The following is an 82,762-nucleotide window of genomic DNA, read 5'->3' as shown; positions in this document are numbered from 1 at the left end:
AAAAGATCCCGTCCGCTCTTTTTCAGAGCATGTGCGGGATCTTTTTATTTCGCCTCAAATCTTAAACCGGTACCCCGCGCCCCAGATCGTATCGATATACTGCGGGTTGGACGGGTCCTGCTCGATTTTGTCCCGCAGCTTGTGGATGTGGACGGTGACGGTGGCGATATCGCCGACCGAATCGTAGCCCCAGATGTGCTCGAACAGTTGGTCCTTGCTGAACACGCGGTTCGGATTGGAGGCGAGAAACGTCAACAGATCGAACTCCCGGGTTGTAAACGTCACTTCCTGGTTGTTCACGAACACGCGGCGGGACGACTTGTCGATGAGGAGACCGCGGATGCGGATTTCCTCCGTCTGCGGAGCCCGGCTGCCGAGCAGCCGCTCGTAGCGCGACAAATGCGCCTTCACCCGCGCGACCAGCTCGCCCGGGCTGAACGGCTTAATGATATAATCGTCGGCTCCGAGGCCAAGGCCGCGGATTTTGTCGATCTCTTCCTTTTTCGCGGACACCATCAGAATAGGAATATCGTGCTTGTCGCGGATTTTTCGGCAAATTTCAAAGCCGTCCACCTTGGGCAGCATCAGATCGAGAATGATCAGATCGTATTTCCCCGTGAGCGCCTTCTTCAAACCTTCGTCCCCGCTGTGCTCCATATCGACCTGAAACCCGTTAATTTCGAGATAATCCCTTTCCAGCTCGGCAATGCTCGTTTCGTCTTCGATGATTAAAATGTTTTTCATCGCTCATTCCCCGCGCCCTGTAGTTTGATGGAGCGTAAAAAAGATGCTCGTGCCCTCGCCAAGCGTGCTTTTGGCCTGAATCGTGCCGCCGTGCTCCTCGATAATGTGCTTCGCAATGGCAAGGCCCAGCCCGCTGCCTCCGGTGCTGCTGTTCCGCGACGGGTCCGCCCGGTAGAACCGGTCGAAAATATGCGGCAGCGCCTCCGGCGGAATGCCTTGACCGTTGTCCCTTACCTCCACGATGACCCGGTCGCCGTCTGGGCGCATCCGCAGCACGATGAGTCCCGCTTCCTTATCCATATATTTGATGGCGTTGCCGATCAAATTGACCAGCACCCGCTTCAGCTTCTCCCGGTCGGCCGTAACCCACACCGGAGCTTGCGCCTCCGGAGCGTCGAACCGAAGCGTGACGCCTTTCTTTTCGATATCGGCGTGCAGCTGCATGTCGAGGGTGCAGTCCTGCAAAAAAGCGTTTAAGTTCACCGGTTCAAAATGAAACGGCAGCTTCTTCAAATCCAGCTTGGAGAACAAAAACAGCTCGTCGATCAGATGATCCATCTGAACGGCTTTGGCATAAATCGTTTTCAAATATTTGTCAAGCTTATCCGGCGAGTTGGATACGCCGTCCATAATGCCTTCCACGTAGCCTTTAATGGCGGTCACCGGCGTTTTCAGATCGTGCGAGATGTTGGAAATCAGCTCCTTGCGGTTCTCTTCGTACCTGAGCTGCACGTCGACGGATTGCTTCAGCCTCCGGCGCATCTGCTCGAAGGACGCCGCCAGCTCGCCGATCTCGTCCTTCGCCTGCGGTTTCACTTCAAAATCGAGATTGCCTTCGCGAATCTCGCCTGCCGCCCGCTGCAATTGACGAAGCGGACGAATCACGCTCCGCGATACCCAATACGTCAGCAAGCCGTTGGTCAGCACGAGAATAACGAGCAGCGAAATGAAAAACGCCGAGGTGTAGGTGCGGGCAAACTTGCCGATAAAATTCATGTCCGTGGCGACAAAGACGCTCCCCGGACTGCCGTCCTTGAACCGGAAATCGTACTGCCGGGACAAGAACCACGGGCCCCAGTCCTTCATCGCGTGGCCGTTGTGATCCGTATCCGCCGCCCCGTACGGAGGCAAATTGCGAAGCAGCCCCGGCTTGTTCAGTTTCTCCGAGACGTAGACGACGCTCTCCTGTTTGCGGACGATCAGCCCCATATTAATCGGCTTCAGCCGCTCTTCGAACTGCGCTGCAATCGAAGGGTTCAGCAGGGAATCCGGATTTTCCGTCGTCTTGAGCTTCAATTCGGCGCTGATGGCGGCTTCCTTCTCGATCACTTCCTTGATGGGATTGTGGCTCTCCGTATCGACGTCATACAACGTACGGACGTCGCCAAAAAAAGCGGCAACGATGATCAGAAAAGCGACCCCGGCCAGCAGGACCGGCACGATAAGCATCAAGAAATAAGAAAGCACCAACCGGACTTTGATGGACATCGCTTCGGTCTCCTAGTATTGTTTTCGCTCGAAGATGGTATAGCCCCCTGTAAAAAACAATATACAACAAGCGGCCAGAAACATAAAGACGTTCAGGATTTTGCCGGACGCTACGGAGGCCCCGAGCCACAGCATATGCCAGTCGGTGTAAGCCGCAGGGGTGTATACCGCCAGCGCGGGCACGAAGTAAGCGCCGAGCTTCGCCGAAGCGTACAGCAGAATGCAGACGGTCAGCGCGCCGCTGCCGTTTTTGAAAAATTGGGCGATAAAAGCCGCAGCCAGTCCGAGCGTGAACAGAGGCAGCAGCGACGTAACATAAGCGGCGGCCGTCCGTCCAAGCCCTTGCCCGACCGCGCCCACGCCACTCAGAAACAAAAGGCTTGCCAGCGATACAATAAGGGCAATCGCCAAATGCAGCGCCGCATACCCGAGCATGGCGGCCAGCTTGGAGGCGAACGCTTGAAATCTCGTGATCGGGCGCGTTAAGAGCAGCTTCATCGTCTTGTCGCCCGTTTCCCCGGCGAACATGTCGGACGCCGTCATGAACAACAGCAGCGGCAAGTAGACGGCCGTATAAGAGCCGAGCAGGACGACCGGGAAATCCGCAGAGGTCAGCGCCGCTACGCCGAAGCCGAATTGGAACTGCGAGGCGGCGGCTGCCGCGGCGATCGGAATCATGGCGGTCAGGACGAGAAACACAACCGTTTTGCGCCGGGCCAGCAGCTTCGCAAGTTCGTTTACCGTATTCGCGTAAAAACTAGGCATGCACTTCCGCCCTCCTTTCTTCTCGCACTTGCTCCATAAAATAATTCTCCAACGTCGTCGGGTTCGGACCGTGGACGATATCCGCTACGAAATCTTCCCGAATCAGCCTTCCGTTATACAAAATGCCGATCCGGCTGCACAACTGCTCCATCTCGGTAATCAGATGACTGGATAAGAAAAACGTAATGTGCTGCTCACGGGCCAGCCGGGCGATCAATTCGCGCATCTCTACCATGCCCTCAATATCGAGCCCGTTCGTCGGCTCATCCAGAATGAGGAGCTCCGGCTCGGACAAGATCGCCGCGGCGACGCCCAAGCGCTGCTTCATGCCCAGCGAGTATTGGCTCACTTTCTCGTGCTTAAAGGCGGCAAGCCCCACCAGCTCCAGCACCTCGTCGATCCGTTTTCGGGGCAGCCGCGGGTAAAACCGGGCGGCGAGCTCCAAATTTTTGTAGCCGCTCATGTAATCGTAAGCGTCCGCCGTTTCGATCAGCACGCCCACCTTGCTCATTGCTCTCACGAAGTCGGCGGCCGCATCGTGCCCGAACAAGCGCACCTGCCCCCGGTCCGCCCGGCACAATCCGGCAATGATTTTCATCACGGTCGTTTTGCCGGCCCCGTTCGGACCGAAAAATCCGTAAATATCTCCGCGCTGCACCTGCAGCGTAATATGTTCCACGCCGCGCCGGTTGGCGTAAATTTTGGTCAATCCGTCAAGCTCCAGGACGGCTTCCATCGGCTCATCTCCTTATTAGCGAAGCTCAAGCTAGTCGCGGACGGCGAAGGACAGCTCGGGCCGCCCTTCGTCCCGCCGCAGGTACCGCGCTTATTCCCCGTGCTTTTTCACATCGATCGTCTTCACTTGCTTACCGTTCAGATCGACGTGGTCCGGCGTCGTGCCGTTGAAGTTGGACAAGCCGAAATCGGCGGCAACCACGACTTCATGGGCAACGCCTTGTGCATCCTTGCCGCTGATCGTCAGCGTCATCTGCTGCTTCTCGATCCGATTGTCCGCGTTGACTTTGGCAGCCAGATCGAACTTGTCGATCTTTACGTCCTGCGTCAGCTTCGGCATGCTATCGTGGAGCCCTTGAAATTTATCGCCAAAAGGCCCTTGCATGTCGCCTCTGTGCTCCTCGGCGTTCGCCGCCTGTTTCACCACGAGCGACCCGATCGCATTCGCCACCGCCGGAATTTGACTTCCATTCAGCTGCATCGCGATGTTCTTCGTCCCGTCCGCTTGCGGCGACAACGTGACATAATCCTTCAGGTTGCCGACCAGCGCATCGACGACATTCTCGACCTCGGCGCTAATGCCGTCCGGAGCTTGTCCGCGGTGTTCGCCCGCTTTTCCCTTCCATTCTTTTCCTTCGATGATATTGTACACGTCGTTGTCACTCGCTTTGACGATTTGCTTGCCGTCCTGCCGGTAGAGGCTCACTCCCTGATTTGCTCCGCCGCCGCTGAGGTTGATTTCCGCGCTCATTTCGTTCTTCGCCTTGTCCGCCTTGACGGTCGACTGCACGTCGAGCAGCTTCGTTCCGTTATCGTTTACTGTCACCTTCATTTGCTTCGTCACGTTTTGGACCGCGAACGTTTCCTTGACAGCCGACTTGTAGGCGTCGTAGCCCGGGGCGTCTCCAAGCCCCGCATAGGCGGAACCGATCAGAAGCAGGCTTCCGACGGCTACGCTGACTCCGGTTAATGCGATTCGTTTGTTCATGGTTTCTTCCTCCTTGGGATTGGGGTTTGAAAGCATCTCCGGCTTCCATACTTCCATCCTAACGGGAAGAGCTAAACATTCTAGAAACCGGGGATTAGCCGTTTCTAAACAAATCCTTAAAACTTTATTAACCGGACGCCCCGTTTCCCCGCCGGAAATAGGAAAAACCCCGGATCGCTCTGATCCGGAGTGGTGGGATCCGGTACGATTTAAAGATACCGGCAGCGTTGTTAAGTCTATCAGACTTATGTCTGCCGAACGCCAACCGCCGGTTCAAGCACGGTCAGCGTGTTATTGAATGTATTCAAGTTCACCGTCGCCCCGAACGGAATGGCGGCTTTGTAGTAGCCGTGTCCGGTTGCGAGATTCGTCAGAAGGGGCTTGCCGAGAGGAGCAACGAATTCGTTGACTACCTCTTCGTAGGACTTGCCGTAGGCGGCCGGACACTCCGTACATTCGCCCATGACGATGCCAAGACAGTCCTGAAATTTCCCGGCCAGCTTCAAATGATTCAGGTACCTGTATACCGTATTGGCCGGCTCGTGGGTATCTTCCAGAAACAGCACCTTTCCCCTCGTATCGATCTCGTAAGGCGTACCCAACGTATCGACAACGGAGGTCAGATTGCCTCCGACGATCGGTCCGGTGACATTCCCCGGCACACGGCTGACCAGTGGAACATTCGGCGGATTTAGAATGGGACGGTACGTAGACATGGACGATACGGCGGTAAAAAACTGGTCGAAATTATACGCAGGGGTGGCTGGATTGAAATCAATTAGCATGAGGCTGTGAAAGGAAATGAGTCCGCTATACCGGTACAGCGCGTTCAGAAGAAATGTCACGTCGCTGTAGCCGGTCATAATTTTCGGATGGCTTCGGATGATGCGGAAATCGAGGTAAGGCAGCATACCGGCCACGCCGACACCGCCGCGGATGGGAAGAATCATGTTGACCTGCGGATTGGCGAACATCGTCATCAAGTCGTACGCCCGCTCCTGATCGGTACCCGCAAGAAAGCCGTTACGGGCATACACGTACCGTCCCAAGACGACCTGAAACCCCATCCCTCTTAATACCTGGACGCGCGCATCGATCACGTCGGCCTCCAGCGGACTGCCCATGGCAACGACTCCGATGGTATCGCCTCTTCGCAGCGCAGGCGGTCTTATGGCCATATGCCCACCTTCCTCTCCCAAAGCGTCGTATGACTTTCGTCTCTTCAAGTATATGGGGGCACGTATGCGGGCATCCCTATTTTGCGCTGCAGATAAAAATGATGGATCAGGGACTCGCAATGAGCGCTTTTTGCCTGTCCAACAAGGCAATAAATTGCTTGGCTGCCGGCGAAAGGTGTTTATTCTTGAGATAGACATAATCGATTCCCCGTTGCAGTGCGACTCCCTTGATCGGAACGGAAACCAATAAGCCGCTTTTGATTTCCTGCTGCACGGCAAACTTCGAAACGATGGAAACGCCGAGCCCGTGAATCACGCCCTGCTTGATCGCTTCGAGGTTGCTGATCTCCATATCACTCGGGAACGAGATTCCGTGTTCCTTGAACTTGCTTTCCAGATAAATGCGAGTGGCTGACTTTTTCGGCTTCAATATCATCGTCTCCGCTGTGAGCTCCTTCAGCGAACACTCCTCTTCATGGGCAAGGCGGTGATCCGCTTTGACAACCAGCACAAGCTCGTCCTGGTAAAAGGTGACGGCCTGCATACGGGTTTCGTCCACGGGGATTTGATCGGAAATGATCAAAAGTTCGACCTTATTCGTTTCCAGCATGCCGATCAATTGCCGCGATGAGGTAATATTCATATTGATTTTGATGCCGGGGAAGGTTCGGTTAAAATGACCGAGCACGGCCGGAAGCAGGTAGACGCCGACAAAATTGCTCGCTCCGAAAGATAGCGTGCCGTAGGTCAAACTTTCCAGCTGTTGAAGATGCTCCTTCGCCGATTGGAGCAGGTTGACGATCTGCTCGGCATAGGGCTTTAGCTGCTCGCCTTGTTTGGTCAAATAAAGCTTTTTGCCGACCCGGTCGAATAGCGGAACGCCAAAATCGTGCTCCAGGCCTTGAATTTGCATGCTTACAGCCGGTTGCGAGCAGTACAGCTGCTCGGCAGCCTCGGTAAAGTTCAAGCATTCCGCCAAGGTCAAAAACGTTTGCAGCTTCGTGATATTCATAGTGCGCCCTCTCCTTTTGCGCCGGGAAGTCCTGACCCTTGGACGGCTTCCCGGATCATGCTATCAAACTATAATCTTTCCTTATGGTTATTAAAATTAAATCAAATTGTATTATCATTTTACCCCCGCTATAATGAAAGCGCAACCAAAATACAACCTAAGGGGGAACGCAAAATGACAGAAGTGGTGCAGCCGGATAACAAATCTACAGCCGACCCGCCGGACAAAAAGAAAGGCGGCGTGGAAGCAGCAATGAAAACATGGGGGATTCCCCTCGCTGTTCTCGTATTCTTGCTGTTGTTCTTTATGCCGACACCGGAAGGCATGAAGCCTGACGCGCAAAAATCGATCGCGATTTTTACAGGGGCTTTGGTGTTGTGGATCACGAATCCGATCCCTATCTACCTGACATCGATCATAGCGATTCTGCTGCTGCCCTTAACCGGAGCGGTGAAAGATCAGGAAACCGCCTTCGGTACGTTAGGTTTCGACGTCATCTGGCTGATGGTTTCCGCGTTTGTTCTCACTTCCGCCATTATGAAGTCGAATTTGGGCAGACGCCTGGCACTGTGGATGGTCACGAAATTCGGCAGGACACCGAAGATGACGCTGCTCGTCTTGGTGTTAATCAACTTTATATTAGCGTTCTTCGTTCCTTCCACGACAGCCAGAGCGACGCTGATGGTGCCGATTTGTCTGATCCTGCTCGATATATATAAAGCGATTCGGGGCAAGGGCAATCTGGGAAAAGTGATGATGCTGCAAGGAGTCCAGGCGGATGCCATTGCGACTTCGGGCGTCATGACGGCTACGGCAGGCAACATTATTGCCGTCGGCTTCATCAACGATCAAGCGGGCGGCCACATCGGCTATATGGATTGGCTGCTGGCCTCGATGCCTACCGCTATCGTCGTCATGCTGATTACCTTTTTTATCGGGTTAAAAATTTTTCCGCTCAAAGGCGAAGCTGCGTTTCATAACACCATCGATACGTTGAAGGACGAGTTGAAGAAATTAGGCGATTTTTCCATAAACGAAAAGAAGGCGACGGTCATTTTCCTGATTACCGTGATCCTGTGGGCAACCGGAGACTATCAAAAAGGCTGGTTCGGCTTTGAGATCAGCACGGAACAGACGGCCGTTCTCGCCGCGCTCCTGTGCTTGCTGCCCCGAGTCGGATTGCTTACGTGGAAGGAAGCGAATATCAAGTGGGAGTTGATGATATTCGCCGCGGGCGCCTATGCCGTCGGGAATGCGCTGGATAAATCCAAAGGCGCGGAATGGATCATCAAAAAGGTGGTCAACGGACTGGGTCTGGAGCATATGAGCCACGTTTGGGTCTATGTGCTGGTTGTTTTCCTGAGCATGTACAGCCATCTCATTTTTACGAGTAAAACCGTCAGAGTCACGATTCTGATTCCCGCTTTTATCGCGCTGGCGAAATCGCTGGGAATGGACCCCGTAGCGCTTGGGCTCGCATCGGCGATGACGTTAACGTATACGATCACCCTGCCGCCGCATTCGAAAGTCAATACGATTTATTTCTCAACCGGTTATTTCAGTGTCTTGGATCAGGTCAAATATGCGGTCGTTACTTGCTTTATCGGCGCCGTCGTCATCAGCCTGTCCTTGTTCACTTGGTTCAAAATAATTGGAATCCATTAGATTCGGGAGGATCACATGCTGCGCAGAAAAGTTATTCTTGCTATCGCCGACGGGTTGGGGGATCGCCCTCATCCCGCTTTAAATCATAAAACACCGCTGGAGTACGCACAAAGACGAAATCTGGATAAGCTTGCCATTCAAGGCATTACCGGAATGATGGATTTGGTCGGGCCCGGCATCCCTGTAGGAACCGACATGGGGCATCTCATCTTGTTCGGTTATCAGCCTGATCATTACCCGGGACGCGGTCCAATTGAAGCCTTGGGCGTCGGGATGGATGTGGAGCCCGAGGATGTCGTGCTCCGCTGCAATTTCGCAACCGTGAACGACGAAGGAATCGTTGTGGACCGGCGGGCCGGGCGCATTCGCGAGAAGACGGCCGACATCGCGGAAACATTGAACGGGATAGTACTCGAAGACGAGGTGCGGGTATTTGTAAAAGCGGCTACCGAGCACCGCGCCGTCTTAATCCTGCGAGGAAAAGGATTGAGCGACAAAATCAGCGACTCCGACCCGCATGCGCCCAACGACGGCCAGCCTTATTATGAGGTCCGGGCGCTCGATGCATCAGAGGAAGCACGAAAAACGGCATATTATCTCAACCTCTTTTTAAAGAAATCCCACGAGCTGTTGAAACGGCACCCCGTGAATCTAGAGCGCATGAAGAACGGGAAGATGCCGGCCAATTTCTTATTGACGAGGGGGGCCGGTCAGGCGGCTCGTCTTGAACCGATTACAAGCGTGCGAGGCTTCAAAGGCAGCTGTATTGCGGGGGAAAGCACGGTGCTCGGCGTCGCCAAATTAGCCGGTTTTAAGACGTTTACCGATCCCGGCATGACCGGGAACATGGACACCGATATCAAGCTGAAAGCGCAATGGACGATCGAGCAAATTGCGGCAAACGACATGGTTTACGTTCATCTGAAGGCCCTCGATCTGAAAGGACACGATAACGACCCGCACGGCAAGGTGCAAGCTGTCGAGCTGTTCGATGAGCTGGTCGGCCTCATTGCCGGGCAGTTGCCGGAGGATACGTATTTAGCCGTAGCCGCCGATCATTCGACGCCATGCGAGATCGGCGAGCATTCGGGCGATCCCGTGCCGGTGCTGATCTATGGACCGAGCTTGCGCAGAGACCGCGTATTTGAATTCACGGAAATCGACTGCGCCTACGGCGGACTGGGACGCCTCTCCGGACATCAATTTGTGACGACGCTGCACGGCTTGATGGGATGCGTGAAAAAGCAAGGATCCTAGAAACAGGAAGAGCCGGGCAGGTCCGTTTCCCGCAAAAACGGGATTAGGCTTCCGTGATCGGGTGAGCGGATTGCTGAACGACGGCTGCCAGCCCCACGGCACGAATCTCCCCCCGCTCCATGATCGGGGGCTCTATGCCCCTGATCGTGTGTCGGTAACGAATGTCGAACGCGTGATGCCAAACTCCTCTTGAAAGCCCGGACGTTTGCCCCATCCAACGGCAAACAGCCCGCAGGTCGGTCTTCCCGCGGGCATCGTCCTATCCCTCATCGTCCTTATTCCACCCTGGCACCGTGCGAGCGCAGGAACAAGATGGCCTGCGCCGCGTCCATCCGGGCGCCCTTGACCTCAAACGATTTGAAATCGACGCCGTCCAGGTTCGCGCCGCGCAGATCGGCTCCGTACAGCTTGCATTTGGCAAGCTGTGCACGGGAAAGATCGGCTTCCCGAAGGTCCGCTTTTTCGAAATTGCATTCGTACAAGTCGGCCTCTGTGAACCGCACTCCCCGCAAGTTCTGCTTGGACAAATTGGCGTGACGCAGGCTTGTGTACGACCAGTCGCCCCGCTCGATCGTGATCCCGTCAAAGCTGGCCTCGGAGAAGTCGGAGCCGACCATTTTGCATTCCTCGAATTTGGCGACAAACAGATTCGCGCCTCGAAATCTGCAGTTGGTGAAAGCCGAGCCGTGATGCACAGACGCGTTAAGCTGAGCCCCGGTAAAATCACAATCGATAAACTGGCAGCCCGACGTCCACAGCTCCTCCAAATGGGCGGCGCTAAAACGGCAGCGCGAGAATGTGCAGTTGCGCAGCTCTCCCTGGCGAAAATCCGCTTGACTGAAATCTTTTTCCGCAAACGATTGATCCGCATATTCAAACATCCGATATCATCCATTCCTATGAATAGTAGGAAAATAGCGACCTAAATCCGAACGAAAAGAGAACAAATGTTCTGTTTTTATCTTAGCAGATATCGGAAAAAGAAACAAGGTTTAGCTCTGACAAGTTTCTGTTATATTCTGATTCCGGCTAATCGCCTCTCTTTCCTTCTGGCAAGACCCCGCGGTCATACGTTACAATATAGAGCAAAACGTATCTCAAGGAGTCGTGAACTTATGATCGATCATGCCCGTCTTATGGAGTACGGACTGAAGAAGCCAGGAACGATCCTCAAGTATCCTTTCGATCCGGAGCTGCCCGTCCTGTTCGTCGGCGACAAAATGTTCGCTCTGCTCGGCACCCATCAAGGCATCCCGAGCGTCAATCTGAAATGCGATCCCGACAACGTCTGGATCGTGCGGCAAACGTATCCGACCGCCGTGCTTCCCGGCTACCATATGAACAAGCGGCACTGGAACACGGTCGTGCTGAACGGCCAACTTCCGGACAGCGAAGTGCTGGACATGCTGGAGGAGTCGTACCAGCTTGTTTACCGCAAGCTGACCAGAGCCGTGAAAGAAACGATTAACGCCGGTTGACGCAAGGACGGATGAAGCCGCTCAGAACCAGGCATTCCTGCTGCCGCAAAATGCGTCTCCAGAACTTCTTCCCTCAAAAGGAGAAGCTCCGACGAGCTTGTCGATGACGGCGCGTACGGTATGCTCGCTGGCAACATCAGCCTTCACGTAAACAGGCACTCTCGGCAAATCAAACAGCTGATACAGGCCCACAATGAAAAACAGCATCCGGTTGGATGCTGCCGCGGTACTTATCTCCATCCTTACGCCTTATACACGGCTGTCGATTCCCTAATGACCAGCTCGGGCTTCCATTCGACCGTGACGCTTGCCGTCGAGCCGGCTCCGATCCATTTGAGCAGCAGTTCGACGGAGCTTTGGCCGATGTTTTCCGCAGGCTGGCGGACAGTCGTCAAGTAAGGACGAAGCCGGGACGCAATATATTGATCGTCGTATCCGATGACGGACATCGCCTCCGGCACCCGCATCCCCTCCTCCGCCAAAGCGTTTACAATCCCGACCGCAATGTAGTCGTCGCCGGCAAAAACGGCCGTCGGTAGCTTCCCGCTTCTGATCCATGACTTTGCCGTATTGTAGCCGAATCCGATTTCATAGTCTCCTTGCACCACGGCGAACGGAGAAAGCCCCCCCTCCCGGAGCGCATCCAAAAAGCCTCTCTTTCGCTCCCGCGTGCTCAAAAAATATTCCGGCCCGCATACGTGGGCGATCCGGGTATGGCCTAGCGAGAGCAGGTGCTTCGCCGCCTCATAGCCTCCGTAGTAATTATCCGTCAGCACCGAAGGGACCATGTGATCTCGTCTTTGATTATCGATGAGCACGAACGGAATACTCCGTTTTTTCAATTGGGCGACATATCGGTCCTCTTCCGGCAAAGAAAGCAAAATCAAACCGTCGACCCGATCTTCGTGCATCAAATCGTGAGTTTCTCGGGAACGAACATCGCTCGAGACGGAAAGCGCCAGAAAATAACCGTACCGGGCAAGCGCGCGGTTGATTTCGTTGACGACCGTCTCAAAAAAGCGATCATGCAGCGTGGTCATCATCAATCCGATGATACGGGTATGACCCCGGGCAAGACTTTGTGCTGCGGCATGAGGCCGGTAATCCAAAGCCTCGATGGCGTCCAGCACCTTACGGCGGTTTTTCTCCCGCACGTTGCCCGTATTGTTCAACACACGGGAAACGGTCACCACCGACAATCCGCAATATCTGGCCACGTCATATATGCTTGCTTTCATGGGGCAGGCTCCTTCCGGTACGCACTATGAAAATTAAACCGCTTTAACTTTTGGGATAGGTAGATCGAATCGCCGGATGACGGCATGAAGCGACATCTATTTACAATACTTTACTTTTGTGAACCTATATTACCATCCTCTCCCCTTCGATAGCAATGTGTTTTTTTGAAGGATTCGGCCTTTGTACGGAGTTTTCTTCCGTCACGAAAGCAAAAGACGCGATTCTCTTTCACCGGATGGTTCCGCAGCATAGCCGCCGCGCCTTACAATACGGGTAGAAACCAAATAAAACGAAAGCAGAGGTCCCGGATCCATGAAAATTCAAATCATCCGCCACGCCACACACTATATCGAATACGACGGAAAGAAGCTGCTCGTCGACCCGATGTTGAGCCCGGCCGGAGCTATGCCTCCCGTCGCGAATACGCCGAATTCTTTTGCCAATCCAACCGTGAATCTAAACGTTCCCGTCTCCCATCTGCTGCAAGCCGACGCCGTCCTGCTTACCCATACCCACCCGGATCATTTCGACGCCGTCGCGGCCGCGCTGCTGCCGAAGGATATCGTCTTTTTCTGCCAACCGGAGGATGCCGGGAAGCTCCGGGACCAGGGCTTTCGGGATGTGCGGCCCGTCGAGTCGGATATAGCATGGGATTCTCTCAGCATCGTTCGCACCTCGGGTCAGCACGGCACGGGCGAGATCGGCAAGCGCATGGGACCGGTGTCCGGCTTCGTGCTGAATGCGCCCGGCGAGCCTGTTCTGTACATCGCCGGCGATACGATCTGGTGCCCGGAGGTGGAACAAGCCTTGGCCCAGCATAAGCCTGACGTCGTCGTGCTGTTCGGAGGCAGCGCGCAGTTCCTGCAGGGCGGACCGATTACGATGAACAAAGCGGATGTGGCGAAGGTTGCTGGCGCCGTTCCGGACGCTCAAGTTATCGTGGCTCATATGGAAGCTTGGAACCACTGCCTGCTGCGGAGAGAAGACTTGAGAGCCTACACTGCCGGGCTCGGACTGGCGGAAAGAGTCCTTGTTCCGGAGGACGGAGAGTCCTTCCGCTTCCATCCGTCCTCATCGCGCGTGTAAGGCTGCAGCAAGCGGAGGAAGTCTTGTTTCCCGCGGACGGACACGGTACAATCGGTGTGAGCAATCTTCCATACAAGTAGGTGTAATTATGGAGCTGGATCAAACCGATATCGAGATTATCCGTCTTCTCCGGCAAAATGCCCGTATCCAGTGGAAGGAGATCGGGGAACACGTATTTCTGTCGGGGCAAGCGGTCGGGAACCGGATCAAGCGGCTGGAAGACCTGGGAATCATACAAGCCTATACCGTTCAGGTCAACGAGGAAAAAATGGGCCGCCCCGTTCTTGCCCTCATCACGGTATTTATGAAATCGACGAATCACAGCGGCTTCGAGAGCTTTGTTCGGAAACAAGAGGCGGTGATCGAAGCTTACCGGGTCAGCGGCGAAGGGTGCTACACGGTGAAAGCAGCGGTACCCGACCCGGCCGCACTGAACGGGTTGCTGGACGAGATCCTCCGGTACGGCAACTATAAGGTCAACCTGGCTATCGGAAAAGTGAAGTAGACGGTGTTTCTTCATCAAATAACGTCCCCGAATGCGGGGGCGTTATTTCCTTCTTTCCTTGTCGAACCGCAGCGCTCCATCGCCGTCTAGCATCCTCCCCCGCTTCATTTTCACCCGAACATAAACGTCACTCTTGCCATTAGTACGAAATCATAGTAAAATGAAACCGTAAATTAGTTCCATATCGTAGTAAGTGAAATGTGCAATACATTGGAGGATGCAGCCGTTGATGGAGCAGATGCTGGAGCTATTTTTCAAACACGGTCTGCGGCCCATGAGCTTGATGGCGGAGGCGGCGGAACTGGAGCAAACGTTGAACCGCTCCGAAATTTCCGCGCTCATGTTCCTCGAATATCGCGGCGAGCTGACTATGTCGGAGCTGGCCGCGGAACTGGGAGCGCCGCTCAGCACGGTGACGAGCCTGACGAAACGTCTGGTCCGCAAAGGTCTTGCCGAGCGCAATCAATCCGACAAAGATCAGCGCATCATTCTGGTCAGGCTGTCCGACGAAGGCCGCAAGCTGGCAGGCCAGGCGAAAGCCATGATGGAAAACATGTTTGCCCGCGTACAGGCGGCTCTCTCTCCGGAGGAGCTGCAGCAGTTTCTGACGCTCGCGGTCAAAGTAGGCAAAGCGCTGCAGCACAAAGAAGACAAAGGCAGCTTGCCATCCGATCGCACCGTCCGGAAAATCCGGATAGACGATTAAATTCGCTTAAACCGCAGCCCCTATTTTTTTAACTAAATACTACGAAATCGTACTAAATGGAGGGATATGATGAGAATCATTTTGTATACCGGCAAAGGCGGCGTCGGCAAAACAAGCGTCGCTGCGGCAACGGGTGTCGCGCTTGCGGCGCAGGGGCTTCGTACGCTTGTGATGAGTACGGATGCGGCGCACAGCTTATCCGATTCGTTCGATCAGCCGCTTGGCAGCAGTCCTGTTCCCATTGCCGACCGTTTATGGGGGCAAGAGGTGGACAGCTTGCGCGAAACGGAAAGGCACTGGGGTGCGGTCCAAGGCTGGTTGGCCGGCCTGATGAACTGGGCCGATCTTAGCGACGTGACGACGGAGGAAATGCTTGTGTTCCCCGGCATGGAGGAGCTGTTCAGCCTGCTGGAAATCAAGCGCCATGCGGCCAGCGGCGACTACGACGTCATCGTCGTCGATTGCGCGCCGACCGGAGAGACGCTCCGGCTGCTCAGCTATCCGAACGTGCTCGGCTGGTGGATGGACAAAATTTTCCCGTACGAGCGCCGGTTGGTGAAGCTGGTGCGTCCCGTCGCCAAAATCGTCACAGGCGGGCTGGAGCTGCCAGACGACAATGTCATGAACAGCATCGAGTCGCTCGCCCGCGAGCTGGAGCTGCTGCAAAGCCTGATTCTCGATTCGGAGACGACCTCCATCCGCATGGTCATCAATCCGGAGAAGATGGTGATCTCCGAGGCGCGCAGAGCGTTCACCTATTTGAATTTGTTCGGCTTCAATACCGATGCGGTGGTCGTCAACCGCGTGCTGCCGGAGGAAGCGGGCACCGGCTATTGGGCCGGATGGCGTGCGGCTCAAGATAAATATGAAGAAGAAATTCGCGACTGCTTCAGCCCGCTGCCGATCTTCCGCATTCCGCTGATGAAATCCGAAGTTCACGGCCTGCCGCTCCTCGCTCAGATGGGCGAAGCCGCCTTCGGCGGCCGCAATGTCTCGGAGGTGCTTCACCTGGGGAAGGTGCAGGAGATCCGCAAGGAGGACGACGTTTACTTCCTGGATCTGATGCTGCCTTTTGTTGACAAAAGCGACTTGTCGCTCAGCCAGAAAGGCGACGAGCTGACCGTCCAAGCCGGTCCTTACAAGCGCAAAGTGGTGCTGCCGCGCATCCTGCTCGGCCGTCCGATTGCCGGTGCCCGGTTTACGGAGCAGAAGCTGGCAATCCGCTTCGGCGAAAGAGAGCTGCCGGGCGAACCCGAAAAGGAGGAAAACGATGAGAGCCGATAAAGTAGCAAGACTGCTGGACAGCTTGTCGGAGGCGCAAGAAACGTTGATTGCCGAATTTATTCCCGCCGGGGCGCGCAGCCATTTCCTCGCTTCCCGCAGAGAAGCCCTGCTTGGCCTTCGCAGCCTGCTCGATGCCGCAATCGACCGGACGAACGATCCGTCAGAGGCGGCAGGCAGAAAATCGACGAGCCGTTTCCGCGGTTCGATCGACATCACCGATTGACGCCATAGCACCGTTTGCCGCCCGGAGCCTTAGAGCTTGAGACGAGGAGGTATGGCCATGCTGCTCGACCGCTATTTGCCGGTCTACCATTACCACGAAAAGCATTCGATCAACATCCGCGCGTCGAGGGTTGCGGTCTATCGTGCGATTCGCGAAGTAAAATACGGGGAGGTTCCCGTGCTGCGCCTGCTGTTCGGCATTCGGACGCTTCCGGCCCGGCTGGCCGGCAAAGTCAAACCGGCGGCTTTCGACGGCGACGAACCGTTTATAAAGCGAATGATGCGCAGCGGATTCATACTGCTGGAAGAAAGCGAAGGGCAGGAGTTTGTTGTCGGCGTGGTCGGCACGTTCTGGAAACCGGCTGGTTACGAGCCGATCCGCTTACATTCGGCGCAGGCGTTTATCGCTTGTGACAACCCGCGTCAAGCGAAGGCGGTCATGAACTTCCAGATACAGGAGCAGCCGAACGGAACGATGACGGTCTTCACCGAGACGCGGATTCAAACGAAGGACAGGGCGGTACGGCTGAAATTCGGGCTGTATTGGCTGCTGATTTATCCCGGCAGCGCCTTGATCCGGCGCGGTCTGCTCAGAGCGATCAAAACCAATGCGGAGAAGGAGCGATTTGTTTATGGCAGCCAAACTTAAATCTTATTCGGGCACGATGCTTGCTTGGACGGCGGTACTGCATACGGTAGTCGGCATTTTCGTTTATTGGCAGCCGCTTGCAGATATCGGACGGAGCGGACTATTTAACAGCATTGATCCTCATTACGACCGGGGTTCGGCCTTCTGGTTCCTGCTATTCGGCGCCCTTCTGTTTATGCTGGCCGAACTGATCCGCTGGCTGACCCAAGTCAAAAGAATGGAAATCCCGAAATTTATCGGCGTCTACATGCTTGGGCTTTGTCTCGTCGGCGTCTTTTTCATGCCGGTGTCAGGCTTCTGGCTCGTTATTCCGCAGGCGCTTATCATGATGCGGGACTGAGCCGGATATGAATATATTAAGTAATATATTATGTAATATTGTCAGTACGGAACCCGTACTGTATAATAAAAAGAGAGCCGTGCGCCAACACGACTCCCGCACAATAGCCGCTTTTAAGGGCGGTGGCTAAGCAGAATAAGAACTAGTCATGAATCGACCGCTACCTATGCTGAGGGCGGTCTATTTCTTTTTGTTTTGGTTAATCGCATTGACAATGGTCACAACCAGAGTCAACAGCGCGATAAGCAGCATGCCGAAACTGATCATGAGCGTCAAAACGTCTTTAACCTCCACGGGCATCACCTCCCTTCCGAGAGGCTAGCCGACCGCCCATATAAGCCATTCTATTGTGATACATAATTATACCATACTATTCTAGCAATGAATAATAGAAAAAGGGGCGATTTCTCGCCCCTCACCTCAATGCGCTACCGCATTGTAAGTCATAATCCAGATCGAGCCTGCGACGATCGTCAGCAGAATGATCATGCCGAGCAGCAGCGCCATCATGTTCCAGCGGGCATTCTCGCCTTCGCGCAGGTGCATGAAGAAGACGAGCTGCACGACGAACTGAAGAACGGCCATCGCAAGAATCACGATCAGCGTCGCCGTCTTGCTCAGCATGCTGTTCAATACGATCGTAATCGGAATGATCGTCAAGATGATCGAAAGCACGAACCCGATCGTATAAGACTTCAGCGAGCCATGGGAGCCGTGCTGCTCATGCGAAGAAGCTCCATGCGAATTCCCCATCTTACATCACCCCCATCAAGTAGACGACCGTGAGGACGAAAATCCAGACGACGTCAAGAAAGTGCCAGTACAAGCTGAGATTTTCCACTTTGCGCTTGGTTACGGGATTTATGCCGCGTTTGCGGAGCTGAAGCATGAGCCCGATCATCCATACCAAGCCGATCGAAACGTGCAAGCCGTGCGTCCCTACCAAAGTAAAGAACGCGGATAGAAAAGCGCTGGTGGAAATCGTCGCGCCTTCGTGCACCATATGCACGAACTCCGTCACTTCCAGCGCGATGAACGCCGCCCCGAGCAGCGCGGTGACCGCAAGCCAGCCGATCAGCTGCTGCTTGTTGCCGCGATGCATCGCAAGCACCGCAATCCCGCTCGTAAAGCTGCTTGTCAGCAGGATGAACGTTTCGGCAATAATGCCGGGCATTTGAAACAGTTCCTCGGGCGTCGGTCCTGCATTCGTATTGCCGCGAAGAACAATATAGGTAGCAAACAACGTGCCGAATAAAATAACGTCCGTAATCAGGAAGAGCCAAAAGCCGAACGTCTTCAACGACTCTTGATCGTGATGGCCGTGGTCGTGAGCGTCGTGTCCGTGATTTGCCGCTGTGTGTGCCATTAAGCTTTTGCCCCCCTTGCCAGTTGCTCTGTCCGCTTCACTTCATCGACCGGAATGTAATAGTCGGTATCGTACGAGAACGAACGCGCCAGCATGCAGATTGCGATGCCGACAAGCGCCGGAATCGTCAGCCACATCCAGTTCCATACGAACCCGAACCCGGCGAAGAACCAGAGCGCGGACTTGATGAACGGAATCGCCGAGTTTTTCGGCATATGGATCGGCTCCAGCTTCGCATCCGGAATCGGAGCGAGCGGCTTCTCGCCTCTCTGCTTCCGCTCCCACCAGTCGTCCGTTTCCTGCACGGTCGGCGTAATGGCGAAGTTGTACATCGGCGCCGGCGACGGAATCGTCCATTCGAGCGTGCGGCCGTCCCAAGCGTCGCCTGTCGTATCTTTCTCATGATTTTTGATGCTGTATGCGATCTGCCATACTTGGAAAATGAACGCAATCCCCATCAGGAAGCCGCCGATCGTCGAAACGAAGTTAAGCGGTCCCCAGCCCATGTCAAAATCGTACGTATACGTACGGCGCGTCATGCCGTCGAGTCCGAGGAAATATTGCGGCATGAAGCAGATATAGAAGCCGATGTTCCAGAACCAGAACGCCCATTTGCCGAGGCGCTCGTTCAGCTTGAAGCCGAACATTTTCGGCCACCAGTAGTAAAGACCTGCGAAGTATCCGAACACGACGCCGCCGATCAGCACTTGGTGGAAGTGCGCAATCAGGAAGTAGCTGTTGTGAAATTGGAAGTCAGCCGGAGCAACGGACAACAGGACGCCGGTCATCCCGCCGATAACGAAGCACGGAATGAACGCGACCGCCCACATCATCGGTGTCGTGAACCGGATCCGGCCGCGGAACATCGTAAACAGCCAGTTGAACACCTTGACCCCTGTCGGTATGGCGATCAGCATCGTCGTGATCGCAAAGAATGCATTGACATCCGCGCCGGAGCCCATCGTGAAGAAGTGGTGGACCCACGTAAAGAACGACAGGACGCTGATCCCGATCATCGCGAATACCATCGAAGAGTAGCCGAACAGCTTTTTCCGGGAGAAGGTCGCAACCACCTCGGAGAAAATGCCGAACGCCGGCACGACGACGATATATACTTCGGGGTGACCCCACATCCAGATCAAGTTGATATACATCATCGGGTTGCCGCCGCCGTCGAGCGTGAAGAAATGCGCGCCCGCAAAGCGGTCAAGGAACAGCAGGAACAATGTCACGGTCAAAATCGGAAACGCGAAAATGATCATGATACAGCTGGACAGCACCGACCAGGAAAACATCGGCATGTTCATCAGCTTCATGCCGGGCGCGCGCATTTTGAGAATCGTCACGATAAAGTTGATCCCCGTCGCCAAGCTCCCGATCCCTGAGATCTGGATGCCCCAGATGTAGAAGTTTTGACCGACGCCCGGGCTGTGGGACAGCTCGGACAGCGGCGGGTAGGCCAGCCAGCCCGCATCCGGCGAACCGCCGATGACGAACGAAATGTTGAACAGCATCGCCCCGAAGAAGAACAGCCAGAAGCTGAGCGAGTTCAGGAACGGAAGGGCGACGTCGCGCGCGCCGATTTGCAGCGGGACGACGACATTGAACAAACCGAACATGAGCGGCATCGCCATAAACAGAATCATGATGACGCCGTGTGTCGTGAAGATGGCGTTATAGTGGTCTGCCTGCAAAAATTCAACGCCCGGCATCGCCAGCTGCAGCCGCATGAGCAGCGCGTCGACGCCGCCGCGGAACAGCATCAGAATGGAGCAAATAATATACATGATGCCGATCCGCTTATGGTCGACGGTCGTCAGCCATTCGCGCCACAGCCAGCCCCATTTTTTGAAATACGTAAGCACGAAGACGATGGCCACCATCGCAAGCCCGATGCTTACCTGTGCCCCGAGAATGAGCGGATCCCCGGTGACGAAAAACTCCGATGCGAATTGTTTTATGGTATCCAGCATGAGTGGGCCTCTTTTCTATGTGAAATAAATCGAGCGTTCATTTATTTTCCGGAGGCGCTGTGAGCTCCGTGTCCGCTGCCGCCGGCCATTCCATGAGCCCCGTGGCCTTGGCCTGCGGTTACGTCCTCCATCTTGTTGCTGCCGCTGACTGCAGCGCTCGGCTTCCCGCCGGATTCATTTCCGCTGCCGCCGGGTACCGCTCCGTGACCGCCATGAGCGCCATGCGAGCCGCCGACTGCATATTTCGTAACGATGTTGTAGAACAGGTTATCCGGGAACGACGAGAAAAACTGCTCGCCCGAGCGGCCCGGCTTGGCCAATGCGTCATAGCCGGCTTGGGTCAACGGACTTGCCGACTTTTTGATCCCTGCGGCCCACTTGTCGAACTCTTCCCGCGACGTCGCATGTACGTCGAATTTCATATCGTTAAAATGCTCCCCGCTGAAGTTCGCTGCGGTGCCAAAATATTTGCCTGCCTCGTCGGCTTGCAGATACAAGGTCATCGCCATGCCGGACATCGTATACATTTGTCCGCCAAGCTGCGGGATCCAGAACGAGTTCATTGGAGCGTCAGACGTCAATTCGAACTTGATCGGCACGCCCTTCGGAATTTGCAAATAGTTCACCGTCGCAATTCCCTGCTCCGGGTAAGTAAACAGCCATTTCCAGTCCAACGACGTCGCTTGAACGACGATCGGCTTTTGGTCCGATTCGATCGGCTTGGAAGGCTCCAATGCGTACGTATATTTTACCGTCACGCCAGCCAGAATAAGGATGATCACGATCGGGATCCCCCACCAGATCATCTCCAGCTTCGTACTGTGCGACCAATTCGGCTTGTAGGCCGCCTTGTTTCCTTTCGCGTCGCGATAGCGCCATACGATGACCGCCGTCATGGCCAGCACGGGAACCAGCACGATCAGGCAAAGCACGGTCGAGATCACGATCAGGTCTCGCTGGTCTTGGGCAATCGGCCCTTTCGGGTCGAACACCATCATTTCTTGTCCGCAGCCGGTCAGCAGCGCCATCATCAGGATGAACAGCAGCGCTAGCGAAATTCGGCCGATCTTTACCGGTTTTCTCATGTCGATCCTCTCCCACGCTCTCCGAATGCTATGATTGTTCTGACTGTGAGCCAGATCACTCTATAGATCCACCATAACAGATTACGACAAAATGTTCGCGGTACTTAACAAATACGTCAAGGTTTCGTCATTATTCTGCAAAATAATTTTCACGAAGCTGACAAATTTTTTGCACTTGTCAAAATATGACACCTCGAATAAACGTCAAAAACCCCTTCGGGGAATCCCGAAGGGGCTAAAATTGCGCATTATTCCATTTATTTACTGTCGTCTTCCGTTTTCGCTCTGGAATGAACAAGGTGGATTGCCGTGCGGATCACATAGATATGAACGCTGCCGACCATGAACCCGACCCCGACCATAAGGGACGTGTTACGATCGCTGAAGTCATGCAGGTTAAATAAACTAAGCAGCAATCCGATCCCAAGCAGCACCCATGCTGTTGCCGTCATCAAAGCTACCAATCTGCCCACGTTGCGCTCGTTTCCGGTTCCTTCGGCCAAGACTGCCGTTTTCGTCGTCATAGCGATCACTCCTAAATCACTGAAAGTGCTTTCTCTTCCAATAGTATACCACACTTTTGCGATTTTGTTCATATAAAATTCAATTTTTGATCAAATTTCCGACAAAAATTTTTCAAGAACTCGTTCGAATCTCCAATAGCGAATCGATGAGGAAGTCCGCATCCTCGGACAGCACCTCTCTGGAGCCGTCATACGTCACAATCCCGACAGCGATGCTTCCCGCGGCCTTCGCCATCTTCATATCGACAACGGAATCGCCGACGACCACCAGCTCATGGGGAGATATCCCCAGCTGCTCACAGGCTTTAAAGACCATGTCCGGGCTTGGCTTGCCTTTCTCCACCTGCTCCGGGGTAATGAGAAAATCGAGCCGCTCCTTGACTCCGAGCAAATCCATGCACTGTTCGGCTCTTGTCCATTTGTCCGAGGTTAAGATCCCTGTACGGATCCCTTCATCAAGCAGCGACCGGATGACTTCCGATGCCCCCTCTTTGGCTTGGAACGCTTGATCCAGCATCGTATTCTCGTCCGCCAGACGGAAGACGGACTCCGCTTTGGCTTTGCATTCCGTCCACGGCCAGCCCTTCAACTGATAGAAAGCGCCGGCGGTGAGAATGATTTCCTCCAAGGTCGTCGCTACGGCCAGCACGCCGTTATGATCTACCTCGCCGGCTCCTCGAATACCCATCAGCTTCTCCCATTGCTCCTCATGCTCTTCCCCGGCCAGGTTCAGAAACTGCTGCTTCCGCAGCGTATCGATATATACCCAAAAGGCCACGGCATCGAACAATGTGCCGTCCTTATCGAATCCTACCGCCTTCGCTTCAACCTTCGTATCGCCAATCCATAAGCTTTTGCCGCCCATAAAATGTACCCTCCTTAGATCTCCCTGCTGCCGAACTTTTCCCGTAAAACGGTCTCGATTTCTTCTCTTGTGGTTAAAAACATAAATTCCGACTCAAATGTACGCTTTTCATGAGGCAGCAGCTCCTCCAGCCCGCCCTCCCGCCGCTCGGCCGCTCTTCCGTTCAAACCGCAGTTGGCCGGTTCGAAGCCGACCGCATAGATGCCTTGTTTGATGCCCTTCCATAGCGAAAACCGGGGAAACTGCCGTGAATCGTAGGAATATACAAACGCGATATCTTCCTGCGGATTTACGAGCATCAGATGGCATTTCCCGTTTTCGTCGGGCTCCACTTCCGCATGGATAACCTCCTCATCCACGGCAATACTAGGACCGGGGATAAGCGAATAATGCTCCAGGTCCGCATCCGGCGTGCCCTCCCATGCTCTTACATTCGTTATGGAACCGACGATGCAGGAACCTTCATCGACCAAAGGAAATCCCAGGTTGATATGATATAACAACATGAGCGGAGCAGCCGTGCAGCCTTGGTTGATGACCTCGTCCTCGATTTTGATCACATTGGAACCGAAAACGGTCGTGATCGATCGCTTGAGCTCCAACTGCTCATGAAACACCGAAGCTTGCTCGACACACCCTCGAACGGACAACCTGTACTCCTCTCCGATCCACTCCTCTTCGTAGGCGGTTTGACGGGCAGGGAGATTGGATATTCTTCCATGCAGCCCTAGCTCCTCCTCCCCGTCACGGCACGGCTCTCCTGCTTGGGTGAGCCCGCACGTCGTCAGCAGACCGCCGGAAAAATTGCGCAGCCACCCCGTCCCGGCCGGCTCGAAATATTCGCCGGAGGCGTAGCCGACGGGCGAGATCCACGCCATCGGAATGCCGTCGCATTCCACCTGTCCGATATCCATCCCCCGGTCGGCCAACACGGTAAAGCGCAGCCTCCCGTTGCGCACGTCGAAAGCGCGCAGACCTTTGGCTTTGCCCTCGGCAAAAGCAAACGGTTGAATGCCGGCCAATTGCCGGTAAGCTCCGACCTTGGGCCTCCATTGTTCTTTTTTATAATGTAAGTAAGCTTTTCTCGCCATTTCTCCATCCGTCCCGTTCTGCTACGATTTTTTCAATACGTTTTTTCCCGCAAACGCGATAACCGCCAAGGAAAAGACAATGAACAGCGAATAGATGGCATTGATTTGCGGCGAATACCCGTACCGGATCATCGACCAGATTTGCATAGGCAGCGTATTGTCCGTTCCGATCAGGAAGAACGTCACGACGATCTCGTCGAACGATACCGTGAGTCCCAGTAAAGCTCCGCCCAGCAAAGCCCCTTTGATATTGGGCAGCGTGACGTAGAAAAATGTTTTTAACGGAGAGGCCCCCAGATCCATGGAGGCCAGCTCCAAGTTTTTGTCCAGACGTTTCAACCGGTCCATCACCATGATCATCACTACCGGTGTAACAATGACGACATGTCCGAGGGTAACCGCGAACAAAGAAGCGGAGAGCTGCAGCGTTTTGAAGAATAAAGTCAGCGCGATGCCGGTGATGATGCCGGGCAAAATGTAAGGCAGCAATAGGGAAAGCTGCAAAAAGCTTCTCCCGGCAAATTTGTAGCGCTGGAACAAAAATGCGGCCGTGGTGCCCACCAGAATCGCAAGCAGCATGGCGGGGATGCTGACCGTCAGGCTATTTTTGGCGGCCAGCCACAGCTTCGGCTCCTGAAACAGCTTCACGTACCAATCGAAGGTAAACGCTTTGATCGGAAGCGCCGGGATGCGCGACGCGTTGAAGCTGAACAGCACGGTGACCAGAATGGGTAAATACAAGAACAGATATACGGCCGCGGCAAACAGGATGCAAGCCCAATTCTTCACGTAGTTCAAGGTGGGTCCCTCCGCTAATTTTCTTCGAATGTTCCTTTGACATCCCCCAGCTTCCTCAAAATCAAAATAACCAGCAGCAAGCATAGCAGCAATATGACGGCCAAGGAGGCGCCCAGCGGCCAATTAAAGCTGTTGCCGAACTGGGTCTGAATAATATTGCCGAACAGTATTCCGGACGCCCCTCCGACCAAGGCGGGAGCCATATAATCGCCGACGGCGGTAATGAAGGCAAACATGAATCCGGTTGCAATACCGGGCAAGCTTAGCGGAGCAATAATGTGAATAAACGTATAAAATGCCGTTCCCCCCAAATCTTCCGAAGCCCGGACTAACGAGACGGGGATTTTCTCGATGGTGGTATAAATCGGAATGAATGTGAACGGAATGGCTATGCACAGCACGGTAACGATCACGGAGAAATTGTTAAACAGCAGGCCCGTTGCCGGCTTCTCCAAAACACCCGCAAGCAGAAGAACGGAATTGATAAACCCGTTTTCACCCAAAATGGAACGCCATGCATAAATCCGTACCAAGTAGCCGACCCATAACGGCGCAAGCACGCCCAAAAACAGCACGGTTTTGAAGGCCCCTCCTTTATAATGGACGATCAGGGCCATCGGATAGCTGATGACAACAGCGAGACAGGCGATCAACGCGGAAAGCTTCAGCGTCTTCAGCAGCAGCTGCACATAAGTCGGATCGGTGAAGAAAGCGATATAATTCGCGAAAGTCAGCGTCCGCACGAGTTTGAATTGATCGACCTGCCAAAAACTGTATAATGCCATAGTACCGATCGGAATAAGAATAAACAAGATCACCCAAAGGGAGATGAACGAGATCATAATCCGTTTATTGTTCATCGGTCTCACCTGTATTCTGAACAACGGCTGCGTCTTCCGTCCTGAAATAAAGATCGACAAATGTTCCCGGAGCAATCCGGCGATGCTTGTCCTGCTCCGTAATCCTCAGGAGGAACGGAAGCTCTCCCTTCAGCTTGAGCAATACTTCGGTTTCCGAGCCGTAATACGTTTCCTCCAGCACGAAAGCGCCTTCGATTTTGTTCGTATACGTATCGTCCTCCGGAGCGAAGCGGATTTTCTCCGGACGTATCGATAAGCAGGCCGCATTCGGATCGTTCGGAGCTTCGACGCGGAAGGTCTCCCCGTTGTCGCATTGAAACAGATGATCCTGAATCATCCGGCCGGGCAGCAAATTCGTCTTTCCGATAAACCCGGCGACAAACTTCGTTGTCGGATGATTGTAAATTTCGGCCGGGGTGCCTACCTGATGCAGCCTTCCGCGCTTCATGACCGCAATCCGGTCCGATAAGCTTAAGGCTTCCCCTTGATCGTGCGTAATGTAAATAAACGTAATGCCGACTTCCCGCTGCAAATGCTTCAATATCTTCTGCATATCCTGTCTTAAATGAAAGTCCAAGGCGGACAACGGTTCGTCCAGCAGCAAAATATCGGGGCTCGAAATCAAAGCTCTGGCCAAAGCCACCCGCTGCTTCTGGCCGCCGCTCAGCTGATCCGGTCTGCGGTCCGCGTACTCCCGCATGCTTACCATGTCCAGACTATCCATCACCCTTTTGGCCATTTCCGCTTTGGGGACTTGCTTGATTTTCAGAGGATAGGCGACATTCTGAAATACGGTCATGTGCGGAAACAGGGCGTAGTTTTGAAATACGGTATTCACATTTCGTTGATAAGGAGGCTGTCCGCTTGCGTTCACACCCGAAATTCGAATCTCCCCGCCGGTAGGGAATTCAAATCCGGCGATCATTTTCAGGATGGTCGTTTTTCCGCAGCCGCTCGGACCTATGATCGAAAAAAACTCGCCTTTGCCGACCGACAGATTCAACCGCTTGATTGCAGTGAAATGCCCGTAATCCTTGACCACATTGATCATTTCCAAGACCGGTTGGCTATCGTTCATGATGATCGTCTTTCCTTTCTTCTATAAAAGAGGATGAATGAAATTCCCGCACCGCGCTTAATTGGCTTTAACCTCGTTCCAAAGCTTAACCCGTTTTTCGAAGCTTTCCGGAAATGCGACGTACACCAGACGATTGAAATAGTCCGCATCGTCCATATGGGCGTCTTTCGCCTCTTTTTCCGAAATATGCTTCACGGCCTCTTGATTAACGACCCCGTAGCCCGCTTTTTTGACCACCTGCGCCTGCACCTCCGCAGAGATCAAATAGTCGATATAGAGATGAACCAATTCCGGATTTTGAGCTTTCGCGCCAATGGTAACGTTATCGATCCATACCAGCGCTCCCTCTTTGGGAACGACTTCGACGACATCCATTCCCGCTTTTTGCAAATCCGTCACCATCGTCGGCCCCTGCGTATAGATGACCCAGGCCTCTCCGCTGGCCATTAGATTTTTTCCGTCTTCAAAGCCCGTATAATAGGAACGGACAAGCTGCTTTTGTTCGATCAGCTTTTGTTTGACCTGCTCCATTTGATCGTCCGTCAATTGGTAAGGGTCTTTGAACCCAAGCAGCAGGGCGGTCATCGAAATCTGGTTGTTGGCATCGTCGACCGTGGCGATTTTGCCCTTGTACTTGTCGTCCCATAACACGGACCACGAATCGACGGGCTCCTTGATTTTGTCCCGGTTGACAGCCAGTGGCAGCGAGCCCCAGGCGAAGGGAAGGGCGTAAGCTTTCTGCTCGAACGTCACATGCTTTTCGTTCAGCTTGTTCATGGCAGGAATGAGCTGCGCGGTGTTCTTCAGCTTGGACGTGTCAATCGGCTGAAGCAGGTTCAGCTTCTGGTACCGGGTCACGGAACCGCCGTCCATAAAGATCAAATCGTAATGGACGGAGCCCGAAGCCGCCTTGGCAAACATCTCGTCGACGCTTCCGGCGTAGGAAACGTTCACCTTGACCCCATATTTGTCCTCGAACGGTTTCACCCATTCGTCCTCCTGGTAGCCCTCCCACGACAAGACATTCAGCGTCTGCCCTTTGTAGACGGATTCCGGGCCCCCTTGACCTGCTTGTTGGCCCGGCGGATGGCCGCAGGCGGCGACCCAACACATGAGACAAACAACGGCAACGATGCGAATGGCAGCTTTAAGCAAAGCTTGTCCCCTCCTTTATCTCCAGTCAATGACGGTTTTGATCGCACAAGAGGATTGGCCTTCCTCCAAAAAGGCTTTCACTTGCTCCGGCTTGAGAACTTGCCCTACCAGCGGCTCCAGTTCGATATAGCCGCGGCTTACGGCTTCAATCGCTCTCGGCCAGACGGACGGCGCATTCGTGCGCCCGTAGATCGTCAAGTTTTTGAGAATAATTTCCCGGTGAGGGAAGGCGCTCGTCTGGCTATCCTTGAAGCCATAAAAGATCATTCTGCCGCCGATTTTCGCGTACCGGACTGCGGCCTGCACCGTCTCCGACAGCCCTACGGCATCGATCACAAGGTCGAAGCCTTGGTTGCGGACGTAATCGTCCGTTTGTTCGACGGATTCCATGTTAACGCTTTCAATAACAACAGCAGCTCCCGCTTTCTTTAGCCATTCCACCCGCTCCGGCAGCTTATAGACGACCGTTACGGCAGCGGCCCCTCGCATTCGGACAATCTGCGTGAAATAGAGAGCCGCCGGGCCGTCCCCAAAAACGAGCACTTTATCGCAGGCGTTCACCCCCGCAGCCTCAACCGCTCCGAACGGGCACGTCATCGGTTCAAATACAGCAGCCGCCAGGTCGCTCATCGTGTCCGGGATGCGGTGGACGCATCGTGCGGGGATGACCGCATAATCGGCCCAGCCGCCGTTCCTATTGATCCCGAGCTCACGATAGTTGAGACAAAATTCCGGCTTTCCGGACTGGCAGGAGAGGCAGGCTTCACAAGGGACGGCCGGGTCGATGACGACCCGTTCCCCTTCCCGCAAAGCGGCTTGCGCATGGCCGGTTTTTACGATTGTCCCGGTCAGCTCATGTCCTAAAATATAAGGAGGCCGGTACGGAAATTTCCCTTGAAAAATTTCTTGATCCGTCGCACAGATTCCCGAATAAGACACTTTAACCAGCACTTCATCGTTCTTTACTTCCGGTACGGGGACATGGCGCAGCTGAAGTACGCCCGGCCCTTCCCACACAAGCGCGCGCATCGTTTCCGGCATCGGTGAAAACCTCCTGTTCTTAAAGTAGCATGCCGATTCGAGGCTGGTAGTTCTCCGCGCTTTCGTCGTCGTAGAACACCATCTCGCGAATTTCTTCTTTGGCCAGCCCGTTGAAATCAGGCGCCAGCTCTACCCCGAGTCCCGGGGAATCGCTTAATGCCAGCTTTCCGTTGCGGAAGCTTAACGGATTCTTCAATACGTCGGACGTATACCATCCGTAATGGGTATCGTTGGCGAACGGGAAGTTTCTTGAAGCCGCAATCAGATGGGCATTGGCCAGCGTCGCAATCCCCGTTTCCGCCCACGAGCCGGTCACGCACCAGATCCCGCAGCTGTTGGCCAACTCGACGATTTGCTTGGCTTTCAGAAGTCCGCCCGCTTCCGAAGGATAGACCGTAAAGGCGGCAACCGCCCGCTTTTCGATCAATCGGAGGGCCGTATCGAACGTAGTGCAGGACTCGTCCGCCGTAATAGGAACAGGAACCGATTGGCTTACAGTCGCCAATCCGTCGATATCGTAGTAAGGAATCGGCTGCTCCACCAGCTGCAGATCGTATTCGGCCATTCGGTTAATCGCTTTAATCGCGCTGCTTACGCTCCAAATCTGGTTGGCGTCGATCCGCAGCTTGACCTTCGGACCTACGGCCCGGCGAATTTCTTGAATTCTGCGCGTATCCAGATCGATATCCCGGCCGACCTTGATCTTAATTTCATCGTAGCCTCGGGCGACGATCTCCTCGGCTTCCTTGGCGTTGACCAACGGATCATCGATGAACAAATATCCGGAGAAGGAAACCTCCTTCCGGTACAGCCCGCCAAGCAAATTGTATACCGGCGTGTTCAATAATTTCGCTTTCAAATCCAATAAGGCGATATCGATGCCGGCCAACGCGTAGTATCCGATCTGCGACCAGTTTAGAATGTATTCCTCCAGCTGATGCAGGATCAGCTCCGTCTGCATCGGGTCTTTGCCGATCAGAAACGGTTTAAATTCTTTTTCCACAATCGTCTGGATCGTTGAGATCGTAGGTCCGACACACTCGCCATATCCGATAACGCCTTCATCCGTGATCAGCTGAACGATTAATGCCGGGGCATTCTTCCGGGTACCGCCCGACCACTTGGCCGGTTTTTTGAACGGAATCAGTACAGGCGTTGTTATTACATCTTTAATGAACATACCATATCTCTCCTTTGTCGTGTGGTAAGAACAATTTGAGGATGATGTAAGTATATTTTACCGAAGAATTAATTGTCAACAATATTGTTAACAATTTTATTTTGAAATTTTTTTTCGTCATTTTGTTGTTCTCCATTTAAAATCATAGTATATTTATACATTGTCATTGTCAACAATAACGTATAAGTTAATTTTAATTCTATACAATAAGCTTTTTTATTGTATAATTGAGGAAGCAACGCTATGGAGCTTAGGTCGATAGGAGTATAGGAGGAAACCTTGTGAAGAATCAATTTCGGTTCTCAGTCAAAAAAACAGATACGCTAAGAAATCAAATTTATCAAGATATTAAGGATGCGATCATTCAAGGGAAGCTCAAGCCGGGGCAGCGATTGCGCGAGGCGGATCTTTCGGAAGAAATGGGCGTCAGCCGCGGCCCGATCCGCGAGGCGATTCTACTGTTGGAACGCGAAGGGCTTCTGGTGACCCAGCCCCATCGGGAAACGACCGTAGCTACCGTGGATCAGGATGAAGTGCTGGATTTGTTAAATCCGCTTCGCGTGCTGCTCGAATCTTTTTGCATCCAAAAAATATTGCCGCATCTGACGGATGCCCATTTCGCCGAGCTGACGGACATCCTGAACGGACTCGTAGAATCATGCGAAAAGAACGATTTGGAGCAAGTGGTCAAAAAAGATTTGCAGTTTCACGAATATCTTATTTCTTTGACCCATGAGCCCTATTTGCAGACCCTCTGGTCCGGCGTCTCTTCACGCATCGTCTTTCACTTTATGTCCAACTCGCAGATGCACCGCGAAAATAATTTTACGAAGCTCATCGAAGAGCACCAAGCGCTGCTGAACGCGCTGAAGACAAAAGAATGGCCCGTTGTTGAGGAAGAATTGAAAAAACACATCTATTAGAATATCGATCGTCCTCCAAGCCAAGAAGGTATGGAGGGCGATTGTTTTTCTTTCGCCTCATTACATAGCCCCCGCCCCCTTCAAACCATATAGTTCTCAAGTAGGATATTCGTGCCATTAGTCTATGAAAATCGACATGATTTGCCAATCATTGCTTTTCAAATCTATTTTTTTGTAATAGAATAGGCAATGTTGCAAAAATAGAGTCAGATTTGGAGAGGGGATCAACTCAGATGTACAGGAAGAAAATTGCACTTGCACTTTGCGCGCTGCTGGTTGTGATGGCAGTCCTCGCCGGCTGCGGAGCAAAGCCAGCACCGAAGGAAACGCTCGAGAAGGCGTTCCAGACGTCTGCTGATATGAAATCGGCCGATTACAAAATGACCTTCGCGATGAACATGGACTTCCCTGCCGACGCTTTGGAAGAAAATCCGCAGCTGGCCGTAGGGGCGCAGATGCTCAAAAACATGGAAGTGGCCGTAACCGGCGCTTATCAGCAAGAACCGTTCCAGATGGAAATGAACATCGAAGCCAAGCTCAAAGGCGACATGGCGATGAACATCAACCTGCCGATCGTGATGACCGATCAAAAAATTTGGGTGAAGGTGCCGAACATTCCGATGCTGCCGCTGCCGAAAGACGTGGTAGGCAAATTTGTGGAGCTTGATCCGAAGGAACTCGCGAAGCAATCGGACCAAAAAGTGAATTTCGACGCCGCTACCATTAAGAAGCAGCAAGAGCTGGGCCAAGAAATCGGCAAAATCTTCTTCAAGCACGTGGACGAGAAAACGTTCCTCTCCTCCGTGGACAAGAAAGACGCCAAGCTGCCGGAAACGGTTGAAGCGAACCAGATCGTGAAATTCGCGGTGACGAACGAAAACCTGGAGCCGTTTATCACGACCGTGGCCGAGAAAGTATTGCCGGAAGTGCTCGATCTGATGATGAGCGACAAATACGCAAGCGTGTTTGACATCAAGAAAGAGGACCTGGAGCAAGCGAAGAAGGAGTTGGCGGACAATTCCGGAGACAAGCTCAAATCGGATATCGCTAAAATGAAGGAAGACGTCAAAGTCAAGGACCTGCAAATCACGACAGCCGTCAACAAAAAAGGATTCCCGGTTTACCACGATGTAAACATCGGCCTGGAGGTCAAAGACAACGGCAAGCCGTATCAAATCGGCGGCAACATCAAAGCGGAATATACCAAGATCAACGAAAAGCCGGAGTTCAAGATCGGCATTCCGAAAGACGTCATTACCCTCGAACAGCTGATGCAAAAAACAAACGGCATGTAATTCAAAGCAAAGCCGCGCTCCAATCGGAGACGCGGCTTTTTCATACATAGTATCGGCTCTTTCTGGTAAATCTAGCAATAGCGGACTTAAGCCGTCGGCTTCAGCGCCTGCTTCGCCGTTTCCTTGACGGTTGCGACGTAAGCGAGTCCTTTTTGCTTGTCGTATTGGCCTTCCCACTTGGACATGACCACTGCTGCCAGAGAGTTGCCAAGCACGTTGACGACCGTGCGGGCCATATCGAGAAGGCGGTCAATTCCGGCAATGAAAGCGAGTCCCTCGACCGGAATCCCGACCGAGCCGAGCGTCGCAAGCAGAACGACGAACGAAACGCCCGGCACGCCGGCGATGCCTTTGGACGTGACCATCAGTACAAGCATCAGCGTAATCTGCGTGCTGATCGGCATCTCGATGCCGTACATTTGCGCGATGAACAGCGCCGCAAGCGCCTGATACAAGGTCGATCCGTCAAGATTGAACGAATAACCGGTCGGGACGACAAACGACGTAATGGCTTTAGGACAGCCGAACTTTTCCATCTTCTCCATCACTTTAGGCATAACCGATTCGGAGCTGGCCGTGGAGTAAGCGAGAATGATTTCGTCCTTAAGCAGCTTGATCATCGTCCAAATACTGGTGCCGGATATTTTTGCAATAGCTCCGAGCACAACGAAAATAAAGAACAGCATGCTGGCATAGACGACTACGACGAGCTTGCCGAGCGGAATAAGCGAGCTCACGCCGAATTTGGCAACCGTGACGCCGATCAACGCGAACACCCCGAACGGTGCGAACTTCATGACTTGGTTCGTGACCCAGAACATCGCGTCCGCGACGCCATGGAAGAAACTGAGCACCGGCTTGCCGCGTTCGCCGACCGCCGCAATGCCGAGACCGAACAGAACGGAGAAGAAAATGATGGCGAGCATATCGCCGTTCACGAACGCTTCGAAAATGTTCTTCGGCACGATGTTCACGAACGTGCTGGCGAAGCTGTGACTTGCTTTTTCCGCCGTATCAACATACGTTTTGATATCGGTTTTCGCAAGGCCCGACATATCGATGCCGGCACCCGGCTTGAAGATGTTGGCAAACAGCAGGCCGACGATAATGGCAATTGTGGTAACGATTTCAAAATACAAAATCGTCTTGCCGCCGAGCTTGCCCAGCTTCTTCATATCTCCTACCCCGGCGATGCCGACAATAAGCGACGAGATCACGATCGGAACGACGATCATTTTGATCAAGCGGATGAAGATATCCCCGATCGGCTTCAGGTACGTTTCGACAGCGGGATTCCCGTAAAAGATGGCCCCGACGGCAACCCCGAGCATCAGACCGATTACGATTTGCAGGGCCAATCCGAATTTTTTCATGTCTGCTTCCTCCTCTTTTGTTACTAAAAGCGCTTCCAAATTAAAAGCGTCTGTGAAATAATAGGTTTGACTAATATCATACGGCCCGTCTACACTAAACTACAAAAACCTACAATTGCGAGTTGATGCGAATTTTGAAACTGGCTGTCTCTTGGAAAAACCGCCTGCTCCCGCTTGCCCTTGTCGCCATTCTCGTACCGCTGGCCGGCGAGCTGAAATTTTATCCGTTCTCGGATTCGTTCCGCGTCGGCATGGGGCCTCCCGTGCTTTTTTTCAGTTTGCTGTGGCTTCGCGGATTAACGCCGCTGGCGGCGGGGTTCGTGACCGGCCTCACCGTGCCGGCCTTTCGGACCGGTCTGGATGCGCTCGGCGGAGAGACGGCGATTGAAGCTTCGTTTTATCAGCACGTTCCCGCCTTCTTCTTTTATTTCTCCTATGGGGCTTTGTTCGCCGCGGCACAGGTCAACAAGTACCGCCAGAGTCCGCTGCTGATCGGTCTGATCGGCATGGGACTGGAGATCGGCTCCAATGTGGCGGAGCTGTTTTTTCGCTATTCGCTTCCCGGCCGGACGATTATTTTGCACGAGCTGGAGCAAATTGCCGTGATCGCCGTATTCCGGAGCTCGTTCGTGCTGGCGATCTTCAACATCATTCAGCTTAGGCAGGTGCGTGCGCTGCAGGAGCGGGAGCGGCTGGAGAACGAGCATCGGCTGATGCTGATCTCGACGCTGTACGAGGAATCGGTCCATTTGCAAAAAACGCTGCAGCAGGCTGAGCAGATTACCCGCTCGTCCTATGAGCTGTACCGGGGGCTGAAGAATGCCGCCGAGCCCGACTTCGCCCGGCAAGCGTTAGGCATCGCGGGACAAGTGCACGAGATCAAAAAGGACAATCAGCGCATCTACGCCGGGTTGTCGCAGCTCATCACGAGCGAGCGGCGGGCCGATTTCGGCTTGGCGGGCGAGCTCGGCGGCGTGGTCGTCCGCTCGAATGAAAAATACGCCCGCCTGCACGGCAAATCGATCGGCATTTCGTTAAAGATCAAAGGGGAGCATCCCCCTTATCACGCCTATACGCTGCTGTCGCTGCTGAACAATCTCGTCTCGAACGCCGTAGAGGCGATTCCCAAGGACGGGGATATCGAAGTCGTCATCGACCGCCCGGACGAGCGGACGGCGGAGCTGCGGGTCCGGGATGACGGCCCGGGCATTCCGGAGCATTCGCGGGATATCGTTTTTCATCCGGGCTATACAACCAAATACGATGCCTCAGGTGTACCGTCGACCGGCATCGGCCTCTCCTATGTGCAGGAAACGGTGGAGCGGCTCGGCGGCACGATAATGATTCAGGAAGGAATCGGTGGAAAAGGAACCGAATTTATCATACAATTGCCGTTAGCAAGTTTAACGACGAATAAGGACGGGTGAAAAGGAGTGCGATTTTTTATAACCGATGACGACCCGGCGGTGCGCCGCATGCTCGCGCAGCTGATCGAAGACGAAGATCTCGGCGAGGTCGCGGGCGAAGCCGCAGACGGAGCGGATGTGGATGCCGGACTGCTGGCGGTCACGCGGACGGATATTTGGCTCATCGACCTGCTGATGCCGAAGCGGGACGGCATTGAGACGGTGCGCGAGATCGCCCCGGCGTTTCCGGGCAAAATCATCATGCTGTCGCAGGTCGAATCGAAAGACATGATCGGCGAAGCATACGCCTTGGGCGTCGAATATTACATAACGAAGCCAATCAACCGGCTGGAGGTGCTGTCGGTGATCCGCAAGGTCGAGGAGCGGATGCGGCTCGCCCGTTCCATTCAGAACATTCGCCAGTCGCTGCTCGGACTGGACGACGGCGGCTTAGGAAAGGCTGCAGCCCCGCGCGAGCGAGATCGCGATTCTGCGGGAATCAGCGCGGCGGGCCGTTATTTATTCTCGGAGCTCGGCATTACCGGAGAAATCGGGTGTAAAGATTTGCTGGCGATGCTGCAAATTTTGGCGGAGCACGACGATGCCGCTTCAGGCCACCGCGATTTCCCCCAGCTGCGGGAGCTGTTCCGCGCAGCGGCCGTGCGCAAGCTGGGCGATAAAACGGACGAAGCGGTGATCAAGAAAGAAATCAAAGCGGCCGAGCAGCGCGTGCGCCGGACGATTCATCAAGCGTTGAGCCATTTGGCTTCGCTCGGACTGACGGATTATTCGAATATCAAGTTCGAAAATTACGCATCGAAGTTTTTTGATTTTACGGAGGTTCGCAAGCGGATGCTGGAGCTGGAGGACGAAAGCGGGGAAGTTGTTTCGCAGGTACGGATCAACGTCAAGAAATTCATTCAGGTGCTCTATTTGGAGGCGAAGCAGCGCATGCGGGAGCATTGAATCGAAGAAAAGGAGGCTCTTCCCCAGGTCTGACTTGGACCTTATGGAAGAGCCTCTTTTTATCGGCTGTACCGCTCTTGATCGAAGCGCGACGGACGATTTTACCAATATCTTCTAGAAATGCAATGCTCCTTCGCCAGCTTGTAGCCGTTCAGCTCGACAAGCTCGATGCACCCTTCGGAATCGGGAGAATGAAGCATCCGGTTGTCCCCCGCATAGATGCCGACATGGTGCACTCGCCCCTTGCCTCCTTCGTAGGCGAAGAAGAGCAGATCCCCCGGCTCCAGACGGTCCCGCTCCACCATCTGCCCTTGCACGGCTTGATCGGAAGCGTCCCGCGGAATGAGAATGCCTTGCGATTTATGCATGCTGTAAGCAAAGCCGGAGCAATCGTAGCCGTAGGAGGACATGCCTCCCCAGAGATAAGGCAGACCGATAAACCGCATTCCCTGCCGGACTAAGCGCCGGCCTGCATGCTCTTCTTCCGTGCCGGAGGACGCGGGACAGCCGGAGATCCGCACCTGATCCTTCGGCAAGAAGCCCGCTCCGTGCGGGGTGTCCACCATGACTCCGTCCTTCGTCTCTTCGATGACGGGCAGCCGGGTTAGGAAGCTCAGCTCGATGGCGGCATTCTGTGAACGGAGCGACAGCAGCGCCCGGGGAGCAACCACCTCCGCCCATCGGTCAGCGGCGGCTTCATCGCTTGCTTCCGCCAGCTGGCGCCTCGGCACCCATCCGGGATAGCCTGCCCCCTCCTTCCGGGTGCTTTGCTCGGGAATGAGCACCTTGACCCACTCGCCGCTTTCTTCGGCAACGATCGCCTCGGTTCCGAACAGCATCTGCGTTTGAATGCGATTGCCGCCGAACAAATCCAGCTTATCCTTTACGGTCATCGCCGCCAGCCATTCCGTGATGGCCGCCGGGTGCCGCAGCGCCGGTTCGTCCAACGGACGCGGCGAATCGGGAGACGTCCACACGGTGGCGACGGACACCGCCGCTCTCACTCGCTTCGGCCCGCTCATGAGACGGCCCCCATTCCGTCCTGACAGCGCACGTCCCGGATGCCAAGTCCGGCAGCTTCCGGGAACGTCATGACCCGCCCTTCGTATCGGACGCCGCCGTCGACAATATCATGGAGCATCATGAGCGGCGCATCGAAATCGAAGCGGGTAATGTTCTTCTTGCTCGCCGCAAAATGAGCCGCCGCCGTTACTGCAAGACGGGATTCGATCATGCTGCCCACCATGCATTCCACACCGTATTCCTCCGCAATCTGGTTGATGATTTGCGCCTTGTAGATCCCGCCCGATTTCATCAGCTTGATATTGATCAAATCGGCCGCGCGCCGCTGCAGCACTTCAAGCGCCTGAGCCGGGGAGAACACGCTCTCGTCCGCCATAATCAGCGTTTCGACCGCATCCGTTACGGCCTTCAAGCCTTCAATATCTCCAGCCTTCACCGGCTGCTCCACAAGCTCGATATCAAGGCCCATGTCTTCCATCCGCCGGATCGATTTGACCGCATCCTTCACCTGCCAGCCTTGGTTCGCATCCAGCCTGATTTTGACCCGGTCGCCTACGCGGCTGCGGATCTCTTTGATCCGCTCGATATCCTCGCCGATCTCGTCCTTCCCTACCTTGATCTTCAGCACGTTGAACCCGGCTTCCACATAGCGGACGGCATCCTCGCCCATCTCTTTCGGCGAATTGACGCTGACGGTAAAGTCCGTCTCGATCCGGTCCTTATAGCCTCCGAGAAATTGGTACAGCGGCATCCCGCACACCTGCGCCACCAGGTCGTAGACCGCCATATCGACCGCGGCTTTGCCGCTGCTGCAGCCGACCATCGCCTGATGGACGGATTGAATGATTTGCTCGTACGCCAACAAACTTTTGCCGATTAACAGCGGTGTGAACGTATGGACAATGGCGGATTCGATACTTTCCAAGCTGTCCCCCGTAATCACAATCGTAGCCGGCGCTTCGCCCCAGCCGACCCGGCCATCGTCCGCCGTCATCCGAACCAGTACGGATTCCGCTTGAAAGACGGTCCGCAGCGCGGTTTTGAACGGTTTGATAAGCGGGGTGGACTGGCGCATGACGTCTATTTTTTGAATACGCATCTAAGGCGCCTCCTTACGCTTCTACAGCCGGCTCCATAAACTCCAGCTTTTTTTGGGCGGTACTCATCCTCGCCTCTATGCCTAAAGGAACGGCAATGTTCGGCGAGCAATGACCGATTCTAAACCCTGCGAGCGCGGGTCTCCCCGCCTGAACGATATGATGCCGGATGACCTGCTCCAACGTGAGTGAAATGTTGTACTTGTTCGGCTCGCAGTTGTGAAAATCGCAGACGAGAATTCCCGACGCATCGGCCAGCTTCCCGGCCTGCCGGAGTTGATTCAGCATCCGGTCGACGCGGTACGGCTCCTCGTCAATCTCTTCTATAAACAAAATACGGCCGCGGGTATCCAATTCATACGGCGTCCCGAGCGTGCTGACAAGCAGGGTCAAATTGCCTCCAACCAGCGGTCCGTATGCTTCCCCTTCCACCAACGCGCAGAGCGGCGAGATGGTTTCCGTATAGACAACCGGCTTCGGATGAAACAGCTGCTCAAAGCCCTGCAAGGTCAGCGGATGGACTTGCTCCTCGGCAAGGCAGGTCAGCATTGGACCGTGAAACGTGACAAGACCCGACCGGTTTCCGATGGCGGTGTGGAGAAACGTAATGTCGCTGTAGCCCCAGAAAATTTTCGGGTTATCGCGGATGCGGTCATAGTCCAGCCTATCGGCTATTCTCCCCGACCCATATCCGCCGCGCGCGCATACGATGGCCCGAATGTCCGGATCCGCGAACATCGCGTTCAGCTCCGCCGCCCGCTCCTCGTCCGTCCCCGCCAAATAACCGTACTGGCCGGACAGCGTGCCTCCGAAGCGGACATTCAGGCCCATCCGCGTCAAATAACCGGCCGCCCGCTCGATTCTGCTCCACTCGCCCCAGCTGGCCGGGGCCGTAATGCCTACGGTATCGCCCGCGGCGAGACGCGGAGGTTTGATGCGCTTGCGCATGGCAGCTTCCTCCCTTTCCCAAAGTTAGCGGGACCGACGATAGCTCGGATAAGCCGCTTACGAAGTATGGCGGGAACCAAGTGCGGCAGATTGTGTTTGCGGCTTATTTGGCATCGCAGCTCCTTCTGCGCCAGGCCGATTTGGTCGTACTGTCGCCACAGACCGATTTGCCAGTGTATTCAGCATCGCAGGTACTGCCGCCAGGCCGATCGACCAGTCTATTCAGCATCGCAGGTACTGCCGTCAGGCCGATCGACCAGTCCATTCAGCATTGCAAGTACTGCCGCCAGGCCGATCGACCAGTCTATTCAGCATTGCAGGTACTGCCGCCACAACTCCTGTACCAGTCTATTCAGCATAGAGGAACTGCGATGCGTTATTCTGCTTGATTTCAGCCCCTTATGCAAAATAGAGGAACTGATGTTCGCTAATGCCCTCTTTTCGCGGGTCGTGCATATTTTTCGACACGAGTAAGGTACCTGACTTCCGCTATATTCCACCAGAAGCGGAATCCCGCCCCTTAACGCACCATTTTTCCTTTAATTATGAAACGTTGCACTGATAACCCCGCGATCCCTCAGCCAGCCGACTCCTTCCGAGCGACGGGGATTCTCCACAGGGCATAATCTGCGGGGCGCGTTAAATACTTGCCCTGCAAGCACCTGCCCATGGATAGGCTCCACCCGGTGCCTTCTATTTCAAATCGGCCCATTTGAAGTCGATGTAACCGTACGCGTGCCGGACGACTCCTTCCAGCTTGTCGCTTTGCATATAGGCGGAGTTGTAAAAGTACAGCGGCATGATCGGCGCTTCATCCAGCAAGATGTTCTCCGCTTCGTGCAATAATTTGAACCGCTTGGCATTGTCCGGCTCATTGTAGGCGTCTTGAATCAGCTTGTCGTACTGCGCATTGCTCCAGCCGGTCCGGTTGTTTGGATTGCCGGTCTGGAAGATGTCGAGGAAATTGATCGGGTCGGCAAAATCCGGAAGCCATGACGAACGGGAAAATTGCAGCTGCAGCTTCTTCTGCTCGGCCGTCAGCACCTTGCCTTCCTTGCTCTCGATTTTCACGTCGACGCCCAGGTTTTCTTTGAACATCGCTTGAGCCGCCTCGGCAATTTTCTGGTGCAGGTCGTTCGTATTGTAGGTCAGCGTCACCTGAGGGAGCGTTTTGTAGCCGGCCTCGGCCATTCCTTTCTCCAGCAGCTTTTTCGCTTCCGCCGCGTCGAACTTCACCAGCTTTCCGCCAACCTTGCGGAAGTCGTCCCCCGCCGGATCTTGGAGACCATACGAGACGAAACCGTCCGCGGGCTTTTGTTTCTGTTTGACCACGAGGTCGACGATTTTCTGGCTGTCTACGGCCATCTGGAACGCTTTGCGGATATGGACGTTGTCGAACGGCGGCATCTTGGTGTTGAAGCGGTAAAAATACGTTCCGGCCGAATCTTCCACCTTGACCTTGCCTTCCGCGAACAGCTTCTGGCTCAAATCGGCCGGAATGACGCCGGCAATATGCAGTCCCCCGCTCTGATAAAGCTGATATTCCGTATTCGAGTCGTTGACCATCTTAAACGTCACGCCGTCCAGCTTGACGCTGGCCGCATCCCAGTACTGGTCGTTTTTGACCATTTTCAGCTCGGAATCGTGCTTCCATTCGGTGATCTTGAACGGCCCGTTGCTTACGATGGTCGCGGCTTCGCTCGCCCATTTGTCGTTTTTCTCCACGGTTGCCTGATGGACCGGGAAAAACGCCGGATTGGACACCATCCCGAGCAGCCACGGAGCCGGCTTGGTCAACACGACCTCCAGCGTCTTGTCGTCCGTCGCTTTGATTTTGACGCCTTCTGCCGGGCCTTTATCCGAATTGTACGCTTCGGCTCCTTCGATGACGTAAGCCAGAGGCGCGGCCGGGGTGGGCTTCTTCGGATCGAGCATCCGCTTCCAGGCGAATTCGAAATCGGACGCCTTCACCGGATCTCCGTTGGACCACTTGATGCCGTCCCGCAGCGTAAACGTATACTGCTTACCGTCGGGACTAATCTTCCATTCCTTGGCCATCGCGGGCTCGGGGGATTGGGTTTTGCCCAGACGCGTCAAGCCTTCCATAGCGTTGTTCAGGATGTCGTAGGACACCAGATCGAAGCCGACCGGCGGGTCCAACGACGTAGGCTCCCTAAGATTGTTGTACAACAGGATTTTGACCTGCTGTTCGTTACGGGCCGGATCGGCGCCCGCCCCTTCTTTGCCGCTGCAGCCTGCCAGCGCCGTGCCGGATAACAGGATACAGCCGAGGAGTAAAGCCGTTCTTTTCTTCATGCACCGTCTCTCCTTCACATGGTATGATAGGAATCGCTAACCTATGGCCGATCGGATAAAAGTATTCGTACCCGGCGGGTCAACCGGCTTGGCGCGCGCGTCCTGAAGCCAACAGGCAACGCCGTGACTGCCGGGCAAATAGGACGTTTCCGGTTGGAAGACGGCGCACACTTCCATGGCGTGAGGACACCGGGCGGCGAACGCACAGCCTTTGGGCGGCGCGAACAAATCCGGCGGAGTCCCCGGGATCGATTGAAGCGGGGTGCCCCGGTCGCTATCCAGACGCGGCATGGAAGCAAGCAGCCCTTTCGTATAAGGATGCTGCGGATGCTGAAACACCTCGTCCACCGAGCCCGACTCGACCACCTTGCCGGCGTACATCACGTTCACCCGATCCGCGATATTCGCCACCACGCCCAGATCGTGGGTGATCATGAGAATAGATACGCCGGTTTTGCGCTGCAGCAGCTTGAACAGATCGAGAATCTGCGCCTGAATGGTCACATCGAGCGCCGTGGTCGGTTCGTCCGCAATGAGCACCGACGGCTTACCGACCGCTGCGATGGCAATCATGATGCGCTGCCGCATACCGCCGCTGAACTGGTGGAGATGCTGCTTGAGACGGCTTTCCGGGTTGGAAATGCCGACCAGCTCCAGCATCTCCACCGCCCGCTTGCGGGCTTCGGACCGCGACAGCTTCTGATGGCGGATAATGCCCTCCATAATCTGCTCGCCGATGGTAATCGTCGGATTGAGCGCGGTCATGGCGTCCTGGAAAATCATGGTGATAGCCGAGCCCCTGATCTCCCGCATCTGCTTCTCCGTCAGTCCGGTCAGTTCCCGTCCCTGAAACCGGATGGTGCCCTGCTTGATCTTCGAGGTATGCGGGGGCAGCAGCCGCATCAAGCTGCGGGCGGTGACGCTTTTGCCGCAGCCGGACTCGCCTACGATGGCGAGCGTCTCGCCGCGGCGAAGCGTCAAGCTCACGCCCCGGACCGCCTGAACCTCGCCGCCGTACGTGGCGAAGGAGACATGCAGATCCTTCACTTCAAGCAGAACGTCCGAAGGGGACAACGAATCGGGTCCGTTCATCGAGCTTACCTCCTCTGCTTCGGATTAAAAGTGTTTTGCAGCCCGTCGCCGAGCAGGTTGAACGCCAGCATCGTCAGCGAGATGAAGAACGCCGGGAAGAAAAGCCGCCACCAATAGCCGGACAAAATCGTCGGCAGCGCATCGTTCGCCATCGTCCCCCAGCTCGCCAGCGGAGGCTGGATACCGAGACCGAGGAAGCTGAGGAACGCTTCTGCAAAAATGGCCGATGGGACGGAAAAGGTCACCTGCACGATAATGACGCCGAAAGCGTTCGGCAGCAGGTGTCTGCGGATAATGCTCCAAGGCCCCGCGCCGAGCGTCCGCGCAGCCAGCACATACTCCGACGACGCCAACTGAAGCACCTGGCCGCGAACGATCCGGGCCATCCCGATCCAGCCGGTCGCCGTCAGCGCGACGATGATGGTGAATAAGCCCGGGCCCATGACGACCATCAGCAGGATGACAATCAGCAGGTACGGAATGCCGTACAGGATGTCGACGATCCGCATCATGATGTTGTCGATTCGTCCGCCACAATAGCCGGCGATGCCCCCGTAAACGACACCGATAAGAAAATCGATGAGCGCCGCGACGACGCCGACGGTCAGCGATATGCGGGAGCCGAACAGAATGCGCGCGAACACGTCCCGGCCGAGCTCGTCGGTGCCGAACCAATGCTCGGCGGACGGTGCCTGATTGCCGTTCAGCAGGTTTTGCTTGGAATAGCTCTCGTCCGTCAGCCAAGGCCCGAGGATCGAAAACGCCGCAAGCGCAACGATGAAAACAAGCCCGAGCATCGCCAGCTTGTTCTTGAACAGCCGGATGCGCGCCTGCCGCCAGAACGTCAGCTGCGGCCGGACGATCGCTTCCGTATGGCCGGCGCGTTTTTGCATCGGCACAAACAAATGATCGGGAACCGACATCCTCATCTCTCCTTTCCATGCAGCTTGATACGGGGATCGATCAGACTGTACACGATATCGACCAGGAACATCATGAAGATGAGCAGGGTGCTGTAGAACACCGTCGTTCCCATGATGACCGCATAATCCCGGTTGTTGATGCCGTCCACAAAATATTTTCCCATGCCCGGAATCGCAAAAATTTTCTCGATGACAAAGCTGCCCGTCAGCACGTTCGCAAGCAATGCGCCGACCAACGTAACGACCGGCAGCACCGCGTTGCGCAGGGCGTGCTTGAGCACAATCGTCGCCGGAGAGAGCCCTTTGGCCCTTGCCGTCTCAATGTAATCCTGGGTCAAAACCTCGACCATATTGGCCCGCGTCAGTCTCGCAATAATCGCAATCGGTCCGGTGGACAGTGCGACCGCCGGCAGCACGACATGCTTCCATGTGCCCCACGTCGCCACCGGCAGCAGCCCCCATTCCACCGCGACGTATTTGATCAGCAGCGGGGCCACGACGAAATTGGGCACCGCGATCCCGATGACGGCGAGCACCATGGCGATGTAGTCGATCAGGCCGTTTTGCCGGAGCGCGGCTGCCGTTCCGAGCGCAATGCCCGATGCAATCGCAAGGAGAAGCGACACGATCCCGAGCTGGAACGAGACCGGGAAGCCGCGCTCGATCATGGCGTTTACGCTTTCCGGATAGTGCGAGATCGACGGCCCGAGATCAAGCGTGAGCAGAGACTTCAAATAAAGCGCATACTGGACGTACACCGGCTTGTCCAAATGATAAAACGCCATCATGTTCTTGACGACGGCCGGGTTCGCTTCCTTGCCGTCCCGGTCGAACGGGGAGCCCGGAACCGTATGCATCAGGAAAAACGTAATCGTTACGATGAGCCACAGCGTCACCAGCATGGACACGAATCTTTTCAATAGGTACGGCGCCACTCGATCACCCGCTTTTTAACAAAATGAAGTTCGCATGGCCAGCTCCGTCATCACCAGCATCGCCTGGTACGCCTCCAGAATGTTCTTGGCTTGAAAGGAAACGACCGGCGAGCCCTGCTCGATCGTCGTTCCCGGCATCAGGTGCGCCCACTCGGCCTGCCCGTAATTGGCGAATTCGATCGACAGCACCGGGTTGTCCGGGGGCGCTAACGGCTTCACGCGGCCGCGGGCCTCAAGCGCTTCCCTCGTTTTCTCGCGAAGCAGCTGCCCGCTTTTCTCCGGCGTCAAGCAGAGCGCCGCCGTCCGCGAGATGCGCCGCTTGACGATGGCCGTCGTCACCCCCGGGATCAACGCCTCGGCTTCCTCCGCCGTCTCGTCGTCGCCCGCCACGAGCAGCACCGGCACGCCGTAATGTCCCGCGACGAACGCATTGAAGCCGAGCTCGCCGATTGCCGTATCGTTGATGTACATGTTCCGCACGCCGAAAATCATCGTATGGCTGAGCACGCCCTTTCTTGCCGCCCGTGTATGATAGCCCAGAAAAGCAGCCCCGGCGAAGCTGGCGTCAAGCCCCTGCACCATCGAAAACGGCTTGACGTCCCCCGAAATCAGCTGCGTCTCCGGATGAAGCTTCTCGATCAGCAGGTTGTTCATCTTGGAATGACTGTCGTTGACCACGACTTCCCCGCAGCCCTCCTGGAAAGCCGTTTCAATGACATGATTGGCCTCCGCGGTCATGATAAGCCGTCCTCTTTCGTAGTTGTGCTTGCCGGAATCGACGAACGTGGAATCGACCAGCCCGGTAATGCCTTCCATATCGATTGAAATGTACAGTTTCATCGCTCAAGCCTCCAAATTAGATTAGGTAATAAGAAAAGCTTCTTATCGAAGCCATTTCGAGGAAGATACAGGCGATATAGAATTCAATCAGCTCCGCTGATAACTTATAAATTCTATATCTATAAAAAAATCCAGCAAACGACAACCGGCAGCCGCATGGCTTCCAAGAATATCGTTTGCTGGATTTTATTTACGCGTATGTCGCCATACTGATAAACAAAGCAGCGTTATCCGGCCCCTGACGCACCGGAACCGCAATCCCGGCCGTTCAAGGCCAATTTGTATTTTTTTTGCGCATCCTTGAAGGCGACGATGATCGCTTTCTGCGACGAGCCGTGATACCTTCGCTTGATCTCGTCGGCGACCGGCTCGAACGAAAGAATGCTCTGTCCTACGAAGATGGAGCGGACAAATTGCGAGGTCAGCGGAATGGTGGACGAGCAGCCCGCATCGACGATTTTGTGGCTGGTCGTATCCACGACAAGTCCGATGAAAAAGGCGCTGTACTGCTGAGTAATCGGATTATTGAGAGATGTCTGCGCATCGCCGACCACGTAAACCGTGTCTTTATCGTAACCCATGCTCGTCTCCCTTAATCGGCGCCCTTGGCCCGGACGAACAGGGATGAGGGAAGGGAAGCTTCCCACGACCTGCCGCCTTCGGACGCAGAATCAAGATATATGTTACTTATTCTAACAATAAACTAACACATTGTAAACATGAAATTAAATTATTTTGTATGCGCTTACGTTCTTGATCCCAAGCGTTTTTCGAAGGGACGTTTTGGAACAATTGACAAACTTTCGTTAAAACCCCATCACCAATTCTATTATAATCAACTCCGCTGCGTCTGAATAGCTTTATTTCACAAATTTATCAATGATTTGTCAATGATACGGCGATGATAAGGTTCAAAAGAAAAAGCCGGCCATCCGCAAGGATGACCGGTTTTCGGCTTCACAAGTTACTCCAGACGGTAATCGTCGATTTTCTCCCCGTCTTCCCACACCTCGACAAACAAGGCGTCGCAATCCTCAAAATCGGATGGCTTGAACGAGAGAGCTTTTTCCTCGTCCTCGCCCACATACACATTTTCCATCCCGTCTTCATTGAACGAAAGAATGACATACAGCTTCATTCCAGCACCTCCGGCCGTTTAGTCTATTTTATATTGATGCCAAAATGAACGGTCCGTTAAACGTTCCGCTGCCTTCTCCACGTATCCCTCATCTCATAAAAGTATAATAGGCTCTCTAATACTAATTCTCCGTTCGTCCGAGCGCCCCTTTTTCTCACTTAAATAAATCCGACTTCCCGGCAGTATCGCAGCATATCGTCCATCTGCTTATCGCTGATAACCTGCCATTCGAATCCGAGCTTTCTCAGCAGCAAGACCGTTTTCTCCGAAGCCAGCGTAAAGCGGGTCTGCTCCTTTTGCTCCAGCCAGCCGTAATGAAGCATCAGGCTCTCGATCTCCTCCCGGCAGAAGCCTTCTTCGTACCTTCTCTTCATAAAGTCGATGAACTCGTCAAGCGTCCCCGCTGCCATCCTTCTTCCCGAGCGGGCGTCCGTCAGCACACGGTGCATACTCTCATAATGCGGGTTGAACAAATGGAATATTTCGTTCTGCAGCGCAGCGGGCTTCATAAGAAGGACAATCGCTTGGCTGACCCGATCGACGCAGGAAAAATCGATATCGGCCTCCAATCGCGGCACCATGCCGAGACGGACAAACGATTTAAGCGTAGCGTAAAAGGCGTTTTCCCCGATGTTTTGCTGGAACTTGCCCGTATCCGATTGAAAGACGAGATTCCCCACCCGGTAAATGCTGGTGCGAAGCCCTTGAGCCCGCGCCCGAACGACCCGCTTCTCCGCTTCGAACTTGGATTTGACGTAATAGTTCTCATATTGCTGCCCCCGGTCCAAATCGTATTCGGTAAAATAAGCCGCAGACTGACCCGGAATATGTCCGGTCGCGACGCCCAGGGTGGAAATATGATGCACGTCCTTGGCCCGGTGCGTGCCGGCAAACGCCAGCAGCCGCTCGGTTGAAGCGATGTTATGGCTCTCAAAGTGCGAATAGCTGCCGTAGTGCTTCACCGTCGCCGCCGAATGCACGATGCAGTCGACGGTGCGCGCGAGTTCCAGATACGCTTCCTTTTCGAGCCCCAAGCCTTCCTGCGCCAAATCCCCCCGGTAAAGCCGAATACGGCGGCCGAGCTGCGCTTCCATGACGTCGCCAGTGAAATAAAAAGCCAGCTTCGCAAGCAGCCGTTCCCGCGCCTCCGCCTCCGTCGCCGCACGTACAAGAACGTGAACGGTCGCACCGGTTCCCGCCAACAGCTCCCGCAGCAAATGGATGCCCAAATACCCGGTGGCTCCCGTCAGCAAAATGTCGCTGTACCCGCTGTACCCCGTCAGGTCGATCCGAGCGTACCGTTCGTTTCGCGCCCGGTATGCGGCGATCTCCTCGTCGAATCGTTGCATCGGCTTGTCACGGCAGGCTGCCTTCAACTGCTCCAGCTTGGCGGTCAAATAGTTGGCCTTCGGCTTCACCTTGGCGGACAGAGAGGCAATCGTCTGGTGCTCGAAGACGTCATTGACCCCGATGTCCAAATCCTGCTGCAGCCTTGCGGTCATTGCAGCCGCCTTCAGCGAATGTCCGCCAAGCTCGAAGAAATTGTCGTGAATGCCGATGCCGGCTACGTTCAGCAGCTCCCCCCATACGGCCGCAATCTTCCTCTCGATGTCCGTGCGCGGGGCGACGCGGTCGCGCTTGACTGCGGTACGCTCGCCCGGACCGGGCTCGGGCAGCGCTCTCCGGTCGATTTTGCCGTTGGGCGTGAGCGGCATGCTCTTTAACGGCACGAAATACGAAGGCAGCATATACTCCGGCAGCGCCTTGGACAAATGCTCCCTGACGACCTTGACCGGAGGCAGCTCCTCCGTCCCGGCGAAGTACGCGCACAATGCCTTGCCGCCGCTGCCGTCCTCCCGGGCGACCACGATCGCTTCCCGGATCGAAGGATAATTCAGCAGCGCGTGCTCAATCTCTCCAAGCTCGATCCGAAACCCCCGGATTTTCACCTGATGGTCCAAGCGGCCCAAAAATTCCAGCGTACCTTCCTTCGTCCAGCGCGCGAGGTCGCCCGTTTTGTACATGTATCCCTCCCCGGTGAACGGGTCGGGCAAAAATTTCTCCGCCGTCAGGCGCTCGTCGTTGAAATAACCTCTGCCGACGCCATCCCCTGCGATGTACAGCTCTCCCGGCACGCCGGGCGGCTGCACCTGCAAGCGGTCGTTCAACAGGTAGATGCGCGTATTCGCAATCGGCCTTCCGATAGGCGGAAGCTCCGGGATCGGGCCGTTCGGGTCGATCGTATGAGCCGTCGCTACATGCGTCTCCGACGGGCCGTAATGATTATGCAGAAACACTTGATGCCGCCGCAGATGCGCCTTGAATTTGTCCGGGACGGTCAACGGCTCTCCGGCCGTTAGGATATGGCGCACCGACACTGGAAGCTTGTCGGCATACGCGCTCTCGTTCAGGATGAGCTTCAAATATGAGACGGGTAGGAACAAAACCTGGATCCGACGCTCTTCGACGAGCTGCAGCAGCTTGTCCGGGCTTCGCCGGGTTTCGTTCGTCACGAGAACCAGGGTGCCCCCCGCCAGCAGGGCAGACCATATTTCCTGCGAGCTTACGTCGAAGCTGAGCGTCGTAAATTGCAGCACGCTGCCGCTGTAATCGACGTTGGTGTGCCGAAACTGGTGGTGAAGCAAATTGACCATATTGCGGTGCCCGATCATAACGCCCTTCGGCTTTCCGGTCGTTCCCGACGTATAAATGACATACAACAGACCGCTTGAACGGCTGCGGGGAGGAGGGTTGTCCGCCGCTTCCTCGAAGACGGCCTCCGTATCCAGACACAGCTTCATGCCGTCAAACTCGATCCGGTCGGCCAAATGCGTCTGTGTCAGCAGGAGGCGGGCCTGGCTATGGTCCAGCATATACTTCACACGGTCGCCGGGATAATCCGGATCGATCGGAAGGTAGGCCCCTCCCGCCTTCAAAATGCCGAGCAGACCGACAATCATGTCCGGAGACCGCTCGGTCATCAGTCCGACAAGCTGCTCCGGCTGCACGCCGCAGCGAATCAAGACGGCCGCCAGCCGGTTCGCCCGGTCGTTCAACTGCCGGTAAGTGAGCGATTCGTCGCCGAATACGACAGCGGGCCGGTCCGGCGTCTGCCGTACTTGCTCCTCAAACCATCCGTGAATCGTCAAGTCGCGGTCATACACGGATTCGGTTTGGTTCCGCCCCTCCACTTGCTCTTTGATTTCCGCTTTCGAAAGCATTCGCAGCTCGGAAAGCCGCTTTTCCTCCGAAACAACCGCATCCTCCAAAATCCGCATAAAATGCTGCGCCATCCGCTCGATCGTACCCCGTACGAACAGATCGGTGCAGTATTGGAAATCAATCCGGAGCGTCTCTTCCGTTTCCTCCGCATCAAGCATCAGATCGTACTTGGAGATCGGGTCCGCGTACCGCTGAACGGTGATCCGGCTCCCTTCAATTGATGGCGTCGTGCGGCCCGTATTTTGCATCACGAACATCGTATCGAACAGCGGATTGCGCCCCGGCACTCTGGGCATGCGCAGCGACTGTACCAGACGTTCCAGATCATAGTCCTGATGCTCGTAGGCGTTGAGCAGAATCGACTTCAGCTCCTGCAAATAGTCGGCGAACGTCTTCGTCCGCTCCGGGAAGCTCCGGATCGGCAGCGTGTTGACGAACATGCCGATCAGCGGCTGCAGCTCGGCTTGCGGGCGGCTGGCGGCGGGAACGCCTACGATAATATCTTCCTGGCCGGAATACCGGGCAAGCAGCACGTTGTAAGCAGCGAGCAGGATCATATACAAGGTGGTGTCCGTCCGAAGGGCGAGCTGCTTCAACCGCGCTGTCAATCCGGCAGACAGCCGGAGCGGGTACGTGTCGCCCCGGAAGCTTTGAGAGCCCGGTCTTTCCAGGTCGGTCGGCAGCTGCAGGATCGGAAGCTCCCCGGACAAGGCCGTTCTCCAATACTCGAGCTGCTTCGCTTCCTCCTCCGGCTTCCGTTCGTTCAGCCAGAAGGCATAATCTTTGAATTGGATCGCCGGGCAAGACAGCGCGTCCCCCCGGTACAACCGGCTCCACTCCTCGAAAAACACGTGCATCGAAACACCGTCGACAATAATATGGTGGAAGTCCAGCATCAAATAATGAAGCTCCCCGGAGCACCTAATGAGTCCGGCCCGGAATAACGGCGCCTTCCCGAGGTCGAAAGGAACGACGAACGCGGACATCAGCCGCTCCGCCTCTTCTTCCGCCGCCGCATGAAACTGCATTCGAAAGGCCGCACGAGGCCGGATGGTCTGCACGAGCTCACCGTCCACCCATGCAAAAGCCGTTCGGAGCGGCTCGTGCCGCTCGATCATTTGCTCGAAAGCCCGCTCCATCCGCCGCCGGTCTACGCTCCCTTCGATCTTCAGCAGCAGCGGCGTATTGTAGGCCGTCCCAGCCTGCTCCATCTGCCCGATGAAAAAGAGCCGCCTTTGCGCCGGATGAAGGGGATAATGCTCCCGCTCGGGAGCTTTTCCAATCGCCTGACCGCCTCCGGCCGGTTTGACCGCTTGACCGATGCGCTCCGCCTGCTGACGGATGGTCGCATGCTCGAACAGCTCCGCGATCGGCAGCCGGACGCCGAAGCGCCGTTCAATCTGTCCGCGCAGAACGGCGGCATGCAGCGAATGGCCTCCGGCATTGAAGAAACGGTCATGGACGCCGACCGTCCGCAAGCCGAGCACCTCCTTCCACAGCTCCGCCAATTCCCGTTCCGTCTCGCTGGCCGGAGGCGCGTAAGAAGCGGACTCCGAAGCTCTCTCGGGTTCGGGCAGCGCGCGCCGGTCCACCTTGCCGTTCGCATTCACAGGGAGCTTCGGAAGCATTACGAACCAGGACGGAACCATGTAATCCGGCAGCTGCTCCGCCAGAAACTCCGTTAGCTCCTTGCGGGTTAGACGCACTTCGGATACGACATATGCGCACAGATACGCACGTCCGGCATCGTCTTCGCGCGCGATCACGATGCAATCGTGCACCCGCTCATGCAGCCGGAGCCGCTGCTCGATTTCACCCGTCTCGACCCGGAAACCGCGAATTTTCACCTGATGGTCGAGGCGTCCCACGTATTCGACGGACCCGTCCGGAAGCCATCGGGCCAAGTCCCCCGTCCGGTACAGCCGTTCCCCCTCGCGGAACGGGTGGGCGACGAATTTCTCCTCTATCAGCTGCGGCCGGTTCAAATATCCGCGGGCCAGACCGATGCCGGAAATGCACAATTCCCCGGGAACCCCCACCGGCTGCGGCTGGCCGCAGGCATCCAAAATGTACAGCCGAACATTGTACAGCGGCTTCCCGATCGGAATGTGATCCGATGGCGCTTTAACAAGATGCGTCGTGGTGAAGATCGTATTTTCAGTGGGACCGTATACGTTATAAACAAGATAGCTTTGCGGGTGGAATGTTTTCAGCTTCTCTCCGCCCGTCATCAGCACGCGGAGCGAGCGATTGGGAAGCTTCATGAACTGCTCGCCAAGCTGGGTCGGCAAGAAGCTGATGGTAATGCCGTGCCGGTTGAAATACCCGTTAAGCTCCGCGGCATCCAGCCGGATGTGCTCGGGAATGACATAAACCGCCGCCCCGGAAATAAGGTAGGGAAAGATCTCCAAGATCGAGGCGTCGAACCCGACACTGCAATATTTGCTGCTGCGGTCCTCCATCGTGACCCGAAAATGCGAGCAATGCCATTCGCAAAAATTGACAAGCGACCGGTGCTCGATCAGCGTGCCCTTCGGCTGGCCGGTGGAGCCGGACGTATAGATGACATAAGCCAGACCGGACGGTCCCCCAAGCTCCGGCAAAGGGGAGCAATCCCCGTCAGGCATCCGCCGGTCCGCGAGATTGACGACTTGGCCTTCGAAGGCAAACGGAAGCTCAGACTGCCCCTCCGTGAGCAGCAGCCTCGCTCCGCAATCCTCCATAATGTAGCGTATGCGGTCCGGGGGATAATTCAGATCGATCGGCACATACGCCGCGCCCGCTTTCAGAACCGCCAGAATAGCGGCGAACATCGACAGCGTGGGGCGCATCATGACGGCAACAAAGGTATTGGCGTGTACGCCGTGTTCAATCAGCGTTCTGGCTAGCCGGTTCGATTGTTCGTCAAGCTGCCGGTAAGTCAAGCAGTCGGCTCCGTCGACGATCGCAAGGCGATCCGGCGTCCGCCGCGCCTGCTCCGCGAACAGCCGATGAATGGTTGCATCGGAGGAAAAGGGCATATCCGTTTGATTGAACTCAACCAGCAGCTGCTCTCTCTCTTCTTGGCTAAGCAAGGGGATACGGCCAACCGGCGTATGGGGAGACTCGAACCATGTCATGACGATATGTTCCAAATGCCCCAGCAGCCTGCGGATCGTCGATGCCTGAAACGCGTCCGGCTTGTACTCCGCGCGGACTTCGAGAAGGTCCGAAAGCACGAACCGGATCGTGAGGTCGCATCCCGGAAGATCTGACCCTACCCGGACGGCGCCGGGAGCTTCCACCGCTGCAGCCGTATTGAAGGGGAGCTGCGACGAAGCGGACCCGCTCAGGTCGCGAAGCTCGCTGTATGTCAGCGCGTAAGCCTTCCCTTGGGCAAGCGTGTCCTCCGCGCGGGCGACCAGCGATTCGAACGGCAGCGAAGCCGCGCCAGCGATTCGGGCGAGCATAATCCGGTTTTCCTCAGGTGCGACCGCCGCAAACCTTACCTCGTCGGTACGCAGATAGCGCTGCAGCAGCACGGCCCACGACGTATAAAGCACGGTGCTTGCCTGAACCCGGCGTATGCCGCATAACTGACGTAAACGACCGGACGGCGCTTTTTCGAACGTACGGCCAAGCGTCAGATACGCATCCGGATCACCCGCCGGGCTGCGATCCAAACGGAGAACGGTAGCTTCCTCCGCGTCCTGCATCTCCGTGATCCATCGGCCGACAATGCTGATCGTCTCTTCATCCAGTTTCCGTGACATCCTCTTTCTCCCTCCAGATTAAATGGGCTATGAAGAAAAAAAGCAACCCGTTCCAAATCCGAAACGAGTTGCTGTTCATAACGAAGGCGTTCCCGGCAACCGTCAAGCCCGACGCAGTGACGCTATTCTAATAGAACTACCGATTCATGTTGATTTCTTAAAGAATATTGCGCTAATAGTTATATTTTACCATATTTCGTCGAATTTCCAAAATACTTTTTTGGTCCCGCCGTTGTATCCGGAACCGCGTTTTCCGTGTAAGCCATCTTGCGCGATATGTGATAAATACTACTTTCGGCCTCCTTTTTTTGCGGTAAAATGAGACGACAGCAAAACCGGGCAGTAGTGCATTGTTACTTGTGAATATTTTCACAAATTATACTGGAGAGGTCGTGTCTCGGCATGTCGTACCGCAAACCGGAAGAAATTGCGCATATTACCGCAGCGATGGGCGAAAAGAAAGCGAATAAGCCTCGGCTGCAAGCTTGCACGCTGGGCTTTTTGGCAGGGGCCTTTATCGCCCTAGGCTTTCTTCTGTATCTAAGAGTAGCTGCGAGCGTTCCCGCGGCTTGGAGCGGGCTCGGCTCCGTGCTGGGCGCAGCGTTGTTCCCCATTGGCTTGATCCTCACGATTATTGCAGGGGGCGAGCTGTTGACCGGAAACATGATGGCGGTGCCTTTGGCCCGGCTCCAGGGCAAAATAACGACAAAGCAGCTGGCCGTTAACTGGCTGCTAATTACACTATCCAACTTTGCCGGGGCGCTCTTTGTCGCCTACCTGTTCGGTCACGTTGTCGGATTGACGGAAGCGGAGCCGTACTTGTCTAAATTGGTCAAAGTGGCGGGAGCCAAGCTCGACGAGAGCTTCCTGCAAGCCTTTCTTTCGGGGATCGGCTGCAACTGGCTTGTCGCTTTAGCCGTCTGGCTTGCCTACGGTGCAGACGACGTCGCGGGCAAAATGCTCGGCATCTGGTTCCCGACGATGACCTTCGTCGCCATCGGCTTTCAGCACGTCGTCGCAAATATGTTCTTGATCCCTGCCGCGATCTTCGCGGGGCATTATACCTGGCTGGACTATCTTGGCAACTTTGTTCCCGTCTTTCTCGGCAATGCCGTCGGAGGCAGCGTCTTCGTCGCCACCGCCTACTGGGCAGCGTATCTGAGAACCAAAGAAAAAGCGGCGCTAAACTGGGAAGCCGAGCAGCCACAGCCGACAAGCGAACGGGCTGCGGCGGAAGGCAAAGCCTGAAGGAAGCGGGCGGGAACGGGGCATGGTCGTAAGGAACCAATAACGTACTTTCGCAACGCGTGCCTCTCCCGGCGCGCGTTGCAGCGCTTCAAGGCTCCTACGGTCTTCGCCCGGCTTGAAGAAGCCTACCGCATCCCGGCACCAAAATAATGAAGCATGCCCTCTTTGGCGTCTTCCAATGCAGGCAATTCGTCCGTCAAATAAGCCTGCGGCGCAAAAGCCTGAAGAACCTGCCGCAAGTAAACGTAAACTTCCTCATTGGAAGCCCATATTTCGCCGGGAACAAGCTTTAACTGCTCAACCAGAGCAAGAAATGCGTCAGCCAGATCGTTCGCAATTTGCGTTTTATCGCTTAAACCGTGTCTTAAAATTTGCCCCGAGCTCTGGTCTACGATCAGAAACATCTTCGGATAAAAAGGGCGGTCGCCTTCATCAACAGGTATGGGCATGAAGAAGCAGTCGATCTCCCAGATCCCTGCCGAACCTTTCACCGATTTCTTCGCCTTGGTCAGACGAAGCTCATCGATCGGAGCAGCTTGCTGCTTAGGCTCTTCCTCCAACGGCTCCGGCTGCAGCCATTGATTCGACCAGACGATCCCGCTCTCGGTCCGGGAAGGGACCCGAACGAGAAACGTTTCTTCGTCCTCGTGAAACAGCGCATCCGGGTCATGACGATGCTCCATTGCGATTTCCCGCGCCTGCCGAATCGCCCATGTGAAGAAAGCCGCTTGTTCCTGCGTTAGGGCCGGCCACGGCACAAAGCCGGGTTCGTACACCCGGAACGTCGGCCAAGCATGAGCGCCGCGGAATTTGAGCCCAAGCTCCTTGATCTGTTTCAGTTCTCGCGGGTACAGCTCGTCCCGGTTGTCAAAGGACAGCAACAGCGCATCCTGGGTAAATCTGGGGTCCTCGTCCGACTCGCCCGAGAACATCCTCATGATCGAATTCAGGCCTTTGGTCCCCAAATAAACGGACAGCCCGAAAACCTCGCCTCCATTGCCCAAAATGCTGCAATACCCGATTTCGCCGCTTTCCGGATTTTGCACGCCGAACATATGCCCGTTGGTCATCCATTCCCAGCACTTGCTTTGCTTGAAAGATACGGCCTCTTCGTATAGCGCTTTCCACTGTTCCAATGTAGGATTCATCGGCACACTTCCTCGTTATCAAAAATGGTAATCATCGCGTCCAGATTCTTGTCCCTATCATTATACCATCTCCCCTCTGCGGCCTCCAAAAAATCCGCTCCTCACCCGTTCACATATCCTCCCGGCACTTGAATATATTTAGTAACAAGCACTTTTTTCCAAGTACTTGTCATGTTCAGTTACATGTTTCTTTACACGCTTAACGTCCACCCGGTCCCCAACACCGTTCAAGCTTTCGACACCGGCTCAGCCGTTTTTTGACCGTGCTCTCGAAGCCAGCTTTGATCCAAAAGCTATCAGGAGGTGTTCCGCATGACAGAGCCTTTATTTACCGTATCCCGCGAGGATTGGTCCCTGCACCGCAAAGGGTATCAGGATCAGACCCGCCATCAGGAGAAAGTCCGGGAAGCCATTAAGCAAAATCTTCCTGATCTGGTGACGGACGAAAGCATCATCATGTCGGACGGCAAGCAAATCGTCAAAGTACCCATCCGCAGTCTGGATGAGTACCGTTTCCGCTATAACTACAACAAGAGCAAGCATGTGGGGCAAGGCGACGGGGACAGCCAGGTCGGCGACGTGCTCGGGGTGGACCCGCAGGCCGCTTCCGGTCCGGGCAAGGGCGAGGGCGCCGGCGATCAGCCGGGAGACGACTATTATGATGCCGAGGTGCAGATGGAGGACCTGCAGTCCATGCTCTTCGAGGAGCTGGAGCTGCCGAACCTGCAGCAGAAGGAAAAGCACAATGTCACAACCAAAGAAATCGTTTTCAACGACATCCGCAAAAAAGGAATCATGTCCAACATCGACAAGAAGCGGACCATTCTCGAAAATCTGAAACGGAACGCCACCTCGGGGGTGCCCGGCATCCATCACATCAGCCCGGACGATCTGCGCTACAAAACATGGGACGAAATCGTCACTCCTCACTCGAACGCGCTGGTGCTCGCCATGATGGACACATCCGGCAGTATGGGGTCCTTCGAAAAATATATCGCGCGCAGCTTCTTCTTCTGGATGACGCGGTTCCTGCGGACGAAATACGAGCAGGTGGAAATCATTTTCATCGCCCACCATACCGAGGCTAAGCAAGTGACGGAAGAGGAATTTTTCACCAAAGGCGAAAGCGGCGGCACGATCTGCTCCTCGGCCTATCAGCTTGCGGTCGACTTGATCGACCGGCGCTATCCGCCGTCCCGCTTCAATATATATCCGTTTCATTTCTCCGACGGCGACAACCTGACATCAGACAACGAGCGGTGCGTTCGGCTGATCGGCGAGTTAATCAAGCGGGCGAATCTGTTCGGGTACGGCGAAGTGAATCAATATAACCGCAGCAGCACGCTGATGTCCGCTTACCGGAACATTCACGATCCGAAATTCGTACACTACGTGATCCGTGAGAAAGGCGAAGTGTACAGGGCGCTCAAAACCTTTTTCCCGAAGGGCGCGGAGGGGAGGATCGCCCAGTGAACGCGGATGACATCAAGCAGTTGGAATACGCCATTGCGGAAATTACCGAGGTCGCCAGCGGCTTCGGACTCGACTTCTACCCGATGCGCTACGAGATCTGCCCTTCCGATATTATCTACACGTTCGGCGCTTACGGGATGCCGACCCGCTTCTCTCACTGGAGTTTTGGAAAAACGTTTCACAAGATGAAAATGCAGTATGATTTCGGGCTCAGTAAAATTTATGAGCTTGTCATCAACTCCGACCCGTGCTACGCATTCCTGCTCGATGGCAATTCGCTCATCCAGAACAAGCTGATCGTGGCGCATGTACTGGCGCACTGCGACTTTTTCAAAAACAACGTCCGCTTCTCCAAGACGAACCGCAACATGGTCGAGAGCATGTCCGCCACGGCAGAACGTATCCGCCAGTACGAGATCGAATACGGGACGGACGAGGTGGAACGGTTTATCGATGCCGTTCTCGCCATTCAAGAGCATGTCGATCCGCTGATCACGAAGCCGTACCGCGGACGCGGCACTGGCCGGGAAGAAGCGGCGGACGATCCGAAAAAGCCTGCCGAGCGCAAGTTCGGCTACGAGGATTTATGGGATTTGGATGAGAAGCCTGCGCCAAAGACTGCCGGCAAAAAAGAAACTCCCGTCCGGTTCCCGGCCGAGCCGGAGAAGGATCTGATGCTGTTTATCGAAGAGCACGCTCCTTATCTGAAGGATTGGCAGCGCGACATTATGACAATGCTGCGGGATGAAATGCTGTACTTCTGGCCGCAGCTGGAGACCAAGATTATGAACGAAGGCTGGGCCTCCTACTGGCACCAGCGCATTATGCGGGAGCTCGATCTGACCGACTCCGAGACGATCGAATACTCTAAGCTCAACTCCTCCGTCGTCGTTCCGTCCCGGCATACATTGAACCCGTATTATTTGGGACTGAAAATTTTCGAGGATATCGAGAAGCGTTGGGATAACCCGTCCGCAGAGGACCGGGAGCGCTTCGGCTATAAAGGCGGCGAAGGCCGCCAAAAAATATTCGAGGTGCGCGAATTCGACTCCGATCTATCGTTTATCCGCAACTATATGACCAAGAAGCTGTGCGACGAGCTTGATTTGTACATTTTCGAGAAAAAGGGCCCGGAATGGAAAATTACCGATAAGTCCTGGGAGAACATCCGCGACCAGCTCGTTTACTCCCGGGTGAACGGCGGCTTCCCTTATATCGTGGTCGAGGACGGGGATTTCGAGAAGAACGGCGAGCTGTACCTGAAGCATATGTACGAGGGCATCGAGCTTGATTTGAAGTATGTGGAGCGGACCCTTCCGTATATTCACCGGCTGTGGGGAAAGACGGTATATCTGGAGTCGGTCATCGAAACGAAGCCGGTGCTGTTCGCCTACGACGGGAAGAAGCATAACAGGAAATTTTTGTAGGCAGAAAAGAAGCCGTGGCAGCAAATGCTGCTGCGGCTTCTGTTTGTTGATCTGGGCGGAAATAGTAGATTGCAGGGAAATCATGCTGTATACTATTTCCTGTACACTAGAACGGCTTGCAAGGGCGGTCGGCTAACCTCTCGGAAGGGAGGTGATGCCTGTGGAGGTTAAAGACGCTCTGACGCTCATGATCGGCTTCGGTTCGCTTCTTATAGCGCTGCTGACGCTGGTTGTGACCATCGTCATCGTGCTTACCCAAAACAAAAAGAAATAGACCGCCCACTCTGGTAAAGTAACGGTCTATTTCCCTGACTCACTTTACTTTGAAGCGGACCGCCTTTGAAGCGGCCTATTGTACTATAGGAGTCGTGTTAGCCGCACGGCTCCTTATTTATTCTTATGATACAACTTCTATTTCATACCTGCAAGCCGTTCTCCGTTTGCGACATAAAAAATCTTGTCATACGCCGGGGACTACGCAGTAAACTTTACGGCTTAGCTTCTCCTAAATACCACTTGGATAAGCGTAGTTTCTTTTCAAAATACGGCCGTGGCTTCATGATTCGAACCCACTTACGAAGACAACTCCACTCCGCCCGGCTCTTTCCGCCGGGTCAGCGCATACGCAACCCCATAGCCAGCCACGACGAGGCCCGCTGCCGCTTCCGTGACGCCTGCCCTGATCCGCTCCCAATCGCCGATGAGGATAAGAAAAGCGGGAATCGTCGCCGTCACCCAAGCTTGAATAAGCGTCACCCATCCGACAAATGCGCCAATATTGCGCTTTAGCGCCAGCAGAATAAAAAACAAGGTCCACAGGAACGACCACATAAGCCAGATGATGCCGAACTTTTCGTCGTGAAAGTGAAGGAAATTCATGGCCGCATAGCCGACGGCAAGAACCGCGACCCATAACGAGTACCAACCGACGCCGCTCGTATCCAACCCTTGCAAGTTCGTAATGCCTACATAGAGGTAAGTAAGGCCGAACAGAAAAATACCGGACGCTTGAAATATCGTCCATGCGTCTCCCCCGGAAGTAAAGATCATATAAAACGGGGTGATCACCTGCATGGCCCCGATAAACAGATTGAACACGCCTGCGCTCTTGCCGTCGATGCGGCCTAACAGCATCAAGCCGTTCAGAAACAGTACCGCGCCGACATACAGCAGACCAACGGCGCTCATCTTGTCACCTCCCTGGCTTCGTACACCAGCCGCTCGTCGTCTTCGTACCACTCCAATCCGTTCCGTTTCCCCCGCACGTAGTAGGTCACGAACGGGTCATCCTGCCGCCGGTTTCCGAGCAGCCGGGCCAGCGGGATTTCGATGCAGGTTCTGACGGCTCTTTTCAGCGAGCGCGCGCCGTACTGCTTGTCGAATCCAAAAGAGGCAACAAGCTCCTTGGCGGACGGGTCGAGCTGCACCATACAGCGGTGCTTCAGGACCCGGCGGTTGAGCGAATCGAGCAGCGAATCCAGGATCGGTCCGAGTCCGTCGCGCCCAAGCCAACGAAACACATACACATCGTCGATACGGTTGATAAATTCAGGCGAAAACCGGCGCTCCGTCTTTTTCTGTACGATGGTCCGCAGAAGCTCGCGTTCGGAAGCCCCCCAATGCCGGGGCTGCGCATACCATCCGAGTTTTTTCCAAAAAGCCTTCAAGCTTCCGTCGGCAAATTCCGTAATGTCCTGCGCCCCCAGATTGCTGGTCATAAAAATAATGCTGTTGCGGAAATTGATCGTTTTCTCTCCCGACGACAAGACCATCATCCCGTTGTCCAGCACGCCCAGCAGCGAATAGATGACTTGATCGTTCGCCTTCTCCAGCTCATCGAACAGCACGATGCCGGGCTTGCCGTAAGAGCCCTCAATGCGCTGCATATCGAACAGCGACATGCCTTCCTTGCTTCCTACGTAGCCAGGGGGCGCTCCGGTCAAGGCGGCGGCATAGTGCTCCTGGGCCAGCGTATTCATATCGATCCGGCAAAACGCCTCGGCGCTGCCGTGAATCGCTTCCGCTAACGCCCTCACCGTCTCCGTCTTCCCTACCCCCGTCGGACCCAAAAATAACGCCACGTACAAAGGCCGGGACGGCTCCGAAATGTCCGACCAGACGACCCTCAGCATCTCCTCCAAGCGACCGACGGCTTCGTCCTGCCCGAAAATTTTCGACCGGACCTGCTGCATGACGCGGTCGACGTCAAAACGAAACCGGGTCACGGTCCGGGGAGAAGAAGAACGGTCCTCCTCTTCTCCGGCTACCTGTTCTTGGCGCTGATGGATCGTTTTCAGCTTCTCCGCGATGAACGACATGTCAGCCTCCGGCCGCCTTTTGCTTGCCCTCGTGAGGAATTCCCTCGATCGGGCATTCCGCGGTTCCGACGGTCGATCGGGTGATCTTCTCTACGTTTTCCCTCGCCTTCTCGGCATCCAGCACCCAGGTACGGTAAAAGTCAAACGGACATTCCGCAATCCCTTTGTCTCCGTCCCCGGAATGAATGAGTCCCGTATAGCCGCGATGGAGCAGCTTGAACAGATGGTTCTGCGATTGGGCGTTTTTACGGAAATCGCGGATTAGCGAAACCGACAGTTCGGCGTACTGGATGCCGTTTTCCTCCGTGCCGCATTCCCCGAGCGTGCGCCCGTCGAAGCCGATGATCGAGGAGTGGCCGAAATAAGAATAAACGCCGTCGAAGCCGGCCGCATTGGCTACGGCGACATACGTATTGTTGGACCAGGCCATCGCTTTCGCCATGATGATTTGCTGGTCCTTCGACGGGTACATATAGCCTTGGCACCGCACGATCAGCTCGGCTCCCTTCATCGCACAGTCGCGCCATATTTCGGGATAGTTGCCGTCGTCGCAGACGATAAGGCTGATTTTGAGCCCCTTCGGCCCTTCCGCTACGTACGTGCAGTCGCCGGGATACCAGCCTTCGACCGGGCACCACGGAATAATTTTTCTGTATTTTTGAACGATATCCCCTTTGTTGTTCATGAGAATCAAAGTATTGTACGGAGCTTTGTTCGGATGAGCCTCGTGCCGTTCCCCGGTCAAGGAGAACACGCCCCACGTATTGGCCTTCCGGCAAGCCTCGGCGAAGATGGCGGTTTCTTCTCCGGGTATGGAGGAAGCGGTTTCATACATTTCCTGCTCGTCGTACATAATGCCGTGGGTGCTGTATTCCGGAAAAACAACGAGATCCATGCCGGGCAATCCCTGCTTCATCCCAACAATCATATCGGCGATCCTGCGGCAGTTGTCCAGAACCTCCACCCGGGTATGCAGGCGCGGCATCTTATAGTTCACCACTGCCACCCCTACGGTATCCTGACTGCTGGAAATGTCTCCATGTCTCATCGAAAACCCCTCCTTGGTGTGTTTTGCATCGGCCGGAACAGGTTCATCTCGCCGTCCGGCCGACTTGACCGGAATTGAAGCAAAATCTGTGCCAATAACTTTTGCCGCCAAACAAAAGAAATCGCTTACAAACTGCGCCGCCGTTTGTCTAAATTTAATACAATTATTGCCCCTGTTTCTTTACAGAAAGCTAAAAAAACCTCTCCGCCCGCAACTGTCGCAAAATGATACACTGTCTTATTTTTACACACAGACTTTCAGAAAAAAGTCAACCCCCAATTTCAAACGGTTTGATTTTTGTTATAATAAAGACACAAACCTACCAAGGAGAGGCGGAGTTCAATGAATACCAGAGTTGGTTTATTGTTTTCATTAACTGGCACGACCGCCCTGACGGAACGAGGACAATGCGATGCGGCTATCCTTGCCATCGAGCACTTTAACCAAAAGGAAATGAACGTGGAAGCGATCGTACGGGATATTTGCTCGGACCCGGCCAAAAGCGCGCTAGAAGCGGAAGCGCTTGCAAAAGACGGCGTGAAAGTATTTATCGGCTGTTATACTTCGGCTTGCCGGAAGGCCGTGCTCCCGGTGCTGGAGAAATACGGCTGCCTGCTGGTCTACCCTACGTTGTATGAGGGACGGGAATGCCATGCCAACGTGTTTTATACCGGGGAGGTGCCGAACCAGCAGGTTCATGTGCTGCTCGATTACTTAACGGAGCACTTCGGGAAACGGGTGTATTGTATCGGCACGGATTATATTTATCCCCGGGAAACGAACCAGCAGGTCCGAACGTATCTCGCGGAAAAAAACGGCTTGGTCGTCGGCGAAGCCTATGTGCCGTTCGGTCATCAGACCTTCTACGACGTGCTGGAAGACATCATGGTAAAGCGGCCCGATGCCATATTTACAACGCTTGTCGGGCAGAGCATCATCCCGTTTTATCGGGCGTATCGGCGAATGGGCTTGAACCCCGATGACTTGCCTATCTTCAGTCCGATCACGAAGGAAACGGAAATCGCAGCGATGGGCGCAGACTACGGAGCGGGGCATTACGGCTCGGCCAGCTATTTTCAATCGCTTCCAAATGAGCACAATCTGCATTTCGTCAGTGCGTTCCATGAACGCTTCGGCGCGCAGCAGGTCATATCGTCGGTCATGTTCAACACTTATCTGGGCACCAAAATGGTACTGGACAGTATTCAAGAAACCGGGAGCCTGGATTACCGGGACGTCTTTTACCACCTGAGCGACAAAAAGCTTGAAACCGCTTGCGGGACCGTGCTCGTCGAGGGCGACCATCATCATCTGTCGAGACCCGTAAAAATCGCAAGAGCGATGCCGGACGGGCAATTCGAGATCGTGTGGGACTCGCAGCGCAATATTGCCCCGAAGCCGTTTAAAGAAAAAAGCCGGGAGCCCGGCCAACTGAATGAGATCATTCTGGAATCGTGGGGCCGGATCAGCGATGAAGCGATCGTCGTCCTGTCGGAGCGGCAGCATATTGTGTACATGAGCAAAAAAGCGGAAGAGCTGACCCGGTTAAAGGAAGGCCAGCTCCTGACGCCCACGCTGCTGCAGCACATCCATCACGCGTTCGAGGTGCATCCTTACGGAACAAGCGGTCAGCAAATGCTTTTGCTTAAGCCGAAGCTAAGCGTCCGATCTTCGGCGTCACCCTATCAATTCGACCGCATCCGGACTTTAAACCCCGAATACCAATTGGAGCTGGAGGTCGCCAAGCTTGCGGCCCAATCGTGCGCCAACGTGCTGATTACCGGAGAGACCGGAGCGGGAAAAGAAGTGCTGGTTCAGGCGATTCACCGGCAAAGCGAACGAAAGCACGGCCCGCTGGTCGCCGTCAACACCGGCCTGCTGCCCCGTGAGCTGATCGCGAGCGAGATGTTCGGCTATATCGAAGGCGCGTTCACAGGTGCCAAAAAAGGCGGGGCCATCGGCAAATTCGAAGCCGCGAACGACGGGACTCTATTTCTCGACGAGATTGGCGACATGCCGTTGGATCTCCAGGTTGTCCTGTTAAGAGCCATCGAGTCGAAGCGGATTATGAGGCTCGGCGAAAATAAAGAGCGTGCGGTCAACGTACGGATTATTGCCGCAACAAACCGGAATCTTCAAGAAGAAATCGCCTACAGCGGCTCGTTCCGGTCGGACCTGTTTTACCGTCTGAACGTCCTGTCGATCGCGATCCCTCCGCTTCGCGAGCGCCCGGAGGATGTGGAGCACTTAAGCCGGGAGTTCCTCCGCGAATTTCAGGGCGTCCACGGCGACGGGCCGGACAGCCTCAGCGACGAAGCGCTGCAAGCCCTGATCCAATATCCGTGGCCGGGCAATATCCGCGAATTGCGAAATGTAATGGAACGCGCCTACCTTCTGGCGGGACGGGAACGAGCACCGATCCGGGTGGAGCACCTGCCGAGAGCGCTCAAAGGATATTACCAAAGAAAGCCGAGGGCGGCCGAGCCGCTCAAGCAAGTCGAGCGAAGGATGATCGAGCAGGTGCTGGGCGAGACGAAGACGATCACCGAGGCGTCCAAGGTGCTTGGCATTACACGGAGTACACTTTACCGGAAGCTGAAGGAATTTCAAATGACGCCGTAAGCCGGTTCCGGGTATAAGCGAACTGAAAAGGGCAGACCCGCTTCGTGCACTGGGTCTGCCCTTTATTTCGCCGGGAAAGCGGCCTTCCCGCTTTATCTGGCTCTTATGTGCAAGCTTTCGAGAATAGCGCAAATGTCTTCGAATACCTTGTCGATCCCGGCCTCTCCGTCCACCGAACGAAGCTGGCCTCTCATTTTATAAAATTTCAGCAGCGGCTTCTGCTGCTTTACATTGACTTCCAACCGGGTGGCCACCGTTTCCTCCGTATCGTCCGGCCGCTGGTAGAGCGGTCCTCCGCACTTGTCGCAGCTCCCTGCTTCCTGCGGAGGGCGATACATCACGTGGTACGTCTCCCCGCAGTATTGGCAGAGCCGGCGGCCGGTCAAACGCCCGAGCAGCTTGCCGCTGTCCACGTCCAAATGAAGCGCGAGGTCGATCCGCCGCCGTCCTTCGATGAGTACCCGCTCCAATTCCAGCGCTTGAGACACCGTTCGCGGAAATCCGTCCAGCAAAAAGCCCCGCGCCGTATCGCCTTGGCCTAGCCGTTCCTTTACGATCCCGATCGTCACCTCGTCCGGAACAAGCTGGCCCTTCTCAACGTACGCTTTAGCCTCAAGACCGAGCGCCGTTCCTTCCGACATCGCGGCGCGGAAAATCTCCCCGGTTGAAATATGCGGTATGCTGAATTTCGCCTGGATGAATTCGGCTTGAGTCCCTTTGCCCGTACCCGGCAATCCAATAAAAATAATGTGCATCCGTTATATCCCCCACCTCTGTTTTATGAGTCCGAAGTTAATCCTCAATGGTCGACATGTCGCCGACCGGCAAATTCAATTCCCACGCTTTCAGAACACGGCGCATAATTTTGCCGCTTCTCGTTTTCGGCAGCTTGTCCTTGAACTCGATTTCACGAGGCGCCGCATGCGCGGACAAGCCGGTTTTGACGAATTGGACAATCTGCTCCTTCAGCTCCTCCGACGGCGTATAGCCGTCCCGCAGCGCGATGAACGCTTTGATGACTTCACCCCGCATCGGGTCCGGCTTGCCGATGACGCCCGCTTCGGCAACGGCAGGATGCTCCACCAGCTTGCTCTCGACCTCGAAGGGGCCGACCCGCTCGCCGGAGGTGTTGATGACATCGTCAACGCGGCCTTGAAACCAGAAGTATCCGTCCTCGTCATAGAAGGCGGAGTCTCCCGACACATACCAGCCCTTGAAGCGGAAGTACTCTTCGTACTTGGCCGGATTGTTCCAAATACGGCGCATCATGGACGGCCATGCTGTCTTGATCGCCAGATTTCCCATGCAGTAAGGCTCCAAGACACGGCCCTGGTCGTCCAATATGGCCGCCTCCACACCCGGAATCGGCTTTCCCATCGATCCCGGCTTAATCGTCATCCCCGGATAATTGCAGATGAGCTGGCCGCCGGTCTCCGTCATCCACCACGTGTCGTGGATGCGCTGCTTGAATACGCTCAACCCCCAGCGGACGACCTCCGGGTTCAAAGGCTCGCCGACGCTGAGCACATGGCGGAGTCTGGACAGATCGAACCCGGACACCAGCTCGTCTCCGGCTCCCATCAGCATGCGGAAGGCGGTAGGCGCGCTGTACCAGACGGTAATGCCGTACTTTTGCAGGGTGGCGTACCAGTCCGCCGGCTTGAACCGTCCCCCGCGGATCACATTCGTCGCGCCGTTGAGCCACGGGGCGAAAATGCCGTAAGACGTGCCGGTCACCCAGCCCGGATCGGCCGTGCACCAATACACGTCGTCTTCCTTCAGATCAAGCACGATTTTGCCCGTATAATAATGATGAAGCATCGCATCGTGGACGTGAAGCACGCCTTTGGGCTTGCCGGTGGAGCCGGAGGTGTAATGCAGGATAAGGCCGTCCTCGCGGTCCATCCATTCAAGATCCAGCTCCTCGGAAGCGCTTTCCATTGCTCGGTGAAAGTCGACTTGCCCCTGCTCCAGCCGAAGGTCCTGTCCGACCAGAATCACGTGCTTCAAATGGGGCAAATCCTGAACCGGGATGCGCGGAAGCTGGGAAGGCGTCGTGACGATCGCCACGGCTTGACTGTCTTCCAAGCGGTCCTTCACGGCGGTTTCCATAAAGGCTTCGAACAAAGGGCCGGCAATCGCGCCGACTTTAATAATCCCGAGAAGCGCAAAGTAAAGCTCTGGGGAACGGGGCATAAAAATAAACACGCGGTCCCCTTTTCCGATGCCCAACTGACGAAGCACGTTGCCGAAGCGGTTGGAGCCGCTTTTCATTTGCCCGAAGGTGTACGCCTCTTCTCTCTGCCCGTCGCTGTAGTACAAGGCGATTTTGTCCCGGCGCGACGACTCGGCATGCCGGTCGACCGCTTCGTACGCCATATTGATTTTTCCGGTTTCGTGCCACGTGAACTCGCGCTCCACCTCCTCCCATCGAAACTGCCCCCGCGCCTGCTCGTAATTTTCCAGGTTGGGGCTGGCCGCCGTGGCCGCAATACGCTCGTTCGTAAACGAATTCATGGTGCAGACCCTCCCAATCGATGATAGATGATTGCCTTCTGCGCCTAAGTAAAGCAATTATTGTGCCAACCGTCGGATGCCGGAAATGAAAGGAGCGCACAAAAAATGTGTCCCATTTCGGGACACATTTGCCGATTCGATCTGATACAGTGATGCAAAATGGGACACTTAGGAGCCTGCGGTTGCTGGAGTGCCTGACACGGATTTCTCATTTTTTTCTTAATACAAGTTGAATGACATGAGCTAAACCGGTGTGCGCCTTTCCTTCCACCCGCTCTTGTTCGCCATAGAAGAAATGGATCACCTCTTGACCCGCGCACCAAGCAAGAATTTCTTTGGGATCGTAAAGCATCTCCAGGTCCGGGGGACCGCCTGTGCCGTACTTTACTTGTTCCTTGGAGTATACCTCAAGCATCATCATCCCTTCAGGCTTTACGGCATGTTTCATTTTATTAAGCACCATGGCCTGATCGTCTTGATGAAAATGTCCGAATACCATGATGGCGGCATCAAATTCCTCATTCGGCACATCGTCCGCCAGCAGGTCTAACTTTTGGGTATGCACGTTAACGTTATGTTTTCGGGCCAGTTTTTGCGTTTTTTGCAAACCGCTCTCCGCATAATCAAAGGTTGTCACTTCATGACCTCTTTTTGCCAAAAAAACGGCATTCCTGCCTTCGCCCTCCGCAAATGCGATAACTTTGCGGCATGGTTCCAATCGAAAGGCTTGTTGTTGAATAAATACGTTAGGTTCTTCCCCATAAAAATATTCCTCCGACTTAAAACGCTCGTGCCATACATTTCCCATACGCACAGGCCTCCTTATCGCTTTAATAAAACAAAAAAGCAGCATGATTACAGAGCATACTTCGTCGCTTTTGTAAACTTCGCTGCTATTATAGGTTTATTATATCCATAATATCTTCGAAATCATTAGGGTGTCAATAGCGCAAGGCATCGATGACGCGCCGATTCAACTATTCCGGCCAAGAAAAAGTAAGCCGCGGCACCTATTCGTGGCCTCGGCTCGTTGTGCAGTATTCGCTCAAAGTGTACGAAACTTAAGATTTTTGCAGTCGATGGCGAACGAGAAAGCTCTCGGTTCGTTTCCGCCCAATGAAAGCTCCAAGATCAAGCTCTACATCTCTTTCTCCGTTAAAGCTTGGCCGCTGATCCAGCCGTGTCTTTCTTTACCGGGCAGGATTGCCGCCCCCGTGAAGTCCGGATTGCTTTTCGAGGCCCCTGCCTTTTCGCTTGCTTTGCCCGGGCTCGTAAGGTTCGACTGTATGGCAAGAAGGGTTGGGATATACAGGCGCATCCGGCTGCTTATTTAAAGGAAACCAGGCGTATAACTTGACGGTTTCCGGCGTATTTGGCGGCACATGAACAACCATATCGAGGGTCACCCGCTCCTTCAATTCCTTGACTACACGGATGGAAAGAGCAGCCTCCAGTCCGCGGTGTTATCACACAAATAAAGCATGAATGATTTCACATTTTCGACCGGCTCCACAGCTTTAGGAAAGCCGGTACCTCATGGAAAACGCGGTATTTCCCACCTTTATCCAGAACAACTCGAGTTGGGGTTATGCCGGACGAGGATGCGTTCAGGCAATCGGCGCTCACGACGCAGTGCCGCTCCCATCTTTTCGCTTTTGCGGCAAACAGCCATTGGGGGGCATGAAAAACGACGGTAACTCTGCCCGGCATGTCCGTGAGCAGGAAAGCATCGATCTCCTTGAAGCCCGGCGCCGAATAGTCCAGAAATAAAATCAGCTCGTTCGTTTCATCCGCCAATTGCCCGACCTGCCGGATTTGCGCTTGGATGGCCTGCCGGTCCCGCCTTCTCAGGCGGGCAAGCGCTGCTATACTTAAGGCGAACCACAACAGCGTGCATAAAAAAAACGGATCGGTCATCGTCAGACCTCTCTTCTTTTCCAGCGAAACGTCACCAGCTCTACAGTAAACGACAGCGACATGACCAAAACAAGCGAATGAAGCATGGAGTAAACGTCGCCCGGCTCCCGCTTCACGCCTGCATCGATCAGTAAAATACCGATAAGAACAAGGTTTCTATAGATGGGAAACCGGTTGAGAAAACCGACATCGCCATAGCAGACGCAGGCTTCGGCCCCGGTGCTTTTTTTCTTTCTCCAGGTCAACCAAGTAAACGCGGACAGCAGCCCGATCCCCGCGATTTGCTTCCAGCCTTCCGCCAAGCCCGTCGCAAACAAGAAAAACAGCAAAAACTCCGTGATCAAAACGGCACAGGCCGCCAAAGACAGCATGAAGACCGGCAGCACCCCGTAGGAATAAATGTCCACCCTTAGCCCTCCGAAGCTGCGCAGCTTCATGTAAAAGGGCAGGAAGAACAGAACCGCTATTATTACGTCCAGAACATACGCTATCAAACCCGTCATCGTTGCAATCCCCCCATCCGGTACCAGACCTATTCAGGAGGCTTGATGCTCCTCCTCCTGCAATCGAATCGTCAAAGGGTACCATGCGGCTTCTTCGCCGTCGGCAATGCATTTGATGTGAACGATTCCCGGCTCCGTCAGTACCAACGTAAAGGCAAAATCTTTGTCGACGCCCGGAATTTGATCGTCCGCTCTGTAATTTCTGAGGACGGTCACCGCCGTTTTGGCAAGCCGCTCTCCACGTTGATTGGTAAATTCAAAATGCGTATCTACCGATTTTCCCTGCGGCAAATCAAAGATTTTGAGCAGAATGTGCAAATCTAACGCATACGGCAGAACGGGAATCGTCCGATGGTTCAGCACGGTGCCTAACTGGTGGCCCCTCGCTTGTTCGTTATGGGTAATCCGGTCGCATACGATCAGTTGAGTTTTCAAAGAAGATCCCCCGTTTCCTGGAAGAGTAAAAAGAGAAGAGGGGTGACCCCCCTCCTCTAATCGTTTTAGTAGCAGCAGCCGACTTTTGGCTGATGGCATGTTGTCGTGCTCCCGTCTTCGCAGCCAAGAAGCTTATTGGAGGCCATCGTTTTAGGGTAACTGCTTCCGTTATAAGTGCAAGGGCTGACGTAGCAGAACTCTTCGCTGCTCAATACAACTTGACATTTCGGATCAGTGCATGTCATTGTTTATCACCTCCTTTCGTTGAACTGTGAAGCTCTATCTTAAGGTGTGGAAACCGGGATGCCCCTATCTAGCCAGCGCCTGGCGTGCGTAGTCCTTTACGATCTGCTCGAACTCTTCTGCGTTATAGATTACTCCTTTGGCGGCTACTTTTCCCGAATCGTCGACGAGGATGACAAAAGGCAAATAAGTCACTGCAAAATACGCCTCCATATCGCTCTGATCCAGCGAACAAACCGGGAAGGTCCATCCGAAGTATTCGACCATGCTTTGATGATCGTCGGTGTCGCCCGCAGAGAAGAGCCGGAAGGAAAAGGACGGATGGTTCCGCGTCATCGCGTCGATATGCGGCAGCAGATCGATACAATGCGAGCAATAGGTGGAAACGAACAGCAGCGCCGTACCCGTCGCTTCGCCCGGCTCCGCAGGCGTTCCGAAAGCACTGAGATGGGGCGGCAGGTCCGATAGCACGGAACCGATCGGCGGGCCGCTGTCGGCTGATCCGCCCGGTTTACGGTTGAACGACATCGTTACTCCCTCTTTTCGCCTGAATTAGTCGTACCACTGCTTTTGCTGATGCCACATCTCATAATAAAGTCCTTGCTTGTGAAGCAGCTCGTCGTGCGTCCCGGCCTCGGCAATGCGCCCGCTCTCCATCACGAAGATGCGGTCAGCTCTCCGCGCAATTCCGACCCGGTGGGATACCATTAGGACGGTTTTCCCACGGCAGTGCTCAAGCATTTCATTCATCAGCCGGACTTCGCTGACCGGATCGAGCGCGGAGGTCGGTTCGTCGAACACGACCAGCTCGTGCTCCTCCGAGACGAACACGCGCGACAAAGCGAGCCTTTGCCACTGTCCGCCGGACAAGTTAACCGCGTTATCCTCCAGCGTTCCCAGCTTCGTATCCAAGCCGTGTTTGAACGTCTTGGACAGCCCAACCTTCGCGAGCACCGAATGCAGCTTGTCCGTATTGTGAACCTCGACGATATTGCCGACGGCGATGTTGTCCCGCACATCCGTCATATAGCGGATATAATCCTGGAAGACGGCGCTCGTTTTGCGCCACATCCCGACCCGGTCCAACTGGCGGACGCTCACACCGTCGTATAAGATGGCGTCGGTATCGCTCCGGTAAAGGCCCAGCAGCAGCTTGACCAGCGTCGATTTTCCCGAGCCGTTCTCGCCCAGAATGGCGATCATTTCGCCTTTGCGAATCTCTGCGTTGATGCCGGTCAGCGCCGGCTCGTCCCGATTCGGATAGCGGAACGTAAGGTTATGAATCCGAAGCTCCTCCTGAAAGCGGAAGGGCCGGGGCTCCGCCTGCTCCGGCAGGCGGGCGGCGGCATGCACGCCGCTTTCGATCTTGCTTAGCCTCTCGATATGGGCCGCATTTTCCGTCAGCTTCGAGATCGAAGCGAACATCATCGTAATATTGCTTTCTGTCATCGTTAGCGCCATCGTGATGGCCACATAATCTCCGATCGTCAGCGAGCCTTTATAAATGAGCAGCGCGGTCATGACGATAACGAAGCCCGAGCTAATAATGGACAGCAGCTCGCCGGAAGCTTGTCTTTTCAGATTTAAGGCTTCGAGCTGCATGGATAAGGCGTTAGCCTCCTCCTTCTTGCGCAGCCATTTCTGCCGGAAATAGGGCACCAATTGAAACAACGCCATTTCCTTCTGCGTCTGGGAGCCCGTCAATAAATCAAAATAATAATGGTACCCCCGGGATTGCCTCATCATCTCCTCGTTGATCGCTACCCTACGCCGGACGGCGCGAAGATCGTAAATGCCCTTCAGCGTACCGACAAGCAGCGCCAGCAACCCGATGTACAGGTGATAGTACAGCAGATAACCCAAACTTATCGCCGCGATCAAGCCCTGCTTGACGAACTGGGTCACGGTGGAATACGATTCCAGATATTTGCCGTTAATGAAGGACCAATACGAGAAGTCGCCTGTAAACTGGGGGTGCTCCTTATCCAGCAGCTCCGTCTTTGCGACGAGATCGATCAATTCGTTCTCGCAATGGACGGCAAATGCCATATGCATCCGCCTGCTTTTGAGCTGGGAATACGTTTCCAGCAGCAGCCGCACAAGCTGAAACGAGAGAAGAAGCGCGATGCTTCCCATGAGCAGATACAGATTGTTCCCGGCGAGCTGGTCTACGATCCGCTTGCTTAAGTAAATGCCGATATTCGACTGCAGGGCCACCATCAGATATACGAACAGAGACAGCAATACAACGGGTTTATGGAACCGGTATACTTTGCAAAAGGCTTGACCTGCGCATCTCATGGTATAAGCAAAAGACTTCATATCTGCGCCATACTGCGCTCATACACGCGGATCAACGGGGCAGCCAACTGTTCGAGCTTCCCGCAGTCATTGAAGATGCCTGCGCCGACCGCTTGTCCGAGCTTATTCAAAATCAGGGCGTAAGGAACGACGCCTATCTTCAGTTGGCTTTGCAGCTTCACGGTATCGCACAGGTAGAACGGCATGTCCAAATCGTAGATCTCACGCTGCTGTTCCATCGCTTCCGCGCTTCCTTCGAATAACACGCAGTAGCGGAAAGCTCCGAACCGTTCCGCGAACTCTTGAACTGGCCCCATGCTGCAAGCCGAGCAGTATGCGCTTAGCAGGAACACGACGGCCCCCCGCTCCGTCTCCCGAAGCCATTGGAAGGAGACGGGCTCTGTCTTGCTGAGCAATGTCAGCTTTTCGGGAAAGTACGTTCCCAGCTTATATTCCTCGGCATATTGTTTTAAAAACCGTCTGTGACCGTCAGGCTGGCGTTCTGGTTGCACTTCATCTCCTCCAATGCTGTGAACTCGAGTGAGCGGATGTTCGTCTCGCCTCTGGTAATATTGTATAATTAAGGATTACTCCCTCACAATGGAATATCATTACTTTATTTGGTAATTCGATGACTTGGAATCCAATGATTCGACATTATACAAAAATAAAAAAAACCCATCGCAAAGGATGGGTTTGATCACTTACCAGCCGCGCTCCTGCATCCGTTCGGCGGCTTGCAGCGTGGCAATTTCGATTCCTTTCATCGGGGTGCCCAGATTTTTGGATACCTGCGCAATCAAGGAATAATCCGTATAATGTGTGGCTGCCGCCACAATCGCTGCGGCGAACTTTTCCGGCGCGTCGGATTTGAAAATGCCCGACCCGACGAAGACGCCGTCCGCGCCCAGATGCATCATCAGCGCCGCATCCGCCGGGGTCGCCACCCCGCCCGCCGCAAAATTCACAACCGGCAGACGGCCGGTCTCATGAACGTGCAGCAGCAGCTCGTAAGGCGCGCCCAACGCTTTGGCTTCGGCCATCAGCTCGTCCTTGCTCATGCCCTGCACCTTGCGCATTTGGCCGATCATCATCCGCATGTGCCGCACGGCTTCCACAATGTTCCCGGTGCCCGGCTCGCCCTTCGTGCGGATCATCGAAGCGCCTTCCCCGATCCGCCGCAGCGCCTCGCCCAAGTCGCGCGCCCCGCAGACAAAAGGCACGGTAAATGCCCGTTTGTCGATATGGAACAGCTCGTCGGCCGGCGTCAGCACTTCGCTTTCGTCGATATAGTCGGCCCCGAGCGATTCCAGCACCCGTGCTTCCACATAATGGCCGATGCGGGCTTTGGCCATCACCGGAATCGTCACGGCCTTCATCACTTCCTCGACAACCGTCGGATCGGCCATCCGGGCCACCCCGCCGGCCGCGCGGATATCCGCAGGAACCCGCTCCAGCGCCATGACCGCCGTTGCGCCCGCCGCTTCGGCGATCTTCGCCTGCTCCGCGTTCATCACGTCCATGATGACACCGCCCTTTTGCATCTCCGCCATTCCTCTTTTTACGCGTGTGGAGCCTGTTTCCATCTCGATTCCCCCTGTTTTCTAATCTCCGATGATCGGGTAAACCTGTCCCTTGCCGGAAGCGAACCGCCTATACTCCGTCTCCGAACAGCGTCTTTCCAGCGCGTCCAGCAGCGTGTGCAACATGGCTTTCGCCTCATTCACCAGCTCCGCGCGGTCCGCCATCTCCTCCGGCTTCTGCACGTAAGGGCCTTGTATCAAATCGTCCTTGCCGTGCTTCAGCATCCGGCTGATCCCCGCCTCGTCCATCTCCAGATGAAACTGCAGGCCGACGACATAGTCTTCGTAAACGAATGCCTGATTCGGACAGCCCTTGCTGCTGGCGGTACGCACCGCCCGATCCGGCAGCTCAAACGTATCCCCGTGCCAATGAAACGGGACGAACCGGTCGGGAAAGCCCCGGAACAACGGGCTATGCTTCGCCGCCTCGGCCAGCTCGACCGGGAACCAGCCGATCTCCCGGTAGTAGTTCTGGCGGACCTTGCCTCCGATCGCCTCCGCAATCAATTGGGCGCCCAGACAGATGCCGAGCAGCGGCTTCTTCTGCCGGATGGCGGCGGCAATCCATGCCTTCTCCGCGCTGAGCCACGGATAGAGGCGCTCGTCGTTGGCGCCCATCGGACCGCCCAATACGACGGCCATATCAAAGTCGCCGAGCGCGGGGAGCGAAGCCTGCTCGTATACCTTCGTTCCCGTTACCGTATGGCCCTTCTCCCGCGCCCACGCTTCAATGAGGCCGAGCGTTTCAAACGGCACGTGCTGAATGTAATGAAGCCTCACGGAGTCTTCACCTACCCTTCCATTTTCCTATCGTTTACTATATAATGATCGTCAAAATCTATGATTAGGCGATCAATCGAACGTCATCCCGGAGGAATGTCCCTTGGAACTCAGACAATTGGAATATTTCATGGCCGTATGCCAGGAGCTGCATTTTACGCGCGCCGCAGACAAGCTCGGCATCGCCCAGCCGTCGCTCAGCCAGCAAATCCGCACGCTTGAGCACGAAATCGGCTCGCCCCTGTTCGACCGCGTCGGCAAAAAAACGATCATTACCGAGGCGGGCAAAATTTTGCTCAGCCACAGCTACAGCGTGTTCCACGAGCTGTCGCAAGCCCGCGCCGCCATCAGCGAGCTGCAAGGCTTAAAGCGCGGCTCGCTTACCATCGGGGCGCTGCTGACGGTCGTCAATTATTTGCTGCCCCCGACCGTCATCTCGTTTCACGAGCGGTATCCGAACGTCAAGCTGTCCGTTCAGGGCCTCCGCACCGGCGATATTTATAACGGGCTGCTGCACAACGAGCTGGATCTCGGCATCGTCTTCATGCCGATGGAGCATGAGGAGCTGGAAACGATCCCGTTATGCAAGCAGGAGCTTGCACTGGCGGCTCCGCTTGATCATCCCATCGGGCAGAAGCCCTCCGTGACGCTTGAGGCGCTGCGGGAGACGCCCAGCATTTTGCTGCCGGGCAACTATCATCTGCGGCAGCTTCTGGACGAGCGGTGCCGGGCGTTTGGCTTCGCCCCGCAGCCGGTGCTGGAGATGACGACGATGGAGTCGATTATCAATATGGTCGCTCAAGGGGTCGGCGTCACCGTGCTGCCGAAGGCATACCTCGACTATATCGCCGATACGCGAATCCGCATTGTCCCGATCGCGAATCCCGCGATCACGACGCAGATCGGTGTCGTGTACCGGAAAAATAAATATTTATGCGCGGCAAGCCGGGTCTTTATGGAGCAGCTTATCACTACGGTCAAAACCCAAAGCCCCGGGTAACCCGGCAGCCTTTCCTTTCCGGCAGCGGCAAGTCATTAAGCTTCCTTGCTCCCGCGGAACTACTTGTCCGAGGCTTGGAAAAGGACATCCGCAAGCCATTCCACCGCCTGGTCGATTTCATCGTGGGCCACGTACAAATTCGGCATAAACCGGATCACGTATGGCCCTCCCGGCAGCACCAGCAAGCCCTTATGCTGCAGCTCGCGGATGAACGGCCCGACCGGCCGGTCCAGCTCGATGCCGATCAGCAGCCCAAGCCCGCGGACCGACTTCACCGGCGGAGCTTGGTGCAGCTCCGCGGCCAGCCTTCGCAGCGCGTAGCGCCCGGCCGCTGCCGCCCGCTCCGGCAGCCGTTCCTCCAGCATCGTCCGCAGCGTGGCGATGCCTGCCGCCATAGCGAGCGGCGACCCGCCGAACGTTGAGGCGTGGCTGCCGGGCGCGAAGGCTTCGCGCAGCTTGCGCTTCCCCAGCATCGCTCCGACGGGCAAGCCGCTCGCCAGCCCTTTGGCCAGCGTCACGATATCCGGCTCGATGCCGTAGTGCTCGTAGGCAAACAGCTTGCCCGTACGCCCCATCCCCGTCTGCACCTCGTCGACGATCAGCAGCAGGTCGCGCTCCCGGCACAACCGAGCCAGCTCCCGGACAAACGCCGGATCGGCGGGATGCACGCCGCTCTCGCCCTGCACGAGCTCCAGCATGACTGCTGCGGTCTGCTCGGTGATACACGCCCCCACCGATTCGATATCGTTATACCGCGCATACGCAAACCCTTCGGGGAGCGGGTAGAAGCCGTCCTTCACCTTGTCCTGTCCGGTCGCCGTCAGCGTGGCAAGCGTCCGGCCGTGGAACGATTGCTCGAACGTCACGATCTCGTACCGCTCCTTGGCCTGCACCCGCTGGGCATAGCGCCGGGCCAGCTTGATGGCCGCTTCGTTCGCCTCCGCGCCGCTGTTGCAGAAGAACGCCAGGTCCGCGCAGCTATGCTCCGCGAGCAGCTTCGCCAGCGCCTCCTGCTGGGGGCTTTGAAATAAATTGCTTACGTGCCACAGCCGCCCCAACTGCTCCTCCACGCTCCGTTTGACTTGAGGGGGAACGTGGCCCAGGTTGCATACGGCGAGTCCCGACATAAAATCCAGATAGACGTTCCCCCGATCATCCCACAGCCGCGAGCCTTCGCCCCGGACGAAGGTCAGAGGATGCCGCGCGTACGTCGGAAACAGCGCGCTTTCCTTTTCTTCAAGAGACGCGAACTCCATGGCATTCCCTTCTTTCTTCAATCGATGATGTCGTCATAGAGCGGAAAGGCCGTCGTCAATTCCTTCACCTTTCGGCGCGCCTGCCCGCGGACGCCGGCATGGCTCGGGTGCTTGAGCACCGCACCGATCACGCCCGCAAGCTCGGCCATTTCGGCCGGCCCCATGCCCCTTGTGGTGACCGCCGGCGTACCGATACGGATGCCGCTGGTGACCATCGGACTTGCCGTATCGAAAGGAATCGCATTTTTGTTCACTGTAATGCCGACGCTGTCGAGCAGCTCCTGCGCGTCGATGCCGGTCATCTTGATGCTGCGCAGATCGAGCAGCAGCAGGTGATTGTCCGTTCCGCCGGTCAACACATTCAAATCTTGCGCGAGCAGGCCCTCGGCCAGCGCTTTCGCGTTCGTCAGCACGCGCGCGGTATAGTCGGCGAAGGCCGGCTGCGCCGCCTCGCCCAACGCCACCGCCTTGGCGGCGATGATATGCATCAGCGGCCCCCCTTGCGTCGCCGGGAAGACCGCCTTGTCGATCTGGGACGCCCACGATTTGCGGCACAAAATGATGCCTCCGCGCGGCCCGCGCAGCGTTTTGTGCGTCGTCGTCGTCACGAAGTGCGCATGCGGTACGGGACTCGGATGCAGTCCGACGGCGACGGGGCCGGCAATATGCGCCATATCCGCGAGGAACAAAGCTCCGACCTCGGCGGCGATTTGCGCCAGCCGTTCGAAATCGATAATCCGCGGATAAGCGCTCGCGCCGACGACGAGCATCCGCGGCCTGTGCTTGAGGGCCAGGCTCCGCACTTCATCGTAATCGAGCAGGTGCGTCTTCTCGTTCACGCCGTAAGGAACGAACCGGTACATCTGACCGGAGGCGTTCACCGGACTTCCGTGCGTGAGATGGCCGCCGTGCGCCAAATTCATCCCCAGAATCGTATCGCCTGGGCGAACGGCCGCCAGATAAACGGCCATGTTGGCCTGCGCTCCGGAATGCGGCTGCACATTGGCGTGCTCCGCTCCGAACAGCTCCATCGCCCGCTGGATGGCGAGCGATTCGGCAAGATCCACATACTCGCAGCCGCCGTAATACCGTTTGCCGGGATACCCCTCGGCGTATTTGTTGGTCAGCACCGTCCCCATCGCCTTCAAGACGGCCGGGCTGACGAAGTTCTCGGAAGCGATCAGCTCGATATGATCCCGCTGCCGTGCGAACTCTTTTCGGATGGCTTCCGCCACCGCGGGGTCTTGATTTTGCAACTGCCGCATCGCTTGCTCCCCCTTTCGATTCCATCGTTCGGTCCCCGAATGACGGTTAACGATTTTCATTATAGGGAGGGCGACCTGTGCCATCAATTACAAATTCCCTATCGCTATCATAGGCATCGCTTGCTCCCCCTTTCGATTCCATCGTTCGGTCCCCGAATGACGGTTAACGATTTTCATTATAGGGAGGGCGACCTGTGCCATCAATTACAAATTCCCTATCGCTATCATAGGCTGGAACAATCGTTCATCCCGCATGCATCGGTGCTTCCAATCGTTCAAGCCCCCCGATAGACGAACCAAAACGATCCTATGACCGGCAAAAAAGCCGTTTCCTCCGAAGAAGAAACGGCCTTGCTGTGAGCTTGTGCGCCACGGTACCGGGTCAGGCATGGGAAAAGCGCTTGCGATAGGCGCGTGGGGTCAAGCCCTCTACTTTGACGAAGCAGGACGTAAAATACGCCGCTTGGTTGAATCCGACCTCTTCGGCCACCCGGGCGACCGGGAAGTCGGTCTGCAGCAGCAGCATCTTGGCCTGCTCCAACCGGTAACGCAGCAAATACTCGAAGGGCGAACAGCCGAATTCCCGCTGCATACAGCGCGCGATATATACAGGATGAAAATTAAGCGCCTCCCCCAAGCTCCGCGCGGTCACCTGCTGTTTGAAATGCTGGCGCAGGTAGGATGCCGCTTGGTCCGCCACTTCGGCTCCGGGCGGCGGCGTTTCCGCTTGCAGCGAAGCGTTAAGCTGCTCCAGCACCTGCTGAAACAGCTGCTGATGCTTCCAGCGCGCCCAGTTGCGGTGCGACTCCTTCTCCAGCTCGCCGAGATGCTGCATCGTCCGGTAGACGGCCGTCGGCTTCAACAGCTTGATAAACTGGGGAAGCTGAATGGCGAAGGTTTGCATCGTGAAACTTTTTTCCTCCATCGAGACGGGCGGCAGCGTAGGCACTCCCTCCTCGGTCTCTCTCCACACGCCCGTCGTGTTGAAATGAAGCCAATAATGCGCCGTATCCGTCGTGCACCCCTGCGGCGAATAATGGTGCCGGTCCGGCCTGAGAATGATCGCATGGCCGGCCGTAACTTCGTAGTAAACGCCGCCTTCCATAATATAAATGCAGCCTTCCTGCACGACGAGCAGATCGAACACGCCGATGTTGCGCCGGTTCGGGTGCTTGCGCCCGGGCGCAATAATGCCGAAGCCGCTGGACAAATAATGGGGCAGCGGCGGGGAAGTAAATTCGAGAATTGGAATCGCTTTCACCCTCTTACCATACGAAGTCAGGTTTATAAATTGATAATTTTAGTTCGGATACTGATACATGCTTTCAAGTATACGCTCTATAATGTGATATGGGAATACGGCATCAGGAGGATACGGAACATGAATGACGACAAAAAGTTTACACTATGGGCGCTCGCCTGGCCTATTTTTATTGAAATGTTTCTGCAGTTTTTGCTGGGCACGGCGGACACGCTGATGGTCAGCCGCATATCGGACGGCGCGGTTGCCGTCGTGGGCATTTCCACGCAATTGTTTGCCGCCGTCACGATCTTGTTCATGACGGTCGCCAACGGGGCCGGCGTACTGATCGCGCAAAAGCTCGGCGCCCGCAGGCCGGAAGACGCGCGGACGGTAGCCATCATGTCCGTCAATATATCGGTCGTGATCGGGGCCTTGCTCAGTCTCGCGCTCTATGTGTTTGCCCGCGATATCGCCGCGCTGCTGCAGGTCCCTGCCGCGCTGCTGCCGATGGCCGACACGTACATCTCCATCGTCGGCGGCGGCATGACGCTGACCGCCGCTACGGCCGCTCTCAGCACGGCGATTCGCAATACGGGGAACACGCGCGGTCCGATGTATATCGCCATTGGGATGAACGTCATTCACGTCGTGCTGAACTACGCCTTTATTTACGGCGCCTTCGGCTTCCCGCAATGGGGGCTGGCCGGCGTGGCCGTTTCTACCCTTGTCAGCCGTCTGCTGGCCACGATCGTGCTCGCCTTCCTGTTCGTGCATTCGTTCGAGCGCCGGATCGGGTGGAAAGACTTTTTGCAATTCGACCGCCCGTTGTTCCGCGAAACGATGCAGATCGGCTGGCCTATGGGCGTGCACTCGGCTTCGTGGGTTTTCTCGCAGCTGATTCTGTTTTCGTTCATAGCGATGCTCGGGGCGACGGAATTGGCGGCGCGGACCTATATGAACACGATGGAGTCGTTTTGCTTTACGCTCGGGTATTCCATCGCCATGGCTCTGCAAATTCAGATCGCTCATCTTTTCGGGGCCGGACGGACACAAGAGGCTTACCGCGCCGCTTATCGGGGAATGGGGACGGGACTTGCGGTCGTCATGACCAATGCGCTGCTGCTGTACGTATTCGGCAGCAAGGTGCTGTCCTTGTTCACCGTAGATGCCGAGATTGTAGCGCTCGGGGTTGCGCTGCTCGGCTTGAACCTGCTGCTGCAGCCGGGGAAAATGATCAATATGGCCATGGGCAGCGCGTTAACGGGAATCGGAGATACCCGGTTCATCATGATTACCGGAATGATCTCGCTCTGGCTGCTCGCAACGCCGTTTTCTTACTTCCTCGGCATTCGGCTCGGCTGGGGCTTGACCGGAATTTATGCGTCGATGATCGCCGACGAATATTTACGCGGCTTTCTCGTTCTCCGTCGTTGGAAAAGCGGTAAAATGCTCCACCCGTCCGCAGCCTCGTCCGCACATCAGACCATCTCGGCACAAAGCTGACATGCACGGCAAAAGACCGTCCGATTCATCATTCGGACGGTCTTTCGTTTGGCGATACGCGCGGGGACAAAGCCGCCCGCCTGCGAACCGCCGGTCAATCCGGCTTCGCGCTCCTGCCGGACGGCTTATCCGGGGTGGCCCGCCTTCTTTTTAGGAAAGCGGCACGCCCTCCCAGCAAGGCGGCGGGAATAACGGCCACGAAGCCGATGAGATGATACCACAAGGGAACCTCGAAGTTGGCGAACGAATAATAGAAGCCGATCGCGGCTCCCACCACCCCGATAATCGAAGCGTGAAAATAAGCGTCCCGCTTCGCGACCGAAGCCGACACATACCCGCCAAGCCCCGTGCAGAACAAGCCGACAAGCAGGTAAACGATCAACATCGGCGTATCCGAATATACCTTGGAAATCTCGCTCGGACCGATCTGATTGGACGTGACATAGATCGTGCCGATCAACAGCGAAGAGACGAACGAAGCGACCTGATCCACCAAAATACCGGCCAGTACGCCGCCGAAATGTACGTTTTTCTTTTCCATGATTTGAGTAGGTCTCCTATAATGATGTAGTGCGACTTCTTCTACCGGCGCTGATCCTATGCCTCCTACGTTCCAACTATACCATACTCCAATCCGGATCGACAGCGATCGATCGCTAAAGAAAAGAGGCTGCCCCTCTAGTAGATCGGCCCATCCGTCTACTTTTGGCTCAGCCCCTCGTTCGGCCCATATGCTGCCCAATCGCAAAACAGCTCCAAGCGCGCTAGGCGCTCGCCCCTTCGGTGCTCCGCTTGCGGAACAAGCTGTCCACCGCCAGCACACGATTCCCGCTGATCAACAGATGCAGGGACATGGCGAACAGCGCAAGATCCAGTTCATACCCGCCGACAAAACCCTGCGACAGCTTGACGGTCAGGATTGCGCCAAGCATAATGATCGAAAACAACGCGCCAAACACGCGCACGCCCAGACCGAGAATCATGCAGATGCCGCCGATCAGTTCGATGCCCCCGACCGCATAAGCCAGAAAACCGGGCAAGCCGATGCTTTGAAAGAAGCCCGCAGCCTTTTCAATCCCCGATTGAAACTTTTGCAGCCCGTGCAAAAGAAAAGTCACTCCCAATACGATACGTACAATTAAAGCTCCCACTTCGGAAAACATGGCCATTTCATACATTCCTCCTTGAATTAAATACGAATTTCTCAGGCTCGTTTGAGGACCGCTCCCTTTTATCCGCCTGGTATCCTCCGCTCCGCGTCACCTCCTAATTACCGTACACTACTTATTGTAGTGCCCGAAGGCAAAAAAATGCGCCGGCCGGAAA

The 82,762-nt window shown here is 55.3% G+C and carries 77 protein-coding genes; 21 read left to right on the top strand and 56 right to left on the bottom strand.

Annotated elements, in window-relative coordinates:
• Positions 1–54 precede the first annotated feature (54 nt).
• From PEH01S_RS17890 to PEH01S_RS17860, 7 genes are all read right to left on the bottom strand, one after another.
• Positions 55–744 (bottom strand): response regulator transcription factor, encoded by a 690-nt coding sequence (locus PEH01S_RS17890; protein WP_025850936.1) that lies wholly within the window; start codon positions 742–744, stop codon positions 55–57.
• Between the two features lie 3 nt (positions 745–747).
• Positions 748–2,232, bottom strand: coding sequence for a sensor histidine kinase (locus tag PEH01S_RS17885; RefSeq protein WP_127487138.1), 1,485 nt, complete (start codon positions 2,230–2,232; stop codon positions 748–750).
• Between the two features lie 12 nt (positions 2,233–2,244).
• Positions 2,245–2,997 (bottom strand): ABC transporter permease, encoded by a 753-nt coding sequence (locus PEH01S_RS17880; RefSeq protein WP_127487136.1) that lies wholly within the window; start codon positions 2,995–2,997, stop codon positions 2,245–2,247.
• Positions 2,990–3,733 carry an ABC transporter ATP-binding protein gene (locus tag PEH01S_RS17875; RefSeq protein WP_127487134.1) on the bottom strand — a complete coding sequence of 248 codons (744 nt, stop codon included), beginning with the start codon at positions 3,731–3,733 and terminating at the stop codon, positions 2,990–2,992. Before PEH01S_RS17875 ends, PEH01S_RS17880 begins: the two co-directional genes overlap by 8 nt.
• 90 nt (positions 3,734–3,823) lie before the next feature.
• Entirely contained in the window at positions 3,824–4,720 is an 897-nt protein-coding gene (locus PEH01S_RS17870; RefSeq protein WP_025850932.1) for a hypothetical protein, read from the bottom strand.
• A 245-nt stretch (positions 4,721–4,965) separates the two neighbouring features.
• Complete coding sequence (locus tag PEH01S_RS17865) at positions 4,966–5,898, bottom strand: S66 peptidase family protein (RefSeq protein WP_127487132.1); 933 nt, start codon at positions 5,896–5,898, stop codon at positions 4,966–4,968.
• 106 nt (positions 5,899–6,004) lie between these two features.
• A complete protein-coding gene (locus PEH01S_RS17860) occupies positions 6,005–6,910 on the bottom strand; it encodes a LysR family transcriptional regulator (protein ID WP_127487130.1) in 906 nt (301 codons plus the stop codon).
• Between the two features lie 174 nt (positions 6,911–7,084).
• On the opposite strand from PEH01S_RS17860, the gene PEH01S_RS17855 reads away from it, so the two are divergent.
• Both PEH01S_RS17855 and apgM read left to right on the top strand, forming a co-directional pair.
• Positions 7,085–8,575 carry an SLC13 family permease gene (locus PEH01S_RS17855; RefSeq protein WP_127487128.1) on the top strand — a complete coding sequence of 497 codons (1,491 nt, stop codon included), beginning with the start codon at positions 7,085–7,087 and terminating at the stop codon, positions 8,573–8,575.
• Between the two features lie 15 nt (positions 8,576–8,590).
• Positions 8,591–9,832, top strand: a complete 1,242-nt coding sequence (gene apgM / locus PEH01S_RS17850) for a 2,3-bisphosphoglycerate-independent phosphoglycerate mutase (RefSeq protein WP_127487126.1) — start codon at positions 8,591–8,593, stop codon at positions 9,830–9,832.
• A gap of 275 nt (positions 9,833–10,107) precedes the next feature.
• On the opposite strand, the gene PEH01S_RS17845 is transcribed toward apgM, so the two are convergent.
• Positions 10,108–10,713 (bottom strand): pentapeptide repeat-containing protein, encoded by a 606-nt coding sequence (locus tag PEH01S_RS17845; RefSeq protein WP_127487124.1) that lies wholly within the window; start codon positions 10,711–10,713, stop codon positions 10,108–10,110.
• A 234-nt stretch (positions 10,714–10,947) separates the two neighbouring features.
• Here PEH01S_RS17845 and PEH01S_RS17840 point away from each other — a divergent pair, with 234 nt between their 5' ends.
• Positions 10,948–11,310, top strand: coding sequence for an MmcQ/YjbR family DNA-binding protein (locus PEH01S_RS17840; RefSeq protein ID WP_174807145.1), 363 nt, complete (start codon positions 10,948–10,950; stop codon positions 11,308–11,310).
• 21 nt (positions 11,311–11,331) lie between these two features.
• Here PEH01S_RS17840 and PEH01S_RS17835 read toward each other — a convergent pair whose 3' ends face one another.
• Positions 11,332–11,550, bottom strand: coding sequence for a hypothetical protein (locus PEH01S_RS17835; protein WP_127487122.1), 219 nt, complete (start codon positions 11,548–11,550; stop codon positions 11,332–11,334).
• Positions 11,551–11,552: 2 nt separating this feature from the next.
• Positions 11,553–12,548, bottom strand: a complete 996-nt coding sequence (locus PEH01S_RS17830) for a LacI family DNA-binding transcriptional regulator (protein WP_127487120.1) — start codon at positions 12,546–12,548, stop codon at positions 11,553–11,555.
• Positions 12,549–12,861: 313 nt separating this feature from the next.
• Here PEH01S_RS17830 and PEH01S_RS17825 point away from each other — a divergent pair, with 313 nt between their 5' ends.
• The 7 genes from PEH01S_RS17825 to PEH01S_RS17795 all read left to right on the top strand — a co-directional run bounded on the left by PEH01S_RS17825 (position 12,862) and on the right by PEH01S_RS17795 (position 17,341).
• Positions 12,862–13,635 (top strand): MBL fold metallo-hydrolase, encoded by a 774-nt coding sequence (locus PEH01S_RS17825; RefSeq protein ID WP_127487118.1) that lies wholly within the window; start codon positions 12,862–12,864, stop codon positions 13,633–13,635.
• Positions 13,636–13,723: 88 nt separating this feature from the next.
• The gene (locus PEH01S_RS17820) at positions 13,724–14,140 is read left to right on the top strand and encodes an Lrp/AsnC family transcriptional regulator (protein WP_025849223.1); all 417 of its coding nucleotides are present in this window, start codon (positions 13,724–13,726) and stop codon (positions 14,138–14,140) included.
• A 229-nt stretch (positions 14,141–14,369) separates the two neighbouring features.
• Positions 14,370–14,846 carry a MarR family winged helix-turn-helix transcriptional regulator gene (locus PEH01S_RS17815; RefSeq protein ID WP_127487116.1) on the top strand — a complete coding sequence of 159 codons (477 nt, stop codon included), beginning with the start codon at positions 14,370–14,372 and terminating at the stop codon, positions 14,844–14,846.
• Positions 14,847–14,915: 69 nt separating this feature from the next.
• Complete coding sequence (locus PEH01S_RS17810; protein WP_127487114.1) at positions 14,916–16,130, top strand: ArsA family ATPase; 1,215 nt, start codon at positions 14,916–14,918, stop codon at positions 16,128–16,130.
• Entirely contained in the window at positions 16,117–16,353 is a 237-nt protein-coding gene (locus PEH01S_RS17805; protein ID WP_127487112.1) for a hypothetical protein, read from the top strand. The genes PEH01S_RS17810 and PEH01S_RS17805 overlap by 14 nt, the downstream gene beginning before the upstream one ends.
• Before the next feature lie 57 nt (positions 16,354–16,410).
• Positions 16,411–17,001, top strand: coding sequence for a hypothetical protein (locus tag PEH01S_RS17800; protein WP_127487110.1), 591 nt, complete (start codon positions 16,411–16,413; stop codon positions 16,999–17,001).
• The gene (locus PEH01S_RS17795) at positions 16,985–17,341 is read left to right on the top strand and encodes a DUF6463 family protein (RefSeq protein WP_127487108.1); all 357 of its coding nucleotides are present in this window, start codon (positions 16,985–16,987) and stop codon (positions 17,339–17,341) included. The genes PEH01S_RS17800 and PEH01S_RS17795 overlap by 17 nt, the downstream gene beginning before the upstream one ends.
• Positions 17,342–17,521: 180 nt before the next feature.
• On the opposite strand, the gene PEH01S_RS17790 is transcribed toward PEH01S_RS17795, so the two are convergent.
• From PEH01S_RS17790 to PEH01S_RS17725, 14 genes are all read right to left on the bottom strand, one after another.
• A complete protein-coding gene (locus PEH01S_RS17790) occupies positions 17,522–17,641 on the bottom strand; it encodes a putative holin-like toxin (RefSeq protein WP_407669443.1) in 120 nt (39 codons plus the stop codon).
• Between the two features lie 120 nt (positions 17,642–17,761).
• Positions 17,762–18,094, bottom strand: coding sequence for a cytochrome o ubiquinol oxidase subunit IV (cyoD, locus tag PEH01S_RS17785; RefSeq protein WP_025849217.1), 333 nt, complete (start codon positions 18,092–18,094; stop codon positions 17,762–17,764).
• Between the two features lies 1 nt (position 18,095).
• Positions 18,096–18,707 (bottom strand): cytochrome o ubiquinol oxidase subunit III, encoded by a 612-nt coding sequence (gene cyoC, locus PEH01S_RS17780; RefSeq protein ID WP_025849216.1) that lies wholly within the window; start codon positions 18,705–18,707, stop codon positions 18,096–18,098.
• A complete protein-coding gene (locus PEH01S_RS17775; RefSeq protein ID WP_127487104.1) occupies positions 18,707–20,680 on the bottom strand; it encodes a cbb3-type cytochrome c oxidase subunit I in 1,974 nt (657 codons plus the stop codon). The genes cyoC and PEH01S_RS17775 overlap by 1 nt, the downstream gene beginning before the upstream one ends.
• Positions 20,681–20,721: 41 nt before the next feature.
• Positions 20,722–21,765, bottom strand: coding sequence for a ubiquinol oxidase subunit II (gene cyoA / locus PEH01S_RS17770; protein WP_127487102.1), 1,044 nt, complete (start codon positions 21,763–21,765; stop codon positions 20,722–20,724).
• A 257-nt stretch (positions 21,766–22,022) separates the two neighbouring features.
• Positions 22,023–22,289, bottom strand: coding sequence for a hypothetical protein (locus PEH01S_RS17765; protein WP_025849213.1), 267 nt, complete (start codon positions 22,287–22,289; stop codon positions 22,023–22,025).
• A gap of 112 nt (positions 22,290–22,401) precedes the next feature.
• Entirely contained in the window at positions 22,402–23,154 is a 753-nt protein-coding gene (locus tag PEH01S_RS17760; protein ID WP_025849212.1) for an HAD family hydrolase, read from the bottom strand.
• 14 nt (positions 23,155–23,168) lie between these two features.
• On the bottom strand, positions 23,169–24,245 hold the full coding sequence (locus PEH01S_RS17755; RefSeq protein WP_025849211.1) for an aldose 1-epimerase family protein: 1,077 nt from the start codon (positions 24,243–24,245) through the stop codon (positions 23,169–23,171).
• A 21-nt stretch (positions 24,246–24,266) separates the two neighbouring features.
• Complete coding sequence (locus tag PEH01S_RS17750; RefSeq protein WP_246062973.1) at positions 24,267–25,034, bottom strand: ABC transporter permease; 768 nt, start codon at positions 25,032–25,034, stop codon at positions 24,267–24,269.
• A 23-nt stretch (positions 25,035–25,057) separates the two neighbouring features.
• The gene (locus PEH01S_RS17745) at positions 25,058–25,903 is read right to left on the bottom strand and encodes an ABC transporter permease (protein WP_025849209.1); all 846 of its coding nucleotides are present in this window, start codon (positions 25,901–25,903) and stop codon (positions 25,058–25,060) included.
• A complete protein-coding gene (locus PEH01S_RS17740; RefSeq protein ID WP_025849208.1) occupies positions 25,893–26,981 on the bottom strand; it encodes an ABC transporter ATP-binding protein in 1,089 nt (362 codons plus the stop codon). Before PEH01S_RS17740 ends, PEH01S_RS17745 begins: the two co-directional genes overlap by 11 nt.
• A 57-nt stretch (positions 26,982–27,038) precedes the next feature.
• Positions 27,039–28,136: an ABC transporter substrate-binding protein gene (locus tag PEH01S_RS17735; protein WP_127487098.1), complete on the bottom strand. Its 1,098-nt coding sequence runs from the start codon at positions 28,134–28,136 to the stop codon at positions 27,039–27,041.
• A 15-nt stretch (positions 28,137–28,151) separates the two neighbouring features.
• Positions 28,152–29,177, bottom strand: a complete 1,026-nt coding sequence (locus tag PEH01S_RS17730) for an alcohol dehydrogenase catalytic domain-containing protein (RefSeq protein WP_127487096.1) — start codon at positions 29,175–29,177, stop codon at positions 28,152–28,154.
• A 19-nt stretch (positions 29,178–29,196) separates the two neighbouring features.
• Complete coding sequence (locus tag PEH01S_RS17725; protein WP_127487094.1) at positions 29,197–30,357, bottom strand: mandelate racemase/muconate lactonizing enzyme family protein; 1,161 nt, start codon at positions 30,355–30,357, stop codon at positions 29,197–29,199.
• A 281-nt stretch (positions 30,358–30,638) separates the two neighbouring features.
• Between PEH01S_RS17725 and PEH01S_RS17720 the strand changes: the two genes are divergently transcribed.
• Together PEH01S_RS17720 and PEH01S_RS17715 are read left to right on the top strand one after the other, a co-directional pair.
• Positions 30,639–31,280, top strand: a complete 642-nt coding sequence (locus PEH01S_RS17720) for a GntR family transcriptional regulator (RefSeq protein ID WP_025849204.1) — start codon at positions 30,639–30,641, stop codon at positions 31,278–31,280.
• 233 nt (positions 31,281–31,513) lie between these two features.
• Entirely contained in the window at positions 31,514–32,575 is a 1,062-nt protein-coding gene (locus PEH01S_RS17715; protein WP_127487092.1) for a DUF6612 family protein, read from the top strand.
• An 86-nt stretch (positions 32,576–32,661) separates the two neighbouring features.
• Here PEH01S_RS17715 and PEH01S_RS17710 read toward each other — a convergent pair whose 3' ends face one another.
• Positions 32,662–33,948 (bottom strand): cation:dicarboxylate symporter family transporter, encoded by a 1,287-nt coding sequence (locus PEH01S_RS17710; protein WP_025849202.1) that lies wholly within the window; start codon positions 33,946–33,948, stop codon positions 32,662–32,664.
• 134 nt (positions 33,949–34,082) lie between these two features.
• Between PEH01S_RS17710 and PEH01S_RS17705 the strand changes: the two genes are divergently transcribed.
• Positions 34,083–35,375, top strand: coding sequence for an ATP-binding protein (locus PEH01S_RS17705; protein ID WP_246062972.1), 1,293 nt, complete (start codon positions 34,083–34,085; stop codon positions 35,373–35,375).
• 6 nt (positions 35,376–35,381) lie between these two features.
• Complete coding sequence (locus tag PEH01S_RS17700) at positions 35,382–36,320, top strand: response regulator (RefSeq protein WP_127487088.1); 939 nt, start codon at positions 35,382–35,384, stop codon at positions 36,318–36,320.
• 101 nt (positions 36,321–36,421) lie between these two features.
• On the opposite strand, the gene PEH01S_RS17695 is transcribed toward PEH01S_RS17700, so the two are convergent.
• From PEH01S_RS17695 to PEH01S_RS17650, 11 genes are all read right to left on the bottom strand, one after another.
• Positions 36,422–37,342 (bottom strand): C40 family peptidase, encoded by a 921-nt coding sequence (locus PEH01S_RS17695; RefSeq protein WP_127487086.1) that lies wholly within the window; start codon positions 37,340–37,342, stop codon positions 36,422–36,424.
• Complete coding sequence (locus PEH01S_RS17690) at positions 37,339–38,442, bottom strand: mandelate racemase/muconate lactonizing enzyme family protein (RefSeq protein ID WP_127487084.1); 1,104 nt, start codon at positions 38,440–38,442, stop codon at positions 37,339–37,341. Before PEH01S_RS17690 ends, PEH01S_RS17695 begins: the two co-directional genes overlap by 4 nt.
• Before the next feature lie 13 nt (positions 38,443–38,455).
• A complete protein-coding gene (locus PEH01S_RS17685; protein ID WP_127487081.1) occupies positions 38,456–39,388 on the bottom strand; it encodes a S66 peptidase family protein in 933 nt (310 codons plus the stop codon).
• Between the two features lie 693 nt (positions 39,389–40,081).
• The gene (locus tag PEH01S_RS17680) at positions 40,082–41,704 is read right to left on the bottom strand and encodes a peptide ABC transporter substrate-binding protein (RefSeq protein ID WP_127487079.1); all 1,623 of its coding nucleotides are present in this window, start codon (positions 41,702–41,704) and stop codon (positions 40,082–40,084) included.
• A gap of 36 nt (positions 41,705–41,740) precedes the next feature.
• Positions 41,741–42,796, bottom strand: coding sequence for an ABC transporter ATP-binding protein (locus PEH01S_RS17675; protein ID WP_164827903.1), 1,056 nt, complete (start codon positions 42,794–42,796; stop codon positions 41,741–41,743).
• 5 nt (positions 42,797–42,801) lie between these two features.
• Positions 42,802–43,719: an ABC transporter permease gene (locus PEH01S_RS17670; RefSeq protein ID WP_025849193.1), complete on the bottom strand. Its 918-nt coding sequence runs from the start codon at positions 43,717–43,719 to the stop codon at positions 42,802–42,804.
• A 2-nt stretch (positions 43,720–43,721) separates the two neighbouring features.
• A complete protein-coding gene (locus PEH01S_RS17665; protein ID WP_025849192.1) occupies positions 43,722–44,654 on the bottom strand; it encodes an ABC transporter permease in 933 nt (310 codons plus the stop codon).
• A gap of 15 nt (positions 44,655–44,669) precedes the next feature.
• Entirely contained in the window at positions 44,670–45,494 is an 825-nt protein-coding gene (locus tag PEH01S_RS17660; protein ID WP_127487077.1) for a M55 family metallopeptidase, read from the bottom strand.
• A 227-nt stretch (positions 45,495–45,721) separates the two neighbouring features.
• Entirely contained in the window at positions 45,722–46,075 is a 354-nt protein-coding gene (locus PEH01S_RS17655; protein ID WP_127487075.1) for a DUF3870 domain-containing protein, read from the bottom strand.
• A gap of 383 nt (positions 46,076–46,458) precedes the next feature.
• The gene (locus tag PEH01S_RS34650; RefSeq protein WP_010492398.1) at positions 46,459–46,632 is read right to left on the bottom strand and encodes a hypothetical protein; all 174 of its coding nucleotides are present in this window, start codon (positions 46,630–46,632) and stop codon (positions 46,459–46,461) included.
• A gap of 158 nt (positions 46,633–46,790) precedes the next feature.
• The gene (locus PEH01S_RS17650; RefSeq protein ID WP_127487073.1) at positions 46,791–53,606 is read right to left on the bottom strand and encodes a non-ribosomal peptide synthetase; all 6,816 of its coding nucleotides are present in this window, start codon (positions 53,604–53,606) and stop codon (positions 46,791–46,793) included.
• Between the two features lie 402 nt (positions 53,607–54,008).
• On the opposite strand from PEH01S_RS17650, the gene PEH01S_RS17645 reads away from it, so the two are divergent.
• Positions 54,009–54,854: a formate/nitrite transporter family protein gene (locus PEH01S_RS17645; RefSeq protein WP_127487071.1), complete on the top strand. Its 846-nt coding sequence runs from the start codon at positions 54,009–54,011 to the stop codon at positions 54,852–54,854.
• 125 nt (positions 54,855–54,979) lie between these two features.
• Here PEH01S_RS17645 and PEH01S_RS17640 read toward each other — a convergent pair whose 3' ends face one another.
• On the bottom strand, positions 54,980–56,002 hold the full coding sequence (locus tag PEH01S_RS17640) for a DUF7309 domain-containing protein (RefSeq protein ID WP_025849187.1): 1,023 nt from the start codon (positions 56,000–56,002) through the stop codon (positions 54,980–54,982).
• A gap of 312 nt (positions 56,003–56,314) precedes the next feature.
• Between PEH01S_RS17640 and yhbH the strand changes: the two genes are divergently transcribed.
• The 3 genes from yhbH (at position 56,315) to PEH01S_RS35470 (ending at position 59,176) form a co-directional block, all read left to right on the top strand.
• Positions 56,315–57,475 (top strand): sporulation protein YhbH, encoded by a 1,161-nt coding sequence (gene yhbH / locus PEH01S_RS17635; protein WP_025849186.1) that lies wholly within the window; start codon positions 56,315–56,317, stop codon positions 57,473–57,475.
• Positions 57,472–58,902 (top strand): SpoVR family protein, encoded by a 1,431-nt coding sequence (locus tag PEH01S_RS17630; protein WP_025849185.1) that lies wholly within the window; start codon positions 57,472–57,474, stop codon positions 58,900–58,902. The genes yhbH and PEH01S_RS17630 overlap by 4 nt, the downstream gene beginning before the upstream one ends.
• 160 nt (positions 58,903–59,062) lie before the next feature.
• The gene (locus PEH01S_RS35470; protein WP_246062970.1) at positions 59,063–59,176 is read left to right on the top strand and encodes a putative holin-like toxin; all 114 of its coding nucleotides are present in this window, start codon (positions 59,063–59,065) and stop codon (positions 59,174–59,176) included.
• A 299-nt stretch (positions 59,177–59,475) separates the two neighbouring features.
• Here PEH01S_RS35470 and PEH01S_RS17625 read toward each other — a convergent pair whose 3' ends face one another.
• The 3 genes from PEH01S_RS17625 to PEH01S_RS17615 are packed head-to-tail and all read right to left on the bottom strand — an operon-like array spanning position 59,476 to position 62,268.
• Entirely contained in the window at positions 59,476–60,090 is a 615-nt protein-coding gene (locus PEH01S_RS17625) for an AmiS/UreI family transporter (protein ID WP_127487069.1), read from the bottom strand.
• Entirely contained in the window at positions 60,087–61,220 is a 1,134-nt protein-coding gene (locus tag PEH01S_RS17620) for an AAA family ATPase (RefSeq protein ID WP_127487067.1), read from the bottom strand. The genes PEH01S_RS17625 and PEH01S_RS17620 overlap by 4 nt, the downstream gene beginning before the upstream one ends.
• 1 nt (position 61,221) lies before the next feature.
• A complete protein-coding gene (locus PEH01S_RS17615; RefSeq protein ID WP_127487065.1) occupies positions 61,222–62,268 on the bottom strand; it encodes an aliphatic amidase in 1,047 nt (348 codons plus the stop codon).
• A 342-nt stretch (positions 62,269–62,610) separates the two neighbouring features.
• On the opposite strand from PEH01S_RS17615, the gene PEH01S_RS17610 reads away from it, so the two are divergent.
• Entirely contained in the window at positions 62,611–64,890 is a 2,280-nt protein-coding gene (locus PEH01S_RS17610; RefSeq protein ID WP_127487063.1) for a transporter substrate-binding protein, read from the top strand.
• 92 nt (positions 64,891–64,982) lie between these two features.
• Here the strand turns inward: PEH01S_RS17610 and PEH01S_RS17605 are convergent, their stop codons facing one another.
• The 11 genes from PEH01S_RS17605 to PEH01S_RS17550 all read right to left on the bottom strand — a co-directional run bounded on the left by PEH01S_RS17605 (position 64,983) and on the right by PEH01S_RS17550 (position 75,169).
• Positions 64,983–65,645, bottom strand: a complete 663-nt coding sequence (locus PEH01S_RS17605) for an adenylate kinase (RefSeq protein ID WP_127487061.1) — start codon at positions 65,643–65,645, stop codon at positions 64,983–64,985.
• Positions 65,646–65,682: 37 nt separating this feature from the next.
• Positions 65,683–67,407: an acetate--CoA ligase gene (gene acsA, locus PEH01S_RS17600; RefSeq protein WP_127487059.1), complete on the bottom strand. Its 1,725-nt coding sequence runs from the start codon at positions 67,405–67,407 to the stop codon at positions 65,683–65,685.
• Between the two features lie 208 nt (positions 67,408–67,615).
• Positions 67,616–68,215 (bottom strand): class I SAM-dependent methyltransferase, encoded by a 600-nt coding sequence (locus tag PEH01S_RS17595; RefSeq protein ID WP_025849179.1) that lies wholly within the window; start codon positions 68,213–68,215, stop codon positions 67,616–67,618.
• A 683-nt stretch (positions 68,216–68,898) separates the two neighbouring features.
• Positions 68,899–69,324, bottom strand: coding sequence for a hypothetical protein (locus PEH01S_RS17585; RefSeq protein WP_025849177.1), 426 nt, complete (start codon positions 69,322–69,324; stop codon positions 68,899–68,901).
• Positions 69,325–69,326: 2 nt separating this feature from the next.
• Entirely contained in the window at positions 69,327–69,827 is a 501-nt protein-coding gene (locus PEH01S_RS17580; protein ID WP_127487057.1) for a MauE/DoxX family redox-associated membrane protein, read from the bottom strand.
• 33 nt (positions 69,828–69,860) lie between these two features.
• Entirely contained in the window at positions 69,861–70,262 is a 402-nt protein-coding gene (locus PEH01S_RS17575) for a hypothetical protein (protein ID WP_025849175.1), read from the bottom strand.
• Between the two features lie 309 nt (positions 70,263–70,571).
• Positions 70,572–71,033, bottom strand: a complete 462-nt coding sequence (locus tag PEH01S_RS17570; RefSeq protein ID WP_127487054.1) for a TlpA family protein disulfide reductase — start codon at positions 71,031–71,033, stop codon at positions 70,572–70,574.
• A gap of 24 nt (positions 71,034–71,057) precedes the next feature.
• A complete protein-coding gene (locus PEH01S_RS17565; protein ID WP_246062969.1) occupies positions 71,058–72,806 on the bottom strand; it encodes an ATP-binding cassette domain-containing protein in 1,749 nt (582 codons plus the stop codon).
• A gap of 17 nt (positions 72,807–72,823) precedes the next feature.
• On the bottom strand, positions 72,824–73,318 hold the full coding sequence (locus PEH01S_RS17560) for a hypothetical protein (RefSeq protein ID WP_025849172.1): 495 nt from the start codon (positions 73,316–73,318) through the stop codon (positions 72,824–72,826).
• Between the two features lie 192 nt (positions 73,319–73,510).
• The gene (gene pdxS / locus PEH01S_RS17555) at positions 73,511–74,392 is read right to left on the bottom strand and encodes a pyridoxal 5'-phosphate synthase lyase subunit PdxS (protein WP_025849171.1); all 882 of its coding nucleotides are present in this window, start codon (positions 74,390–74,392) and stop codon (positions 73,511–73,513) included.
• Positions 74,393–74,410: 18 nt separating this feature from the next.
• A complete protein-coding gene (locus PEH01S_RS17550) occupies positions 74,411–75,169 on the bottom strand; it encodes a type 1 glutamine amidotransferase (protein WP_127487050.1) in 759 nt (252 codons plus the stop codon).
• A gap of 103 nt (positions 75,170–75,272) precedes the next feature.
• Here PEH01S_RS17550 and PEH01S_RS17545 point away from each other — a divergent pair, with 103 nt between their 5' ends.
• Positions 75,273–76,169: a LysR family transcriptional regulator gene (locus tag PEH01S_RS17545; protein ID WP_025849169.1), complete on the top strand. Its 897-nt coding sequence runs from the start codon at positions 75,273–75,275 to the stop codon at positions 76,167–76,169.
• Positions 76,170–76,228: 59 nt separating this feature from the next.
• On the opposite strand, the gene PEH01S_RS17540 is transcribed toward PEH01S_RS17545, so the two are convergent.
• From PEH01S_RS17540 to PEH01S_RS17530, 3 genes are all read right to left on the bottom strand, one after another.
• Positions 76,229–77,425 (bottom strand): acetylornithine transaminase, encoded by a 1,197-nt coding sequence (locus tag PEH01S_RS17540; protein WP_127487048.1) that lies wholly within the window; start codon positions 77,423–77,425, stop codon positions 76,229–76,231.
• Between the two features lie 17 nt (positions 77,426–77,442).
• Positions 77,443–78,690 carry a serine hydroxymethyltransferase gene (locus tag PEH01S_RS17535; RefSeq protein ID WP_025849167.1) on the bottom strand — a complete coding sequence of 416 codons (1,248 nt, stop codon included), beginning with the start codon at positions 78,688–78,690 and terminating at the stop codon, positions 77,443–77,445.
• 382 nt (positions 78,691–79,072) lie between these two features.
• Positions 79,073–79,951, bottom strand: a complete 879-nt coding sequence (locus PEH01S_RS17530; RefSeq protein ID WP_307720099.1) for a helix-turn-helix transcriptional regulator — start codon at positions 79,949–79,951, stop codon at positions 79,073–79,075.
• Positions 79,952–80,071: 120 nt separating this feature from the next.
• Here PEH01S_RS17530 and PEH01S_RS17525 point away from each other — a divergent pair, with 120 nt between their 5' ends.
• Entirely contained in the window at positions 80,072–81,436 is a 1,365-nt protein-coding gene (locus PEH01S_RS17525) for an MATE family efflux transporter (RefSeq protein WP_025849165.1), read from the top strand.
• A gap of 94 nt (positions 81,437–81,530) precedes the next feature.
• Here PEH01S_RS17525 and PEH01S_RS17520 read toward each other — a convergent pair whose 3' ends face one another.
• Together PEH01S_RS17520 and PEH01S_RS17515 are read right to left on the bottom strand one after the other, a co-directional pair.
• On the bottom strand, positions 81,531–81,977 hold the full coding sequence (locus PEH01S_RS17520; RefSeq protein ID WP_127487046.1) for a hypothetical protein: 447 nt from the start codon (positions 81,975–81,977) through the stop codon (positions 81,531–81,533).
• Between the two features lie 223 nt (positions 81,978–82,200).
• Positions 82,201–82,605 (bottom strand): DoxX family protein, encoded by a 405-nt coding sequence (locus tag PEH01S_RS17515; protein ID WP_127487044.1) that lies wholly within the window; start codon positions 82,603–82,605, stop codon positions 82,201–82,203.
• Between the last annotated feature and the right edge of the window lie 157 nt (positions 82,606–82,762).

This window comes from Paenibacillus ehimensis NBRC 15659, from assembly GCF_004000785.1.
Lineage (GTDB): Bacteria > Bacillota > Bacilli > Paenibacillales > NBRC-103111 > Paenibacillus_G > Paenibacillus_G ehimensis.
This window is presented reverse-complemented; position numbering and strand designations above follow the sequence as displayed.

Coding starts and splice junctions, on each gene's coding strand:
- PEH01S_RS17625 (WP_127487069.1), bottom strand. CDS start 60,090: ATGAGCGCCGTTGGTCTGCTGTATGTCGGCGCGGTACTGTTTCTGAAC.
- PEH01S_RS17800 (WP_127487110.1), top strand. CDS start 16,411: ATGCTGCTCGACCGCTATTTGCCGGTCTACCATTACCACGAAAAGCAT.
- PEH01S_RS17520 (WP_127487046.1), bottom strand. CDS start 81,977: ATGGAAAAGAAAAACGTACATTTCGGCGGCGTACTGGCCGGTATTTTG.
- PEH01S_RS17825 (WP_127487118.1), top strand. CDS start 12,862: ATGAAAATTCAAATCATCCGCCACGCCACACACTATATCGAATACGAC.
- PEH01S_RS17795 (WP_127487108.1), top strand. CDS start 16,985: ATGGCAGCCAAACTTAAATCTTATTCGGGCACGATGCTTGCTTGGACG.
- PEH01S_RS17885 (WP_127487138.1), bottom strand. CDS start 2,232: ATGTCCATCAAAGTCCGGTTGGTGCTTTCTTATTTCTTGATGCTTATC.
- PEH01S_RS17730 (WP_127487096.1), bottom strand. CDS start 29,177: ATGCCGGAAACGATGCGCGCGCTTGTGTGGGAAGGGCCGGGCGTACTT.
- PEH01S_RS17675 (WP_164827903.1), bottom strand. CDS start 42,796: ATGAACGGACCCGATTCGTTGTCCCCTTCGGACGTTCTGCTTGAAGTG.
- PEH01S_RS17860 (WP_127487130.1), bottom strand. CDS start 6,910: ATGAATATCACGAAGCTGCAAACGTTTTTGACCTTGGCGGAATGCTTG.
- PEH01S_RS17765 (WP_025849213.1), bottom strand. CDS start 22,289: ATGACGACGAAAACGGCAGTCTTGGCCGAAGGAACCGGAAACGAGCGC.
- PEH01S_RS17605 (WP_127487061.1), bottom strand. CDS start 65,645: ATGCACATTATTTTTATTGGATTGCCGGGTACGGGCAAAGGGACTCAA.
- PEH01S_RS17650 (WP_127487073.1), bottom strand. CDS start 53,606: ATGTCACGGAAACTGGATGAAGAGACGATCAGCATTGTCGGCCGATGG.
- PEH01S_RS17880 (WP_127487136.1), bottom strand. CDS start 2,997: ATGCCTAGTTTTTACGCGAATACGGTAAACGAACTTGCGAAGCTGCTG.
- PEH01S_RS17695 (WP_127487086.1), bottom strand. CDS start 37,342: ATGAGCGGGCCGAAGCGAGTGAGAGCGGCGGTGTCCGTCGCCACCGTG.
- PEH01S_RS17595 (WP_025849179.1), bottom strand. CDS start 68,215: ATGGGAAATGTATGGCACGAGCGTTTTAAGTCGGAGGAATATTTTTAT.
- PEH01S_RS17810 (WP_127487114.1), top strand. CDS start 14,916: ATGAGAATCATTTTGTATACCGGCAAAGGCGGCGTCGGCAAAACAAGC.
- PEH01S_RS17610 (WP_127487063.1), top strand. CDS start 62,611: ATGAATACCAGAGTTGGTTTATTGTTTTCATTAACTGGCACGACCGCC.
- PEH01S_RS17875 (WP_127487134.1), bottom strand. CDS start 3,733: ATGGAAGCCGTCCTGGAGCTTGACGGATTGACCAAAATTTACGCCAAC.
- PEH01S_RS17845 (WP_127487124.1), bottom strand. CDS start 10,713: ATGTTTGAATATGCGGATCAATCGTTTGCGGAAAAAGATTTCAGTCAA.
- PEH01S_RS17725 (WP_127487094.1), bottom strand. CDS start 30,357: ATGTTCATTAAAGATGTAATAACAACGCCTGTACTGATTCCGTTCAAA.
- PEH01S_RS17570 (WP_127487054.1), bottom strand. CDS start 71,033: ATGTCGTTCAACCGTAAACCGGGCGGATCAGCCGACAGCGGCCCGCCG.
- PEH01S_RS17840 (WP_174807145.1), top strand. CDS start 10,948: ATGATCGATCATGCCCGTCTTATGGAGTACGGACTGAAGAAGCCAGGA.
- PEH01S_RS17865 (WP_127487132.1), bottom strand. CDS start 5,898: ATGGCCATAAGACCGCCTGCGCTGCGAAGAGGCGATACCATCGGAGTC.
- PEH01S_RS17540 (WP_127487048.1), bottom strand. CDS start 77,425: ATGGAGTTCGCGTCTCTTGAAGAAAAGGAAAGCGCGCTGTTTCCGACG.
- PEH01S_RS17685 (WP_127487081.1), bottom strand. CDS start 39,388: ATGCGCAAGCGCATCAAACCTCCGCGTCTCGCCGCGGGCGATACCGTA.
- PEH01S_RS17855 (WP_127487128.1), top strand. CDS start 7,085: ATGACAGAAGTGGTGCAGCCGGATAACAAATCTACAGCCGACCCGCCG.
- apgM (WP_127487126.1), top strand. CDS start 8,591: ATGCTGCGCAGAAAAGTTATTCTTGCTATCGCCGACGGGTTGGGGGAT.
- PEH01S_RS17805 (WP_127487112.1), top strand. CDS start 16,117: ATGAGAGCCGATAAAGTAGCAAGACTGCTGGACAGCTTGTCGGAGGCG.
- PEH01S_RS17680 (WP_127487079.1), bottom strand. CDS start 41,704: ATGAAGAAAAGAACGGCTTTACTCCTCGGCTGTATCCTGTTATCCGGC.
- PEH01S_RS17515 (WP_127487044.1), bottom strand. CDS start 82,605: ATGGCCATGTTTTCCGAAGTGGGAGCTTTAATTGTACGTATCGTATTG.
- PEH01S_RS17760 (WP_025849212.1), bottom strand. CDS start 23,154: ATGGGCGGCAAAAGCTTATGGATTGGCGATACGAAGGTTGAAGCGAAG.
- PEH01S_RS17615 (WP_127487065.1), bottom strand. CDS start 62,268: ATGAGACATGGAGACATTTCCAGCAGTCAGGATACCGTAGGGGTGGCA.
- PEH01S_RS17790 (WP_407669443.1), bottom strand. CDS start 17,641: ATGCCCGTGGAGGTTAAAGACGTTTTGACGCTCATGATCAGTTTCGGC.
- PEH01S_RS17710 (WP_025849202.1), bottom strand. CDS start 33,948: ATGAAAAAATTCGGATTGGCCCTGCAAATCGTAATCGGTCTGATGCTC.
- PEH01S_RS17870 (WP_025850932.1), bottom strand. CDS start 4,720: ATGAACAAACGAATCGCATTAACCGGAGTCAGCGTAGCCGTCGGAAGC.
- PEH01S_RS17525 (WP_025849165.1), top strand. CDS start 80,072: ATGAATGACGACAAAAAGTTTACACTATGGGCGCTCGCCTGGCCTATT.
- PEH01S_RS17670 (WP_025849193.1), bottom strand. CDS start 43,719: ATGTCGGTTCCCGATCATTTGTTTGTGCCGATGCAAAAACGCGCCGGC.
- PEH01S_RS17815 (WP_127487116.1), top strand. CDS start 14,370: ATGGAGCAGATGCTGGAGCTATTTTTCAAACACGGTCTGCGGCCCATG.
- cyoD (WP_025849217.1), bottom strand. CDS start 18,094: ATGGGGAATTCGCATGGAGCTTCTTCGCATGAGCAGCACGGCTCCCAT.
- PEH01S_RS17820 (WP_025849223.1), top strand. CDS start 13,724: ATGGAGCTGGATCAAACCGATATCGAGATTATCCGTCTTCTCCGGCAA.
- PEH01S_RS17715 (WP_127487092.1), top strand. CDS start 31,514: ATGTACAGGAAGAAAATTGCACTTGCACTTTGCGCGCTGCTGGTTGTG.
- PEH01S_RS34650 (WP_010492398.1), bottom strand. CDS start 46,632: ATGAAGCTGTATGTCATTCTTTCGTTCAATGAAGACGGGATGGAAAAT.
- yhbH (WP_025849186.1), top strand. CDS start 56,315: ATGACAGAGCCTTTATTTACCGTATCCCGCGAGGATTGGTCCCTGCAC.
- PEH01S_RS17775 (WP_127487104.1), bottom strand. CDS start 20,680: ATGCTGGATACCATAAAACAATTCGCATCGGAGTTTTTCGTCACCGGG.
- PEH01S_RS17645 (WP_127487071.1), top strand. CDS start 54,009: ATGTCGTACCGCAAACCGGAAGAAATTGCGCATATTACCGCAGCGATG.
- PEH01S_RS17745 (WP_025849209.1), bottom strand. CDS start 25,903: ATGAACAATAAACGGATTATGATCTCGTTCATCTCCCTTTGGGTGATC.
- PEH01S_RS17620 (WP_127487067.1), bottom strand. CDS start 61,220: ATGTCGTTCATCGCGGAGAAGCTGAAAACGATCCATCAGCGCCAAGAA.
- PEH01S_RS17585 (WP_025849177.1), bottom strand. CDS start 69,324: ATGACCGATCCGTTTTTTTTATGCACGCTGTTGTGGTTCGCCTTAAGT.
- PEH01S_RS17640 (WP_025849187.1), bottom strand. CDS start 56,002: ATGAATCCTACATTGGAACAGTGGAAAGCGCTATACGAAGAGGCCGTA.
- PEH01S_RS17835 (WP_127487122.1), bottom strand. CDS start 11,550: ATGGAGATAAGTACCGCGGCAGCATCCAACCGGATGCTGTTTTTCATT.
- pdxS (WP_025849171.1), bottom strand. CDS start 74,392: ATGGAAACAGGCTCCACACGCGTAAAAAGAGGAATGGCGGAGATGCAA.
- PEH01S_RS17740 (WP_025849208.1), bottom strand. CDS start 26,981: ATGAACGATAGCCAACCGGTCTTGGAAATGATCAATGTGGTCAAGGAT.
- acsA (WP_127487059.1), bottom strand. CDS start 67,407: ATGAATTCGTTTACGAACGAGCGTATTGCGGCCACGGCGGCCAGCCCC.
- PEH01S_RS17830 (WP_127487120.1), bottom strand. CDS start 12,548: ATGAAAGCAAGCATATATGACGTGGCCAGATATTGCGGATTGTCGGTG.
- PEH01S_RS17565 (WP_246062969.1), bottom strand. CDS start 72,806: ATGAGATGCGCAGGTCAAGCCTTTTGCAAAGTATACCGGTTCCATAAA.
- PEH01S_RS17755 (WP_025849211.1), bottom strand. CDS start 24,245: ATGGCGAGAAAAGCTTACTTACATTATAAAAAAGAACAATGGAGGCCC.
- PEH01S_RS17655 (WP_127487075.1), bottom strand. CDS start 46,075: ATGGGTTACGATAAAGACACGGTTTACGTGGTCGGCGATGCGCAGACA.
- PEH01S_RS17690 (WP_127487084.1), bottom strand. CDS start 38,442: ATGCGTATTCAAAAAATAGACGTCATGCGCCAGTCCACCCCGCTTATC.
- PEH01S_RS17580 (WP_127487057.1), bottom strand. CDS start 69,827: ATGACGGGTTTGATAGCGTATGTTCTGGACGTAATAATAGCGGTTCTG.
- PEH01S_RS17890 (WP_025850936.1), bottom strand. CDS start 744: ATGAAAAACATTTTAATCATCGAAGACGAAACGAGCATTGCCGAGCTG.
- PEH01S_RS17535 (WP_025849167.1), bottom strand. CDS start 78,690: ATGCGGCAGTTGCAAAATCAAGACCCCGCGGTGGCGGAAGCCATCCGA.
- cyoC (WP_025849216.1), bottom strand. CDS start 18,707: ATGGCACACACAGCGGCAAATCACGGACACGACGCTCACGACCACGGC.
- cyoA (WP_127487102.1), bottom strand. CDS start 21,765: ATGAGAAAACCGGTAAAGATCGGCCGAATTTCGCTAGCGCTGCTGTTC.
- PEH01S_RS17660 (WP_127487077.1), bottom strand. CDS start 45,494: ATGAAACTGTACATTTCAATCGATATGGAAGGCATTACCGGGCTGGTC.